Annotated in this window: 80 protein-coding genes and 6 pseudogenes (1 of these 86 running past the window's edge); 38 read left to right on the top strand and 48 right to left on the bottom strand. The window is 67.3% G+C overall.

Annotated features, from left to right (window positions below; genetic code table 11):
- Nucleotides 1-138: 138 nt before the first annotated feature.
- The 8 genes and pseudogenes from AC5Y2L_RS22100 to AC5Y2L_RS22065 form a co-directional block, all read left to right on the top strand.
- A pseudogene (locus AC5Y2L_RS22100) lies at nt 139-507 on the top strand (TLP1 C-terminal extension domain-containing protein); the annotation flags it as partial.
- Nucleotides 504-1,676 carry a zinc-dependent alcohol dehydrogenase gene (locus tag AC5Y2L_RS22095; protein ID WP_012394837.1) on the top strand — a complete coding sequence of 391 codons (1,173 nt, stop codon included), beginning with the start codon at nt 504-506 and terminating at the stop codon, nt 1,674-1,676. The pseudogene AC5Y2L_RS22100 and the gene AC5Y2L_RS22095, both read left to right, overlap by 4 nt.
- The gene (locus AC5Y2L_RS22090) at nt 1,639-2,217 is read left to right on the top strand and encodes a carboxymuconolactone decarboxylase family protein (RefSeq protein ID WP_012394838.1); all 579 of its coding nucleotides are present in this window, start codon (nt 1,639-1,641) and stop codon (nt 2,215-2,217) included. The genes AC5Y2L_RS22095 and AC5Y2L_RS22090 overlap by 38 nt, the downstream gene beginning before the upstream one ends.
- Before the next feature lie 486 nt (nt 2,218-2,703).
- Nucleotides 2,704-3,158 (top strand): annotated as a pseudogene (locus tag AC5Y2L_RS22085) (type II toxin-antitoxin system Phd/YefM family antitoxin).
- Between the two features lie 3 nt (nt 3,159-3,161).
- Nucleotides 3,162-3,596, top strand: a complete 435-nt coding sequence (locus AC5Y2L_RS22080; protein ID WP_012394840.1) for a type II toxin-antitoxin system VapC family toxin — start codon at nt 3,162-3,164, stop codon at nt 3,594-3,596.
- A gap of 241 nt (nt 3,597-3,837) precedes the next feature.
- Nucleotides 3,838-4,143 (top strand): annotated as a pseudogene (locus AC5Y2L_RS22075) (type II toxin-antitoxin system Phd/YefM family antitoxin); the annotation flags it as partial.
- 3 nt (nt 4,144-4,146) lie between these two features.
- Entirely contained in the window at nt 4,147-4,581 is a 435-nt protein-coding gene (locus AC5Y2L_RS22070; RefSeq protein WP_499931616.1) for a type II toxin-antitoxin system VapC family toxin, read from the top strand.
- A 74-nt stretch (nt 4,582-4,655) separates the two neighbouring features.
- Nucleotides 4,656-5,354, top strand: a pseudogene (locus AC5Y2L_RS22065) (phosphoribosyltransferase); the annotation flags it as partial.
- Nucleotides 5,355-5,362: 8 nt separating this feature from the next.
- Here the strand turns inward: AC5Y2L_RS22065 and AC5Y2L_RS22060 are convergent.
- The 15 genes from AC5Y2L_RS22060 to AC5Y2L_RS21990 all read right to left on the bottom strand — a co-directional run bounded on the left by AC5Y2L_RS22060 (nt 5,363) and on the right by AC5Y2L_RS21990 (nt 21,739).
- Complete coding sequence (locus AC5Y2L_RS22060; RefSeq protein WP_499931619.1) at nt 5,363-5,680, bottom strand: hypothetical protein; 318 nt, start codon at nt 5,678-5,680, stop codon at nt 5,363-5,365.
- Between the two features lie 5 nt (nt 5,681-5,685).
- On the bottom strand, nt 5,686-6,498 hold the full coding sequence (gene wag31 / locus AC5Y2L_RS22055; protein WP_499931622.1) for a DivIVA-like cell division protein Wag31: 813 nt from the start codon (nt 6,496-6,498) through the stop codon (nt 5,686-5,688).
- Between the two features lie 238 nt (nt 6,499-6,736).
- A complete protein-coding gene (locus tag AC5Y2L_RS22050; protein WP_067228903.1) occupies nt 6,737-7,021 on the bottom strand; it encodes a YggT family protein in 285 nt (94 codons plus the stop codon).
- 151 nt (nt 7,022-7,172) lie between these two features.
- Nucleotides 7,173-7,820, bottom strand: coding sequence for a cell division protein SepF (locus AC5Y2L_RS22045; RefSeq protein WP_499931625.1), 648 nt, complete (start codon nt 7,818-7,820; stop codon nt 7,173-7,175).
- Between the two features lie 67 nt (nt 7,821-7,887).
- Entirely contained in the window at nt 7,888-8,685 is a 798-nt protein-coding gene (locus AC5Y2L_RS22040) for a YggS family pyridoxal phosphate enzyme (protein WP_499931627.1), read from the bottom strand.
- A complete protein-coding gene (pgeF, locus tag AC5Y2L_RS22035; protein ID WP_499931629.1) occupies nt 8,682-9,389 on the bottom strand; it encodes a peptidoglycan editing factor PgeF in 708 nt (235 codons plus the stop codon). The genes AC5Y2L_RS22040 and pgeF overlap by 4 nt, the downstream gene beginning before the upstream one ends.
- A gap of 55 nt (nt 9,390-9,444) precedes the next feature.
- Nucleotides 9,445-10,593: a cell division protein FtsZ gene (gene ftsZ / locus AC5Y2L_RS22030; protein ID WP_499932363.1), complete on the bottom strand. Its 1,149-nt coding sequence runs from the start codon at nt 10,591-10,593 to the stop codon at nt 9,445-9,447.
- A gap of 292 nt (nt 10,594-10,885) precedes the next feature.
- Nucleotides 10,886-11,797: a cell division protein FtsQ/DivIB gene (locus AC5Y2L_RS22025; RefSeq protein ID WP_499931631.1), complete on the bottom strand. Its 912-nt coding sequence runs from the start codon at nt 11,795-11,797 to the stop codon at nt 10,886-10,888.
- The gene (murC, locus tag AC5Y2L_RS22020) at nt 11,794-13,212 is read right to left on the bottom strand and encodes a UDP-N-acetylmuramate--L-alanine ligase (RefSeq protein WP_499932365.1); all 1,419 of its coding nucleotides are present in this window, start codon (nt 13,210-13,212) and stop codon (nt 11,794-11,796) included. The genes AC5Y2L_RS22025 and murC overlap by 4 nt, the downstream gene beginning before the upstream one ends.
- A 38-nt stretch (nt 13,213-13,250) precedes the next feature.
- Nucleotides 13,251-14,423, bottom strand: coding sequence for an undecaprenyldiphospho-muramoylpentapeptide beta-N-acetylglucosaminyltransferase (gene murG / locus AC5Y2L_RS22015; RefSeq protein WP_499932367.1), 1,173 nt, complete (start codon nt 14,421-14,423; stop codon nt 13,251-13,253).
- Between the two features lie 29 nt (nt 14,424-14,452).
- Nucleotides 14,453-16,105, bottom strand: a complete 1,653-nt coding sequence (gene ftsW / locus AC5Y2L_RS22010; RefSeq protein ID WP_499931633.1) for a putative lipid II flippase FtsW — start codon at nt 16,103-16,105, stop codon at nt 14,453-14,455.
- Nucleotides 16,106-16,109: 4 nt separating this feature from the next.
- On the bottom strand, nt 16,110-17,552 hold the full coding sequence (gene murD, locus AC5Y2L_RS22005) for a UDP-N-acetylmuramoyl-L-alanine--D-glutamate ligase (RefSeq protein ID WP_499931635.1): 1,443 nt from the start codon (nt 17,550-17,552) through the stop codon (nt 16,110-16,112).
- Between the two features lies 1 nt (nt 17,553).
- Nucleotides 17,554-18,633 (bottom strand): phospho-N-acetylmuramoyl-pentapeptide-transferase, encoded by a 1,080-nt coding sequence (gene mraY, locus AC5Y2L_RS22000; protein WP_499931637.1) that lies wholly within the window; start codon nt 18,631-18,633, stop codon nt 17,554-17,556.
- Complete coding sequence (locus AC5Y2L_RS21995; protein ID WP_499931640.1) at nt 18,630-20,174, bottom strand: UDP-N-acetylmuramoyl-tripeptide--D-alanyl-D-alanine ligase; 1,545 nt, start codon at nt 20,172-20,174, stop codon at nt 18,630-18,632. Before AC5Y2L_RS21995 ends, mraY begins: the two co-directional genes overlap by 4 nt.
- On the bottom strand, nt 20,171-21,739 hold the full coding sequence (locus AC5Y2L_RS21990; RefSeq protein WP_499931644.1) for a UDP-N-acetylmuramoyl-L-alanyl-D-glutamate--2,6-diaminopimelate ligase: 1,569 nt from the start codon (nt 21,737-21,739) through the stop codon (nt 20,171-20,173). Before AC5Y2L_RS21990 ends, AC5Y2L_RS21995 begins: the two co-directional genes overlap by 4 nt.
- Nucleotides 21,740-21,853: 114 nt before the next feature.
- Between AC5Y2L_RS21990 and AC5Y2L_RS21985 the strand changes: the two genes are divergently transcribed.
- The gene (locus AC5Y2L_RS21985; protein ID WP_499931646.1) at nt 21,854-22,141 is read left to right on the top strand and encodes an antitoxin; all 288 of its coding nucleotides are present in this window, start codon (nt 21,854-21,856) and stop codon (nt 22,139-22,141) included.
- Nucleotides 22,128-22,571: a type II toxin-antitoxin system VapC family toxin gene (locus tag AC5Y2L_RS21980; protein ID WP_499931648.1), complete on the top strand. Its 444-nt coding sequence runs from the start codon at nt 22,128-22,130 to the stop codon at nt 22,569-22,571. Before AC5Y2L_RS21985 ends, AC5Y2L_RS21980 begins: the two co-directional genes overlap by 14 nt.
- Before the next feature lie 31 nt (nt 22,572-22,602).
- On the opposite strand, the gene AC5Y2L_RS21975 is transcribed toward AC5Y2L_RS21980, so the two are convergent.
- The 5 genes from AC5Y2L_RS21975 to AC5Y2L_RS21955 form a co-directional block, all read right to left on the bottom strand.
- Nucleotides 22,603-24,519, bottom strand: coding sequence for a peptidoglycan D,D-transpeptidase FtsI family protein (locus AC5Y2L_RS21975; protein WP_499932369.1), 1,917 nt, complete (start codon nt 24,517-24,519; stop codon nt 22,603-22,605).
- 92 nt (nt 24,520-24,611) lie between these two features.
- Entirely contained in the window at nt 24,612-25,721 is a 1,110-nt protein-coding gene (gene ftsL, locus AC5Y2L_RS21970; protein WP_499931651.1) for a cell division protein FtsL, read from the bottom strand.
- Nucleotides 25,718-26,884: a 16S rRNA (cytosine(1402)-N(4))-methyltransferase RsmH gene (gene rsmH / locus AC5Y2L_RS21965; protein WP_499932371.1), complete on the bottom strand. Its 1,167-nt coding sequence runs from the start codon at nt 26,882-26,884 to the stop codon at nt 25,718-25,720. The genes ftsL and rsmH overlap by 4 nt, the downstream gene beginning before the upstream one ends.
- Complete coding sequence (mraZ, locus tag AC5Y2L_RS21960; RefSeq protein ID WP_499931653.1) at nt 26,859-27,290, bottom strand: division/cell wall cluster transcriptional repressor MraZ; 432 nt, start codon at nt 27,288-27,290, stop codon at nt 26,859-26,861. Before mraZ ends, rsmH begins: the two co-directional genes overlap by 26 nt.
- A 468-nt stretch (nt 27,291-27,758) precedes the next feature.
- Entirely contained in the window at nt 27,759-28,163 is a 405-nt protein-coding gene (locus AC5Y2L_RS21955; RefSeq protein WP_499931655.1) for an SCO2097 family morphological protein, read from the bottom strand.
- A gap of 247 nt (nt 28,164-28,410) precedes the next feature.
- On the opposite strand from AC5Y2L_RS21955, the gene AC5Y2L_RS21950 reads away from it, so the two are divergent.
- Together AC5Y2L_RS21950 and lppM are read left to right on the top strand one after the other, a co-directional pair.
- Entirely contained in the window at nt 28,411-29,028 is a 618-nt protein-coding gene (locus AC5Y2L_RS21950) for a GNAT family N-acetyltransferase (RefSeq protein ID WP_499931657.1), read from the top strand.
- Nucleotides 29,029-29,181: 153 nt separating this feature from the next.
- Entirely contained in the window at nt 29,182-29,826 is a 645-nt protein-coding gene (lppM, locus tag AC5Y2L_RS21945) for a lipoprotein LppM (RefSeq protein ID WP_499932373.1), read from the top strand.
- Here the strand turns inward: lppM and AC5Y2L_RS21940 are convergent.
- Nucleotides 29,823-30,719 carry a mycobacterial-type methylenetetrahydrofolate reductase gene (locus AC5Y2L_RS21940; protein ID WP_499931660.1) on the bottom strand — a complete coding sequence of 299 codons (897 nt, stop codon included), beginning with the start codon at nt 30,717-30,719 and terminating at the stop codon, nt 29,823-29,825. The two genes, lppM and AC5Y2L_RS21940, sit on opposite strands and share 4 nt — an antisense overlap.
- A gap of 241 nt (nt 30,720-30,960) precedes the next feature.
- On the opposite strand from AC5Y2L_RS21940, the gene idsA2 reads away from it, so the two are divergent.
- The gene (idsA2, locus tag AC5Y2L_RS21935; protein WP_499944578.1) at nt 30,961-32,022 is read left to right on the top strand and encodes a bifunctional (2E,6E)-farnesyl/geranyl diphosphate synthase; all 1,062 of its coding nucleotides are present in this window, start codon (nt 30,961-30,963) and stop codon (nt 32,020-32,022) included.
- Between the two features lie 4 nt (nt 32,023-32,026).
- Nucleotides 32,027-33,589 carry an alpha-(1->6)-mannopyranosyltransferase A gene (locus AC5Y2L_RS21930; protein ID WP_499931664.1) on the top strand — a complete coding sequence of 521 codons (1,563 nt, stop codon included), beginning with the start codon at nt 32,027-32,029 and terminating at the stop codon, nt 33,587-33,589.
- On the opposite strand, the gene AC5Y2L_RS21925 is transcribed toward AC5Y2L_RS21930, so the two are convergent.
- Nucleotides 33,583-33,987: an Rv2175c family DNA-binding protein gene (locus AC5Y2L_RS21925; protein WP_499931666.1), complete on the bottom strand. Its 405-nt coding sequence runs from the start codon at nt 33,985-33,987 to the stop codon at nt 33,583-33,585. The genes AC5Y2L_RS21930 and AC5Y2L_RS21925 overlap by 7 nt on opposite strands.
- Nucleotides 33,988-34,088: 101 nt before the next feature.
- Here AC5Y2L_RS21925 and AC5Y2L_RS21920 point away from each other — a divergent pair, with 101 nt between their 5' ends.
- Nucleotides 34,089-35,333 carry a protein kinase domain-containing protein gene (locus AC5Y2L_RS21920; RefSeq protein ID WP_499931668.1) on the top strand — a complete coding sequence of 415 codons (1,245 nt, stop codon included), beginning with the start codon at nt 34,089-34,091 and terminating at the stop codon, nt 35,331-35,333.
- 88 nt (nt 35,334-35,421) lie between these two features.
- Here AC5Y2L_RS21920 and AC5Y2L_RS21915 read toward each other — a convergent pair whose 3' ends face one another.
- From AC5Y2L_RS21915 to AC5Y2L_RS21905, 3 genes are all read right to left on the bottom strand, one after another.
- Nucleotides 35,422-36,807, bottom strand: coding sequence for a class II 3-deoxy-7-phosphoheptulonate synthase (locus tag AC5Y2L_RS21915; RefSeq protein WP_499931670.1), 1,386 nt, complete (start codon nt 36,805-36,807; stop codon nt 35,422-35,424).
- A 70-nt stretch (nt 36,808-36,877) separates the two neighbouring features.
- Nucleotides 36,878-37,369, bottom strand: a complete 492-nt coding sequence (locus tag AC5Y2L_RS21910; RefSeq protein ID WP_499931672.1) for a polyadenylate-specific 3'-exoribonuclease AS — start codon at nt 37,367-37,369, stop codon at nt 36,878-36,880.
- A 9-nt stretch (nt 37,370-37,378) separates the two neighbouring features.
- Nucleotides 37,379-38,242, bottom strand: a complete 864-nt coding sequence (locus AC5Y2L_RS21905) for a hypothetical protein (protein WP_499932375.1) — start codon at nt 38,240-38,242, stop codon at nt 37,379-37,381.
- Between the two features lie 96 nt (nt 38,243-38,338).
- Between AC5Y2L_RS21905 and AC5Y2L_RS21900 the strand changes: the two genes are divergently transcribed.
- Nucleotides 38,339-39,631 carry a glycosyltransferase 87 family protein gene (locus AC5Y2L_RS21900; protein WP_499931674.1) on the top strand — a complete coding sequence of 431 codons (1,293 nt, stop codon included), beginning with the start codon at nt 38,339-38,341 and terminating at the stop codon, nt 39,629-39,631.
- A gap of 11 nt (nt 39,632-39,642) precedes the next feature.
- Here the strand turns inward: AC5Y2L_RS21900 and AC5Y2L_RS21895 are convergent, their stop codons facing one another.
- The 5 genes from AC5Y2L_RS21895 to AC5Y2L_RS21875 all read right to left on the bottom strand — a co-directional run bounded on the left by AC5Y2L_RS21895 (nt 39,643) and on the right by AC5Y2L_RS21875 (nt 43,052).
- On the bottom strand, nt 39,643-40,380 hold the full coding sequence (locus AC5Y2L_RS21895; protein ID WP_499931676.1) for a lysophospholipid acyltransferase family protein: 738 nt from the start codon (nt 40,378-40,380) through the stop codon (nt 39,643-39,645).
- Nucleotides 40,381-40,460: 80 nt separating this feature from the next.
- Nucleotides 40,461-40,865, bottom strand: a complete 405-nt coding sequence (locus tag AC5Y2L_RS21890; protein ID WP_499932377.1) for a hypothetical protein — start codon at nt 40,863-40,865, stop codon at nt 40,461-40,463.
- Nucleotides 40,862-42,124 carry an ArsA family ATPase gene (locus tag AC5Y2L_RS21885; protein ID WP_499932379.1) on the bottom strand — a complete coding sequence of 421 codons (1,263 nt, stop codon included), beginning with the start codon at nt 42,122-42,124 and terminating at the stop codon, nt 40,862-40,864. Before AC5Y2L_RS21885 ends, AC5Y2L_RS21890 begins: the two co-directional genes overlap by 4 nt.
- Nucleotides 42,121-42,555 carry an SRPBCC family protein gene (locus AC5Y2L_RS21880; protein ID WP_499931678.1) on the bottom strand — a complete coding sequence of 145 codons (435 nt, stop codon included), beginning with the start codon at nt 42,553-42,555 and terminating at the stop codon, nt 42,121-42,123. Before AC5Y2L_RS21880 ends, AC5Y2L_RS21885 begins: the two co-directional genes overlap by 4 nt.
- 107 nt (nt 42,556-42,662) lie before the next feature.
- Nucleotides 42,663-43,052, bottom strand: a complete 390-nt coding sequence (locus AC5Y2L_RS21875; protein ID WP_499931680.1) for a polyketide cyclase / dehydrase and lipid transport — start codon at nt 43,050-43,052, stop codon at nt 42,663-42,665.
- Nucleotides 43,053-43,182: 130 nt separating this feature from the next.
- Between AC5Y2L_RS21875 and AC5Y2L_RS21870 the strand changes: the two genes are divergently transcribed.
- Nucleotides 43,183-44,985, top strand: coding sequence for an AMP-dependent synthetase/ligase (locus AC5Y2L_RS21870; RefSeq protein ID WP_499931682.1), 1,803 nt, complete (start codon nt 43,183-43,185; stop codon nt 44,983-44,985).
- 13 nt (nt 44,986-44,998) lie between these two features.
- Here AC5Y2L_RS21870 and pimB read toward each other — a convergent pair whose 3' ends face one another.
- The 4 genes from pimB to AC5Y2L_RS21850 all read right to left on the bottom strand — a co-directional run bounded on the left by pimB (nt 44,999) and on the right by AC5Y2L_RS21850 (nt 48,651).
- Nucleotides 44,999-46,141 (bottom strand): GDP-mannose-dependent alpha-(1-6)-phosphatidylinositol monomannoside mannosyltransferase, encoded by a 1,143-nt coding sequence (gene pimB, locus AC5Y2L_RS21865; protein ID WP_499931684.1) that lies wholly within the window; start codon nt 46,139-46,141, stop codon nt 44,999-45,001.
- 84 nt (nt 46,142-46,225) lie between these two features.
- Entirely contained in the window at nt 46,226-46,981 is a 756-nt protein-coding gene (locus tag AC5Y2L_RS21860; RefSeq protein ID WP_499932381.1) for a hypothetical protein, read from the bottom strand.
- A gap of 70 nt (nt 46,982-47,051) precedes the next feature.
- A complete protein-coding gene (gene ripC / locus AC5Y2L_RS21855; RefSeq protein ID WP_499932383.1) occupies nt 47,052-48,170 on the bottom strand; it encodes a peptidoglycan hydrolase RipC in 1,119 nt (372 codons plus the stop codon).
- 235 nt (nt 48,171-48,405) lie between these two features.
- A complete protein-coding gene (locus tag AC5Y2L_RS21850) occupies nt 48,406-48,651 on the bottom strand; it encodes a hypothetical protein (RefSeq protein ID WP_499931686.1) in 246 nt (81 codons plus the stop codon).
- Nucleotides 48,652-48,731: 80 nt separating this feature from the next.
- Between AC5Y2L_RS21850 and AC5Y2L_RS21845 the strand changes: the two are divergent.
- Nucleotides 48,732-50,579, top strand: a pseudogene (locus AC5Y2L_RS21845) (DEDD exonuclease domain-containing protein); the annotation flags it as partial.
- On the opposite strand, the gene trpD reads toward AC5Y2L_RS21845, so the two are convergent.
- Complete coding sequence (gene trpD / locus AC5Y2L_RS21840) at nt 50,517-51,620, bottom strand: anthranilate phosphoribosyltransferase (protein WP_499931688.1); 1,104 nt, start codon at nt 51,618-51,620, stop codon at nt 50,517-50,519. The pseudogene AC5Y2L_RS21845 and the gene trpD overlap by 63 nt on opposite strands.
- Nucleotides 51,621-51,758: 138 nt before the next feature.
- Between trpD and ctaE the strand changes: the two genes are divergently transcribed.
- From ctaE to qcrB, 4 genes are read left to right on the top strand one after another with little or no spacing between them, the layout of a single operon-like run.
- Nucleotides 51,759-52,370: an aa3-type cytochrome oxidase subunit III gene (gene ctaE, locus AC5Y2L_RS21835; RefSeq protein ID WP_499931691.1), complete on the top strand. Its 612-nt coding sequence runs from the start codon at nt 51,759-51,761 to the stop codon at nt 52,368-52,370.
- Between the two features lie 51 nt (nt 52,371-52,421).
- Nucleotides 52,422-53,270 (top strand): cytochrome bc1 complex diheme cytochrome c subunit, encoded by an 849-nt coding sequence (gene qcrC, locus AC5Y2L_RS21830; RefSeq protein ID WP_499931693.1) that lies wholly within the window; start codon nt 52,422-52,424, stop codon nt 53,268-53,270.
- On the top strand, nt 53,267-54,475 hold the full coding sequence (gene qcrA, locus AC5Y2L_RS21825) for a cytochrome bc1 complex Rieske iron-sulfur subunit (protein WP_499931696.1): 1,209 nt from the start codon (nt 53,267-53,269) through the stop codon (nt 54,473-54,475). Before qcrC ends, qcrA begins: the two co-directional genes overlap by 4 nt.
- Entirely contained in the window at nt 54,472-56,130 is a 1,659-nt protein-coding gene (gene qcrB / locus AC5Y2L_RS21820) for a cytochrome bc1 complex cytochrome b subunit (protein ID WP_499931698.1), read from the top strand. The genes qcrA and qcrB overlap by 4 nt, the downstream gene beginning before the upstream one ends.
- A 152-nt stretch (nt 56,131-56,282) precedes the next feature.
- Here qcrB and AC5Y2L_RS21815 read toward each other — a convergent pair whose 3' ends face one another.
- The 4 genes and pseudogenes from AC5Y2L_RS21815 to ctaC all read right to left on the bottom strand — a co-directional run bounded on the left by AC5Y2L_RS21815 (nt 56,283) and on the right by ctaC (nt 59,528).
- Nucleotides 56,283-56,912: a DUF2561 family protein gene (locus AC5Y2L_RS21815; RefSeq protein WP_499931700.1), complete on the bottom strand. Its 630-nt coding sequence runs from the start codon at nt 56,910-56,912 to the stop codon at nt 56,283-56,285.
- Nucleotides 56,912-57,811, bottom strand: a complete 900-nt coding sequence (locus AC5Y2L_RS21810) for an MmpS family transport accessory protein (protein WP_499931703.1) — start codon at nt 57,809-57,811, stop codon at nt 56,912-56,914. The genes AC5Y2L_RS21815 and AC5Y2L_RS21810 overlap by 1 nt, the downstream gene beginning before the upstream one ends.
- A 189-nt stretch (nt 57,812-58,000) precedes the next feature.
- On the bottom strand, nt 58,001-58,423 hold the full coding sequence (locus AC5Y2L_RS21805; protein WP_499931705.1) for a cytochrome c oxidase subunit 4: 423 nt from the start codon (nt 58,421-58,423) through the stop codon (nt 58,001-58,003).
- A gap of 8 nt (nt 58,424-58,431) precedes the next feature.
- Nucleotides 58,432-59,528, bottom strand: a pseudogene (gene ctaC, locus AC5Y2L_RS21800) (aa3-type cytochrome oxidase subunit II).
- A gap of 218 nt (nt 59,529-59,746) precedes the next feature.
- On the opposite strand from ctaC, the gene asnB reads away from it, so the two are divergent.
- A complete protein-coding gene (gene asnB, locus AC5Y2L_RS21795) occupies nt 59,747-61,729 on the top strand; it encodes an asparagine synthase (glutamine-hydrolyzing) (protein ID WP_499931707.1) in 1,983 nt (660 codons plus the stop codon).
- A 75-nt stretch (nt 61,730-61,804) separates the two neighbouring features.
- Here the strand turns inward: asnB and AC5Y2L_RS21790 are convergent, their stop codons facing one another.
- A complete protein-coding gene (locus AC5Y2L_RS21790; RefSeq protein ID WP_499931709.1) occupies nt 61,805-62,779 on the bottom strand; it encodes a carbohydrate kinase family protein in 975 nt (324 codons plus the stop codon).
- 218 nt (nt 62,780-62,997) lie between these two features.
- Between AC5Y2L_RS21790 and AC5Y2L_RS21785 the strand changes: the two genes are divergently transcribed.
- Nucleotides 62,998-63,651, top strand: coding sequence for an Rv0361 family membrane protein (locus AC5Y2L_RS21785; protein ID WP_499931713.1), 654 nt, complete (start codon nt 62,998-63,000; stop codon nt 63,649-63,651).
- 16 nt (nt 63,652-63,667) lie between these two features.
- On the opposite strand, the gene AC5Y2L_RS21780 is transcribed toward AC5Y2L_RS21785, so the two are convergent.
- Nucleotides 63,668-64,024, bottom strand: coding sequence for an iron-sulfur cluster assembly accessory protein (locus AC5Y2L_RS21780; protein ID WP_499931715.1), 357 nt, complete (start codon nt 64,022-64,024; stop codon nt 63,668-63,670).
- A gap of 89 nt (nt 64,025-64,113) precedes the next feature.
- Nucleotides 64,114-65,190, bottom strand: coding sequence for a glycerate kinase family protein (locus tag AC5Y2L_RS21775; protein ID WP_499932387.1), 1,077 nt, complete (start codon nt 65,188-65,190; stop codon nt 64,114-64,116).
- Nucleotides 65,191-65,387: 197 nt separating this feature from the next.
- Between AC5Y2L_RS21775 and AC5Y2L_RS21770 the strand changes: the two genes are divergently transcribed.
- Genes AC5Y2L_RS21770 through AC5Y2L_RS21755 form a run of 4 tightly spaced genes read left to right on the top strand, consistent with a single transcriptional unit; the run spans nt 65,388 to nt 68,444 of the window.
- A complete protein-coding gene (locus AC5Y2L_RS21770) occupies nt 65,388-66,077 on the top strand; it encodes a DUF3043 domain-containing protein (RefSeq protein WP_499931718.1) in 690 nt (229 codons plus the stop codon).
- A gap of 26 nt (nt 66,078-66,103) precedes the next feature.
- Nucleotides 66,104-66,646, top strand: coding sequence for a bifunctional adenosylcobinamide kinase/adenosylcobinamide-phosphate guanylyltransferase (locus tag AC5Y2L_RS21765; protein WP_499932388.1), 543 nt, complete (start codon nt 66,104-66,106; stop codon nt 66,644-66,646).
- Nucleotides 66,643-67,710: a nicotinate-nucleotide--dimethylbenzimidazole phosphoribosyltransferase gene (cobT, locus tag AC5Y2L_RS21760; RefSeq protein WP_499932391.1), complete on the top strand. Its 1,068-nt coding sequence runs from the start codon at nt 66,643-66,645 to the stop codon at nt 67,708-67,710. The genes AC5Y2L_RS21765 and cobT overlap by 4 nt, the downstream gene beginning before the upstream one ends.
- Complete coding sequence (locus tag AC5Y2L_RS21755) at nt 67,707-68,444, top strand: adenosylcobinamide-GDP ribazoletransferase (RefSeq protein ID WP_499931720.1); 738 nt, start codon at nt 67,707-67,709, stop codon at nt 68,442-68,444. Before cobT ends, AC5Y2L_RS21755 begins: the two co-directional genes overlap by 4 nt.
- Here the strand turns inward: AC5Y2L_RS21755 and AC5Y2L_RS21750 are convergent.
- The gene (locus tag AC5Y2L_RS21750) at nt 68,441-69,547 is read right to left on the bottom strand and encodes a branched-chain amino acid aminotransferase (RefSeq protein WP_499931722.1); all 1,107 of its coding nucleotides are present in this window, start codon (nt 69,545-69,547) and stop codon (nt 68,441-68,443) included. The two genes, AC5Y2L_RS21755 and AC5Y2L_RS21750, sit on opposite strands and share 4 nt — an antisense overlap.
- A 55-nt stretch (nt 69,548-69,602) precedes the next feature.
- Nucleotides 69,603-70,697 carry a glycine cleavage system aminomethyltransferase GcvT gene (gcvT, locus tag AC5Y2L_RS21745; RefSeq protein ID WP_499931724.1) on the bottom strand — a complete coding sequence of 365 codons (1,095 nt, stop codon included), beginning with the start codon at nt 70,695-70,697 and terminating at the stop codon, nt 69,603-69,605.
- A gap of 44 nt (nt 70,698-70,741) precedes the next feature.
- Here gcvT and AC5Y2L_RS21740 point away from each other — a divergent pair, with 44 nt between their 5' ends.
- Both AC5Y2L_RS21740 and AC5Y2L_RS21735 read left to right on the top strand, forming a co-directional pair.
- Entirely contained in the window at nt 70,742-71,857 is a 1,116-nt protein-coding gene (locus AC5Y2L_RS21740; RefSeq protein ID WP_499931726.1) for an adenylate/guanylate cyclase domain-containing protein, read from the top strand.
- 20 nt (nt 71,858-71,877) lie between these two features.
- A complete protein-coding gene (locus tag AC5Y2L_RS21735) occupies nt 71,878-73,425 on the top strand; it encodes a leucyl aminopeptidase (protein ID WP_499931728.1) in 1,548 nt (515 codons plus the stop codon).
- Between the two features lie 152 nt (nt 73,426-73,577).
- Here AC5Y2L_RS21735 and AC5Y2L_RS21730 read toward each other — a convergent pair whose 3' ends face one another.
- Nucleotides 73,578-75,167 (bottom strand): phytoene desaturase family protein, encoded by a 1,590-nt coding sequence (locus AC5Y2L_RS21730; RefSeq protein WP_499931731.1) that lies wholly within the window; start codon nt 75,165-75,167, stop codon nt 73,578-73,580.
- 2 nt (nt 75,168-75,169) lie between these two features.
- Nucleotides 75,170-75,634: an SRPBCC family protein gene (locus AC5Y2L_RS21725; RefSeq protein ID WP_499931733.1), complete on the bottom strand. Its 465-nt coding sequence runs from the start codon at nt 75,632-75,634 to the stop codon at nt 75,170-75,172.
- 153 nt (nt 75,635-75,787) lie between these two features.
- Here AC5Y2L_RS21725 and AC5Y2L_RS21720 point away from each other — a divergent pair, with 153 nt between their 5' ends.
- Nucleotides 75,788-76,123 carry an aminopeptidase gene (locus AC5Y2L_RS21720; protein WP_499931735.1) on the top strand — a complete coding sequence of 112 codons (336 nt, stop codon included), beginning with the start codon at nt 75,788-75,790 and terminating at the stop codon, nt 76,121-76,123.
- A 6-nt stretch (nt 76,124-76,129) separates the two neighbouring features.
- On the opposite strand, the gene AC5Y2L_RS21715 is transcribed toward AC5Y2L_RS21720, so the two are convergent.
- The gene (locus AC5Y2L_RS21715) at nt 76,130-77,902 is read right to left on the bottom strand and encodes an SDR family oxidoreductase (protein WP_499944553.1); all 1,773 of its coding nucleotides are present in this window, start codon (nt 77,900-77,902) and stop codon (nt 76,130-76,132) included.
- Nucleotides 77,903-78,081: 179 nt separating this feature from the next.
- On the opposite strand from AC5Y2L_RS21715, the gene sucB reads away from it, so the two are divergent.
- Genes sucB through AC5Y2L_RS21690 form a run of 5 tightly spaced genes read left to right on the top strand, consistent with a single transcriptional unit; the run spans nt 78,082 to nt 83,234 of the window.
- Nucleotides 78,082-79,887, top strand: a complete 1,806-nt coding sequence (gene sucB, locus AC5Y2L_RS21710) for a 2-oxoglutarate dehydrogenase, E2 component, dihydrolipoamide succinyltransferase (RefSeq protein ID WP_499931739.1) — start codon at nt 78,082-78,084, stop codon at nt 79,885-79,887.
- A 4-nt stretch (nt 79,888-79,891) separates the two neighbouring features.
- Nucleotides 79,892-80,815, top strand: a complete 924-nt coding sequence (locus tag AC5Y2L_RS21705) for a TIGR01777 family oxidoreductase (protein WP_499931741.1) — start codon at nt 79,892-79,894, stop codon at nt 80,813-80,815.
- Nucleotides 80,816-80,832: 17 nt separating this feature from the next.
- Nucleotides 80,833-81,522 (top strand): lipoyl(octanoyl) transferase LipB, encoded by a 690-nt coding sequence (gene lipB / locus AC5Y2L_RS21700; protein ID WP_499931743.1) that lies wholly within the window; start codon nt 80,833-80,835, stop codon nt 81,520-81,522.
- Nucleotides 81,519-82,457 carry a lipoyl synthase gene (lipA, locus tag AC5Y2L_RS21695; protein WP_499931746.1) on the top strand — a complete coding sequence of 313 codons (939 nt, stop codon included), beginning with the start codon at nt 81,519-81,521 and terminating at the stop codon, nt 82,455-82,457. Before lipB ends, lipA begins: the two co-directional genes overlap by 4 nt.
- Nucleotides 82,458-82,478: 21 nt before the next feature.
- Nucleotides 82,479-83,234, top strand: a complete 756-nt coding sequence (locus tag AC5Y2L_RS21690) for a DUF4191 domain-containing protein (RefSeq protein WP_499931749.1) — start codon at nt 82,479-82,481, stop codon at nt 83,232-83,234.
- 2 nt (nt 83,235-83,236) lie between these two features.
- On the opposite strand, the gene AC5Y2L_RS21685 is transcribed toward AC5Y2L_RS21690, so the two are convergent.
- Complete coding sequence (locus AC5Y2L_RS21685; protein WP_499932393.1) at nt 83,237-83,656, bottom strand: RDD family protein; 420 nt, start codon at nt 83,654-83,656, stop codon at nt 83,237-83,239.
- A gap of 195 nt (nt 83,657-83,851) precedes the next feature.
- On the opposite strand from AC5Y2L_RS21685, the gene glnA reads away from it, so the two are divergent.
- Both glnA and AC5Y2L_RS21675 read left to right on the top strand, forming a co-directional pair.
- Nucleotides 83,852-85,288 carry a type I glutamate--ammonia ligase gene (gene glnA, locus AC5Y2L_RS21680; protein WP_499931752.1) on the top strand — a complete coding sequence of 479 codons (1,437 nt, stop codon included), beginning with the start codon at nt 83,852-83,854 and terminating at the stop codon, nt 85,286-85,288.
- A gap of 242 nt (nt 85,289-85,530) precedes the next feature.
- Nucleotides 85,531-85,817, top strand: the 5' end (the start) of a protein-coding gene (locus AC5Y2L_RS21675; protein ID WP_499944548.1) for a hypothetical protein. The gene runs 826 nt beyond the window's last position; the window shows 287 of its 1,113 coding nt (coding positions 1-287); it begins with the start codon at nt 85,531-85,533; its stop codon lies beyond the right edge, outside the window.

Below are 85,817 nucleotides of genomic sequence, written 5' to 3'. Positions count from 1 at the left end.
CAGCTTGACTGCAGATATGACACCATCGCATTCGTGTCTCACAACAGCCCGTGGCCCTGAGCGAGTGATCGATTGTCGGTAGAAGCGCGTACTCCGGTGGCGGTCGGCGTAGGCGAAGTCACCCATCGCGGGGACGACGTCGTCACCGGCCTCGGTTGGTATTCGACGAAACATTCGGTCGGTGTGTGGTCGGCCACCCCTCCACCAACCGGGTGGCGACTGATCGACACGGCAGACGAACAAACTCCGATCGATTCATCGCGGCTGGCCGTCGCAGGCGTCGACGAGGCGACCGGTCGCGCGACAGTGGACGGGTACACGGTCGAATACGACCGAGACGGGCGACCTCGATGGACACCGACCATCGCGCACCTGTCCGACGGGCGAAGAGTCGTCGCACGCAGCGACGATCCGCAGATTGCCGAGGCGATGGCGGGCGAGATGTACGTTGGCAGAACGGTTTGCCTCCGAAACACAGGGTCGTCCACGGGATTCGAGCTTCCATGATCGCCGAGGCCATGGTGTTGACCGGACCGCGGAATCTGGAGCGGCGCCAGATGACCATCCCCGACGTCGGTGACCGCGGTGCGATCCTGCGAGTTGAAGCATGTGGTCTATGCGGTACAGATCACGAACAATTCACCGGACACCTGCCTGCCGGCTTCTCATTCGTTCCAGGTCACGAAATCGTCGGCATCGTCGAACATGTCGGCAATGCGGCCAGCGAACGCTGGTGCGTCCGGGCCGGCCAGCGCGTGGCCGTCGAGGTGTTCCGGTCCTGCCGAGACTGCCCGGAGTGTCGCCGCGGCGAATACCGGCGATGTGCGGTGAACGGCATCGCCACCATGTTCGGGTTCGTCGACGTGGAGATCGGCGCCGGGTTATGGGGCGGATACGCCACCCATGTGGAGCTTCCGTGGGACGCGATGCTACTCCCGATTGCCGAAGACATGGACCCCGTTCTCGCCACGTTGTTCAACCCTCTCGGGGCCGGTATCCAATGGGGGAAAACTCTTCCCGACACCAAGGCGGGGGGTATCGTAGCGATACTGGGACCGGGCATCCGCGGGATCTGCGCGGCGGTGGCGGCGAAAGAGGCGGGAGCCGCTTTCGTCGCGATGACCGGCATCGGTCCACGCGACGATCAGCGACTGGCCATAGCCAGATCATTCGGTGTCGACCTGCCCATCGACGTATCGCAGGACGATGCAGTGACAGCGCTCCAGCGTGAGACAGGCGGACAGCTTGCCGACGTGGTCATCGATGTCACCGCCAAAGCACCCTCCGCGTTCGCCGACGCCGTCGCCCTTGCCAGGCCTGGCGGCAGGGTCGTGGTTGCTGGCACCCGCGGCGGAGGCGGCGCGCCCGGCTTTGAACCAGACACGCTGGTGTATAAGGAATTACACATCGCCGGTGCACTCGGCGTGGAGTATCCCGCCTACCGGGCAGCCCTCGAGATTCTGGCCACGCGCCGCTGGCCGTTCGACCGGATCACAAGAGAATCAACCGGATTCGCTGGTCTCGCGCCGCTGCTCAGTTCGCTTGCAGATGAAAATGCCAAATCGAGTGCGGCCCTGCACAACGTCTTCGTGCCCACGCCCTCACAGCATGCGGAGCTTCAACAGAGGAAGGTCACACGTGACGAGAACGGAACGCGTACCGATGCTCGACCTTGAGCAGGCCCGGCTGCGGGCTGCCGAGTGTGGGCTGCCCGCAGAGATGGCAGAACTGTCAGTATTTCGCGTGGCACTTCACCAGCCGAGCCTCGCAGTGGCCCTGTACGGAATGCTTGAGGCGCTGCTATTTAACGGTGTGCTCGACGCCCGGCTACGCGAATTGATCATCATGCGCATCGGCTGGGTAACGGGGTCGGTATATGAGTGGACACAGCATTGGCGAATCGCGACGCTGCTCGGTGTGGCTTCGGATGACCTTCTGGCGGTGCGTGACTGGCAGAGTTCCAATCGTCTGGGCCATGCCGAGCGTGCGGTCCTGGCGGCGACCGATGATGTGGTACGTGACGGGGTCATTGCCGAGGAAAACTGGGCCGCGTGCCACAAGGCATTCAATGGCGATCACGCGGTTTTGGTCGAACTTGTCGGAGCGATCGCCAATTGGCGGCTCTTTTCGATCCTGCTTCGATCCTTGAATATTCCGCTTGAGTCGGGTACCGACTCCTGGCCGCCCGATGGGCGAGCCCCTCGACGTGACGATTGAGTAAAAACGGTTGTTCAGCAATCGCACCCAAGTTGAAGCTCGGTTACCCCTTATGTTCCTAGTCAGTTGTGGGCTATTGAATTTCAAACGGGTAGTTGTGATTTCGGTCTCTTAGCCACGGTCTCGGGGTAATGCCACCAACTGGACATGTGGAGCCAACTGTTCTGGGACGCCTACACCAGCTTGAAGCACGCTCCGTCATACGAATACGATCCAAGGGATGTCGAGGTTCTTCGCGACTCAGGCCAACTGTTACTACTGGGAGAGTCGTTCAATCGGGTCGCTGGCAACAGAACGCCAATGAAGGCGATCGTCGGCAGTCACCGCACACAGCACCTCACGCAGAGAATTCAAGAGCCCGCTGCTGCAAGCTAGACCCGGCGTCCGACACCGAGGCGCTGCCGTCTTCATACAGCTGACCACGAACGCCAGCCGCGCCGAAGTCCCACCGGGGACGGCAAACACCTTCCGCCGCAACACCTTCGGATGCAGCTTGGACGGAAGGCCACCAGCCACCATAATATCGACCGTCTCGGCGTCGCCAGCACCGCGGACGAATCGGTGTACCGGCCCGTTGCCACCTCGCCTCCGGCTTGCGCGGGTCAATCTCTCAGGTCGTCGTTGCCACACTCAGAAGTGACATGTACAAATCACGGTTCAGCGAGTGTACAGTTCACGGTGTGGAGGTATCCGTGACCGAGTTGCGCGCGCACCTTAGCGATTGGCTCGATCGAGTTCGGGCTGGTGATGAGGTCGTCATCACCGACCGCGGGATTCCGGTCGCGCGACTCGCTGCGCTGGACAGCGCAGGCACCTTGGAGCGTCTCACGGCCGAAGGCGTGATTGCCAGGGCCACCGCGCAGCGGCCCGTCGCTGCGGGACGGTCCCGGCCCCGACCGCGGCGGCCGGTGTCTGACCAGGTCAGCGACCAGCGGCGCTGACCGGTGCCGCTCGTCTACTTCGACGCCAGCGCCTTCGTTAAACTTCTCACCACCGAGACAGGAAGCTCGCTGGCATCCGCGCTGTGGGACGGCTGCGACGCCGCATTGTCCAGCCGCCTGGCCTACCCCGAAGTCCGCGCCGCACTCGCTGCAGCAGCCCGCAATCACGACCTAACCGAATCCGAGCTCGCCGACGCCGAGCGTGACTGGGAGGACTTCTGGGCCGCCACCCGCCCAATCGAACTCACCGCCACGGTTGAACAGCACGCCGGCCGCCTCGCCCGCGCCCATGCCTTGCGCGAAGCCGACGCTGTCCATCTGGCCAGCGCGTTGGCAGTCGGCGAACCCGGCTTGATCGTCGCCGTTTGGGACCGACGCCTGCACGCCGGAGCCCAAGCCGCCGGGTGCCGACTCGCCCCCGCCCAACTCGACCCCTAATCCGACCGCTCGACGTCAGAGGTGGGTCGACCCCGGCATGGATGACGATCAGGTACCGATTCGCCAGGTCAGAACCCGTGTCGTAAGTGGCCAAGTCCCCCCTCGGACACGCGACTGAGGCGAGCGAAATGAACGCTCGCGTTCATTTCCGAGCCGATGGAGTGTGTTGAGCGGCGAAGCCGCGATCACACGTTCGCAGCTTGGTTGGCGGGTGCTTATGCAGCTGACCGCTGCGCTCCGGCGCGACATGTACAAATCACGGGTTCGGTGAGTGTACGGTTCACGTGTGGATGTATCCGTGACCGAGTTGCGCGCGCACCTCAGCGATTGGCTCGATCGAGCCAGGGCTGGTGCTGAGGTCGTCATCACCGACCGCGGGATTCCGGTCGCGCGACTCGCTGCGCTGGACAGCGCAGGCACCTTGGAGCGTCTCATGGTCGAAGGCGTGATTGGCAAGGCCACCGCGAAGCGGCCTGTCGCTGCGGGTCGGTCCGGGCCCCGACCGCGGCGGCCGGTGTCTGACCACATCAGCGACCAGCGGCGCTGACCAGTGCCGCTCGTCTACTTCGACGCCAGCGCCTTCGTCAAACTTCTGACCACCGAGACAGGGAGCTCGCTCGCGTCCGCGCTATGGGACGGCTGCGACGCCGCATTGTCCAGCCGCCTGGCCTACCCCGAGGTCCGCGCCGCACTCGCCGCAGCAGCCCGCATTCACGACCTAACCGAATCCGAGAGCGCCGAAGCCGAGCGTGAATGGGAGGACTTCTGGGCCGCTACCCGCCCAGTCGAACTCACCGTGACCGTTGAACGGCACGCCGGCCACCTCGCCAGAGCCTATGCCTTGCGCGGAGCCGACGCTGTCCATTTGGCCAGCGCGTTGGCAGTGGGCGACCCCGGGCTGATCGTCGCCGTTTGGGACCGACGCCTGCACACCGGAGCTCAAGCCGCCGGGTGTCGAGTCGCCCCCGCCCAACTCGACCCTTAGCCTGACAGGCACCGATTCGCCACTTCAGGACCCGCAACGATCGCTTTGAGACGTAGGCTTGGTGGCTAGGAGTCCCCATGAACCGACCGAGCGGCTTTCTTAGGCGGACGTCGGCGCGCACCTTTCGCGACCGCCGTGAGGCAGGCCGCGTGCTGGCCGAAGAATTGGCCCCGTACCAGGGTAGGGACGGCTTGCTGGTGCTGGGGCTGGCTCGCGGCGGCGTTCCGGTCGGCTGGGAAGTCGCCTCGGCGCTGCGGGCCCCGCTGGATGTGTTCCTGGTCCGCAAGCTCGGGGTGCCGGGCTGGTCAGAGCTCGCGATGGGCGCGTTGGCCAGCGGCGGCGGCGTGGTGATGAATGACAACGTGGTGTCCAGCTTGCATGTCAGCGACGAGCAGGTGCGCGCGGTGATCGACCGCGAGACCGCGGAGCTGCAGCGGCGCGAGCAGGCATATCGCGGCGGGCGACCGCTCGCCGACCCGCACGGTAAGACCGTGATCCTGGTCGACGACGGAATCGCCACCGGCGCGAGCATGCTGGCGGCGGTGCGGGCGCTGCGCGCCGCCAAGCCGGACGCTGCGCCGCAATCGATAATCGTCGCGGTTCCGGTCGGGCCGCAGTCAGCCTGCCGCGAGCTCGCAAGAGACGCCGATGAGGTGGTGTGCGCGACCATGCCGCCGGCGTTCGAGGCCGTCGGGCAGGTCTACCGCGACTTTCACCAAGTCACCGATGACGAAGTGCGCGAACTGCTCGCCACACCAACCGTCGGTGACTGACCGGACTCCTACTTGGCGCCATCGTCCCGGCTGATCGTCGACTGCTGGGTCGCACCGCCATCCGCTTCAGTGGTCTCCTGGTCGGCTTCCTCGGTGAGTTCCTCCGGATAGTCGACGTAGCCGTCCTCGTCGTCGCTGATCTCACCTTCGCCGTCTTCGCCCGCGGCGCGCGCGCGGCGTTCACGCACTGCGTCGATGATCAACAGCACCACTCCGACGACGCTGGCGACGATGCACACCCAGGCCACCAGCTCGTTGCTGGTGACCACGGCAAACACCAGCGCGACGAGCCCAATCAGCGCCAGTACCAGCGCAATGATCAACATCCGCGCTAGTTGTTACCCCGGCTGAACTGGTCGAAGCCGCCGCCGTCGGCGGTGGAGTCGACGGGGGCCGCCGACCCACGCTGACCGAGTTCCTCGAGCTGAGACTCCAGGTAGGTCTTGAGCCGGGTGCGGTATTCACGTTCAAACGTCCGCAGCTGCTCCAGGCGACCTTCCAGCACCGTGCGCTGCTGATTGATCGTCCCCATGATCTCGGAATGCTTGCGTTCGGCGTCGGCCTGCAGGGCGTCGGCCTTCTCCTGGGCCTGGCGCAACTGACTCTCGGAGCGGCTCTGGGCGTCGGCCAGCATCGCCTCGGCGCGTTGCCGGGCCTCGGCGACGGTGGTGTCCGCGGTGTGGCGGGCTTCGCTGAGAATCTGGTCGGCATTGGCCCGCGCATCCGCGAGCATCTTGTCCGACTCCGCCTTGGCGGTGCTGGTCAGCCGGTCGGCGGTGTCTTGCGCCAGGGCCAGCACTCGAGCGGCCTTGATGGCCTGTTCCTCGTTGGTCCCGGTCGGAGCCGCCGCCGGAGCGGCCACGGGCGCCGGGGCGGGCTCGGGCTCAGGCTCGGGCTCGCGGATCGGTATCGCCTGGGTCGGCGCCGCGGAATAAGAGGCAGCACCAGCGCCCGCCCCCCCGGCGAGCTCTTGCTCCAACTCGGCGATTCGCTGGCGAAGATCGGAATTTTCTTCGATAAGCCGCGTCAGCTCGTTCTCCACCAAGTCGAGGAAGGCGTCAACCTCGTCTTCGTTGTAACCGCGCTTGCCGATTGGCGGCTTGCTAAACGCCACATTGTGGACGTCAGCTGGTGTAAGCGGCATTGTTCGTTCCCCTCGAGTTCCTGTCAAACGCTCTGGAAAGTCTAGAACGGACTGGCAGCGATCGTGCAACTGCCGCCCATCCTGTCACACCAGACCCGCCGGTTGCTGATTGGACCAATAAATAAGGACGAATTTCAAACTCTAAATTCCGTTTTCTTAGTTTTGAAATCACGCACTCCGAACTGTCGCCGAACCGTATCCGAAACGACGCCCCCCGGCACCGCGGCCCCAGCGCAGATCATGTCCGGCCCAGCGCCACCTGCCAGCCGATGAAGACCACCAGCAAGAGCACCATGATGGACAGGTCGAAGCGGACTGCGCCAATGGTCAGTTGCGGGATCAGCCTGCGCAGCAGCTTCACCGGCGGATCGGTGATCGACATGATGATCTCCAGGATCACCACGGTGATACCGGTGGGGCGCCAATCGCGGCTGAATGAGCGGATGAACTCGATGACAATCCGGAAGATGAGCAGCACCCAGAAAAAGAACAGCGCAAAGCCCAGGATCTTGACGAACAGCACCCGATGACCCGACCTAACGATGAGATGTCAATAGTCGCCCTCGCGCGACGATTTTCAGGGTACCGACTCCACCGGCCGACACACATCTCACCCGTCGGGAAGCAGCCGCGCCGCGCCGGGGTGCCGACCGGTCCTCGGGCGGCAGGTGCGCCTATTGGTAAGCGTAGAAACCGGTTTCGGCAATGCGGCGCCGCTCCTCCGGGGAGACGTCGACGTCGGCGGGTGAGAGCAAGAACACCTTGGTCGCCACCTTGTCGAATGAGCCACGCAACGCGAAGGCCAGCCCCGCCGCGAAGTCGACCAGCCGTTTGGCGTCGGCATTGTCCATGGAAACCAGGTCCATGATCACCGGGGTTCCGTCCCGGAATCGCTCGCCGATGGTGCGCGCCTCGCTGTAGTCCTTGGGCCGCAGCGTGGTGATCTTCGACAGCGGGTGACCTTCCTCGAACATCATCGCCATCCGGCGCGGGTCCATGGCCAGCGCGCCGCGAGTGGAGCCACGCAGCCAGGACCCGAAGCGAGGCCGGCTCATGTCAGTACGGTCGAACTCGCGGGCCCGGAACGGGGGCTCTTCTGCGTAGCCGCCCCGGTAGCTGCTGGGCGGCGGGTAGTCGGCCGGCTCGCCGCGCATGTCCCGGCGAGGGTCGTCGTATTCGCGGCCCTCATAGCGGCCGTAATCGTCGTCGAACCGCGAGCGGGAATAGCCGCGGGATGGCGCGCGGTCGTCGTAATACTCGTCGTCGTAGTCGTCCATCGGCGCCATACCGAAGTAGGCCTTGACCTTGTGCAGTGTGCTCATTGCGGTGACCCCTTCTAGCCCCTGGGAGTATTGGTGTCTGTGATGAAGGTGTGACTACAGTGACTAATTACGGTGACCGTAACCGCCGCGGGCCCAATAGCGCGGTACCGACACGCACACATGTCGAACCATGTTTGACGGCGATTTCCAGATCGTCGGACATGCCGGCAGACAACCCGACGGCATTCGGATGGGCGTCCAGCACCCGGCGATGCTCCGATTGAAGCCGGTCAAAGGCCAGTTCGGGGTCCCAGTCCAGCGGCGGGATTCCCATCAACCCGATCAGGTCCAGACCGCGAGACTCCTGCACGTGCGCGCAGACCTGCTCAAGCGCCCCAGGCGCGTTGACGTCGACGCCGCCGCGGGAAACATCGCCGTTGAGGCTGGCCTGGACATAGACCCGCATCGGGTGCTCGCGGCGGCCCTCGGACATCGCCGCCAGCACCGCGCGGTCCAGCGCGGTGACCACCTGTCGGCTGTCCACCGAGTGCGCCGTGTGCGCCCAGCCGGCCAACGACCGCGCCTTGTTGCGCTGGATTCGACCCACCATGTGCCACTGGATATCTGAGGACTCCAGGCGCGGGGACGCCGCGCTCAGCCGGGCGAGTTCGGCAATCTTCGCCCGGGCTTCCTGCTCCCGCGATTCGCCGACGGCCCGGCAACCCAATCTGGACAGAATTGCAACGTCGGTTGCTGGAAAGAATTTGGTGATGGGCAGTAGTTCAATTTCGCCGACATTGCGGCCTGCCGCTTGCGCGGCCGCGGCGAGCCTGGATCGCACGCCCGCCAGCGCATGGGTCAATTCCGATTCGCGGTCGCCGTTGTCTGGACGGGACGCCGCCACCCCCACTGCCATGACGGTCATTCCATCCAGACGAGCGACGCCAGCCGCCCCGTCGGCGCACCCCGTCGATGGCTGAACAAGGTCGGGTCGGCCACCGTGCAGCGCGGATCGATATCGATCGCTTTCACCCCCAAATCGCTTAGCTGACAAGCGATTCCGGCCCTCAGATCAAGCCCGGGAGTTCCGGCGGTGGTAGTGGTGCGGCTGCCCGGCAACGCCGCCTCGACCTCGTCGGCCATCGCCGCGGGCACTTCGTAGTTGCGGCCGCTCACCGCCGGCCCCAGCAGTGCCGAAATGTCCTCGGCCCGTGCGCCCAGGCTCAGCATCGCCTCCAGCGCACGGACCACGACACCGCGCTGTGCGCCGACGCGGCCGGCATGGACGGCCGCCGCGACACCGGCACGCGCGTCGGCCATCAATACCGGCACGCAGTCGGCGGTCACCACCGCCAGCGCCAGTCGTGCCGTGTTGGTCACCAACGCGTCCGTCTTGTCGACGGGGGCATCGCGCGGTCCGTCGACCAGCTCTACTCGATCACCGTGCACCTGGTTCATCCACACCACCCGGTGCGCTGCCAAACCGATCGCAGCGGCCAGCCGGGCCCGGTTGGCCGCGACTGCCGCCGGGTCGTCGCCGACGTGGTCACCGAGATTGAAGGTGTCGAAGGGCGGTTTCGACACGCCGCCGGCCCGAGTGGTAGTCACCCGCCGGATGCGAACGCTCACGTGCCCAGTATCCGGATTCGGCGCGCATCGGGGCTTCCACCGACCGCGGTGGGCCTCAGCGGCGCATGAACGGGGGCACGTCGACGTCGTCGTCATCGCCGCCGATACTCAACGTCGCGCCATTGGTGTGCACCGGCACGCTGACCGCGTCGACCGGCTCGAACAGCGTCGACGTGAGCTTGCCCGCCTTCGCGGTCTCGATGCGGTGCGCCCCGCCTTTCTCCCCGGCGATGCCACCCACCACGGGTTTGCGCCCGGGACCGGCGTCGAAGCCGGCCGCGATCACGGTGACCCGCACCTCGTCGCCCAGCGAGTCGTCGATGACGGTACCGAAGATGATGTTGGCGTCTTGGTGGGCGGCGTCCTGCACCAGCGAGGCCGCCTCGTTGATCTCGAACAAGCCCAGGTCGCTGCCACCGGCGATGGACATCAGCACGCCCTGGGCGCCCTCCATGGACGCCTCCAGCAGCGGCGAGTTGATCGCGATCTCGGCAGCTTTGAGCGAGCGGCCTTCGCCTCGGGCCGAACCGATGCCCATCAACGCGGTGCCCGCACCGGACATGATGCCCTTGACGTCGGCGAAGTCGACGTTGATCAGCCCGGGCGTGGTGATCAGGTCGGTGATGCCCTGCACGCCGTTGAGCAGCACCTCGTCCGCGCTGCGGAAGGCGTCCATCAGCGATACCGCGGCGTCGCCCATCTGCAGCAGCCGGTCGTTGGGGATCACGATCAGGGTGTCGCAGCTTTCGCGTAGCGCGTTGATGCCGTTTTCGGCCTGGTTGCTGCGCCGCTTGCCTTCGAAGGAGAACGGCCGGGTGACGACGCCGACGGTCAGTGCGCCCAACTTGCGGGCGATGCTGGCGACGACGGGCGCGCCGCCGGTGCCGGTGCCGCCACCTTCGCCGGCGGTGACGAATACCATGTCGGCCCCGCGCAGCAATTCTTCGATCTCGTCCTTGGCGTCCTCGGCGGCCTTGCGCCCCACCTCGGGATCTGCGCCGGCGCCCAGTCCGCGGGTGGAGTCGCGCCCGACGTCGAGCTTCACGTCCGCGTCGCTCATCAGCAGTGCCTGCGCGTCGGTGTTGATCGCGATGAACTCCACGCCCTTGAGGCCCTGCTCGATCATCCGGTTGACGGCGTTGACACCGCCTCCACCGATGCCCACGACCTTGATGACGGCCAAGTAGTTATGCGGGGGGGTCATCATGTGTCTTCCTCCCATGGTGGGCCTGTCTTTCCCCGTTTCGGCCGGGGTTCTCCCGTGTTCTCTACTGCTGGCTACGGTGTGTCTGCTTGGCAAACCCTCAACCTCAACCATAGAGTTAGAGTTATGTCAAGTAGTTCCGCGTAACCAGAACCGTATTGGCACTACGTCCGCGAACCTCGCAGGCGCGCCGACGGGTGCGCCGCGAATTTTTTGGGCGCCCAGCGTGCGGCCAGCTGCACATTCGACGTCGATTGTGCGGCGAGCCGCACAATCGGACCGCGACATGCGACTACTTGACGGTCGGCAGGTCCGGGCTGGACACGTCGTAGGTCCGCCCGGGCTGGGTCAACAGTGCCGCCAGCTTCACAGCCTTTTCCTCGGCGCGATCGGTGCTCCCCCAGATCACCACCCGCCCGTCGGACAGCGTGAGCGTGATCGACGACAACGACGGCGCCGCGATCTTGCCCACTTGAGCCGCGACCTCGGGACGCAACGTGGTCAAGACCTGCAATGCGGCCTTGGTCGCCGGGTCGGTAGGCCCGGGGTTGTCGACCTCCAGATAAGGCAGCGTGGCCTGGGGTGGAGCCGTCGCAAAGTCGACGCCGTCGCGGTCGAACAAATGGGTGCCGTCGGGAAAGTCCTTCACCGCCACCGGCACTCGCTCGACAATGGTGATTCGCAGCGCAGAAGGATACTGCCGCTGCACCCGCGCACTGGCCACCCGCCTGATGGCGGCCACCCGGTCGGCGACTTGGCTGGTGTTGATCTGCAACAGCGGCGTCCCGTGGCGCACCTGCGCCGCGTCGAGCACCTCTTCACGAGTCACCGCCCCGGTGCCGCTGACGATGATCGAGCGCGCCGACATCGCCGGCGTGAAGTAGAGGATCAGGGCCAGCGCTACGCCGGCGACCACCAGCAACACTGTCCAGAGCAACATCTTCAGACCCCGGACAACGCCGCGCGCAGGGCGCTGGGCGGGGTCCGGCTCGTTGAGCAGGTTCACCCGGGCTTGGCGCTTGGCTGCGCGGCGCGCTTGCTCGATCGCGGCGGCGCGAGCCTGCGCGGCCCGGCGCTCGGCCCGCTCCCGTCGGGCCCGCCGCCGCGGCCCTTCGACTTCGGCTTTCTCGGGGGCCTCGTCGGGTGGCTCGGCGTCGTCGCCCGGTATCGGCTCGGCGGCGGTGTCGTCGATGGGCTCGCTCATTGCCAGACCCCGGACTGGCCGGGCGCGCTGCGGTTGGCCCGTAACCGCAGCGCGGTGACGATTTCGGGACCCAGCAGGGTCACGTCGCCGGCGCCCATCGTGACGATGACGTCGCCGGGAGCGGCAGCGTCGGCCACCTCTGCGGCAACGGCCGAGAAGTCCGGAAGGTAGCGCACCGGGGTGCTGATGTGCTCGGCGACGGTGGCGCCGCTGATTCCGGCGAGCGGTTGTTCACGCGCGCCGAACACATCCAGCACGAACACCTGATCGGCGGCATCCAGTGCCCGGCCGAACTCGGCGGCGAAAGCCTTTGTGCGCGAATACAAATGGGGTTGAAACACCACGATGGACCGGCCACCGCCGCTCTGCTCGAGCACGGTGCGAACGGCCGCGAGCGTCGCGCTGATCTCCGTCGGGTGGTGGGCGTAGTCGTCGAACACCCGCACCGAGCCCGCGCTGCCGACCAGTTCGAATCGGCGTCGCACGCCCTCGAAGCCGGCCAGCCCGTCGAGCACCTGGTCAGCGGTCGCACCGACCTCAGCGGCGGCCAGCAGCGCACCCAGCGCATTGAGCGCCATGTGCCGGCCGGGCACCGACAGCCGCATCACCCGCACGGGAGCCGGTTCGGGGGCCAGTTGAATGTGGGCGACCGCCTCGGTGCCCTGTTGCTCCCAGGACATCAGCTTCCCGGCCAGGTCCTCGCCGGACGAGCCGTAGCGCAGCACCCGCACGCCCAGCTGCGCCGAACGGTCGGCCAGCGCGGCCGCGCCCGGGTCGTCGGTGCACACCACCAGTGCCCCGCCGGGAGCAAGCCGCTCGACGAAGGAGTCGAACACTCCCACGTAAGCCTCGGAGCTGCCGTAGAAGTCGAGGTGGTCGGATTCGATGTTGGTCACCACCGCGACGTCGGGCGTGTATTCCAGCAGCGAGCCGTCGCTTTCGTCGGCCTCGGCGACGAAGCAGTCACCGCTGCCGTGATGAGCGTTGGTGCCGGCCTCGCCCAGCTCACCGCCTACCGCGAAGGACGGATCCCGTCCGCAATGCTGCAGCGCGACGATCAGCATCGAGGTCGTGGTGGTCTTGCCGTGTGTGCCGGTGACCATCAGCGTGGTGCGCCCGTCCATCAGCTTGGCCAGCACGGCGGGCCGCAGCACCACCGGAATGCCGCGGCGCCGGGCTTCGACGAGTTCGGGGTTGGTCTTGGGGATGGCAGCATGCGTCGTGACCACGGAGGTGGGCCCACCGGGCAGCATGTCCAGCGACGACGCGTCGTGCCCGATGCGGATCAGCGCCCCGCGGGCCCGCAACGCGTGCACACCTCGCGACTCCTTGGCGTCGGAACCCGATACCAGCCCACCGCGGTCCAACAGGATCCGGGCGATGCCCGACATGCCTGCGCCGCCGATGCCCACCATGTGCACCCGCTGCAGCTCGGGGGGCAACTGCTCGCCGTTCACCGCGGCCTCCGAGTAGCGCGAGCCGATTGCCGGCGGTGGCGGGCGATGTCCAGGGCCGCCTGCGCCACTTGGCGTGCGGCGTCTGGATGCCCGACCCGCGCGGCCGCTGCCGTCATCGCCGCCAGCCGGGGTGGGTCGGTGAGCAGCCCGGTGACTTCTCGTGCGACCAGCGCGGGCGTCAGGTCGGCGTCGGCGACCAGCATGCCGCCGCCGGCATTGACCACCGGCAGCGCGTTGAGCCGCTGTTCTCCGTTGCCGATCGGCAGCGGGACGTAGATGGCCGGCAGTCCCACGGCCGACACCTCGGCCACCGTCATCGCCCCGGATCGGCAGATCACCAGGTCTGCGGCGGCGTAGGCGAGGTCCATGCGGTCCAGGTACGGCACCGCCACGTAGGGCGGCTCACCTGGCTGCGGAGTTCGCAGTTCCAGCGTGTTCTTCGGACCGTGGGCATGCAGCACCGCCACGCCCGCGGCGGCCAGCTCGGCCGCGGCGGCCGACACCGCCCGGTTCAGCGAAACCGCGCCCTGCGAGCCCCCGAACACCAACAGCACCCGCGCGTCCTGGGCGAAGCCGAAGTGTGCCCGCGCCTCGGCCCGTAACGCCGCGCGGTCTAACGCGGTGATGGCGGCCCGGACGGGTACGCCGACCACCTCGGCGTGGGGCAGCCCGGAATCGGGGACGGCGGAAAGGATTCGATCCGCGGTGCGGGCACCGACCCGATTCGCGATCCCGGCCCGGGCGTTGGCCTCGTGGATGAGCACCGGCACCCGGCTACGACCGCGAAGCCCCCTGGCGGCCAGGTACGCCGGCAGCGCCACGTATCCACCGAAGCCGACGACCACGTCGGCGTCGACAGCGTCGAGCACCGACCGGGTCTCCCGGACCGCACGCCAGACCCGGGTGGGCAGCCGGGCCAAATCACCGGTGGGCTTGCGCGGCAACGGCACCGGGGTGATCAGTTCCAGACGGTAGCCGCGTTCGGGCACCAGCCGGGTCTCCAGGCCGCGCGCGGTGCCCAACGCGGTGATGCGGACCTGCGGGTCCAAGGCGGTCAGCGCGTCGGCGACGGCCATCGCCGGTTCCACATGGCCGGCGGTTCCGCCGCCGGCGAGCACCACCGACAGTGCTGGCGGCAAAGAGCCCGAGCCGTGGTTGGGTGTTCCCAGCCCGTCGGCCGGCTCCCTGACCGTGTCTTTCACCCGTAACGCTGACCTTCCAGTGCGCGAACGCGCCGTGTCTGACGCTGACCGGCCCCGTGACTGCCGTGGCGCTGGCCAGATCCATGATGCTCCCCCGCGCGTGGGAGGTGCCCTCGCCCCCGCCGGCCGGCGCTGTCCGCCGATCGCCGGACCGCCCGATCAGCCGCGCGGGAGGTGGCCCGTCGCGGCGCCCGCCGCGCAGCCGGTCGCGGTGGCTTGGCGGCCGCCTTGCCCGCTTTGGTGGCCGGTTGCGCGCGGGTGCCTTTGCGGTCGCGGAATGCCTCGAGGCGGCTCGGGGTATACGGCTCGGGCAGCGGCAGCCGCAGCAGCCGGTTCATCTTGTCGTCGCGCCCGGCCCGCAGCGCGGCCACCGCCTCAGGTTCGTGGCGGGCCGCGTTGGCCATGATGCCGATCATGAAAAGCGTTGTGGCCGTTGATGTTCCGCCAGCAGAAATCAGCGGTAGCTGTAGGCCGGTGACCGGCAGCACGCCGATCACGTAGCCGATGTTGATGAACGCCTGACCGAGCACCCATAGCGTCGTGGTGGCGGTCAGCAGTCGCAGGAACGGATCGGCCGATCGGCGTGCAATCCGCATGCCGGTGTAGGCGAACAACCCGAAAAGTCCCAGCAGCCCGAGCGCGCCGATCAGCCCGAGCTCCTCGCCGATGATGGCGAAGATGAAGTCGTTGTGGGCGTTGGGCAGGTAGTTCCACTTGGCCACGCCCTGACCGAGGCCGTCGCCGAAGATGCCGCCGTGGGCCAGCGCGAACTTGGCCTGGCGGGCCTGGTAGCCGGTGTCCATCGGGTCCATTTCAGGATCCAGCCAGGACCGCACGCGGTCCGAGCGGTAGCCGGCGGACATCGCCAGGATGGCTCCGGCCAGCACGACGGCGATCAGCGAGCTGCCGAACACGCGCAGCGGCAGCCCGCCGTACCACAGCAGGCCCAGCAGGATGATGCCCAGCGATACCGTCTGCCCCAGGTCGGGCTGGGCCACGATCAGCGCCAGCGCCACCACCGCCGCCGGCACCAGCGGGATCAGCATCTCGCGCAGCGACGCGCGTTCCATCCGCCGCGCGGCCAGCAGGTGCGCGCCCCAGATCGCGAACGCGATCTTGGCCAACTCGGACGGCTGCATGGACAGGCCCGCGACCACGAACCACTTCCGAGATCCGTTGGCCAGGTTGCCGATTCCCGGTACCAGCACCAGCACCAGCAAAATGACGGTGACGACGTAGCCGGTGAAGGCGACGCGCCGCAGGAATCGCACCGACATGCGCAGGGCGACGTAGCACCCGATAAGCCCGATGACGGTCCACAACACCTGCTTGCCGAAAATCACCCACGCTGACCCGTCGTCGCCGTAGGAGCGCACGCCGGACGCGGAGAGCACCATGATCAGACCGAGTGTGGTCAACAACGAGGCGACCGCGATGATCAGGTGAAACGACGTCATCGGCCGGCCCAGCCAGGCTCCGAAGCGGCCGCGCGGACCGATTTTCTCGGGTTTGTCGGGTGCCGTTGCCGCCGGTGGGCTCGGCGGGGTCTCAGTGTCGTCCGCGGGCTCGTTGCCGTCCGCGGGCTCGACCGCTGAACTGGCGTCGGATTTCTTGCCCCGGCGCAGCAACCGGGTTATCGCGATAGCCACGCGCCTACCGGGTCGCCGCGCGCACGGCGGCAGCGAACGCATCGCCGCGGTCGGCGTAACCGGTGAACTGGTCGAACGACGCTCCGGCCGGCGCCAGCAGCACCGTGTCGCCGGACTTGGCCAGGTCGCGCGCCGCGGCGACGGCCGCGGCCATCACGCGAGAGCCAATAGTTCCCCCAGAATCGTCAACTTTTGTCACAGAAACCACAGCAGTCGCATGCATCTCAACATCCTCGCCTGTAACAACGTGGACGACGGGCACATCCGGCGCGTGTCGTGATAACGCCTCGGCAACCACCGCGCGATCTCGACCGATGAGCACCACGCCGACCAGCCGACTCGCCATGCGAGCCACCTCGGCATCCACCGACGCGCCCTTCAGCAGACCACCGGCCACCCACACCACCCGGGGGTAGGCCAGCACCGAGGCCAGGGCGGCGTGCGGGTTGGTGGCCTTGGAGTCGTCGACGTAGCGGATGCCGTCGGCGACGGCCACCAGCTCCGAGCGGTGCCGTCCCACCCGGAACGACGTGATCGCCGCCCGGATCGCGTCAGGAGGTGCGCCGACGCTGCGGGCCAGTGCCGCCGCGGCCAGGGTGTCGAGCACGCCGACCGGACCTGGCACCGGTATCGACGCGGCCGGCAGCAGCGCCAGGTCGTCGGCGAAGGCGCGGTCCACCAGCTGGCCGTCGCGCACGCCGAGTTCGCCGGGAGCCGGCTCACCGAGCCGGAAGCCGACCCGTACCGGCGCCGGCGCGGTGTCCAGCAGTGCGGCGGCCCGGCTGTCGTCCAGACCGACCACTGCCACCCGCCCGGTCAGCACCCGGGCCTTGGCCGCGGTGTAGGCGGCCATGGTGTGGTGCCAGTCCAGATGGTCTTCGGCGATATTGAGCACCACGCCGGCCTCCGGCCGCAGCGACGGCGCCCAGAACAGCTGGAAGCTGGACAGCTCCACGGCCAACACGTCGGAAGGCTCGGCCAGCATGTCGAGCACCGGATCGCCGACATTGCCGCACAACACGCTGCGCATGCCGGCCGCCGTCAACATGGCGTGCAGCATCGACGTCGTCGTCGTCTTGCCGTTGGTGCCCGTCACCACCAGCCAGCGACGCGGCGGCCCGTACTGGCCGGCGACGTCAAGCCGCCACGCCAACTCCACGTCACCCCAGATGGGTACCCCCGCCTTCGCCGCAGCGGCCAACACCGGCGTCGTCGGCTGAAACCCCGGACTGGTGACCACCAGGGCATAGTCGGCGATGCATTCCGCCGCCGCCGACGGGCCAATGGTCGCGACTCCGTTTTCGGCGAAGGCACGCAGCATGGCCGGGTCGTCGTCGAACACCGTCGGCACCGCGCCGAACCGGGTCAGGGCGGCCACCACCGCCCGGCCGGTCACCCGGGCACCGGCTACCAGCACAGACGCGCCGGGGACCAGCGGGTCAAGCAATTCAGGCTCCGATCGCGGCTAGCCACTCGCCGTAGAACAGGGCCACGCCCAGGCCGCAGGTGATCGCGGTGAGCAGCCAGAAGCGGATGATCACCGTTGTTTCGGCCCAGCCGACCAACTCGAAGTGGTGATGGAAGGGCGCCATCCGGAACACCCGGCGTCCGGTGGTGCGGAATGCCAGGATCTGCAGCACCACCGAGGTGATCTCGGCGACGAACAGCGAACCCAGGACCACGGCGAGGATCTCGGTGCGGCTGGTCACCGACAAGCCGGCGATGATGCCGCCGAGCGCCAGCGAGCCGGTGTCACCCATGAAGATCTTGGCGGGCGCGGCATTCCACCACAGAAACCCGATGCAGGCGCCGGCGGTCGCGGCGGCGATGATGGCCAGGTCCAATGGGTCGCGCACGTTGTAGCAGCCCAGTCCCGGCGCGGTGACGCACGCATTGCGGTACTGCCAGAACGTGATCAGCACGTAGGCGCCGGTGACCATCGCCATGCAACCGGCGGCCAGCCCGTCCAGCCCGTCGGTGAAGTTGACCGCATTGGACCAGGCACTGACGATGACCACGCAGAACAGCACGAAAAGTCCGGGCGCCAGTGTGACGGTGGCGATTTCGCGCACGTAGGACAAGTTTGCGCTGGCCGGGTTCAGGCCACTGGCATTGCGGAAGTGCAGCACCAGCACGCCGAACAGCACCGCAGCGGTGATCTGCCCCACCGTCTTGGCGGTCTTGTTCAGCCCCAGGTTGCGTGACCTGCGGATCTTGATCAGGTCGTCGATGAAACCGACGCCGCCCAATACGGTGGCCAGACCCAGCACCAGCAGACCCGACGCGGAGATCCCTTCGCCGTTGAACGCCATCCCGGCCAGGTGGGTGCCCAGGTAGCCCGCCCAGATGCCGGCCAGGATCGCTACCCCGCCCATCGACGGCGTGCCGCGTTTGCTGTGATGCGTCGGCGGCCCGTCCTCGCGGATCTGATGTCCGAAGCCCTGCTTGGTGAACAGCCGAATCAGCGCCGGAGTCAGCAGGATCGATACGGTCAGCGCGACGGCGACGGCGATGAGAATCTGTCTCACCGGCGTGGCCCGTCGTCTGCGGCCAGGGCGTCGGCCAGCGCGCCCAGCCCGGCCGCGTTGGACGCCTTGACCAGCACCACATCCCCGGGCCGCAGCTCGGCACGCAACAGGGCCAGCGCGGCGTCCGCGTCGGGCACGCTGACGGCCCCCCGGTCGGCCTCGGCGCCCCACGAGCCCCACGCCCCTTCGAGGACCGCCGCGTGGTGCATGGCGCTCATCGGTCTCCCGGTTCCCACGACAACGAGTCGAGACACATCTAATCGCACCGCCAGCCGTCCGATGCGATCGTGCTCGGATACCGCATCCGCGCCGAGCTCGGCCATCTCCCCGAGCACCGCCCAGCTCCGGCGTTTTTCGGCGGAACCGGCCTTGGAACCGGCCTCGGTCTGGCCGTGCGCGATCCAGGCCAGCGCCTGCAGCCCGGCGCGCATCGAGTCGGGGTTGGCGTTGTACGCGTCGTCGATCACGGTGACCCCGTCGGTGCGGGTGGTCACCTGCATCCGGTGCCGCGACACGGGTCCGGCGGCGGCCAGCGCGTCCGCTACCTGCTGGGGAGTGGCGCCGCATTCCAGCGCGACGGCGGCCGCGCACAGCGCGTTGCCGACCTGATGATCGCCGTACACGCCGAGGCTGAAGGGGACTTGGGTGTCGCCAGCGTGCATGGTGAACTGCGGCCTGGCCAGTTCGTCCAGCGACACCGGCCCCGCCCAGACATCGGCGCCGGCGTCGCGGCTGACCCGGACCACCCGGGCCCTCGTCACCTCGGCCATCGCCGCGACGGCGGGGTCGTCCACGTTGAGGATGACCACCCCGGACGCTGGAACCGCCTGCGGCAGTTCGGCTTTGGTTCGGGCAATGGCCTCGCGGGAACCGAACTCACCCAGATGCGCGGTGCCGACGTTGAGCACCACGCCGATGGACGGCCGAGCGATGTCGGCCAGCGCGGCGATATTGCCGGGGTGGCGGGCCGACATCTCCAGCACCAGATAGTCGGTGTCCCGGGTCGCGCGCAGCACCGTCCACGGGTGGCCCAGCTCGTTGTTGAAGGACCCGGGCGGGGCCACCACCTGACCCAGCGGTTCGAGCACCGCGGCCACCAGGTCTTTGGTCGAGGTTTTCCCCGACGAGCCGGTGATTCCAACGATGGTCAGCCCGCCCGTCGCCAGTTCGGCCGCTACCGCCTTGGCCAGCTTGGCCAGCGCGGCCAGCACCGCCGCGCCCGATCCGTCGGCGTCGTGCTCCAGTACCCCGGCCAGCCCGTCCTCGGCGTTACGTGGTTGCGGCGCAACGACAATGGCCGGGACCCCGACCGGCCGCGCGGCGAGCACCGCGACCGCGCCGGCGGCGACGGCTTGCGCGGCATAGTCGTGCCCGTCGGAGTGCGCCCCGGGCAGTGCCAGGAAAAGCCCGCCCGGCCCGACGGTCCGCGAGTCGAATTCGACGGTTCCGGTCACGCGGGTTGCCGCGGCGGCGTCCGGTGCGATGTCGGTCAGTGTGCCGCCGACGATCTCGGCGATCTGCGAAACGGTCAGGTCGATCACAAGTGGGCCTCTCGGTGCCCGAGATCCCGCAAAGCGCCGGCCAGCTCCACCCGATCGTCGAACGGGCGGACCTCCACGGCGCCGCGCTGCCCGGTTTCGTGGCCTTTGCCGGCGACCACCACCACGTCGCCGGTTTCCGCCCACCCGACCGCGTACCTGATCGCCTCCCGCCGGTCGGCGATCTCGACCACCCGCGCGTTGGCTGCGCCTTTGGCCGCCCCGGCCAGGATCTCCCGACGGATTGCCGCCGGGTCCTCGCCGCGGGGGTTGTCGTCGGTGACCACGACCAGATCGGCGAGCTCGGCGGCGACTTCCCCCATCGGAGCCCGCTTGCCGGGGTCACGTTCGCCGCCGGCGCCGAACACCACCGCCAGCCGGCGTGCCGGTTGCCTGAGTGTGGTTAGTACGGCACGCAAGGCGCCTGGCTTGTGCGCGTAGTCGACCAGCGCGAGGAAATCCTGGCCGCAGTCGATCTGTTCCAATCGGCCGGGCACCCGCGTGTCCCGCAGCCCCGGCGCTGCCTGCGCCGGCGACACCCCGACCGCATCCAGAATGGCAAGCGCGACAAGGCAATTCGCCACGTTGTAGTGGCCCGGCAGCCGGATGCCGATCCGATGCTGGACGCCGACGGGGTCCACGGCGGTGAACTCCTGCCCCCCGGCGCCCATCGCCGCCACACCCTCGGCGCGCCAGTCCGCGGGTTGGCCGGTGGTGCTGACGGTGATCGCGGCGCCGGCACGGGCAGCGATCGCGCGCCCGGCGTCGTCGTCGATGCACACCACGGCGGTGCCGGCGTGCAGCGACGATGCCGGGTCGAACAGCAACGCCTTGGCCTCGAAGTAGTCGGCCATGGTGGGGTGAAAGTCCAGGTGGTCGCGCGACAGGTTGGTGAATGCGCCGACGGCGAAGCGGGTGCCGTCGACCCGGCCCAGCGCCAGCGCGTGGCTGGACACCTCCATCACCACGGTGTCCACCCCGCGATCGGCCATCTTGGCGAGCATCGCCTGCAACGCCGGCGCCTCCGGAGTGGTCAGTGCACTGGGGATGTCCGCGCCGTCGATGCGGATACCGATCGTGCCGATCAGCCCGGGCACCCGCCCGGCGGCCCGCAGCCCGGACTCGACCAGGTAGGTCGTCGTGGTCTTGCCGGACGTTCCGGTGATCCCGACCACGGTGACCCGGTCGGACGGCCGTCTGTAGACGGTGGCAGCGAGTTCGCCCAGCACGCTGCGCGGCGCGGGATGCACCAGGACCGGCACCGTCTCGACCTGGCCGGCGGCCAGTTCGCCCACCCCGGCGGCATCGGTGAGAACGGCGACAGCGCCGCGCTCGATTGCCTGGCCGGCGAATCGCGCACCGTGCGTGGTGGCGCCGGACAGTGCCGCGAACAGGTCACCGGGCCGCACGTCCTGAGCACGCAACGTCACACCGGTGATCGGAACGGCCGGAACGACGGCACCCCGCTCGGCCAGTACCGCGCCGACCTGAGCCGCCAGTGCGGACAGCAGCACGCCGGCGCTGGCACTGCGGCCCGGGGCGGTGGGCACCGTCGTCACCTCCGTCATCGCACTATCCACCGCCGTAGCATCCGCTAACGGCCATGACACCTTATCGAGAGTTTGACCCGGACCGACTGGATGAGGCATACCAGAAAGCTGGTAAACCAGTAAGCTGGTTAAATGAAAACCACCCTGGAACTGCCCGATGATCTGATGCGCGCCATCAAGGTCCGGGCGGCACAACAGGATCGCAAAATCAAGGATGTCGTGGCCGAGTTGCTCAGGCGCGGCCTTTCTCACGCGCAGAGCGAGTCGACGATCTCGCCGGCTAGGCGTGTGACGCTGCCACTCGTGCAATGTGAACACCCCGCTCGCCCCGATCAGGAGATGACGCCGGCGCGTGTCGCGGCCGCCCTGCTCGACCAGGAAGCCGACTGGGCGTCCGAGCGCGACGATGCTGCTCTGTGACACGAATGTCTGGTTGGCGCTGGCGCTTTCGAGACACGTCCATCACGCTGCCGCGCGTGCGTGGCTGGACACCATCGGCGAGGCCGAGTCCATACACTTCTGTCGCGTAACTCAGCAGTCGTTCCTGCGGCTGTTGACCAACCGCGCGGTTCTGGGAGCCTACGGCAACGCTCCGCTGAGCAACGCCGAAGCCTGGTCGGCATACACCGCACTGTTGGCAGACGAGCGCATCACGATGACCGATCGGGAACCCAACGGCCTGGAATCGCAGTGGAAGTCGTTCGCTGTCCGTCCGTCAGCCTCACCCAAGGTCTGGATGGATGCGTATCTCGCCGCATTCGCCTTCACTGGTGGATTTGCGCTGGTGACGACCGATAGCGCTTTCCGGCAGTACAAGGGCATCGATCTCCGACTGGTAACTCGGTCATGAGGCCTCATTCGAGGCCAAGCAGCCCGCAGCCCTAGGTGGCCTGCAGCGTCAGCGGAGGCCCGGGATCCGGTGACAGGGGGACATTTCCGCGTTGCATCAGCCAGCCGGCGATGTTGTGGAACAGCGGGGCGGCCGAGTGGCCCGGCGTTCCGTCCGCGTTGCGCTGAGGGTTGTCCATCATGATGCCGATGACGTACCGCGGATTGTCGGCGGTGGCCATTCCGGCGAAAGTGATCCAGTAGACGTCGTCGAAGTAGCAGCCGCAACCGGGGTTGATCTGCTGTGCGGTGCCCGTCTTGCCGGCCATCTGGTAGCCCGGCACCGCGGCGGCCGGCCCGGTGCCCTGCTGGTAGCCCATCGGGTCATGCTGGACGACGGCACGCAGCATCTGCCGTACGGTCTGCGCCGTCTGCGCCGACACCACTCGGACACCGCCCGGGCGCGGTTCTTCGGTCCGGGTGCCATCGGGCGCGATGGTGGCCTTGATGATCCGCGGCGGTATCCGCACCCCGTCGTTGGCGACGGCCTGATACATACCGGTCATCTGCAGCAAGGTCATCGAAAGACCTTGGCCGATGGGCAGATTCGAGAAGGTGCTGCCCGACCACTGGTCGATCGGGGGAACCAGCCCGGCACTCTCACCGGGCAGCCCTACTCCGGTGCGCTGACCCAGGCCGAACTTGCGGACCATGTCGTAGTAGCGTTCCGGCCCGATGCGCTGGGCCAGCATCAGCGTGCCGACGTTCGACGACTTCCCGAATATGCCGGTAGTGGTGTAGGGCATCACCCCGTGCTCCCAGGCGTCGTGCACAGTGACGCCACCCATCTGGATCGAGCCGGGCACCTGCAGCACCTCGTCGGGATTGGACAGCCCGTACTCGATGATCGCGGACGCGGTGATGACCTTGTTGACCGAGCCCGGCTCGAACGGTGAGGTCACCGGCAAGTTGCCCAGCTGCCGGTCGCCCTGACGGCCGATGTCTTGCGACGGGTCGAAGGTGTTGTCGTTGGCCATCGCCAGCACTTCGCCGGTCTTCGCGTCGAGCACCACGGCAGATACCGTGTGCGCCCCGGACAGGTTCTTGGCCTGCTGCACCTGTTGCTGCACGTAGAACTGGATGTCGTCGTCCAGGGTCAGCTGCACAGTCGAGCCGTTGACCGCGCGGTGCTGGTTTCGGTAGCTGCCCGGGATGACCACACCGTCGGAGCCCCGGTCATAGGTGACCGAACCGTCGGTCCCGGCCAGCACCGAGTCCAGGGATTCTTCCAGCCCGAGCAGTCCGTGGCCGTCCCAGTCGATGCCGCCGACGATGTTGGCCGCCAACGAGCCGCCCGGGTACTGACGCAGATCCTGCCGTTCGGAACCCACCTCGGGGAATTTGTCGGAAATGGCGCTGGCGATCGCGGGGTCGACGGCGCGGGCCAGGTAGACGAAGTTCTCGTCGCTTTGCAGCTTCTTCAGGGTGGTCGGGGCGTCCGGCTTGTTGCTGAGCCGGCTCGCGATCTCCTTGGCGATGTCGGCCAGCCGCTGTGCCGGGTCCGGCGCGGTCGGGTTCTTCTGTCTGGCCTCCTCCAACTGCTGACGGATTCGCTTGGGCTGAAACGTCAGCGCGCGGGATTCGATGGTGAATGCGATCTGGTCTTTGTTGCGGTCGATGATGCTGCCGCGAACGGCCTTCTTCACGTCGGTGACCTTGAGTTGGCCGGCCGCCTGAGCGCGCAGGCCCGCGGCGTTGGAGACCTGCAGCAAGAACAGCTGGGTGGCCGCTACCAGCATCAACGCCAATATCACGACGTTGCCGGCGCGATGCCGAAAGACGAACGAGGCGCCGCGCGTCCCGACCTCCACCACCTGGCGGGTGCGCCGCTCGCGCGCCGAGCGACCGATTGCCTCTGCGCCGGATTCCTTTGGCGCCTTGGCTTTTCCCGCTTTCTCCGGCTTGCGCAGCCGCTTCGGGTTCCCGGCGTTCCCCGCCGCGTGGTTTCTGTGTCGACGGCCCGCGGGCTGCGCTGGGCCGGTTCGCCTCGAGTCGCCGCGCCTCACCGTGGTGCCGCCGGCGCTGGGGTGGCAACCGGACCGAACTGTTCGCCGCTGGGCGGCTGCGGCACCGGCGGTGGGACTTGCGCTGGAGACGTCAAGCCCGGCAGGCCTGGAACGGGCACCTCGGCGGGACCCGGTGCGGGGGCCGGCAGCACGGCTGGCGCCGGCAGCGCCCCGGGAACGGCCGCGCCCGGCAAGCCGGGCAGCTGCCCCGGTGCAGTACCGGGCAGGCCTGGGCCGGCCGGCGTCGACAGGTGGTGGCCACCCAGCGTAGAGGCGCCGTCGGGGGCACGCAGCAGCGCCTCGGGCCCCGATCTCGGCGGTCCCTGGGGGTCGGGGGGCGGTAACACCAGAACTGGGACCTCTGCCGGAGCCGCAGGCGGTGGAGACGGCGGAGGCCCTTCTTCGGGGAGTTTGGTGTTCAGCGGCGGCGGCGGTACACCATCGGCCGGTTTGGGTGTGCCCACCACCACCCAGCTGCCGTCCGGAGCCTGTACCAGGTGGGCGGTATCCCTGGTCGGGATCATGCCCTGCTTGCGGGCCGCCTCGGCCAGTGCCGGCGCGGACTCCGCCTCGCGCACGTCGCGTTCCAGCGCCTCTTTCTGCTGCTGCAGCATCCGGGTCTTCTCGCGGGCATGGCTCAGCTTGTAAGACCGCTCGGCGGAGTCGGTGGACAGCCATAAGGTCAGGGCCAGCCCCACCGCCAGCGACCCGATCACCAGCACCACGAACGGAACCTTGCTCGCCAGCGTGCGCGGCCGCACATCCACAGCGGATAGCCGGGCGGCCAACCGCTCGCTCAGTCTGGGCCGAATGACCTTGGGCGCCTTGGCTTTCCGCGCCTTCGCTCGCGCCTTGGCCTGGCCGGTGCTCTTGGCCCGGGCCGACCGCTCGACGGGCCGGGGTACCGGGCCGCTCTGAGGTGCAGATCTCGGCGACCGGGCTTCGCGGGTAGGTGCGGAGGCATGGCTGGCCTGCGGCCGGGTACGACGGCTCGCGGCCGAGTCCGCGGTCCGCCGCCGGTCGCCGGGCACAGCGCCGTCGCGGACGCGCGGGCGATCGCTGCTGCCGCGCTTGCCCGGCACTCGGGCCTCACGTTTGGCCTTCATGAATCGCCCTTCCGGATTCGTTGCAGGGACCGCAGGCGCACCGGGGCACTGCGAGGGTTGCGTTCGATCTCAGCGGCGTCCGCCCGTTCGGCACCGCGGGTCAACGACCGGAATCGCGGTTGATGGCCGGGAAGTTCGACCGGCAGACCCGCCGGCGTGCGGGATGCGACCGCATCGGCAAACGCGTGCTTGACGATCCGGTCTTCCAGCGATTGGTAGGCCAGCACCACGATGCGGCCGCCGACGGCCAGCGCGTCCAACGCGACGGGAAGGGCGCCACGCAACGTGTCCAGCTCGTCGTTGACTGCGATGCGTAACGCCTGGAAGGTGCGCTTGGCCGGGTGTCCGCCAGTGCGCCGGGCGGGAGCCGGGATCGCCTGGTATAGCAGGGCGACCAGCTCAGCGGTCGAGCGCAACGGTGCTCTTGAACGCTGCCGGACGATATGCGCGGCGATGCGGCGGGCGAACCGTTCCTCGCCGTACCGGTGCAGGATGTCGGCCAGCGCGGCCTGGTCGTAAGTGTTGAGGATGTCGGCCGCCGTCAGCGGCGACTCCGGGTCCATCCGCATGTCCAGCGGCGCGTCGTGGGCATAGGCGAAGCCCCGCTCCGTCTGGTCGAGCTGCATGGACGAAACGCCGAGATCGAACAGAATCCCGTCGATCGATTCGGTAGCGGGATAACCGATTTCGGTGAGCGCGGCGGCCAGTCCGTCATAGCGGGTGCGCACCAGCGTGACGCGGTCGCCAAATCGCTGTAGCCGGGCGCGGGCGATGTCCAGAGCACTGGGGTCGCGGTCCAGCCCGATCAAACGCAGTCCCGACAATTCGGTCAACAACCGCTCGGCGTGACCGCCGGCGCCTACGGTGGCGTCGACGACGACCGCGTCCGCTCCGCCCGGACCATGGCGGGTCAGCGCCGGGGTGAGCAGTTCGATGCAACGATCGGCCAGGACGGGCACGTGACCGAAATCTGCGTCAGCCACCGCAACACCTCCCCTGGTCTGAAAGGTTGCTGCCGGTCTAGCCCGGAGGGTCGCGACCCATGCCGCCTGGTCCCTGTCCGAACGGGTGAACCTGGCGTTGGGGAAGTACGCCAGGGTCGGTTCGGGCAGAGGCCACGATGCATGGGCATGAGCCTCAGATGATGTCGCCGAGTGCTTCATCGCTGGCCGCGGAGAAGTTCTCTTCATGAGTCTGCTGATAGTCGTGCCAGGCTTGGGCGTCCCAGATTTCGAGGTAGTCGACGGCTCCGATCACCACGCATTCCTTGGAGAGGTTGGCGTAGCGGCGGTGGTCGGCGGACAGCGTGATCCGGCCCTGCCCGTCGGGATGCTGCTCGTCGGTACCGGCTGCCAGATTGCGCAGGAATGCCCTCGCCTCGGGATTGCTTCGCGAAGTCTTGCTGGCGCGGCGTGCCAATTGCTCGAACTCGGCCCGCGGGTAGACGGCCAGGCTGTGATCTTGGCTCTTGGTGACCATCAATCCCCCTGCCAGCGCATCGCGAAACTTGGCGGGCAGCGTGAGCCGCCCCTTGTCGTCGAGTTTGGGCGTGTAGGTGCCGAGAAACACCAGCTCACCTCCCGTCCGGAGCCGCTTTCCGGATCACCCAAACACTGCAGCCACCATACCCCACAATCCCCCACTTTTCCCCATTCGCGGGGTGTCGCAGTGGGCGTTTTTCGCGTAATTCACCACCGACCACCGCCGACGGGGTTTCGTTGAGCGGTGCCCGGCGGTGAGCGGCGCCGAGAAAGCGCATTTCAACGGCCCAAAAGAGCGAAAGCGGCACAGGTGGGGCGAAGTGGGGGATGGTCCGGCACGACTCGGATACAAGTGGGGCTCAATCTGGTCTACGGGGTTGCCACCCGCGGGAGGTGAGCCTGCGGCTAGCGCGCGGGCGACGCGACGAGATTGTTGTGAATCCTGGGCTTTGCGGGTGTAGGCAGGGCCGAAAGCCGAGAGCTCACACGCCGACGCGGACCGGCACCAGGCATACAAAGGGGGAAGCCAATTGGCTTCCCCGTTGGATCTGAGCGACTAGTCGTCGAAGCGGCGGCGGAACCGGTCTTCCATACGACTGGTGAACGAACCTCCGCCGCCCTTGTTGCGACGCGGGCGCGACGCCCCAGGCAAGGATCCGGAGCGATCGGCCCGGCCGGGCAACCGCGGGGCGGTGACGGCAAACACCACGCCGCCGAACATCACGATGAAGCCGAAGACACTGAGAATCGGGAAGTTTTTGATCATCGTGGCCGGAAATGCGACGCCGGAAACCAGCATCGCCAGCCCGACGACGAATAGCGCCGAACCTTGGAGGCGTCGGCGTGCGCTAGGCGCGCGGAAGCCGCCGCCACGAACGCTCGATGCAAATTTGGGGTCCTCGGCATAGAGAGCGCTCTCGATCTGATCGAGCATTCGTTGCTCATGATCGGAGAGTGGCATTCGTCCCTCCTTGCCGACAGGCCGACACGTATATCGCTAGTACGCGGATGCCCGTTACGTGGGCAACTAACTCAGATGATACGAGGTCAATCTGTGCCGTACCACTGGTTCGCGAGCGATTCTATCTGGTTGCACCACAGCGCAGACGAGCAGCGAGGGATCCCCTCGACGAACGACGGCGGCCGTCGACCTTGATACTTATATCCAGGCATCCGACCGCATCACCGCATGAGGAGGACAGCGCGAGTTGGCGATATTCCTCATCGATCTGTCGCCGAACGATATGGAGCGCCGCCTCAATGACGCTCTGGGAGTGTATGTCGACGCGATGCGCTACCCGCGGGGCACTGAAAACCAGCGCGCGGCAATGTGGCTGGAGCACATGCGCCGACCCGGCTGGAAGGCGGTGGCCGCCGTAGAAACGGCAGAAACCGCGGCCACAGGGACATCCGGGCGTCCGGGTCCGTCGGCCGCCGAACTCGGCGATGCGCCGTTGCTCGGGGTGGCATACGGCTATCCGGGTGCCCCGGGTCAGTGGTGGCAGCAGCAGGTCGTCCTGGGCTTGGAGCGCGGCGGCCTGTCGCCCCAGGAAATCGCGCGGTTGATGACCAGTTACTTCGAGTTGACCGAATTGCACATTCATCCGCGCGCACAGGGTCACGGCCTCGGCGAGGCACTCGCCCGACGGCTGCTGGCCAATCGCGGCGAGCGCAACGTCCTGCTATCGACGCCGGAGACCAACGGTGAGGCCAACCGAGCCTGGCGACTTTACCGCCGATTGGGTTTCACGGACATCATCCGTCGATACCACTTCGCCGGCGACCCGCGTGCCTTCGCGATCCTGGGCCGCGCCCTGCCGCTCTGACGCGTTCACGCGCGGAAGCGGCACACCGGATGGTTCGGCGACACCGCTCGACCTGTCTGGCACGATGACCTGGTGCGCGCCCCGTCCTTCCCGCGCCTTACCCGGCGATCCCCGGAATTCAGGCCACGCCGACGCCGCCTGTGGGCCCTCGCCATGCTGCTGCTGGTAGTCCCGCTGGCCACCGGTTGCCTGCGGGTCCGGGCCTCGATCACGATCTCCCCCGACGACTTGGTGTCCGGAGAGATCATCGCCGCCGCCAAACCGAAATCCCCGAAGGATCCCGGCCCTCAGCTCGACAGCAATTTGCCGTTCAGCCAGAAGGTCGCGGTCTCGAACTACAACAGCGACGGCTACGTGGGGTCACAGGCGGTGTTCTCCGATTTGACCTTCGGCGAAGTGCCCCAGCTGGCCCACATGAACCGCGACGCCGCCGGGGTGAATCTCTCGCTGCGCCGAAACGGCAACCTGGTGCTGCTGGAAGGCCGGGCCGATCTGACGTCGGTGACCGATCCCGAGGCGGAAGTGGAGCTGACCGTGGCGTTCCCGGGCGCGGTGACCTCCACCAACGGCGATCGCATCGAGCCCCAGGTCGTGCAGTGGAAACTCAAGCCGGGCGTGGTGACCACCATGAGCGCCCAGGCCCGCTACACCGATCCCAACACGCGGTCCTTCACCGGGGCGGGTGTATGGCTCGGCGTCGGATCGTTCGCGGCGGCCGGCGTGGTGGCCCTGTTGGCATGGGCCAGCCGGGACCGCTCCGAGCGATTCACCACACCGCGAGACCAGCCGCCGAGCTAGCTTCGCTGCGCGGGCGACCAGTAGTCGAGCATCTCGGCGAAGGTCTGGAAAGCCGGCGCAGAAACGCCGTAGGTGGCTTCCAGATGGATGCTGAGCGGAAAACCCAACTCGGCGACGCCGTCGATGACGCGCTTGTACAAATCGACCATCAACCGGCGCTTCTGGGCCGGCTCGCTGGTGGCCAGCCTTTTGACGAAGTCCTGCTCGCGCGCCACAGCCTCGTTTCCCGGATCCTGAATCAGCCAGTTGATCAGGCCGATCCGGTCCTCGACCTTGGGCACGAAGCCGAACGACAGCAAGATCTCGGGCCGATGATCGGTGTTCTTGGCGAACTCCGTCAGAAATCCCACAATCGCGTCCGAATACAGCAGCTGGGTCATGCCGTAGGTCGCGCCCTGGTTGCATTTGAAGTTGAGCCGGCCTTGTTCGCCCTCCCGGGTCGGAATGACGATCACGCCGCGGTTGGCCACCAGGTCGCGATAGATGGACAAGGCGTCGGTCGGCGCGACGCCGGAGCCCTCACCGTCGTTCATCGTCCGCGGAACGCCGACGAAGACCACGCCTTCCATCCCGGCCGCAGACAGCTCGGTGAGCCGCTTGCGCAGCGATTCCTCATCCATGAACGCGGTGACCTGAGTGCACAGGCCGTTGAGCCCTGGCAGCTGCGGGCGGATGATCGACCAGAAGTCCAGCACGTCCAGCTTGGGCCGCATCGGAACCGGCCGATCGTCCTCCTCCGCGATCATCCCGGGGATCATCACGTGTCGGATTAGGCCGTCGAGGCCGGACTCTGCCGAGAATTGCACCACTTTGCGCGCATCTTCGGTGGCCCGCTCCAGACCACCGTCAACGTTTGGTGGCACCAGCTCGAGCGCGATCGTATTTAAGGCCACGCGGCTCCTCTTCAGCTTTAGCGGGGACGCCGGGGCGCCCCAAAATCCGTCAGACAGCCCAAATCCATCTAGACAGCCCAAATCCATCGAACAGCATAGGGGCGCGTTGGCCAGACGAACCGGCCGTGTGCGCCCTTGCGGCGAATACACTTGTCGGGCCAGAGGTAGGACTAGCAGATACGAGCGAGGAAGGGGCGCCGCGCTGACCCCAAAAGCTGCACAAGCAGCGGCAACCGTCGAGTTGGCCGGCGCCATAACCGACCAACTTCGGCAGTATCTGCGCGAGCGTCGCAACCAAACCGCGTACTTGGGTGCTGACTACGCGGCGCTGGTCGCGGGACTCGAGGATTTCGCCCTGAGTGGCGGCAAGCGGTTGCGACCGATCTTCGCCTATTGGGGTTGGCGTGCCGTGGCGGCCCACGACCCGGATCCCGCTGTGCTGCTGTTGTTTTCAGCGCTGGAGTTGCTGCACGCCTCGGCGTTGGTGCACGACGACGTGATCGACGCATCCGCTACTCGCCGCGGCAGGCCGACGACGCACATGCGTTTCGCAGCCCTGCACCGGGAGCGCACGTGGCGTGGCTCACCGGAACAGTTCGGAACGTCCGCGGCCATCCTGGTCGGCGACTTGGCGCACGCCTGGGCCGACGACATCATCTTGCGAGCATCGTTGTCACCGGATGCGCGCGAGCGGGTTCAGCGCGTGTGGGCTGATATCCGCGCCGAGGTGCTGGGCGGGCAGTATCTGGACATCGTCGCCGAGGCCTCGATACCGGCCTCGGCCGACGAGGCGATCGCATCCGCGATGACCGTCGCGAACTTCAAGACCGCCTGCTACACGGTCACGCGACCGCTGCAGCTGGGCGTGGCAGCCGCCGCCGACAGACCCGATGTCCTGGCCGCCTTCGGTCAATTTGGCGCCGACCTAGGGGTCGCGTTCCAGCTACGCGACGACCTGCTCGGCGTATTCGGCGACCCCGAGGTGACGGGCAAACCCTCCGGTGACGACCTGAGGTCCGGCAAACGCACGGTGTTGGTGGCCGAGGCGCTGAAATTGGCAGACAATTCAGATCCATTGGCGGCCAAGCTGTTACGAGCCTCGATCGGCACCCAATTGACCGATGTGCAGGTGTGCGAATTGCGCGAGGTCATCGAGGCGGTGGGGGCGGTGGCCGCGGCGGAACGCCGCATTTCCATGCTGACCCAACGCGCGCAGTCGACACTGGCAACCGCACCCATCCACGAGGCCGCCAAGACGGGGCTGTCCGAACTGGCCAACATGGCCACAAACCGGTCCGCCTGAACCGATGGCCACCGACACCGATACCGCGGCGACCCCTCCGTCGGCGTCGAAAAACGCACTGGGACAATATTTTTCACGACTGCATCGGTTTGCGGGCACCCTTGAGGCCGGACCGGCGAAATTGGGTTTCCTGGGCTCGGTGCTGATCACGGTAGGCGGGCTGGGAGCGGGTAGCACGCGCCAGCACGACCCATTGCTGGAATCGATTCACATGTCTTGGCTGCGCTTTGGCCACGGGCTGGTGATGTCGTCGATCTTGTTGTGGGCCGGCGTGGGCCTGATGCTGATCGCCTGGCTGCGCCTAGGCCGCCTCGTCCTGGCCGGCAAAGCCAGCGAGTTCGTGATGCGGGCCAGCACCGTCTTCTGGTTGGCGCCGCTGCTGCTTTCCGTCCCGGTCTTCAGCCGGGACACCTATTCGTATCTGGCCCAGGGCGCGCTGCTGCGAGACGGCCTTGATCCGTATGCCGTGGGTCCGGTGGGCAACCCGAACTCCCTGCTTGACGATGTAAGTCCGATCTGGACCATCACCACCGCGCCCTACGGCCCCGCGTTCATCCTGATTGCCAAGCTGGTCACGATCATCGTCGGCAACAACGTGGTGGCCGGAACGATGCTGTTGCGGCTATGCATGCTGCCAGGGCTGGCGCTGCTGATCTGGGCGACTCCCCGGCTGGCCCACCACCTGGGCGCCGACGGGCCGACAGCCCTGTGGATCTGCGTGCTCAACCCGCTGGTGCTGATCCATTTGATGGGCGGAGTGCACAACGAGATGCTGATGGTCGGGCTGATGACGGCCGGCATCGCGCTGACCTTCGCCGGCCGCAATGTCGCGGGCATCGTGCTGCTCACGGTCGCGATCGCGGTCAAGGCGACTGCAGGAATCGCCCTGCCGTTTCTGGTCTGGGTATGGGCCCGCCACCTGCGCCAACGCCGCGGATACCAAGCGGTGCGGGCGTTTTTTGCGGCGGCCGCGCTTTCGGTGTTGATCTTCGTCGTGGTGTTTGCGCTGTTGTCCGGGCTAGCCGGTGTGGGCCTGGGGTGGCTGACCGCGCTGGCGGGCTCGGTGAAGATCATCAACTGGCTGACCGTCCCGACCGCGGTGGCGAACCTGATCCATGCGCTGTTCAGCGGATTCTTCGCGGTCGACTTCTACACGACACTGCGACTGACCCGTCTGGTCGGCATCGCCATCATCGCGATATCGCTGCCGGTGTTGTGGTGGTGGTTCCGACGCGACGACCGGACCGCGCTCAGCGGCATCGCGTGGTCGATGCTGATCGTGGTGCTGTTCGTTCCCGCCGCGCTGCCGTGGTACTACTCCTGGCCGCTGGCGATAGCTGCCCCGCTGGCCCAGTCGCAACGGGCCATGGCCGCAATCGCCGGGGTTTCATCGTGGGTGATGGTGATCTTCAAACCCGACGGATCACATGGCATGTATTCCTGGCTGCACTTCTCGCTGGCCACCGGATGCGCGCTGGCTGCCTGGTACGCCGTGCATCGGGCCACTGATCAGCGGGCCCTCGAAGTCCCCGCAGCCGCGGCAACCACGCGTGACTCCCCTCAATAAGCCATAGCCTGGGCGCGCCGCACGACTTCCCGGGCCTGATGAGCATGCAGCGCGTCGACCGGACGGGCGTTGCACAGGGCGTCCCGGCTGCCGTCGCGAGTGACCGTCAACGACGGATCGGGAGTGAACAGCCAGCGCACGATCTCGGTGTCGCGATAACCGCCGTCGTGCAGGATGGTCAACAGCCCCGGCAGGCTCTTGACCACGTGACCGGAGTTGGTGAAGAACACCTGGGGAACTACCACTCCGCCGCCGCGCCGCACCGCGACCAGCTGGCCTTCCCGTAGCTGCTGTTGCACCTTGCTGACCGGCACGCCGAGCAGCTGAGCCACTCTGGGCAGATCGTACGTTGGCTCGTCGGGGTCTAATACGTCGTCGCCGGCCGGAATGCTGCCCACTTCGCCAGTGTAAGACCTGGTACGGAGCCAGGATGGGGCTTTTCGACGCACTTTCCCGGCTCTGGGTCTGATGGTGGTGACGCCACACCTACGATGGCCCCGTGGCTGGACCAGGCACAGCGGATCCGTTGGAAGGCACCTACCTGGACGGTCGCTACCTGGTGCAGACCAAGATCGCCAGCGGCGGCACGTCTACCGTGTACCGCGGCCTCGACAGGCGGCTCGACCGCCCGGTGGCGCTGAAAGTGATGGATTCCCGCTACGCGGGCGACGAGCAGTTCCTCACCCGTTTCCAACTCGAGGCCCGCACGGTTGCCCGGCTGAAGCATCCCGGGGTGGTCGCGGTCTACGACCAGGGGCTGGACGGCCGGCACCCCTTTCTGGTGATGGAGCTCGTCGAGGGCGGAACGCTACGCGAGCTGCTGAACGAACGCGGCCCGATGCCGCCGCATGCGGTGACCGCGGTGCTTCGCCCGGTGCTGGGCGGGCTGGCGGCCGCACATCGCGCCGGGCTGGTACACCGCGACATCAAACCGGAGAACGTGCTGATCTCCGACGACAGCGAGATCAAGCTGGCCGATTTCGGGCTGGTGCGCGCCGTCGCAGCCGCGGGCATTACGTCCGCCAGCGTCATCCTGGGCACCGCGGCCTACCTGTCGCCCGAGCAGGTTCGCGACGGCAGCGCCGGTCTGCGCAGTGACGTCTACGCCGTCGGGATCCTCACCTATGAGTTGCTGACCGGGACCACCCCGTTCACCGGTGACACGCCGCTGTCGATCGCCTACCAGCGACTGGACAACGATGTGCCCCAGCCGAGCGCCGTAATCGATGGCGTGCCAGCTGAATTCGACGAGCTGGTTGCATGCGCGACCGCCCGCGACCCCGCCGAGCGCTACGCCGACGCACTCGAGATGGCCGCCGTCATCGACGAAATCGCCGAGGATTTGGCGCTGCCGGACTTTCGGGTTCCCGCGCCGCGCAACTCCGCTCAGCATCGGTCGGCGGCGTTGCACCACACCCGAAGTTCCGCGCGCCGGGATAGCCCGCCGCCATCGCCCGCGCCGCCTGGCAAGCCGCCTGCGCCAGCGCCGCCTGGCAAGCCGCCGCTGCACGCCACCCGCCAGTTCACCCGCGCGGAGTGGTCCGACCCCGAGCCGACGCCCGCCGACCCCGAATCCGACTCGTTTGCAGGCCAATTCGGCGGTATCGCGCTGAGCGAATTGGCGTTGGTGCGACAGCATGCCCGTCGCATGGTGCTGATCTGGGTAGCGATCGTGGTGGCGATCACCGGACTGGTTGCGACGGCTGCCTGGACGATCGGGAGCAACCTGAGCGGCCTGTTGTGACGGCGAGCAGACGCAAAATCCCCGCGACACGCCGTGTCGGGGGGGATTTTGCGTCTGGTGGCCGGGCCGGGCCCGGCGAACACCGCTGTTAGTCGCGCAGCATCTCCGCAACCAGGAACGCCAACTCGAGCGACTGCTGGGTGTTCAGCCGCGGATCACACGCGGTCTCGTAGCGGCCGACCAGGTCGGTGTCCGAAATGTCTTGCGCGCCACCAAGACACTCGGTCACGTTTTCGCCGGTGATCTCGACGTGGATGCCGCCGGGATGGGTACCCAGCGCGCGGTGCACCTCGAAGAATCCTTGCACTTCGTCGACGATGCGGTCGAAATGCCGGGTCTTGTATCCGTTGGACGACTCGTGGGTGTTGCCGTGCATCGGGTCGCACTGCCAGATGACCTGATGGCCGGTGGCCTGGACCTTCTCGATGATCGGCGGCAGCACGTCGCGCACCTTGTTGTTGCCCAGCCTGCTCACCAGGGTCAGCCGGCCCGGCTTGTTGTGCGGGTCGAGCCGCTCGACGTACTCCACAGCGAGCTCGGGGGTCATGGTCGGGCCGATCTTGACACCGATCGGGTTGGCGATCACCTCGGCGAATGCGATGTGCGCCCCGTCGAGCTGGCGGGTGCGTTCGCCGATCCACACGGTATGCGCCGACAGGTCGTACAGTTTCGGCTCGTCGGATTCATCCGACAGCCGCAACATCGCTCGCTCGTAGTCGAGCACCAAAGCCTCATGGCTGGCATAGATTTCGGCGGTTTGCAGATTGCGGTCGGCCACCCCGCAGGCACTCATGAAGCGCAGCCCGCGGTCGATCTCGGTGGCCAGTGCCTCATACCGCGCGCCGGCCGGCGAAGTCCGCACGAATTCCCGGTTCCAGTCGTGTACCAGGTGCAGCCCCGAAAAGCCCGACGACGTCAGTGCCCGCACCAAGTTCATCGCGGCGCTGGCATTGGCGTACGCGCGCACCAGCCGCGACGGATCATGCTGGCGCGCGGTGGCGTCCGGGGCGAAGCCGTTGATCATGTCGCCGCGGTAAGACTTGAGCCCCAGCGCGTCGAGGTCCGCCGACCGTGGCTTGGCGTACTGACCCGCAATCCGCGCAACCTTGACCACCGGCAGGCTCGCGCCGTAGGTCAGCACCACCGCCATCTGCAACAGGGTGCGGATATTGCCCCGGATGTGCGGTTCGGTGTTGTCGGTGAACGTCTCCGCGCAGTCGCCGCCCTGCAGCAGGAATGCCTCACCCCGGGCGACCTGGGCCAGCTGGTCCTGCAGCCGGATGATCTCGGACGGCACGGTCACCGGCGGCACACTTTCCAGCACGGTACGCATCGCCGCGGCCTGATCAGGGTCCCATGACGGTTGTTGCGCGGCCGGTTTGGCCAGCGCTGCGTCCAGCCGAGCACGCAGGTCGGCCGGCAGCGGCGGCAGTGGCGGCAGCTGGTCGATCGGTATGTCGACTGTCCAGTTCATCGGTCCATGGTAACTGGGTCCCGAACCGGACCGTGACGGCTGATCAGCGCGAATGTCGGCGATCGCCCAGCTAATCCGCTGGGTCGCCCGCGGTGATGATCCGGAATCGGCGCAGCTGATCCCGCGCGTCCACCAGCGCGTCGTGGACGTCGCGCGGCCGCGGCGGCATCCGGGGGCGTCCCCGGTCCTCCCACAGCTGCCGCAAATCGCGGGTGAAGCGGGGTATTGCCCGCGGCAATTCGGGCATCGCCCCCCACAACTGGCACAGCACGACGTGGTCGTACGCGCCGACCCAGGCCCACAACTCGATCGGTTCACCGCCGTCCACCCGGAGGAATTCCTCGAGCTCCTGGCGAATCTGTTTGCGTGAACGCCATAACGGTGAGGCCGGCGGCGGCAGCTTGGGCAGGACATGGGCGCGCACCCAACTGCCGGCACGCTGAGGATCGAATTCAGTGGATACGGCGTAGTACTCCCGGCCATCCTCGGCGACCACCCCGATCGAGATCAGGTCGATGGTGCGGCCGTCCTCGATGAATTCGGTGTCGTAGAAGTACCGCACGGGCGCACCCTAGTCCGGTGAGCCGACGCCAACCGGCTCCGGGGGCGGCGCCGGGTGCACGTCCTGGTCCAGCTGGGCGTCCACCGTGCGCTCGTCGGGCAAGCGGGGGGTTCCGGCGACCAGGCACTGGACCCACAGCTTGGCCCGTACTACCGGGCGACGCCATTTTCGCTCCCGCTCCAGGGCGCGCCGCATCTTCTCCGGCTGACGCGAGTACCGCCATCTTGCCCACGGCGCATGGGGACGTGAGAGCCGGACCGCGCCGATGACTAGCAGGACCACCAGGAACATGCCCAACAGGCCGGTCCATACCTTCCCCTTGAAGAGCACCACCATGGCCAGCGGCAGCGTCAGCACCAGTCCGCCCAGCAGCACCAGGTGCAGCCAAACCGAATGAATGTCATTCCAGATCGGCAGCAAGAACATCAGCGGATGCAGGCCCAGGATCAACAGCCCCGCGACCGCGACCGCGGCGAACACGGCGTCCACCGACGTTCGTCCGTCTTCTTCCCAATACACGTCGGACAGGTGCAGGATCAGCGCGTACTCGTCGAGCACCAATGCGGCGCCGATTCCGAAAAGGACGGCCGCCGCGGTCAATTCGGGCTCTTGTCCGTTGACGGACAACGACACCATGGTCAGCCCGGAAATCATCACCAAAACGACGCCGAACGCCACGTGGTGGATGTGTATCGACGCGATGTGGATGTTGCGCGGCTGCCACCACCGCGCCGGCGCACCGGTGTCGGTTCGCCGGCGGATGAAGCGCACACAGGTTCGCGTGACGAAAAAGGTCAGGATGAACGCGACCAGGCAGCACAGCAGCGGTAACCGGCCCCGGTCGACGATGTCATGCTGCAACCAACGGAACAACACCCCCAAAAAGCTACGCCCAGATGGCGACACGGGGCGGGAGCCGCGCTGCTCCGGCAATCACCCGACAGGTCAACCATTAGGCTTGACCGCGACATGAGTAACTCGCAGGCGCCCGAGGTGGGCTCTCCTGACAGCAGCCATGGGCGAGTCTGGTGGTTTTGCCTGCTCTGGGTGCTGGCCGCCGCGGCCCTCGGTTATGTGGCCTGGACGCTGTTCGGGCACACGCCCTACCGCATCGACATCGATATCTATCAGATGGGCGGTCAGGCCTGGCTGGACGGACATCCGCTGTACACGGGCGATGTGCTGTTCAACACACCCATCGGACTGAAGCTGCCGTTCACCTACCCGCCGCTGGCGGCCATCGCCTTTTGTCCGTTCGCGTGGTTGCACATGCCCGCGGCCAGCGTCGCAATCACGGTTTTGACATTGCTGCTGCTGATCGTCTCGACGACGATCGTGCTCACTGCCCTGGACGTGTGGGCCGGCTCGAAGGTGCTGCCCGGGCCGGTGTGGGCGCGTCGGCTGTGGCTGGCGGCGATGCTCGTGGCGCCCGCGACACTCTGGCTAGAGCCGATCAGCTCCAACTTCGCGTTCGGCCAAATCAACGTGGTGCTGATGACCCTGGTGATCGCCGACTGCCTGCCCCGGCGCACGCCGTGGCCGCGCGGGCTACTGCTGGGCTTGGGAATAGCGCTGAAACTCACTCCAGCAGTGTTCCTGCTGTATTTCCTGCTGCGCCGCGACGGCCGCGCCACGCTGACCGCCTTGGCGTCCTTCGTGGCTGCGACGCTGGTCGGTTTCGCCCTGGCCTGGCATGACTCTTGGGAGTACTGGACTCACACCGCGCGCAACACCGCACGGATCGGTGATGCGGCGCTGAACACCGACCAGAACATCGCGGGGGCACTCGCCCGGCTCGGGCTGGGAGAGCACGAGCGCTTCCTGCTGTGGGCGGGCGCGTGCCTGCTGGTGCTCGCCCTCACGGTCTGGGCGATGCAACGGGTACTGCGGGCCGGCGAGCCGGCTCTGGCGCTGATCTGCGTCGCGCTGTTCGGGCTGGTGGTGTCACCGGTGTCGTGGTCGCATCACTGGGTCTGGGTGCTGCCGGCCGTCGTGGTGACGACGGTACTGGCCTGGCGACGTCGCAATGCGGTGCTGGCCGTGCTGAGCGTGGTCGGGGTTGCGCTGATGAGGTGGACGCCAATCGACCTGCTGCCCAAACACCATGAGGCGACCGCGAACTGGTGGCGTCAGCTGCTGGGCATGTCCTACGTGTGGTGGGCGTTGGCGGTCATCATCGCCGCCGGGATCACGGTCAGCGCGCGAAGGTCACCGCAGGATGCCGCCGCGCCCGAGCTGACACCTGTCCCGGCGGCCGGTTGATCCGCCCGCGATCAGCCCGCGGCCGTCTCCGGAATCCGCACCGCCTCGCTGTTGGACCCCTGCCCGGACCCGTTGTGGTTGCCGTCCTTGACGGTTGCGGCGTAGATGTCGACGTACTCCTGACCGGACAAACCCATCAGTTCGTAGATCACTTCGTCGGTGACGGCCCGCTCGATGAAACGGTTGCCGGCCAGTCCCTCGAAGCGGGAGAAGTCCATCGGCTTGCCGAACCGGACGGTGACCCGCCCGAACCGCCACATCTTGCTGCCGGGCGGGTTGACGACGTTGGTGCCGATCATCGCCACCGGAATCACCGGAACTCCGGTTTGCAGCGCCAGCCGCGCCAACCCCGTCTTGCCCTTGTACAGCCGGCCGTCGGGCGAACGGGTGCCCTCGGGGTACATGCCCAGCAACTTGCCCTGCTCGAGCAATCGCTCGGCGGTGTGCAGAGCCGCCTGCGCGGCATCGGCGTCGCTGCGATCGATCGGCACCTGGCCGGCGACGGTGTAGAACCAGCGGGTGAACCAGCCCTTCAGTCCGGTGCCGGTGAAGTATTCGGCTTTCGCCAGGAACGTGATGCGGCGCCGAACCACCAGGGGCAGAAAGAAACTGTCCGCGACGGCCAGATGGTTACTGGCCAGTATCGCCGGCCCGGAATTCGGAACATGTTCCAGGCCTTCGACTTTCGGCCGACCAAGCAGCGAGAGCAGCGGGCCCATGAAGATGTACTTGAATAGCCAGTACCACATGGCCCTCCCTCTCACCCACACTCGATGGTGTCCAACTGTACCCATGTACGACGGCTCCGACCACCTCGGCGCCGGGCCGCTCACTCCTCGACGGTGACCGGGATGGGCTGGTAACGCGTCTTTACGGCGGGCTCTTCGGGACCGCTTCCGTTGGCGCTGACGCCCCCGGACGGGTCGTCCGGCGGAGGGTTCGGCATCCGGTCCATGTCGTCGACGATGGACCGGATCGCGTCCAGCAGGGCGACGCTGTGATCGGCGATGACCGTCACCAACGGATGCTGTTCGCCGCTGACCAAGGCGGCCAGCGCGCACACCGGGCACCAGACCTGTTGGCACTTGCCCGGCGCTCTATTACCTCCGTCGCCCGCCGAGCCCGCGGCTGACGCCAGGGCGGCCGCCGAACGCAGCGCCGGGTCCAGCCCGTTCAGCAGTGCTTGGGCAAGCTTGCGCAACTCGGGACCGATGTCGGGATGTGCCCCATTCACTTCGGCCACACCTCCGGATCTGGTTGGAAACGAATAGTGAGCTCACTGCCCCGCAGATGCGCGTCCAGCACCGTACACCGCCGCAATACGGACGCCAAACGAACCCTGCGTCGCAGCCCGCCGGAACTGATGATCAGGTCGTCGTCGACCCGGCCCAGTGTCAGCGCGCCCGGATCGAGTTGGGGCAACGCGACCCGCATTCGATACACGGACGCAAGCCCCGACCCGGACTCCAAGTCCACAATAGGACGCAACGGGCCCGGCGGGGCGGCTCCGCCACGCCGACGGGCACTGTCGAGCAGTTCACCCAACGCCTTGGGGCCGATCGGCTCACCGGCCAGGTGTGGCGTCAGCACCAGCGCCACGTCTCCGATGGTGGTGTCGAGTTCGGCCAGCACCGAACGTTGTTCGCAGATGCGCTCGGCGTACCAGTAGAACGCCGGATGGTCGGGCAGGTTGCGGTACTCGTAGGACTCGTCGCGCACCAGCACCTGATTCACGATCAGCTCTTCGACGCGAACACCCATCAGCGCCAACGAGCCCAGCGTGCGAGTCGCTTCCGCCGCGACCACCCGCTCGGGGGTTAGCACCAGGTGCGCGCTCACCAGGTCGCCGTCGGTCAGCAGGGCGCCGAGCCGCTCCACGCTGGCGGCGGTGCGCTCCAGCAGTTCCACGATCGCGGCCGAGCGGGGATCGTCGGCGCCGACGGACAGCCTGCGATGCCGCGGCCAGGCGCGCTCGACGTATAGCGCAAAGGTGGCCGGCAGCGTCAGCATCCGCAGTGCGTCCGCGGTCGAGGCGCAGTCGACCACGACGCGGTCCCAACGCCCAGCCGTCGCAAGTTCGCCTACCGCGTGCAGGCCGAGCACTTCCTGGATGCCCGGCAATGCCGAAAGCTCTTGCGGGGCAATGCTGCTCAACTCGGACTCGGGAAATCGCCGGTCCAGGGTGTCCACGATGTCGCGCCAGCGCATCTCGAGCAGGGCCAGGGTGTCCAGCGCCAGCGCGTCCAGAAACCCGCCCGCGTCGGGGTCGTCGACAAGCACCCGGACCGGTTCGCCCGAGCCACTGGGCGGCACCGGGACACCCAGCACGTCGCCCAGGGAATGAGCCTGGTCGGTGGAGACCAGCAGCACCCGGCGTCCTGCGCTGGCGTCACGAACGGCGGTGGCCGAGGCCAGCGTGGATTTGCCTACCCCGCCCTTGCCGACGAAGAGACTGATCCGGGCGGCCGCTGGGAGTGCGGTTGAATCACTCAGCCCTCGACTCGTTTCTTCAGATCCTTCAAAGCGCTGTCGATCAACCTGCGCTCGGCCTTGCGCTTGAGCATCCCGATCATCGGGAGAGCGAGGTCCACGGTGAGCGCGTAGGTGACCTCGGTGCCAGAGTCCTTGGGCGCCAAGTGATATGAGCCCTCGAGCGATTTCAGCAGCGAGCTGGAGACCAGGGTCCAGCTCAGCGATTTGCGGTCCTCCGGCCAGATGTAGGACATGACCAGCGTGTCCTTGATGACGCCGGCGTCCATCACGAAGCGCACCACTTTCGGGTATCCGTCTTCGCCGCGTTGTTGCACTTCGGCTTCTTTGTACTCCGAGATCCACTCCGGATAGGTGTCGATGTCGGCGATCACTTCCAACACGGTGCTCGGATCGGCATTGATGAAAATCTTCTGCGTCGTCTTCTCCGCCACCTGGCTGCTTACCTTCCTCCTGCACGCAGGTCGACTCCCGGCACTCGGCGGGAGCGGCTCGGCTTCAGAGCCGAAACGTTACTCTCGTACGCGCAACGTCGACCCGGTTAAACTACCGGAGAAGTACCCACTGGACGTGAGCGTTCCAGCGTTGTCTTCACCTCGAATGCCATTTTTTTCCCAGCCACTCGGCGCCGATGGTTCATCTTGGCCAGATCCATCTTGGCCAGCTGCCAGGCCGTCACGCCGGACGGCTCTGCATGCAGGAAGTAGTGCAGCACCACCCCGTCCAGCGACGGCTCCAGCCAGACCTCCATGGTGCCGGTCAATGCCCCGGTCACCGACCAGCGGATCCCTTTTTCGGCGCGATCCTCGACCACCTGCAGCCGCAGGTCCGGCCACCACCGACGCCAGCTCGAGCGATCCGCGATGGCTGCGCCGACCCGCGCGCCGTCGGCCGCGACGAAGGTTTCGTCCGCGATCTGGATGCTGTTCATCGTTTCAGCTTCGCACACCAAATCGCCGCTGCGGCCGCTGCGCCTCGGTGGTGCTTGGGTAGTCGGATTAGGCTGGCCACAGCAAGCCGGCAACCTGCAACATCACCCGAGGTCAAGCGAGGTCATCCCAGTGCCTGAGTTAAGTGCCCCAGCCCGCTTTTCGGTCGACGAGCACGACAACGTCGCCGCCATGGTCTTCGAGCACGAGCGCGACGATCCGGACTTCGTCATCTATGAGCGCCTGATCGACGGCGAGTGGACCGACGTCACCTGCGCCGAGGCGGCCCGCCAAATTCGTTCCGCCGCATTGGGTTTGCTCGCGCTCGGCGTGCAGGCCGGCGACCGGGTGTCCATCTTTTCGGCGACCCGCTACGAGTGGGCGATCCTCGACCTGGCGATCCTGGCCGTTGGCGGCGTCACCGTTCCGATCTATGAGACGTCATCGGCCGAGCAGGTGCGCTGGGTGCTGCAGAACTCCGCAGCCGTTCTGGCATTCGCGGAAACTGACGCGCACGCCGCGATGATCGCCGAGCTCACCGGCGAGCTGCCGGAGCTACGCCGGGTGCTGCACATCGACGGCTCCGGACCAAAAGCACTGGACCAGCTCGCCGAGGAGGGCGCGTCGGTCGACGAGGCCGAGCTGACTGCGCGGCTGCAGGGGCTGCGCTCCGAGGATGCGGCGACCCTGATTTATACCTCGGGGACCACCGGGCGGCCGAAAGGCTGCCAACTCACGCACGCCAACTTGCTCTACGAGATCCGCGGCACGCAGGAGTGCCTGCCGACGCTGCTGCGCCAGGGTGAGCGGCTGCTGGTGTTCTTGCCGCTGGCGCACGTATTGGCCCGGGCACTGACCTTGTCCGCCTTCGCCAGCAAGGTGACCGTCGGGTTCACCAGCGACATCAAGAATCTGCTGCCGCTGTTCGCGGTGTTCAAGCCGACGGTCGTGGTGTCGGTGCCGCGGGTGTTCGAGAAGGTGTACAACACCGCCGAGCAGAAGGCCGCCAACGAGGGCAAGGGTCCGATCTTCAAGCAGGCAGCGCAGACCGCGGTCGACTGGAGCCGCGCCCACGACAGTGGCAGACCGGGGTTGGTGTTGCGCGCCAAGCATGCGCTGTTCGACCGACTCGTCTACCACAAGCTGCGCGCGGCGCTCGGCGGCGACTGCCACGCCGCGGTCTCCGGCGGCGCGCCGCTGGGTGCGCGGCTGGGCCACTTCTTCCGCGGGGTGGGCGTGACCATCTATGAGGGCTACGGATTGACCGAGACCAGTGCGGCGATCACGGTCAACCAGATCGGCGCGCTGAAGATCGGGACCGTCGGGAAGCTGGTTCCGGGCAACAGCCTGCGCATCGCCGACGACAAAGAGCTGTTGGTGCGTGGCGGTGTGGTCTTCACCGGCTACTGGCAGAACGAGCAGGCCACCGCGGAGGCGTTCACCGACGGCTGGTTCCGCACGGGTGATCTGGGCGCGGTCGACGAGGACGGCTTCTTGACCATCACCGGACGCAAGAAAGAGCTGATCGTCACCGCCGGGGGCAAGAATGTGGCTCCCGCCGTGCTGGAGGACCAGCTGCGCAGCCATCCGCTGATCAGCCAGGCGATGGTGGTCGGCGACAACAAACCGTTCATCGGCGCGCTGATCACCATCGATCCGGAGGCGTTCGAGGGCTGGAAGCAGCGCAACAGCAAGTCCGGCAGCGCTTCGGTGGGCGATCTGGCCACCGACCCCGACCTGGTGGCCGAGGTCGATGCGGCGGTCAAGCAGGCCAACCAGCAGGTGTCGCACGCGGAGTCGATCCGCAAGTTCCGGATTCTGCCCGTCGACTTCACCGAGGACACCGGGGAGCTGACGCCGACCATGAAGGTCAAGCGCAACGTGGTGGCGGAGAAGTTCGCCTCCGACATCGAGGCGATTTACACCAAGGACTGACGCCGGGCTACCGTTAGCCGCGCAGCAGGTCGGCCAGCCGCGCGGCCAGCGTGTCCCAGCGCCACTGGGCCGTCACCCATTCCCGGCCGGCGGCGCCCATTGCGGCGGCCCGGTCGCGGTCGGTGAGCAACTTCGCGACCGCATCAGCGACTTTTTCCACCGAGCGGCCGTCGACCACCAGCCCAGTTTTGTTGTGCTGCACGGCTTCTGGGGCTCCGCCGGACTCGCCGGCGATCACCGGCACACCGGTGGCCGAGGCCTCCAGGAAGACGATGCCCAACCCCTCGACATCCATGCCCGCACCGCGGGTGCGGCAAGGCATCGCAAACACGTCGGCCAGCGCGTGATGGGCGGGCAGCTCCGGCGTGGGCACCCCGCCGGTGAACGTGACGTGGTCGGCCACTCCCCGTTCGCGCGCCAGCTTGCGCAGCGGGTCCAGATACGGGCCGCCGCCGACGATCACCAGCGCGGCCCCGTCGACACGCCGACGGATCGACGGTAGGGCCTTGATCAATACGTCCTGGCCTTTGCGCGGCACCAACCGCGACAGGCACACCACCGTGGGCCGGTCACCGAGTCCGTAGCGAGCGCGAAGTTCGGCGCGGGCGGCGGGGTCCGGGCGAAACCGGTCGGTGTCCACTCCCGGCGGCAAGTACTCCAGTGACGCCGCGGGCCCGAACGCCGGCGCGAACCGGGACCGCGTGTACCGGCTGACGAATGTCACGACGTCGGTCTGCTCGCCGATGCGGCGTAGCACTGACCGGGCGACAGGCAGCATCGACCACCCCACTTCGTGGCCGTGGGTGCTGGCCAGCACCCGGCTCGCGCCCGCGCCGCGGGCGCGTTCGCTCAGCAGCGCCAACGGGGCGGCCGCGCCGAACCAGACGGTGTCGATTGCGTCATCGGCGATCAGCCGGCGCATCCGACCGTCGACCGTCGGGCCGGGGAGCATGAGCGTGCCGGGGTGACGTACTACTCGATAGCCGGTTTGGCGCGCCGAATCGTCGAATACGTCGGCGCCCTTCCATTGCGGTGCATACACCGTCACGTCGTGGGAGCGGGCCGTGACCAACCGAGTGACGAACTCCCCGAGGTAGGACTGGATGCCGCCGCGCCGGGGCGGAAAGTCGTTGGTTACCAGCAGGACCCGGCTCACTCGGGTGAGGCTAGCTTCCCGGGCGCGAGGAGACGCAAAAGCCCCTCATTTCGGCCCGAAAAGGGTGATTTTGCGTCTCGTGGTTTAGCGCGCCAGCCACTGGCGCCAGGCCGCCACCAGCTCCCCCGGGTCGGCGCCGAGCACGTCGTGAACGGCGGTGAACAGGTCGGCGTGTCCCACGCCGCAGGCGGCCAGGTAGAGCGTCCGCAACTTCGCCGTGCCGTAGGTGTCGGCGACGAACCGCGCGAACCACCACGCGCGGTCATAAGCCAGCGAGCGTTGCGGCCCGGGCGCGTCCAGGTCGGCGTCCGATGGCAATACCGGCGCCGTGGTCGACGCGTCGACGGGCGTATGCGGACGGGCGACGAAATCGGCTACCCCCTCGGTCAGCCAGCGCGGCGCGTCCAGGGCGGTGTCCACCCGGGCGGCATAGTGAAAAAGCTCGTGCGTCAACACTATTCGCAGGGCGTTGTCGCTCATGTCGACCGCGCCCGGGGCGAACACCATCCGCTGGTTGACCGCCACCCGGTGAGCGAAGTCGACCCGGTCCACCAGCGTGACCGCGGCGATGTCGGCCCACTGCGAGGCCGGCCCGCCTCCGGCGGCGGCGCGAAACTGTTCCGCCGAGCCGGCGGCCACTACCGAAACCTCGCGGGACCAGTCGGCTCCCCAGAAGGCCGTCACCTTGTCGACGGCGGCGCTGACATTGGACCCGATCCGGGCCAGCAGTCGTCCGGCGTCGGGCCCGCCCAGATCGATCAGCCGGACGGTCCTGTCACCGACGACCACCGGGGAGTGTCCGGCAGGTGTCCTAGGCCCGGGATGGACCGCCAGCACCACGGCAGCGAGCAACTCGCACACCAATATCCAGGCCAGCAGCGACGACCACCGGCGCCTTACGACGGCCTGTTTAGTAGCGGCGCGCGTCGTAGATCGGGCCCGAGGAGTTCATCGGCACCACCCGCACCGGCACTCCGTAGGTTGAGGAGTGGATCATCATCCCGTCGCCCACATAAATGCCGGCATGTGACGCGTCGGAATAGAAGGTCAGCACGTCACCGGGTTGCAGATCCGACAGCGCCACCGGCTGACCGCCGTGGGCCAGCGCCTGGCTGGAGTGCGGCAGAGAAATGCCGGCCTGCTGGAAGGCCCACATCACCAGCCCTGAGCAGTCGAATCCGCCCGGCGAGGCGCCGCCCCACACGTACGACGACCCGACCTGGCTCAACGCCGCCTGCACGACGGTCGCGCGGTCGCCGGTGGGAACCGGCCCGGGAGCGCCTTCCGGCGGCGGAGCCTCCCCTGGGGGTAGCCCCTCGGCGGGTGGCGCGCCGGGCGGACCGGCAGCGGGTGGCGCGCCGGGCGGCGCGGCATCTGGGGCCGGCGCCGGGGCTCTGGGCGCCGCCGCGGGAACAGGCCCAGGATCGGCAAGCGCGTTGCGCTGGTCGGGGGTCAGCGCGAGGTACTGCGACTTGACCACGGCGATCTGCACCTGCAACTGGCTCTGCTTGGACTGCAGGCTGGCCCGTACGGCGGCGGCCTGTTCGGCCGCGCTCTTGGCGTCGGCGGCGGACTTGGCGGATGCCTGTTCGGCCTTGGCCGCCTGCTCGCCGGCGGCTCGGTAATTCGCCATCTGCTTGGACATTTCGGCCGACAGCACCCGCTGCACCGACAAACTGTCGATGAGCTGCTGCGGAGCCTTCGCCGTCAGGATGGCGTGCATGCCGTCGGTGCGACCACCCATGTAGTTGGCGACGGCGATTTTGTTGACCGCGCTCTGGAAGCTGGCCAGCCGGTCCTTGGCGGCTTGTGCGGCGGCCTGGTCCTCCGCGTGCTTCTTTTCCGCCGCCCGTTGCGCGGCCAGCTTCTTGACGAGATCCAGCTGGGCGGTATGCATGGCTTCGGTGGTCTGCTCGGCCTGTCGAGAGAGCTCGTTGAGCTTTGCCACCGCATCGCTGGCGGGATCAGCGAACGCGTTCGTGGCAACGACACCGGAGAAGACTGTGAAGGCCGCAAGCGTACCGACCATGGAACGCGCGATGGCACGCGCAATCGGATGCTTACAGTTGAGCTTCAAAGTGTTGCTTCCTTGAACTGCCGTCGACGCATCGTAGCGAGCCGGTTTTAGGTCTCAAACAGGTTACGAAACGATATACGCGTTTGTCCAAAGCGGAGCATTAAGAAAATAGAAAGATTTCTGTCATTTCTTTGTGAGCGATCTCCCGCCAACCGGCGCTATCCAGGAATTAAGCGGCACAGCGCAATTAGGCCACACCCGGCCCGCGGTCGCGTCGAATCGGCACCAGCCGAAGCCGCGGGGCCAAACCGGCATCGGCGAGTACTTCCAAAGCGGCGCGCTCGTCAGACAATAAAGTTTCCGGTACCCCGAGTATCACACTGACGACGCAATCGCGGCATCCCGCGCCCCGCGCCGCACAGTCGTCACAGTCGATGACCACCGGCTCGCCCGCCGCGCCGGCGTTGCTGTCGGGTCCAGTGCTATGCCTCATCAGGGTCCTCTCGCTCGCCTCCGCCTGAGTTCCTTCGCACGCTAACCGCGACCACCGACATCTTTCCGGCCGAGCTGTCGGTGGTTGCGCTTAACGTCTCGGGTGTGCGAGCGACCGGCGGCACCCAGCTGAGCTTCGCCGACCTGTGCCCAGCGGTCGCGGCCGATGAAATGCCCTTGCGCGAAACCACTTTCGTCGTGGTGGATCTGGAGACCACCGGCGGACGCACGACGGACAGTGGCGAAACGCCCGCCGACGCCATCACCGAGATTGGTGCGGTCAAGGTCCGCGGCGGCGCCGTGCTCGGCGAGTTCGCCACCCTGGTAGACCCGCAGCGCAGCATCCCGCCCCAGATCGTCCAGCTCACCGGCATCACGTCGGCGATGGTGTGCGACGCCCCGACCATCGATGGCGTGCTGCCGATGTTTCTGGAGTTCGCGCGCGACTCGGTGCTGGTCGCCCACAACGCCGGGTTCGATGTCGGGTTCCTGCGGGCCGCCGCCCAGCGCTGCGGTATCGCCTGGCCTCGGCCGCAGGTGCTGTGCACCGTCCGGTTGGCCCGCCGGGTGCTCAGCCGCGAGGAAGCGCCCAGCGTGCGATTGGCCGCCCTGGCGCGGTTGTTCGCTGTCGCCGCCCAGCCCACCCACCGCGCCCTCGACGACGCCCGCGCCACCGTCGACGTGCTGCACGCACTCATCGAACGAGTGGGCAACCAGGGCGTGCACACCTACGCCGACCTGCGCTCCTACTTGCCCGACGTGACGCCAGGCCAGCGCCGCAAACGGATCCTGGCCGAGGGGTTACCGCACCGCCCCGGTATTTACCTGTTTCGCGGCCCGGCGGCAGAGGTGCTCTACGTGGGCACCGCCGTCGACTTGCGGCGGCGCGTGAGCCAGTACTTCAACGGCGCCGACCGGCGCGGCCGGATCAAGGAGATGGTGCAGCTGGCCGACCGCATCGACCACATCGAGTGCGCGCACGCGCTGGAGGCCGGGGTCCGCGAATTACGGATGCTGGCGGCGCACGCCCCGCCGTACAACCGCCGGTCCAGATTCCCGCAGCGATGGTGGTGGGTGGTGCTCAGCGACGAGGCGTTTCCGCGCCTGTCGGTGGTCCGCTCCCCCCGACACGACCGCGCTGTCGGACCATTTCGGTCCCGCAGCGACGCCGCTGCGACGGCGGCCCTGCTGGCGCGCTTCACCGGGGTACGGACGTGCACCACCCGGCTCGGACGTTCGGCGCTGCATGGGCCGGCCTGTCCGGAGGTCGAGGTGTCGCCCTGTCCCGCCGCACGCGGGGTGAGCGCCACCCAATACGCGACGGCGGTCGCGCGGGCCGCGGCGCTGATCGACGGCCAGGACAACACCGCCCTGGCCGCTGCGGTCCACGAGGTCACTCGGCTGGCCGGGCTGCATCGCTACGAGAGCGCGGCGCGACTGCGCGACTACACCGCCACCGCCATCGAAACCATTTGGCGCGGGCAGCGTCTGCGCGCGTTGGCCGCGCTGCCCGAGCTGATTGCCGCCGCACCCGACGGGCAGGGCGGCTACCACCTCTGCGTGATCCGCCACGGCCAGCTAGCCGCCGCCGGCGCGGTCCGTCGCGGGGTCGCACCCATGCCAGCGGTGGAGGCGATTCGAGCCGGTGCCCAGACGGTCATTCCGGCGCCGGCCCCGCTCGGGGGCGCGCTGGTGGAGGAGACCGCACTGATCGCCCGCTGGCTGGCGGGCCCGGGGGTGCGCATCGTCCGCGTCGTCAGCCTGGACGACACCGGATGGGCTTCCCCGGTGCGGGCGGCGGGGGCATGGGCCGAATGGGCGGCGACGGCGCGCTCGGCGCGGCTGGCGGCCGAGCAGGATCGCGGCTCAGACCTGCTGACTGAACCGCACCCATCGCGTGAGCAGTTGTTCGGCCGCGCCGGTGTCGATCGCGGCCCTGGCCCGCTGCAGCCCGTCCTCCCACGCCGGCAGCCACTCGGCGCGGCTGGATAACCCGGCATGCGCCACGATCGCCCCGGCGGCGTTGAGCACCACGGCGTCCCGGACCGGGCCCTTGGCTCCGCCGAGTACCGCGCGCGCTTCCGCGGCGTTGGACTGCGCGTCGCCGCCGAGCAGCTCGTCGAGTTCCGCGCGCGCGAACCCGAAACCCGCGGGATCGAAGGTCAGCTTGTCCACCGTGCCCGCCTGCACGCGCCAGATGGTGCTGGTGGTTGTGGTGGTCAGCTCGTCGAGCCCGTCGTCGCCGTGCACAACCAGCACGCTGGATCGGCGAGCGGCGAAGACCCCGGCCATCACCTCGGCGAGATCGCCGAACGCGCAACCGATCAGGCCGGCCCGTGGCCGCGCTGGATTGGTCAGCGGCCCAAGGAGATTGAACACCGTCGGCACCCCGATCTCGCGGCGCACCGTGGCTGCGTGACGGTAGGACGGGTGGAATAGCGGCGCAAAGCAGAATCCGATCCCGAGTTCGTCGAGGCTGCGCGCGACCTGCTCGGGTCCAAGGTCGATACGGACCCCGAGTGCCTCCAGCGTGTCGGCGCCGCCGGACAGCGAGGATGCCGCCCGGTTGCCGTGCTTGACCACCGGCACGCCTGCGGCGGCGGCCACGATCGCCGCCATGGTGGACAGGTTCACCGTATTGACGCCGTCGCCGCCAGTGCCTACGACGTCGACGGTGTCGTCCCGGATCGCATTGGACGGCATCTGACGCGCATGGCGCAGCATCACATCGGCCAATTCACTGACCTCGGCCGCGGTGGGACGCTTCATCTTCATCGCGACGGCGAACGCGGCGATATGCGTGGGCCGCGCATTACCCGTCATGATCTGGTCCATGGCCCAGGCCGCGTGGCCCCGGGCCAGGTTTTCTCCAGCCGTCAGTCGGCTCAGGATCTGCGGCCATGACGGCGCCGGCCCAGCCGGAACCGCGGGTGACCCGCCTGGCGAAGACGCCTCAGAAGACACAATCACGCGCCGATGGTCCCACGCGGACCCACGGCTTCCCAATCACCGACGAGCGCGGGCTGGCAGGTGGGCGGGTGCGACGCGTCACATTGAATTGCCGCCCCGGGTAGTGCTCAACAACTACAAAGCGTCATACTTGCGGATGTGACCAGCGCTGTGGGGACCTCGGGTACTGCGATCACGTCGCGCATTCATTCGCTGAATCGACCCAACATGGTCAGTGTTGGCACCATAGTCTGGCTTTCCAGCGAGCTGATGTTCTTTGCTGGCCTGTTCGCGATGTACTTCACCGCCCGGGCCCAGGCCGGTGGCAGTTGGCCGCCGCCGCCGACCGAGCTGAATCTCTACCAGGCCGTCCCGGTAACCCTGGTGCTGATCGCGTCGTCGTTCACCTGCCAGATGGGTGTGTTCGCCGCCGAGCGCGGTGACGTATTCGGGCTGCGCCGCTGGTACGTGATCACCTTCCTGATGGGCCTGTTCTTCGTCCTCGGTCAGGCCTACGAGTACTACCACCTGATGACGCACGGCACCACGATCCCCAGCAGCGCCTACGGCAGCGTCTTCTACCTGGCCACCGGATTCCACGGCTTGCACGTCACCGGCGGGTTGATCGCGTTCATCTTCCTGCTCGCCCGCACCGCGATGACAAAGTTCACCCCCGCGCAGGCGACGGCGAGCATCGTCGTCTCCTACTACTGGCATTTCGTCGACATCGTCTGGATCGCGCTGTTCACCGTGATCTATTTCATCCGCTGAGCCGGCGGCCAAGGCTCGGCAGCCCGAACAGGAATGGACAGGAGTTCTCGGTTGAAGAAACTGCGGTTCGCCCGATCCGGAGATAAGAAGCGCGACAACCGCTCCCGGCGGCGGCTGCAGCGGCGATTGTCCGGCGGCCTGCTGCTGCTGATAGCCCTGACCATCGCCGGCGGGTTGGCGGCGGTGCTGACCCCGACTCCGCAGGTGGCCGTCGCCGACGAGGACTCCTCGGCGCGGCTGCGTACCGGCAAGCAGCTCTTCGAAACCTCCTGCGTCTCCTGCCACGGCGCCAACCTGCAGGGCGTGCCGGACCACGGTCCCAGCCTGATCGGCGTCGGCGAGGCCGCCGTCTACTTCCAGGTGTCCACCGGCCGGATGCCCGCCATGCGCGGTGAGGCCCAGGCGCAGCGCAAAGACCCGATCTTCGACGAGGCGCAGACCGACGCGCTAGGCGCCTACGTGCAGGCCAACGGCGGCGGCCCCAGGGTGGTGCGCGAACCCGACGGCAAAACCATCGCGATGCGATCGCTGCGCGGTGAGGACCTCGGCCGCGGCGGTGACCTGTTCCGGCTGAACTGCGCGTCCTGCCACAACTTCACCGGAAAGGGTGGGGCGCTGTCGTCCGGTAAGTACGCGCCCGACCTGGGACCGGCCAACGAACAGCAGATCCTGACCGCGATGCTGACCGGGCCACAGAACATGCCCAAGTTCTCTGACGCGCAGCTTTCCCTGGAAGCCAAGAAGGACATCATCGGGTACGTCCGGACGGTCGTCGAAGAACGTCAGCCGGGTGGCTACGGCCTCGGCGGGTTCGGACCGGCGCCGGAGGGTATGGCGATGTGGATCATCGGCATGGTCGCCGCCATCGGGTTGACGTTGTGGATTGGGGCGCGATCGTGAGCGACGTTGACGAAGTGAAGGGTTCGGACACCGATAAGAGCGGCGGCTCGGCCCGGGAACCCGACGAGGCCGCGCTGGCCGCGATGTCCAACGAGGAACTGCTGGCACTGGGCGGCAAGCTCGACGGCGTCGAGACCGTTTACAAGGAGCCGCGGTGGCCGATCGAGGGCACCCGGGCCGAGAAGCGCGCCGAGCGCGGCGTGGCCCTATGGCTTTTGCTGGGCGGCGCCTCCGGACTGGCGCTGCTGCTGGTCTTCCTGTTCTGGCCGTGGGAGTACAAGCCGAAGGAAGAGCACGGCAGCATCCTGTACACGCTGGCCACGCCGCTATACGGGCTGACCTTCGGCCTGTCCATTCTGGCGATCGGCATCGGCGCTGTGCTGTACCAGAAACGGTTTATCCCGGAAGAGATTTCGATCCAAGAACGGCACGACGGCGCATCGCGGGAAATCGACCGCAAGACCGTCGTCGCGAACCTGACCAATGCCCTGGAGGGCTCGACGATCAAACGCCGGAAGCTGGTCGGGCTGTCGCTGGGCATGGGCCTGGGCGCGTTCGGTCTGGGTACCCTCGTCGCGTTTGCCGGCGGCATGATCAAGAACCCGTGGAAGCCGGTCGTCGACACCGCCGAGGGCAAGAAAGCCGTGTTGTGGACGTCCGGCTGGACGCCGCGCTACAAGGGCGAAACCATCTATCTCGCTCGGGCGACCGGCTCGCACGATTCGGCACCGTTCGTTCGGATGCGCCCCGAAGACATCGACGCCGGCGGAATGGAGACGGTGTTTCCGTGGCGACTGTCCGACGGTGACGGCACTACCGCCGAATCCCACGAAAAGCTCATCGGGATCAAGCTGGGTATCCGTAACCCGGTGATGCTCATCCGGATTCGGCCCAGCGACCTGCCGCGCGTGGTCAAGCGCAAGGGCCAGGAGAGTTTCAACTTCGGCGAGTTCTTCGCCTTCACCAAGGTGTGCTCGCACCTGGGCTGCCCGTCGTCGCTGTACGAGCAGCAGTCCTACCGCATCCTGTGCCCGTGCCACCAGTCGCAGTTCGACGCACTGCACTTCGCCAAGCCGATATTCGGCCCCGCGGCCCGTGCCTTGGCGCAACTGCCCATCACCATCGACGCCGAGGGGTATCTGGTCGCCAACGGTGACTTCGCCGAACCCGTCGGACCGGCATTTTGGGAGCGCACAACAACATGAGTCCAACATTGAGTCCCCCGAAGATCGGTGATGTCCTGGCCCGCCAAGGCGAGGACATCGACACGCGCTACCACCCCTCGGCGGCCGTCCGCAGACAGCTGAACAAGGTCTTCCCCACGCACTGGTCGTTCCTGCTGGGCGAGATCGCGCTGTACAGCTTCATCGTGCTGCTGATCACCGGCGTGTATTTGACGCTGTTCTTCGACCCGTCCATGGTCGATGTCACGTACAACGGCGTTTACCAACCGCTGCGTGGGGTGGAGATGTCGCGCGCCTACGAGTCGGCGCTCAACATCTCCTTCGAGGTCCGCGGCGGACTGTTCGTGCGTCAGATCCACCACTGGGCGGCACTGATGTTCTCCGCGGCGATCATGGTGCACCTGGCCCGCATCTTCTTCACCGGCGCGTTCCGCCGGCCCCGCGAAATGAACTGGGTGATCGGCTCACTGCTGTTGATCCTGTCCATGTTCGAGGGCTACTTCGGCTACTCGCTGCCCGACGACCTGCTCTCCGGGATCGGGCTGCGCGCCGCCCTGTCCTCGATCACGCTCGGTATGCCGGTGATCGGCACCTGGTTGCACTGGCTCCTTTTCGGCGGCGATTTCCCCGGCAACATCTTGATTCCGCGACTGTACGCGCTACATATTCTGCTGCTGCCGGGGATCATTCTGGCCTTGATCGGGATACACCTGGCGTTGGTGTGGTTCCAGAAGCACACGCAGTTCCCCGGCCCGGGACGCACCGAGCACAACGTCGTCGGCGTGCGGGTGATGCCGGTGTTCGCCGTCAAATCCGGCGCCTTCTTCGCCACCATCGTCGGCGTGCTGGGCCTGATGGGCGGCCTGCTGCAGATCAACCCGATCTGGAACCTGGGCCCCTACAAGCCATCTCAGGTCTCGGCCGGTTCCCAGCCCGACTTCTACATGATGTGGACCGAGGGTTTGGCCCGCATCTGGCCGCCCTGGGAGTTCTATTTCTGGCACCACACCATCCCCGCCCCGGTTTGGGTGGCATTGATCATGGGGCTGGTGTTCGTGTTGCTGATCGTTTATCCGTTCTTGGAGAAGCGGTTCACCGGTGACTATGCGCACCACAATCTGCTGCAGCGCCCGCGTGATGTGCCGGTGCGCACGGCGGTGGGCGCCATGGCGATCAGCTTCTACATGGTGCTCACGCTGGCGGCGATGAACGACATCATCGCGTTGAAGTTCCATATCTCGCTGAACGCGACGACCTGGATCGGGCGCATCGGCATGGTGATCTTGCCGCCGTTCGTCTACTTCATCACCTACCGGTGGTGCATCGGCTTGCAGCGCAGCGACCGCGCGGTGCTCGAGCACGGCGTGGAGACCGGCATCATCAAGCGGCTGCCGCACGGCGCCTACATCGAGTTGCACCAGCCGCTGGGCCCGGTCGACGAGCGCGGCCATCCGCTACCGCTGGAATACCAAGGCGCACCGGTACCCAAGCGCATGAACAAGCTGGGATCGGGCGGAACGCCGGGTAGCGGCAGCTTCATGTTCGCCGACCCCGCGGCCGAGGATGCGGCCCTTCGGGAGGCGGCGCACGCCGCCGAGCACCGCGCACTCACCGCTCTGCGCGAGCACCAGGAGGGTCTCAACGGCTCGCCCAACGGGGAACGCGGGCAGCACTAGGGCGGCGGCACTTGCCTGCCCAGTCAGCGTGAGCTGACGGCTTTCGGGGTGAAGCTAGGGCGCTGAGCGTGCTCCTAGGGAGCCGATCTGGCGATTATCGCGCCCTGGCTACACACTCGAATCCCACGATTCACAGCCAAAGCCCAACCGAGCTAGTGAACGGCGATTACCCGACGCAGCTGGCGGACGTGTACCCACTCGAGCGCCGGCATCGCCGCGGTGATCAGACCCGCGAACGTGTAGCCGACCCAGGCGGCGCCGTCATGCCCCACAGCCATCAAGTAGGTGGCCACCCCGACCGCAATCAGCGCTACTCCCATCGCGCCCGTGATAGCGACCGCGCCACGCATCCAAATGCGGTCCACCGCAGCGCCTGACCACTCGTCGGCGTGGCCGTATTCTTCGAGCCGCTGCGGACGCGCCCGTGCCGCTGAGTATCCGGAGCTGGCTGACGGCCGGGGCGCTCGGCCTGCCAGCGGGCTTGGCGAACCGGTGCCTGGCTCGTCATGAGCCATGCGGCGCGCGCGCATCAGCATCGGGACCGCCGCGGCGATGATCAGCGCGGAGACCACGATGATGACGTACAGAATCCACGGCGTGTGCGGGCTCCTGGCCACTTTGTGAAAGCCCCGGCCCAGGTCCGACAGCGCGACGGTAGCGGCGACGCTCACGCCCACCAACAGCAGCCAGACCGCTGCGCACGCCCCGATCAGTATGCGATCGACGACATCCGGCGGAACGGTGTCCGACCCTCGCCGGTACGCCGAGTATCTTCCGACCATCAGCAGCTCGTCTGCCACGCGTCGTTGGCGTTCGCCGACAACACCGCTCCATCGCTCGTGGTGATGGAGCAATTGAGCTTGCTCAGCCGGAACAGGCTGGACGCTTCGAGCGAGCCGACTTCGGATTGCGAGATCGGCGTCACCGTCATCGACCAGGGGATGTACACATTGTGCTGGGTCCGCCGCCGTCCGGACGCGTCCACATAGGTCACCGTGATGATGTCGCCCGGCGCCTTGGTACCGGTCACCGAATAAGTGACTTGGCGGGGGCCGGCCGGCGTGGTCGTCGTTGGGACGGGCGGCACCACCGCCGCCGGTGTGCTGCTCGCCGGCGGCGCCGCGCCGGTGGCCGGGGGCGGGGCCGAGGACGGCGCCGGGGTCACCGTCACTGTCTGCGTCTCCGTTGAGGTCGAAATTTCGACTGAAGGTGGCGTCGACGACGGCAACGGCGGTTTGGTCGTGGTCATCTCGTCCTGCGAGGGCAGCACGGACGTGGTGCTACCGGGGGTGGCGACGTGGCTGGTGTCGGTGCGCGTCACCAATAGCGTCACCGAAACCACCAGAGCGATCGCGGCCAGGATGGCGGCGACGCCGATCACCCATGGCCAGCGCGGCGCACCGCGTTCGTCGATCAGGTCGGAGTCGTCATAGTCGTCGTAGTCGTAGAGCCGCAGATCCGCCGGCACGTAAGGACCGCTGACAAATTGCTCCGACTCGGGCGCCGAATAGGCTCGCGAGTAGATGTCGGTCTGGCCGGTGTCGTCGCTTTCCGCAGCGTCGCCGACGTCGTCGAAGGGCTGCAGCTCGGCTTCGGGTTGGCCGCCGTCCAGGTTGTCTAGGTGTTCGCCCGCGGAATCGGGATCCTCAAGATCCCGCCCGGGAGGATTCGGCCCGCTCATGTTCGTCTGCTTCGTCTGCCCTGTCCAACTGCGTCGCCGGCGCGCGCGGCTCCGCAGCTGCGGTGCGCACGCGCTCGGAAGATTCTCATGGTTCTTCGGCAAACCCTACCGAAACGGTCAGGGCAATTAAGTCGGGGCGAACGGGCCACTGATCAACTGATGTCCTGATTGTGACCTTCGGGACGCCGATCAGTGTTTCTCCGGCCCGACGTAGTACTCGAACACCAGTCCAGCGGCCGTTGCAAGGATGAACACCACACCGGCGACGATGAGCCAAGGCAGCCACAGCGCAATGCCGGTCGCCGCCACCGAACCGGACAACGCAATCAGAATCGGCCACCAGCTGTGCGGGCTGAAGAACCCCAATTCCCCTGCGCCGTCGCTGATCTCAGCACCTTCGTAGTCCTCCGGCCGGGTGTCCAACCGGCGCGCCACGAACCGGAAGAAGGTGGCCACTATCAGCGCCATGCCGCCGGTGAGGGCCAGTGCGGTGGTGCCCGCCCACTCCACGCCGCCGGGTCGTTGGAACAGCGCGGTCAGTACCCCGTAGAGCACCGCGGAGAGGACGAAGAACGCGGCGATGAACTCGAACAGCCTCGCTTCGATATGCATGGGGTGTCCTAACCTACTGGCTGCGGGTCAGTTCGCCGCGGCGGGTGTCGAACGGGTGAGTGGTCTGCGCGAGCGGTTCTTCGCCGATCGCCTTCAGAGCCTCGGCATTGGTCATGTTCTTGTTGGCGATCCGCTGCTGCAGGTAGGTCTTGAACTTGTCCGGCGTCACCACGCGGACCTCGAAGTTCATCATCGAGTGGTAGGTGCCGCAAAACTCGGCGCAGTGCCCGACGAATGGTCCGGTCTTGGTGATTCGCTCGACCTGGAAGCGGTTCATCGAGTTGTTCGCCTCGGGGTTGGGCATCACGTCGCGCTTGAAGAGGAATTCCGGCACCCAGAAGGTATGGATGACGTCTGCCGAATTCAGCTGGAATTCGATACGCGTGTCGGAGGGCAGCACCAGCACCGGAATCTCGGTGCTCGTTCCCAACGTCTCGACCTGGTCGAAGTGCAGGTAGGTCCGGTCTTCGGTGTTGCGCCCGCGCACCGGGCCAACCCGCTCCTCGCCATGCTCGTCCTTGCCTTCCGGCTTGGAAAGCATGGCGTCTCTCTTCGCGTTGTCGGCGCCGTTGTACTCCTGACCGTCCTTGAAACGGACCCGCTGGTAGCCGAACTTCCAGTTCCACTGGAACGAGGTGACGTCGATGACGACTTCGGGGTCGTTGGCCAAGTGCAGCATCTTCTCCTGCACCACCACGGTGAAATAGAACAAGACCGAGATGATCAAAAAAGGTGCCACGGTGAGCACCAGCTCCAACGGCATGTTGTAGCCGAACTGCCGGGGGAACTCGGTGTCACCGGCCCGCTTGCGGTGGAAAACTGCTGTCCAGAAGATCAGGCCCCACACGATGACGCCGACAACCAGGGAGGCGATTACCGCACCGATCCACAGCTGCCGGTTCACGTGCGCCTCGGGGGTGATCCCTTCCGGCCAGCCCATCGCCAGTACGTGCTCCCAGCTGCACCCGCTGAGGAGGACCGCCAGCGCCGTCAGGGTTGCGACCAGCGCCAGCCGACGGACCCGCACTCCTTGCGCGCGGGCGGAAAGGCGCTGAAACCTACCCTGCGACAAGCATTGCGAACGGCCTAGCTCGCGACGTGTCACGTTGGCGCCTCCTGTATCACAAGCTGGGTCGACGGGAGCTGCACCGGATGCGGCGGGAACCCTCGGCTAACTCGGATGCGAATACTACGCAGCGTAGACCACGCCGCCCAGCAGGGCGACGATGTGTGCCATAACGAGGTGGCCCGGGTGTAACGCCAGGACTCTCCGGTGGCCCGCAAACGGCGATCAGCTCCCCTGATGCGGCATACTGGGGCGCCGTGTGTGGACTGCTGGCCTTCGTGGCGGCTCCGGCCTGCCCTGATGGTCCCGCTGGCGCGACGCACGAGCTTGCCCAAGCCGCGGCGGCCCGCGCCGACACCGCCATCGCCAGCGCGTCACATCTGATGCGGCACCGCGGGCCCGACGAGCCGGGCACCTGGGCCGACCCCGACGCCGACGGCTCGGTGGTGTTCGGCTTCAACCGGTTGTCCATCATCGACATCGCGCACTCGCACCAGCCGCTGCGGTGGGGGCCACCGGAAACGCCCGACCGCTACGTCCTGGTGTTCAACGGCGAGATCTACAACTACCTCGAGCTCCGTGCGGAGTTGCGCACCGGCCACGGCGCTTTGTTCAGCACCGACGGTGACGGCGAGGCCATCGTCGCGGGCTACCACTACTGGGGCACCGATGTCCTGCGGCGGCTGCGCGGCATGTTCGCGTTCGCGCTCTGGGACACTGTCAGCCGCGAATTGTTCTGTGCCCGCGACCCGTTCGGCATCAAGCCGCTGTTCATGGCGACCGGCACCGGGGGCACCGCGGTGGCCAGCGAAAAGAAATGCCTGCTGGACTTGGCCGAATTGGTCGGATTCGACACCGGAATCGATCTGCGGGCGGTGCAGCATTACACCGTCCTGCAGTACGTGCCGGAGCCGGAGACCCTGCACCGCGGGGTGCGCCGGCTGGAGTCGGGGTGTTACGCGCGCATCCGGCCCGGGGTGGCCCCCGAGATCACCCGCTACTTCGTGCCGCGGTTCGCCGCGGTGCCGTTCACCCGCGACACCGAGCAGGCCCGCTACGACGAGATCACGGCCGTGCTCGAAGACTCGGTGGCCAAGCACATGCGTGCCGACGTCACCGTCGGCGCCTTCTTGTCCGGCGGGATCGACTCCACGGCCATCGCAGCGTTGGCCATCCGGCACAATCCGCGGCTGATCACCTTCACCACCGGTTTCGAGCGTGAGGGCTTCTCCGAGCTCGACGTCGCGGTGGCCTCGGCCGAGGCGATCGGTGCCCGCCACGTCGCCAAGGTGGTGAAGCCCGACGAGTTCGTCGCCGCCCTGCCCGAAATTGTGTGGTATCTCGACGAACCCGTCGCCGACCCGGCGCTGGTGCCGCTGTTCTTCGTGGCCCGCGAGGCCCGCAAGCACGTCAAGGTGGTGCTCTCCGGGGAGGGCGCCGACGAGTTGTTCGGCGGCTACACGATCTACCGAGAGCCGTTGTCGTTGAAACCCTTCGATTATCTGCCGGCGCCGTTGCGACGCTCGATGGGCAAGGTGTCCCGGCCGCTACCCGAGGGCATGCGCGGCAAGAGCCTGCTACACCGCGGTTCGCTGACGCTCGAGGAGCGCTACTACGGCAATGCCCGCAGCTTCTCGGATCAACAGCTGCGTGACGTGCTGCCCGAATTCCGCGCGGACTGGACCCACACCGATGTGACCGCTGCGGTGTACGCGGAGTCGACGGGTTGGGATCCGGTGGCCCGCATGCAGCACATTGATCTGTTCACCTGGCTGCGGGGCGACATCCTGGTCAAGGCCGACAAGATGACGATGGCCAACTCTCTGGAGCTGCGGGTGCCATTTTTGGATCCCGAGGTGTTCGCGGTGGCGTCGCGATTACCGGTAGCCGCCAAGATCACCCGCACCACCACCAAGTACGCGTTGCGCCGTGCCCTGGAGCCCGTCGTGCCGGCACATGTGTTGAACCGGCCCAAGCTGGGGTTCCCGGTGCCGATCCGGCATTGGCTGCGCACCGGCGAACTGCTGGAGTGGGCCTACGAAATGGTCGACGCGTCGCAAGCGAACCATCTGGTCGACATCGCCGCGGTGCGCCGGATGCTCGACGAACACCGATGCGGGACCGCCGACCACAGCCGCCGGTTATGGACGTTGCTGATTTTCCTGCTCTGGCACGCGATCTTCGTCGAGGGCAGCGTGGTGCCGCAGATCAGCGAGCCCGAGTACCCCGTCGAGTTGTAGTGGCACGGGCGCGAGCAGACGCAAAATCCCCTATTTCGCCTGCGAAATAGGGGATTTTGCGTCTGCTCACCGTGGCTAAGCCAACACCGCGGCGATCTCGGCGGCGGCATCGTCGCCGAACGCCGACGCCAGCCGGGACTTCGCGAGCTCACGGTCCCAGCTCCACTCCTGGGTGCCGGTCGATTCCAGCACTAAAACGGCCACCAGTGAGCCCAGCTGCGCCGATCGTTCCAGGCTCAGCCCGGCACTTCGTCCCGTCAAAAACCCGGCGCGGAACGCATCACCCACACCCGTAGGGTCGGTTTGACTGGTCTCGGGCACCACGCCGACGTGGATGCTGGTGCCGTCGCGGTCGACGATGTCCACGCCCTTGGCGCCCAACGTGGTGACCCGCAGGTCGATCTGCGCCATCACGTCGGCCTCCGACCAGCCGGTCTTGGACAGCAGCAAGTCCCACTCGTAGTCATTGGTGAACAAGTAGGTGGCGCCGTCGATCAGCTTTCTGATCTCCTCGCCGGACAACCGCGCCAGCTGCTGGGACGGGTCAGCGGCGAATGGCAACCCCAGCTTGCGGCATTCTTCGGTGTGCACGACCATCGCCGCGGGGTCGTTGGCCCCGATGATGACCAGCTCGGGCGTGCCGATGGAGGCCACCACGTCGGCCAGCGAGATGTCGCGGGCCTCCGACATGGCGCCGGGATAGAACGACGCGATCTGGGCCATATCCAGGTCGGTGGTGCAGACGAACCGCGCCGTGTGCGCGGTCTTGGAGACCAGCACGTTGTCGCAATTGACGTGGTGGGCTTCCAGCCAGTTGCGGTAGTCGGCGAAGTCCTCGCCGGCGGCACCGACCAGAGCGACGTCCCCACCGAGCACGCCGATGGCGAACGCGATGTTGCCGCCCACCCCGCCCCGATGAATCACCAGGTCGTCGACCAGAAAGCTGAGGGAGACCTTCTGCAGGTGATCCGCCAGCAGCTGCTCGGAGAAGCGGCCGGGAAACCGCATCAGATGGTCGGTCGCAATCGAGCCCGTCACCGCGATCGTCACAAAAAATCCGCCCTTCGTCCGCTACGGCCGTCTAGCCTACCTACGGCTTCGCGCGGTGCGGTTCGCCCGGTTGCGCCTCAGGCTGGCCGAAGGGCTGCCGGAAGCCGTGCGCTAGCCTGCCAGGAGAGCTCGCATTGTTCCGAAGCTCCGATTGCGGGAACTCCACCCACCTGGGCGCCGAGCGCTCATGCCCAATCCACCACTGTAGGAGAATCACGATGGCCGGCCCGCACTCGCCGAACCCCATCGGCACTGACGGACCCCACCATGCCGAGCCCGCCGCCGCGACAGAGCAGGTCGAGTACGTCGCGAGCGAACCGGCATTCGCGGCCCACCCCCCGGAGGGCGAACCGTCGGTCCCCTACCCTGAGCCGCAGGCATATCCGAAGCGGCGGCCCAAGCGACTGATCATCGGATTGTTGCTGGTCGCGGCGCTGGTCGCGGTCCTGACGGCGGCGATCGTGTACGGCGTCCGCACCAACGGCGCCAACACCGGCTCCACGTTGTCCGAGGGCGCGGTCAAAACCGCGATCCAGGGCTATCTGGACGCGCTCGAGCACCGCGACATCGAGACCATCTCCCGCAATGCGCTGTGCGGCATGTACGACGGGGTGCGCGACCGTCGGCCCGACCAGGCACTCGCCAGGGCCAGCAGCGACGCGTTCCGCAAGCAGTACTCCCAGGTCGAGGTGACCTCGGTCGACAAGATCGTCTACCTATCGCAGTACCAGGCCCAGGCGTTGTTCACCATGCGGACTACCCCGGCAAGAGGCGGACAGCGCACCGAGCTGCAAGCCCTGGCGCAACTGCTTTTCCAGCGCGGCCAGATCTCCGTGTGCTCTTACATACCGCGCGGCGCGGGCACCTACTGACCGCCTTACCGGACGGTCAGTTGAACGAGTCCCCGCACGCGCACGAACCGGTGGCGTTGGGGTTGTCGATGGTGAAACCCTGCTTCTCGATGGTGTCCACGAAGTCGATAGAGGCACCGTCCACGTAGGGTGCGCTCATCCGGTCGACCGTCAAGGTCACACCACCGAACTCCGCGGTCAGATCGCCGTCCAGGGTCCGGTCGTCGAAGAAGAGGTTGTAGCGCAGTCCCGCACAGCCGCCCGGCTGAACCGCGATACGCAGCGCCAGGTCATCGCGACCCTCCTGATCCAGCAGGGACTTCGCCTTGGCGGCGGCGGCCTCGGTCAGAATCACGCCGTGGGTCTTGGCGGTCGGCTCGTTCTGCACCGTCATTGCTTCTCCTACGTGCTCTTGGGTGGGTCCGAGTTTGGGTGGGTCAGCCCGGCGGCTCGTGGTTTGCGCACTGGCGACAGCCCACCTCATCAACGGTACCTTGCTGGACCGCTATTCCCGAGTCGCGCCGCCACCTCCGACGCCAAACCCATCAGTTGGTTGGCCGCGTCGGCCTGCGCCAACCGCACCGAACCGGCGTATTCGGCGATCGACAGAGCCGACATGATCCCCGCCGCGCGCAGTGCGGACTTGTCCAAACTCACCTGCCCGGCCAGCACGATCACCGGAATCCCCAGCGGAGCGGCGGCGTCGGCCAGCGAACCGACCACCTTGCCGTGCAGGGACTGTTCGTCGAACTTGCCCTCACCGGTGACGATCATGTCGGCATCGGCCAAATCGTCGACCAAATGGGTGTGCGCCGCGATGATCGCCGCGCCGGACTCGCATCGACCGCCGAGCGCCAACAGCCCGGCTCCGATGCCACCGGCGGCGCCGGCGCCGTGCTCGGCGCTCACGTCGCGTCCGGCGGCGTCTTCCAGTTCCAGCGCCCACCCCTCCAGCCGGACCTCGAGGGCTGCCACGGCCGCGGTGTCGGCGCCCTTCTGCGGCGCGAAGACCCGGGCCGCCCCCCACGGTCCCAGCAGCGGGTGCTGGACGTCGGACGCGGCGATCAGCTCGACGGCGCTCAGCTTCGCGCGGCCGGCCTCCAGGCCGCCGAGCTCGGCGATCATCCCCTTGCCGCCGTCGGTGCATGCGCTGCCGCCCAACCCGACCACGATCCGGGTCGCCCCTACGCGCAGCGCCTCGTCGATGAGCTGCCCGAGCCCCCGGCTGTGGGCGGCCAGCGCGGTTCTCGGCGTCGGCGGCCCGTCAAGCAACGACAGGCCGCAGGCCTGCGCACATTCCAGGTAGGCGGTCGACGACGCCCGGTCGAACACCCACTTGGCCTCCACCGGCCCGTCCAGCGGCCCCGTCACCCGTAGTCGACGCGGCCTGCCGAACCGGCTGGCCAGCACCTCGACGAAACCCGGGCCGCCGTCGGACTGCGGGGCGACGATGAACCGGTCATTGGGCCGGGACCTGGTCCAGCCCGTCGCGATGGCCCCGGCGGCCTGCACCGCCGACAGGCTGTTGCCGTAGCAGTCCGGAGCCACCAGAACGCACATCGCAGGCAGCTGGATACGGCCTGGCGCAAGGTCAGCACCGGCGGGATCCGACGCCATCGCGTCGTCGCTCACGGACGGCCGTTCATTCTGGCCTAAGACTAGGACCAACTGGCGCGACGCACTTGCGCTTACGGGCTGTCTTCGATCGGCTGAGCGGTTATTTGGGCGCTGGGCAGCCGCGAAGTAACCTGTCGACTGTGAAGCTGCTCGGCCGCAAGAAGGGCCAAGACCAAGGCCGAGAAGATGGCCAAGAAGACGGCCAAGAGGCGGCCTCCGCGTCCGTCGAGGCCGCTCCAGCGCGTTCACGTACCACCGGCCCCAAAGGCCGGCCGACGCCCAAACGCGACGCAGCCCGGCGCGGCGCCCGGAAGGGCCCGGTCGCGCCGGCGCCCATGACCGCCGCGGAGGCGCGGGCCCGACGCAAAGCGTTGGCCGGCCCTAAGCTCAGCCGCGAGGAACGCCGGGCCGAACGCGCCGCCAGCCGCGCCCGGATGACCGAGCGCCGGGAACGCATGATGGCCGGCGAAGAGGCCTACCTGCTGCCACGCGATCAGGGACCGATTCGCCGCTACGTACGCGACATCGTGGATTCCCGACGCAACGTGCTCGGGCTGTTCATGCCGTCGGGTTTGGCGCTGTTGTTCGTCATGTTCGCGCTGCCGCCGCTGCAGCCCTACATCTCGCCGGCGATGTTGGTTCTGATGGCCGTGATGGGCATCGACGCCCTCATCCTGGGCCGCAAGGTGGCCAGGAAGGTCGACGAGAAGTTTCCGGCCAACACCGAAAGCCATTGGAAGTTGGGTCTTTACGCCGCAGGCCGGGCGTCCCAGCTGCGCCGGACGCGCGCACCCAAGCCGCAGGTCAAGCGCGGTGCCGATGTTGGTTGAAAGCGCAGCGAAAGCCCTCTGATCCGGTGCGCACGCTGGTGCTCGGCGGGATCCGGTCGGGCAAATCCCGGTGGGCGGAGAAAACCATCGCCGAGTCGCTGGCGCCTGACGAGCCGGTGCGTTATCTGGCCTCGGGCTTGGAGGTCGACGCCGAGTGGGAGCAGCGGGTCGCCAAGCACCGCGCCCGTCGGCCCGCGCATTGGTCGACGATCGAAACCGACGACGTGGCAACACAATTGCGTCGATCGCCGGACACCCCGACACTGGTCGACGATCTCGGCGCCTGGCTGACCTGCGTGCTGGACCGCCACCACGCCTGGGACGACGGTTCGGCGGCGGCTGCGGTGCAGCAGATGATCGACGACATGATCGCCGCGGTCAGCACGTTCGGTTCGACGTTGATGGTGGTCAGCCCGGAGGTCGGGCTCACCGTCGTCCCGGCCACCACGTCGGGGCGCCGGTTCGCCGACGAACTGGGCAGCCTCAACCAGCGAATGGCGGCCCTGTGCGACCGGGTGGTGTTGGTGGTGGCCGGGCAGGCGGTGCCGATCAAGGGTTCCGGGACCTGATGGAATTCGCGCCGGTAGAGCCGCCGGATCGGGACGCCGCGGAGGCAGCCCGAGCCCGTCAGGACACGTTGACCAAGCCGAAGGGCGCACTGGGCCGCCTGGAGGAACTGGCGATCTGGGTCGCGTCGTGTCAAGGCCAGTGCCCGCCGCGGGATTTCCAGCGCGCCCGGGTGGTCGTGTTCGCCGGTGACCACGGCGTCGCCCGGTCCGGGGTGTCGGCTTATCCGCCCGAGGTGACCGCCCAGATGGTCGCCAACATCGACAGTGGCGGCGCGGCGATCAACGCGCTGGCCGGTGTGGCCGCCGCGACGGTCCGCGTCGTCGACGTGGCCGTGGACGCTGATGCGATGTCCGAGCAGATCAGTGCCCGCAAGGTGCGGCGCGGCAGCGGCAATATCGCCGTCGAGGACGCGCTGACCGAAAAAGAGACTTACCGCGCGATCGAGGTAGGCCAGTTGATCGCAGACGAGGAGGTCGACGGCGGGGCCGATCTGCTGATCGCCGGCGACATGGGCATCGGCAACACCACCCCCGCGGCGGTTCTGGTGGCGGCGCTTACCGACTCCGAACCGGTGGCCGTGGTGGGGTTCGGGACCGGAATCGACGATGCCGGTTGGGCGCGCAAGACGGCGGCGGTGCGCGATGCGCTGTTCCGGGCCCGACGGGTGTTGCCCGACCCGGTCGGGTTGCTGCGCTGCTGCGGCGGGGCGGATTTGGCCGCGATGGCCGGCTTCTGCGCACAAGCCGCGGTCCGGCGAACCCCGCTGCTGCTGGACGGGATGGCGGTGACTGCCGCCGCGCTGATCGGCGAGCGACTGGCACCGGGTGCCCGGATGTGGTGGCAAGCCGGTCACCGGTCCACTGAGCCGGGTCACAGCCTCGCCCTGGCGTCGCTGACGCTGGACCCGATCCTGGACCTGGGGATGCGGCTGGGCGAGGGCAGCGGCGCCGCGGTGGCGCTGCCGGTGCTGCGCGGCGCGGTGGCCGCGCTGTCGTCGATGGCGACGTTTCGAGAAGCCGGGGTGGCCGGCGTCGCCGGCGCCACGGATCCTGCCCCGTCGTGATGCGTTCGCTGGCAGCGGCTTTCGCGTTCGCAACGGTGCTGCCGGTGCCGCGCGCCGGCGGGCTCGCGCTGAGCCGCGGCGGGATGACCGCGCTGCCGGTGGCCGGGGCCGCGCTGGGCGCCTTGGCGGCTGGAGTGTCGTGGGCCGGTGGGCATGGCTTCGGCCCGTCCAGCCCACTGTCCGGGCTGCTGGCGGTGACGGCGCTGCTGCTCGCCACCCGGGGTCTGCACATCGACGGCGTCGCCGACACGGCCGACGGGCTGGGCTGCTATGGGCCGCCGCAACGGGCATTGGCCGTGATGCGCGACGGGTCCACCGGGCCGTTCGGGGTGGCCGCGGTGGTGCTGGTGATCATGCTGCAGGGGCTGGCGTTCGCCAGGCTGGGGTTGCTCGGCATCGCCATTTCGGTGTTTGCCGGCCGGGTCGCCGCCGTGCTGGCGTGTCGACGGTCCGTGCCGGCGGCCGACGGCAGCGCCCTGGGCCGCCGCGTCGCCGGCACCCAATCCGCGCCGGTGGTGGTCGCCTGGCTCGCGGTGCTGCTGGCCGTTGCGGTGTTCGTTGGTCCAAAAGCCTGGCAGGGACCGGTTGCGGTGCTGGTGGCGGTGTGCTGCGGGGCCGGGTTGGTCGCGCACTGCGTGCGCCGATTCGGCGGTATCACCGGCGACGTGCTGGGCGCCGCGATCGAACTGACCACGACGGTGAGCGCGGTGGCGTTGGCGGCTGTCGCCGGCTAACCCAGCCGCGTCATCCAGCCGTGCGTATCGGCGAAGGTGCCGCGCTGGATGCCGGTCAGCGTGTCGCGCAGCGCCATCGTCACCTCGCCGGATTGGCCGTCGGCGATGGTGAACTCGGTATCGCCGTACTTGACCTGCCCGATGGGCGTGATGACCGCGGCGGTACCGCACGCGAACACCTCGGTGATCTCCCCGGCGGCGGTTTTCTTCTGCCACTCGTCGATGTCGATCTTTCGTTCCTCGACGGCGAAACCGGCGTCAGTGGCCAACTGCAGCAACGAATCTCGCGTGATGCCGGGCAACAGCGAGCCGGACAGCTCGGGCGTGACCAGCCGTGCCGACCCGCCACTGCCGAACACGAAGAAGATGTTCATGCCACCCATCTCTTCGACGAATCGGCGCTCGACCGCGTCCAGCCACACCACTTGGTCGCATCCGTTCGCGGCGGCCTCGGCCTGAGCTACCAGCGACGCGGCATAGTTGCCGCCGAACTTGGCCGCGCCGGTGCCGCCCGGGCTGGCCCGCACATACTCCGTCGACACCCAGACGGTGACCGGGTTGATGCCACCCTTGAAGTAGGCCCCGGCCGGCGAGCCGATCAGCAGATACCGGTACTCCTTGGCGGGCCGCACCCCCAGACCCGGCTCGGTGGCGAAGATGAACGGCCGCAGATACAAGGCTTCCTCGCCGCCGGCCGGCGGCACCCAAGCGTTGTCCACGGCGATGAGCTGGCACAGCGATTCGATGAACACTCCGTCGGGCAGTTCGGGAATTGCCAGCCGCCGGGCCGACGAGCGCAACCTGGCGGCATTGGCGTCCGGACGAAACGACACGACCGACCCGTCGGCCCAGCGGTAGGCCTTGAGGCCCTCGAACACTTCCTGCGCGTAATGCAGGACGATCGCCGACGGATCCAGCTCGATCGGGCCGTAGCCGATGACCCGAGCGTTGTGCCAGCCTTTGCCGTCCAGGTAGTCGATCGACACCATGTGGTCGGTGTGATATTTGCCGAAGCCAGGGTCAGCCAGGATCGACTCGCGTTCGGCGTCGGTGGCCGGACTGGTCGCGGGCGAAACCGTGAACTCGAGGGAGCCGCGGATCATGGCGCCGATTGTATCTCCGGCTGCCAACGGATTTTGCCGCGCAAAAGCCGGTCGGCTACCGGGTCTTGGCGGCGACGAAGGGCGGCCGCACCACTTCGCACTCCACGGGACGGCCGCGGACGTCGACGATGATTTGCTGGCCGTCCTGCACGCCGGCGTCGGTGTCGATCAGGGCCAACCCGATTCCGATCTGCAAGGTGGGCGAGAAGGTCCCGGAGGTGGTGACCCCCACCGGCGCGTCGCCCGCGAGCACCGTCAGCCCCGGGCGGAGCACACCGCGACCGACCATGCGCAGCCCCCGCAGCAGCCGCCGCGGCCCGGCCTTCTTCTCGGCCAGCAGCGCGTCGCGACCGAAGAAGGCGTCCTTGTCCCACCCGACGGCCCAGCCGCAGCGGGCTTGCAGCGGCGAGATGTCCAGCGAAAGCTCGTGGCCGTGCAGCGGGTAACCCATCTCGGTGCGCAGGGTGTCGCGGGCGCCCAGGCCGGCGGGCTCGCCGCCCGCCTCGGACACCGCCGCAACCAGCGCGTCGAACACCACCTCCGCCGACTCCCATGGCGGCAGCAGTTCGTAACCGTGCTCGCCGGTGTAGCCGGTCCGGCAGACGCGCACCGGCACCCGGGCGTAGGTGGCATCGGCGTAGCCCATGTAGTCCATGTCGGTCGGCAGATCCAGCGCGGCAAGCACGTCCGCCGAGCGCGGACCCTGCACCGCCAGGACCGCATATGACCGGTGCTCGTTGGTGATGGTCAACTCCCCCGGCGCGGCGGCCTGCAGCGCTTCGACGACGGCGGCGGTGTTGGCCGCGTTCGGCACCAGAAAGATCTCGTCGTCGCCCACGTAGTAGGCGATCAGGTCGTCGATCACGCCGCCAGATTCGGTGCAGCACAGCGTGTATTGCGCTTTGCCCGGGCCGATGCGGCTGAGGTCGTTGGTGAGCGCGGAGTTGACGAACTGCGCCGCACCCGGTCCGCGGACCACCGCCTTGCCCAGGTGGCTGACGTCGAACAGGCCGACGGCATTGCGGGTGGCGTTGTGCTCGCTGACCGTCCCGGCATACGACACCGGCATCAGCCAGCCGCTGAACTCGGCGAAACTGGCGCCCAGCTCCCGATGCCGGTCTTCCAGCGGTCCGTGCTGCAGGTCGCTCACGACGATTCACCCTAGCCAGAGGTATTGCTGGCAGACTTGGGCAGGTGTCCGAACGTTTGGACTTCGACGCGCTCGAGGCGGCCGGAATCGCCAACCCACGCGAGCGCGCCGACCTGATCAAGTACCTCGATGACCTCGGGTTCACCGTCGAAGAAATGGCCGAGGCCGAGCAGCGCGGCCGATTGTTCGGACTGGCCGGCGATGTCCTGTCGTGGTCGGGGCGGCCGATCTACACATTTCAGGCCGCGGCCGAACAACTCGGGGTGACGCCCGAGGAGGTAGCGCACGCGTGGGCTCTGCTGGGGTTGACGGCCGCCGGTCCTGACGTTCCGGTACTGAGCCAGGCCGATGTCGACGCCCTGATGACGTGGGTGGCCGTCAAATCGGTGGTCGGCCAGGACGGTGCCTTCGGCATGCTGCGGGTGCTCGGTGCCGCGATGTCGCGGTTCGCCGAGGCTGAGTCGACGGTGATCCGGGCCGGCACGCCGGACATCCAGATGATCCACACCCACGACGAGCTCGCCACGGCGCAGGCCTATCGCGCGGTCGCGGAGTTCGTCCCGCGGATCGGGGCATTGATCGACGTTGTCCACCGCCATCACCTGATCAGCGCGCGGACCCACTTCGAAGGCGTGCTCCGCGACACGTCGGCGAGCGTGGTGTGCGGCGTCGGATTTGCGGACCTGTCTGGCTTCACTGCGCTCACTCAGGCGCTTGCCCCCGCGGAATTGTCGTACCTACTCAACGAATTCGCCGGCACGGTCTCAGAGGTGGTGCATGCCGACGGTGGACGAGTGGTCAAGTTCATCGGCGACGAGGTGATGTGGGTATGCGGGTCAGCGCAGCGCCTGGCGCAGGCGGCGGTTGATCTGGTCGACCATCCGCGCGGGCGCGAGGAGGGCTTGCAGGTGCGTGCCGGACTCGCCTACGGCACGTCGCTGGCCATCAACGGCGACTATTTCGGCAGCCCGGTCAACCTGGCTGCGCGTCTCGTGGCGGCAGCAGCGCCGTGTCAGATCCTCGCGTCGTCGGAGCTGCACGAGCAATTGCCGGACTGGCCCGCCACCATGCATGGCCCCTTGACGCTCAAGGGGTTTGCCGCTCCGGTGACCGCGTTTGAACTGCACAGCCGAGACGGTGCCGACGTCGGCCCCGGCTGAGGTGGTTAGGGTGATTGGCCGTGACCACCGAATGGGCCTACCAATCACCCACTGTCACCGTCGCCACCGCGCTGCCCAAGCGCAGTGCGGGGTCTTCGGTATTGCTGTTGCCGGTCGTCTCGACCGGCGAAGACGACCGGCCGGGGGCGGTGGTCGCGTCGGCCGAGCCGTTCCTGACCGCCGACGTGGTGGCCGAAATCGAGGCCGGCCTGCGGGCGCTGGACGCCACCGGCGCCTGTGAACAAGTGCACCGCCTGGTTGCGCCGTCGCTGCCGGTGGGCAGCGTGTTGACCGTCGGCTTGGGCAAGCCTCGCCACGAATGGCCGTCGGACACCGTCCGGCGCGCCGCCGGTGTCGCCGCACGGTCACTGGGCAACGCCGAAACCGTGATCACCACGCTCGGCGACTTGCCCGGCGAAGACATCTGCTCGGCCGTCGTCGAGGGCCTGATCCTGGGCGCCTACCGGTTCAGCGCGTTCCGCAGCGCCAAGACGGCTCCGAAAGACAGTGGCCTGCACCGCATCACCGTGCTGTCCACAGCCAAGTACGCCAAGAAGCAGAGCGAGCACGGCGCGGCCGTCGCGACCGCCGTGGCCACCGCCCGCGACTTGGTCAACACTCCGCCCAGTCATCTTTTTCCAGCCGAATTCGCCAAGCGCGCAAAGGCTTTGGGCGAAGCCGTCGGCCTCGAGGTGGAGGTGCTCGACGACAAGGCGCTGCGCAAGGCCGGCTACGGCGGCGTGATCGGCGTCGGGCAGGGCTCGTCGCGGCCGCCGCGTCTGGTACGGCTGATCCACCGCGGCTCGCGGCTGGCCAAAAACCCCAAACAGGCCAAAAAGGTGGCGCTGGTCGGTAAAGGCATCACCTTTGATACCGGCGGAATCTCGATCAAGCCGGCTGCCAACATGCACCACATGACCTCGGACATGGGCGGGGCCGCCGCGGTCATCGCGGCCGTGGCGCTGGCCGCGCAACTGGAGCTGCCAATCGACGTGATCGCGACCGTCCCGATGGCCGAGAACATGCCGTCGGACACCGCGCAGCGCCCGGGTGACGTGCTGACGCAGTATGGCGGGACCACGGTCGAGGTGCTCAACACCGACGCGGAAGGCCGGCTGATCCTGGCCGACGCGATCGTTCGGGCCTGCGAAGACGACCCCGACTACCTGATCGAGACGTCTACGCTGACCGGCGCCCAGACCGTCGCCCTGGGCGCCCGGATTCCGGGCGTGATGGGCAGCGACGAGTTCCGCGACCGCGTCGCCGCAATCTCGCAGAAGGTCGGCGAGAACGGCTGGCCAATGCCGCTGCCCGACGAACTCAAAGACGATTTGAAGTCCACAGTCGCCGACCTGGCCAACGTCAGCGGGCAGCGATTCGCCGGGATGCTGGTGGCCGGGGTGTACTTGCGCGAATTCGTTGCCGACGGAGTGCAGTGGGCCCATGTCGATGTCGCCGGCCCGGCATACAACACCGGCAGCGCCTGGGGCCACACCCCCAAGGGGGCTACCGGCGTACCGACCCGCACGCTGTTCGCGGTGCTGGAGGACATCGTGCAGAACGGCTGAGGCCGTAGTGAACCTACGGCTTTCGTTGTGAGCCTATGGCTTTCGTTGTGAACCTACGGCTTTCGTTGTGCGCCTATGGCGGGAATCCAAGCGAAATTCCTCCCAGGCTTCACGCTGAAAACCATGAATTCACAACCAAAGCCGTGAAAGCACTACCTGGTCAGCAGTGAGATCGCCGCTCTGCTCAGCTTGCGCCGCGGCCAGCCGGTGACGCCGTCGCCGGCCAGTGCGGCCTTGGCCGCGTTACGTCCGCATGCGCCGTGCACGGATCCCCCTGGGGTAGCCGAGGCGCTACCCAAATACAGTCTCTCGACCGGGGTTTCGGCTCTTCCCATCCCCGGAGCGGGACGGAAGATCAGCATCTGCTGCAGCGAAGCAGTCCCGCCGTTCAGCGCGCCCAGGTGCAGATTCGCGTCGCTGGCTTCCAGGTCCGACGGGCGTTGCACGAACCGATCGATCACTCGCGAACCGAAGCCCGGCGCGTGCTCTTCGATCACCTGATCGACGGATTTGGCCAGCTGCTCGGCCGAGGCGTCGTCGGCCACATTTCGCGGCAAATGCGTATACGCCCAAACACTTTCCGTGCCGGCAGGTGACCGGGTCGGGTCCGCCGTGGTGGTCTGGCCCAGCAGCATGAACGGATGCTCGGGTATCACCCGGGTGTTCAGATCCGCCATCCAGCGCACCAACCCGGGCCCGTCGGCGCCCAGATGAAGAGTGCCCGGTGCCTGCAGGCCGGCCGACCGCCAGGGAATCGGACCAGCCAGCGCATAGTTGACCTTGACCACCGGCGGATCCCACACATAGTGCTCGAGCTCGTGACGCAGGCCATTCGGAACCGCATCTGCGGGCAGCATGTCGCAGAACAACCGCGGTGCCGTCACGTCGGCCACCACCGCACGGCGTGCCCGGACCGTACGGCCCTCGGCTGTGGTCACCCCGACCGCCTTGCCGTCGCGCACCTGGATCCGAGAGACGTTCTGGCTGCACTCAATTCGCGCCCCCGCCGAGCATGCCCGCTGCACCAGCGCGGACGTCAACTGACCGGAACCACCGACCGGCACCGGCCAGCCGTAGTCCTGGCCGAGCATCGTCATCAAGAAACCGAACGCACCGCTGCCCGGCGCATCCAGCGGGGCGTCGGCGTGCATCGCATTGCCCAGCAACAAAATTCGTGGCGCCTCCCCGTCGAACAGTCGGTCCACCATGGTGTTGGCCGGCTGAATCAGCATATGGGCCAGCCGAACCGCCTCGGACGTACCGAGTTTGAGCAGCAACCGCAGCATCGGGACCATGGGCGGAAACGGCGCCAACATCGCATCCAGCAGCGGAGCTTTGACCTTGTTCCACAACTCGACGACGCGCCACCAGTTGTCGCCGTCGGCGCGTTCGCGGCGCGCGAATTCCGAAGCGGTGCGGGCCGGATCACGGTAGAGGATTGGCGGGTCATCGTCGTTCGCATGGCGGGGATGGCCTACGACCGCGGGTGCATGCGACCAGCGCAGCCCGTGATCCTCCAACCGCAACGCCGCCATGGCCGGTGAGGCCACCGTCATCGGGTAGAACGAGCTGAACAGATCGGTGATGTAGCCCGGTGTCAGCTCGGCGCTGCGTACCGCGCCGCCCGGTTCGGGCTGGGCTTCGAGCACCAGCACATCCCATCCGGCGTCGGCGAGCATCGATGCGGCAACCAGCCCGTGATGTCCGGCACCGATAACGACAGCGTCGACCACATCCGTCATCGCTATTTGACCTGGCTGGGCTCGAGACGCTCGGCCAGTGCGGTCAGGCGCAGCAAGCATTCGCGGTTGCGCGGATGGATGGCAAGCAAAGTCAGGCGATCGGGCACCACGTTGACCAGACCCGCCATCGGCACCTCGATCATCTCGAGCCGGCATCCTTTGGGAGTCTCGCTGAGCCGCATGGTTATTCGGGCCGCACCGAGGGGTCCCAGGCCGGCGCGCAGCACGAGTTCCTGCCCGGGGGTACAGCTTTCGACCGTGGTCTGATCGTCGATCACCAACGGCCATACCCCGATCGAATGCCGGATCGCGGAGCCCGGCTCGGGCCAATGCGAATCGACCGCTCGAGTCCGGCTATTGCCCACGACCCATTGGCTGTAGGTCCATCCGTCGGCGAGCACGTCCCAGATCTGCTGGCAGGACGCCCGCACGTCCCGGGTTGCGGCCAATTCTCGGGTCGCTGTCATAAACGGTCCTTTCCCAAACGTCCTAAGCGGAACATCTCCGCGGATACCCTCAGCGGCCGGAACTAATACGGAACAGGGCAATTTGCTCGGCGTTTAACCCCGCTGTCCAGCGGCTAATTCTGTTATCAGCTGTTATTCGACGGGAGGCCAACGATGACTGCGCGACGGGTGATCATTGCGGTGGGAGTTGCGTTGTTGCTCGCTGGCGTGATCGGACTTCTGGTGCCGGTGTCGGTGTCCGACGGAAACGGCTCTGTGGGATGTGGAAACGGCCTCGCCTCGGATCTCTCCGCGGCCAAGAGTGCCAACGAAAGGAACGGGGCGAACATCGCGATTTTCAACCAAGGTTTCCCGCACATCGACTTTGTGACGCAATGCGAGTCGTCGCTGTCGACCCGGCGCAGCTGGTCCATTCCGCTGACGCTGGTCGGGGTGGTCGCGATCAGTGGTGCCCTGCTGGTGCGACGCTCCGAAGCGGCCGGCGTCTGAGGCTGCTCAGATCACCCGCATACGCGCGGTACTGCGCAGTGCCTGCGGCAGAAACTTCGAAAGCCCGTACAGCGCATAGGCTTCCGGGGCGACGGGACGAATCGCCTTCTTATTCTTGACCGACGACAGGATCGCATCGGCCACCTTGTCCGGCCCGTAACGGCGCAGCCCGAACATCTTGTTCAGTTGCCCGCGGCGGTCGTCGACGTGCTCGTCCCGGCCCACCGGCGCGTTGAAGTGGGTGTTGCTGATGATGTTGGTGTTGATGACGCCTGGGCAGATCGTGGTAAGGCCCACCCCGGCGGCGTCCAGCTCGGCGCGCAGGCAGTCGGAGAACATGAAGCTGGCCGCCTTGGCGGTGCAGTAGGCGTTCAGCGACTGCAGCGGCGCGTACGCCGCCATCGACGACACGTTGACGATGTAGCCACCGGTGCCGCGCTCGACCAGACGCCGGGCAAATGACCGGCAGGCGTTGACCATACCACCGAGATTGACCTCGAGCACGCGGTCGAACTGCTCGGGCGGGGTGTCCAGGAACCGTCCCGCATGCCCGATGCCGGCGTTGTTGACGACGATGTCGGGTAGGCCGTGCTCGGCGGTTACCCGCTCGGCGAAGGCCTCGACCGCGTCGGCGTCCGACACGTCGAGCACATACGGGTAGGCCACACCGCCGCGCGCGGCGATCTCGGTTGCGGTTTCCTTGACGGCGGCCTCGTCGATGTCGCTGACCACCACTTCGGCGCCTTCGCGCGCGAAGGCAAAGGCCGTCTCGCGGCCGATTCCGCTGCCGGCGCCCGTGATCGACACCAGGGTGTCGCCGAAGTATGCGCGCGGACGCCCGATTTGCGCGCGCAGCATCGCCCGGCTCGGCGGCTTGCCCTCGACCAGGTCGGCGAAGTCGTGCACGGCGGTCGCCATCACCTGTGGGTGCGACATCGGCGAGAAGTGCCCTGCCTTGATGTCGCGACGCCACAACCGCGGGACCCAGCGTGCGGTCTCGTCGTACCCGTAGGGCCGCACGTACTTGTCTTGGGTGTTGACGATCAGCTGCACGGGCGCGTCGACGACCGGCACCGGCCGCTTCCTGGAGAATGAGCGAAAGTAGTTGGCGGGGTAGACCTTTACGGAACGGGCGGCATCGCTGGGCAATGACGCGGAGTGGTGGATCTTATCCTCGGGGATGTTGTCGACGATATTGCGCCGCACCGCCGCGACGGATAACACCATTCGCAGGAACAGCGGCGCCAGCACAGGCATCGACAAAAACAGCATGTAACTGAAGCGCAGCGCCTGGCTGATCGACCGCAGAAACCGTCGCGGGCGCCAGGGCCGGCGCAGGCCGCCGAAGACGTAGGCGACTACCTGATCCTGACTTGGGCCGGACACCGAGGTGAACGACGCGACGCGGTCGCTGGCGCCGGGCCGGCTCAAGTATTCCCAGATTCCGACCGAGCCCCAGTCGTGCGCCAGCACATGGACCTGCTGGCCGGGGCTGAGCTCGCCGGTGACGGCGGCGAAGTCGTCGGCGAAGCGCTCCATGGTGTACGCCGAAACGCGTTTGGGCGTCGAAGACAGCCCGACGCCGCGGTTGTCGTAGCGGATGATCCGGAACCGATCGGCCAGCAGCGGAACCACCCCGTCCCACAGGACATGCGAGTCCGGGAAGCCGTGCACCAGCACGACGGTCGGGCCGTCGGGATTGCCTTCCTCGTAGACCGCGATGCGCACGCCGTCCGCGCTGTCGACGAACTGCTGGGGTGCTTGTGGTGATACCGGCATCGGACCTCGCTACCTGGGGGTTGAGCTGTGGCCACACCGTAGCAAGCCGGCCGGCACGGCTCCCCCGACGACTGCGCCCCTCAATGTGTGCCCACAAAGGGGCGATGACAGGATAGTTTCGTTCTGGTAAGCCAGACGACGACCTGGGCCGACCCACGAGTGATCGAGGAGTCAAACGAATGGCGTTCTCCGTCCAGATGCCGGCACTTGGTGAGAGCGTCACCGAGGGAACGGTCACCCGCTGGCTCAAGCAAGAAGGCGACACCGTCGAACTCGACGAGCCTCTGGTGGAGGTGTCGACGGACAAGGTGGACACCGAAATCCCGTCGCCCGCCGCCGGAGTGCTGACCAAGATCATCGCCCAGGAGGACGACACCGTCGAGGTCGGTGGGGACCTGGCGATCATCGGCGATGGAACCGAAGGCGGCGCGCCGGAAGCCGACACCTCCGGAGAAGCGGCGGCTCAACCGGAACCCGAGCCGAAGCCGGAACCCCAGTCGAAGCCTGAACCTCAGTCGAAGCCGGAACCCGAACCGCAGGCACCCGCCCCGTCGCAGCCCGAGCCCGAGCCGGCGGCGCCGGCCCAGCAGCCCTCTGGCAAGGAGAGCACCACGCCGGTGTTGATGCCCGAGCTCGGCGAGTCGGTCACCGAGGGCACCGTGACGCGCTGGCTCAAGAATGTCGGCGACTCGGTTCAGGTCGACGAGCCTCTGGTGGAAGTGTCCACCGACAAGGTGGACACCGAGATTCCGTCACCGGTGGCCGGCGTCCTGGTCAGCATTACCGCCGAGGAGGACGTGACCGTCCCGGTCGGCGGCGAGTTGGCGCGCATCGGCGTCCCCTCCGAGGGCGCCGCCGCACCCGCCCCGGCACCCGAGCCCAAGCCGGAACCCAAGCCCGAGCCCAAGCCGGAACCCAAGCCCGAGCCCAAACCGGAACCCAAGCCCGAAGCCGCCAAGCCAGCCCCGGCACCGGAGCCGAAACCGGAGCCCCAGCCTCAGCCCGAGCCCGAACCGGCAGCCGCGACGGCCGAGGGTGACGGTGGGCCCTACGTGACGCCGCTGGTGCGAAAACTGGCCGCCGAGAACAACATTGACCTCGCCGAGGTGACCGGCACCGGCGTCGGCGGCCGGATCCGCAAGCAGGACGTACTGGCCGCCGCGGAGAAAAAACAACAGGCCAGGCAGGCACCTGCCGCCCAGGCCCCCGCCGCGCCAGCGCCCGCTGCCCCCGCACCCGCTGCGGCGCCGGCCCTTGCCCACCTGCGCGGCACCACGCAGAAGGCCAGCCGGATCCGTCAGATCACGGCCACCAAGACCCGCGAATCGTTGCAGGTGACCGCGCAGCTCACGCAGACGCACGAGGTCGACATGACCAAGATCGTGGCGCTGCGGGCCAAAGCCAAGGCGGCCTTCGCCGAACGCGAGGGCGTGAACCTGACCTATCTGCCGTTCATCGCCCGCGCGGTGATCGACGCGCTGAAGATTCATCCCAACATCAACGCGAGCTACAACGAGGAAACCAAGGAGATCACCTACTACGACGCCGAGCACCTGGGCTTCGCGGTCGACACCGAACAGGGGCTGCTGTCCCCCGTCATCCACAATGCCGGCGACTTGTCGCTGGCAGGCCTGGCACGTGCGATCGTCGATATCGCCGCACGGGCACGGTCGGGCAACCTCAAACCCGACGAATTGTCCGGCGGCACTTTCACTATCACCAACATCGGCAGCCAGGGCGCGCTGTTCGACACCCCGATCCTGGTGCCGCCCCAGGCCGCCATGCTGGGCACCGGCGCCATCGTCAAGCGCCCGCGGGTGGTCGTCGACGCGTTGGGCAACGAGTCGGTGGGGATCCGGTCGATCTGTTACCTGCCGTTGACCTACGACCACCGGCTGATCGACGGCGCCGATGCGGGACGTTTCCTCACCACCATCAAGAACCGGCTCGAAGAGGGAGCGTTCGAGGCAGATTTAGGGCTGTGACGCGGTGGCTCGAGCTGACCACAAGGCCGTCGTCGCGATCGCGGGTTCGTCTGGCCTGATCGGTTCGGCCCTGGCCGCGGCGCTGCGCGCCAACGACCATCCGGTGCTGCGTATCGTACGGCGAACACCGACGAATTCCGAAGAGCTGCACTGGAATCCGGAGAGCGGCGAATTCGACATCGACGCGCTGGCCGAGGTCGACGCCGTCGTCAACCTGTGCGGGGTCAACATCGGCCGGCGCCGCTGGTCGGGCGCCTTCAAGCAGAGCCTGCGCGACAGCCGCATCGCGCCCACCGAGGTGTTGTCCGCCGCAGTCGCAGACGCCGGCGTCGAGACGTTGATCAACGCCAGCGCGGTGGGCTACTACGGGAACACCAAGGATCGTGTCGTCGACGAAAACGACAGGGCCGGAACGGGTTTCCTGGCGCAGCTATGTGCCGACTGGGAAGCGGCAACCTTGCCCGCACAGTACGCCGGTTGCCGGGTGGTACTGGCCCGCACCGGGGTGGTGCTGTCCCCGGCCGGCGGCGCCCTGCGCAGGATGCGACCGCTGTTCTCGGCCGGCCTGGGGGCCCGGCTGGGCAGCGGTCGGCAGTACATGTCTTGGATCACCCTGGAAGACGAGGTGCGTGCGCTGCTGTTCGCCATCTCACACGCCTCGCTGTCCGGCCCGGTCAACATGACCGGGCCGGCGCCGGTCACCAACGCCGAGTTCACCACCGCCTTCGGCCGCGCGGTCAACCGCCCGACCCCGTTGATGCTGCCTGGCTTCGCGCTGCGGGCGGCACTCGGCGAATTCGCCGACGAGGGGTTGCTCATCGGTCAACGCGCCATCCCGTCGGCGCTGGAGGCCGCCGGTTTCCGGTTTCACCACAACACCATCGGTGAAGCGCTCGCCTACGCCACCGCCCGGCGCGACGCGGATTGACGAGTAATCTCACGGGCATGAGTTCCATCCGGTCGGCATCGACCGCGATCGACGTGCGCTGGCTGGGCACGATCGACTACCGCGCCGCGTGGCAATTGCAGCGGGACTTGGCCGACGCGCGCGTCGCCGGCGGCTCCGACACCTTGCTGCTGCTGGAACACCCGCCGGTCTACACGGCCGGACGGCGCACCGAGCCGCACGAACGACCTGTGGACGGAACCCCGGTCATAGACACCGACCGCGGCGGCAAGATCACCTGGCATGGTCCCGGACAGCTGGTCGGCTATCCGATCATCGGGCTGGCAGAGCCGCTGGATGTGGTCAATTACGTTCGGCGCCTTGAGGAATCGCTGATCAAGGTGTGTACCGGCCTGGGCCTGCACGCAGGCCGGGTCGACGGGCGCTCCGGGGTCTGGATCCCCGGCCGGCCCCCGCGCAAGGTCGCGGCGATCGGGGTGCGGGTATCGCGCGCCACCACGCTGCACGGGTTCGCGCTCAACTGCGACTGCGACTTGGCCGCGTTCACCGCGATCGTGCCGTGCGGCATCAGCGACGCCGGCGTGACGTCGTTGTCGGCCGAGCTCACGCGCAGGGTGACCGTCGAGGACGTCCGGACGGCGGTTGCCGACGCCGTTTGCGACGCCCTGGACGGACGCCTCGCTCTGACCTGGCAGCCGACCCCGGCCCGCGTAGCATCAGTACCGTGACTGTCGCTCCGGAGGGCCGCAGGCTGTTGCGCCTCGAAGTGCGCAACGCGCAGACGCCGATCGAGCGCAAGCCACCGTGGATCAAGACCCGAGCACGGATGGGACGCGAGTACACCGAGCTGAAAAGCCTGGTCCGCCGCGAGGGCCTGCACACCGTCTGCGAAGAGGCCGGCTGCCCCAACATCTTCGAATGCTGGGAGGACCGGGAAGCCACCTTCCTGATCGGCGGCGACCAGTGCACCCGTCGCTGCGACTTCTGCCAGATCGACACCGGCAAGCCCGCTGCGCTGGATCGCGACGAGCCCCGGCGGGTCGCCGAGAGTGTGCAGACGATGGGTTTGCGCTACGCCACCGTCACCGGTGTCGCACGCGACGACTTGCCCGACGGCGGCGCCTGGCTTTACGCGCAGACCGTCCGCGCCATCAAAGAGCTCAACCCCGCCACCGGCGTCGAACTGTTGATCCCCGACTTCAACGGCGAGCCCGTCCGGCTGAACGAGGTCTTCGAGTCACGCCCAGAAGTGTTGGCGCACAACGTCGAAACGGTACCCCGCATCTTCAGGCGGATTAGGCCCGCCTTCAGCTACCAGCGCAGCCTGGATGTGCTGACCGCGGCGCGTGACTTCGGTCTGGTGACCAAGAGCAACCTGATCCTCGGCCTGGGCGAGACCCCGGACGAGGTGCGCACCGCCCTGGTCGACCTGCGGCAGGCGGGCTGCGACATCGTCACCATCACTCAATATCTGCGGCCCTCTGCGCGCCACCATCCGGTCGAGCGCTGGGTACCACCCGACGAGTTCGCCGAGTACGCGCAATACGCCGAAGGGCTCGGCTACGACGGAGTGCTGGCCGGGCCACTGGTGCGGTCTTCGTACCGCGCGGGCCGGCTCTACGCGCAGGCCGCGGCCCGCCACCGCGCCTCGGCCCCGCGCTGAGCGCAACTATCCTTGGGGACTATGGCTAAACCCCGAACCGCCGCGGAGAACAAGGCTGCCCGAGCCGAGGCCAAGGCGGCCGCCAAGGCCGCCGGTCGTCAGCGACGGGCCCAGATGTGGCAGCTGTTCACCACCCAACGCAAAGAGGACAAGCGTCTGCTGCCGTACATGATCGGCGCCTTTGTGTTGGTCGCCGGCGTATCTTCGGCTTTTGGCGTGCTGTCCGGCGGCGGGATCAGCATGATCATGATGATCGTGCTCGGCGTGGTGCTGGGCGTGCTGGTGGCGTTCGTCATATTCACCCGTCGCGCCCAGCGCAGCATTTATCGGCAGGCCGAGGGCCAAACCGGAGCGGCGGGCTGGGTGCTGGACAACATGCGCGGCAAGTGGCGGGTCACGCCGGCCGTGGCCGGCACCGGCCACTTGGACGTGGTGCACCGGGTACTCGGCCGGCCCGGCGTCATCCTGGTCGGCGAGGGATCGCCAACCCGGGTGAAACCGCTGCTGGCTCAGGAGAAGAAGCGCACCGCGCGCCTGGTCGGCGACGTGCCGATCTACGACATCATCGTCGGCAACGGCGACGGCGAGGTCCCGCTGGCGAAGCTGGAGCGCCACCTGACTCGTCTTCCGACCAACATCAACACCAAGCAAATCGACTCGCTGGAGTCGCGATTGTCTGCGCTGGGATCGCGCGCCGGCGCCGGCGCATTGCCGAAGGGGCCGCTGCCCAATGCCGGCAAGATGCGCGGGGTGCAGCGGACGGTCCGCCGGAAATAGGGCTAGCGCCGTACTACCGCGGTTCCGGTCAGCCGGTCCTGCAGCCCGCGCCCGTCGCTGTCGGTGAACAGCGGCGGGACCACCAAAAAGATCAAGAGTCCGCGGGCCAACAGCGCGACGATTCCCACGTGCCGGCCGTCCACCGCCGCCACCTGCAGGCCCATTACCAGCTGGCCCGGGGTGAATCCGAACAGGCGCACCGACACTGCGCCCAGCACCAGCCAGACGAGCAAAATCATCGTCGACAACATCGTCTTGGAATACGCGCCGAACCCCATTGCCAGCAGTGCCAGGCCGTAGGCGATTAGCCAGTCGATGATCAGCGCCACCAGTCGGCGCCCCATCGAAGCGAGTGAACCGGTGCCCGTCTGCGGCAGGCCGAGCGCCTCGCCGGGGTATCCCGGCTGCGGTCCCGCGGTCATTGGTGTGGTCCCGGATCCCAGGTCAACGGACACCAGTTACGATCTTGCGGGCCATGGCCTCACAATAGGGCGAGAGTTACTCGGAGTCCGATGCGGGCGGCATGGTCACGTAACGTCCGCGCAACACGGGGTTGATAAACGAGCAACAACAACTCCATAGCGTCGGCCGCGAATTACCAAGTAAAGGAGCCTTCAGTGACGGAAATGACGCCCGACGACGTCTTCAAACTCGCGAAAGACGAAGACGTTGAGTTTGTCGACGTCCGGTTCTGCGACCTGCCCGGAATCATGCAGCACTTCACGATCCCGGCGACCGTGCTCGACGAGAGCTTGTTCGAAGAGGGCGTGGCCTTTGACGGCTCGTCCATTCGCGGCTTCCAGGCCATCCACGAATCCGACATGGTGCTGCTTCCGGACCCGGACACCGCGCAGATCGACCCATTCCGCGAGGCGAAGACGCTGAACCTCAACTTCTTTGTCCACGACCCGTTCACCCTCGAGCCGTACTCGCGCGACCCGCGCAACATTGCCCGCAAGGCCGAGGCCTACCTGGCCAGCACCGGGATCGCTGACACCGCGTACTTCGGCGCCGAGGCCGAGTTCTACATCTTCGACTCGGTCAGCTTCGACTCGACCGCCAACGGGTCGTTCTACGAGGTGGACGCGATCTCGGGGTGGTGGAACACCGGCAACGCGACCGAGAGCGACGGCAGCGCCAACCGCGGCTACAAGGTGCGCCACAAGGGCGGATACTTCCCGGTTGCCCCCAACGACCACTACGTCGACCTGCGCGACAAGATGCTGACCAACCTGATCAAGGCCGGCTTCATCCTGGAGAAGGGCCACCACGAGGTCGGCACCGGCGGCCAGGCCGAGATCAACTATCAGTTCAACTCGCTGCTGCACGCCGCGGACGATTTGCAGCTGTACAAGTACATCGTCAAGAACACCGCGTGGCAGCACGGCAAGACCGTCACGTTCATGCCCAAGCCGCTGTTCGGCGACAACGGCTCCGGCATGCACACGCATCAGTCGCTGTGGAAAGACGGCAGCCCGCTGATGTACGACGAGACGGGGTATGCCGGCCTGTCGGACACCGCGCGCCATTACATCGGCGGGTTGCTGCACCACGCGCCGTCGCTGCTGGCGTTCACCAACCCGACGGTGAACTCCTACAAGCGCTTGGTTCCGGGTTACGAGGCACCGATCAACCTGGTGTACAGCCAGCGCAACCGGTCGGCATGCGTGCGAATCCCGATCACCGGTAACAACCCGAAGGCCAAGCGGCTGGAGTTCCGCTGCCCCGACTCGTCCGGCAACCCGTACCTGGCGTTCTCGGCGATGTTGATGGCCGGCCTGGACGGCATCAAGAACAAGATCGAGCCGCAGGCGCCGGTCGACAAGGACCTCTACGAGTTGCCGCCGGAGGAGGCCGCGAACATTCCGCAGGCGCCCACCCAGCTGTCTGCGGTGATCGACCGCTTGGAGGCCGACCACGAATACCTCACGGAGGGAGGGGTTTTCACGCCCGACCTGATCGAGACGTGGATCAGCTTCAAGCGTGAGAACGAGATTGATCCGGTGAACATCCGGCCGCATCCGTACGAATTCGCGCTCTACTTCGACGTGTAAGTCGGCTGACGCGCGGGCCTTCCGCTTCGCGATCACATCCGATTGCGAAGCGGGAGGCCAACTGCCGCAGCACGTGCGGCACGTCGGAGTCCGCGGACAGCGGTCGTAGCCAAAGGTGCTGGAACACAAGGAGTTTGCGCGGTACACCCTGAAGTGGGGCACCGATTTATTGAGTGCCCGGCCAGGACGACGAAGCAACGGCTCGGAGACCTGCAATAGCAGCGGCTCCGGCGTGTGACAATTTGCTGATGATGGACAGCGATGATGCTGAGAATCCTGATCTCGAACGTCAGCTTGGCAGCTCCGATGTAGCTCGACCACCGGCGGGCTCGGACCGCTCGCAGACCGACGCAGCATCGAGTTCTCTTCTGGATCAACGCCGATTCGTGGCAACACGTATCCCGACCACCAGGCAGCACGTGTCTGCATTCGGATTAGTAATATTGCTGCTTTTTTGCGCGACCCTGGTCGTGCCCCGAGCGGGCGTTCCTTTTTCCACGTCCATCAGCCCCGTGTTGTTCGTGGTGAG

The sequence above is a fragment of the Mycobacterium sp. NGS66 genome (assembly GCF_059812225.1).
This window is presented reverse-complemented; position numbering and strand designations above follow the sequence as displayed.

Bases quoted from the DNA above. Each gene is read 5' to 3' on its own strand.
- AC5Y2L_RS21850 (WP_499931686.1), bottom strand. From the start codon at position 48,651: ATGAGGCATAGCACTGGACCCGACAGCAACGCCGGCGCGGCGGGCGAG.
- AC5Y2L_RS21810 (WP_499931703.1), bottom strand. From the start codon at position 57,811: ATGAGCGGGCCGAATCCTCCCGGGCGGGATCTTGAGGATCCCGATTCC.
- AC5Y2L_RS21990 (WP_499931644.1), bottom strand. From the start codon at position 21,739: ATGACGGAGGTGACGACGGTGCCCACCGCCCCGGGCCGCAGTGCCAGC.
- AC5Y2L_RS21915 (WP_499931670.1), bottom strand. From the start codon at position 36,807: ATGAACTGGACAGTCGACATACCGATCGACCAGCTGCCGCCACTGCCG.
- AC5Y2L_RS21985 (WP_499931646.1), top strand. From the start codon at position 21,854: ATGAAAACCACCCTGGAACTGCCCGATGATCTGATGCGCGCCATCAAG.
- lppM (WP_499932373.1), top strand. From the start codon at position 29,182: ATGCTGCTGCTGGTAGTCCCGCTGGCCACCGGTTGCCTGCGGGTCCGG.
- AC5Y2L_RS21730 (WP_499931731.1), bottom strand. From the start codon at position 75,167: ATGACGGATGTGGTCGACGCTGTCGTTATCGGTGCCGGACATCACGGG.
- AC5Y2L_RS21750 (WP_499931722.1), bottom strand. From the start codon at position 69,547: ATGATCCGCGGCTCCCTCGAGTTCACGGTTTCGCCCGCGACCAGTCCG.
- ftsL (WP_499931651.1), bottom strand. From the start codon at position 25,721: ATGAAGGCCAAACGTGAGGCCCGAGTGCCGGGCAAGCGCGGCAGCAGC.
- AC5Y2L_RS22095 (WP_012394837.1), top strand. From the start codon at position 504: ATGATCGCCGAGGCCATGGTGTTGACCGGACCGCGGAATCTGGAGCGG.
- AC5Y2L_RS21725 (WP_499931733.1), bottom strand. From the start codon at position 75,634: ATGACAGCGACCCGAGAATTGGCCGCAACCCGGGACGTGCGGGCGTCC.
- AC5Y2L_RS21715 (WP_499944553.1), bottom strand. From the start codon at position 77,902: ATGCCGGTATCACCACAAGCACCCCAGCAGTTCGTCGACAGCGCGGAC.
- wag31 (WP_499931622.1), bottom strand. From the start codon at position 6,498: ATGCCGCTTACACCAGCTGACGTCCACAATGTGGCGTTTAGCAAGCCG.
- AC5Y2L_RS21775 (WP_499932387.1), bottom strand. From the start codon at position 65,190: ATGTGCGTTCTGGTGGCTCCGGACTGCTACGGCAACAGCCTGTCGGCG.
- AC5Y2L_RS21785 (WP_499931713.1), top strand. From the start codon at position 62,998: ATGGCCGGCCCGCACTCGCCGAACCCCATCGGCACTGACGGACCCCAC.
- AC5Y2L_RS21895 (WP_499931676.1), bottom strand. From the start codon at position 40,380: ATGTGGTACTGGCTATTCAAGTACATCTTCATGGGCCCGCTGCTCTCG.
- murC (WP_499932365.1), bottom strand. From the start codon at position 13,212: ATGGTGGGCATCGGCGGCGCAGGCATGTCGGGCATCGCCCGGATCCTG.
- ripC (WP_499932383.1), bottom strand. From the start codon at position 48,170: ATGGTCGGTACGCTTGCGGCCTTCACAGTCTTCTCCGGTGTCGTTGCC.
- AC5Y2L_RS21930 (WP_499931664.1), top strand. From the start codon at position 32,027: ATGGCCACCGACACCGATACCGCGGCGACCCCTCCGTCGGCGTCGAAA.
- AC5Y2L_RS21720 (WP_499931735.1), top strand. From the start codon at position 75,788: ATGACTGCGCGACGGGTGATCATTGCGGTGGGAGTTGCGTTGTTGCTC.
- AC5Y2L_RS21685 (WP_499932393.1), bottom strand. From the start codon at position 83,656: ATGACCGCGGGACCGCAGCCGGGATACCCCGGCGAGGCGCTCGGCCTG.
- AC5Y2L_RS21900 (WP_499931674.1), top strand. From the start codon at position 38,339: ATGAGTAACTCGCAGGCGCCCGAGGTGGGCTCTCCTGACAGCAGCCAT.
- sucB (WP_499931739.1), top strand. From the start codon at position 78,082: ATGGCGTTCTCCGTCCAGATGCCGGCACTTGGTGAGAGCGTCACCGAG.
- AC5Y2L_RS21980 (WP_499931648.1), top strand. From the start codon at position 22,128: ATGCTGCTCTGTGACACGAATGTCTGGTTGGCGCTGGCGCTTTCGAGA.
- AC5Y2L_RS21955 (WP_499931655.1), bottom strand. From the start codon at position 28,163: ATGCCACTCTCCGATCATGAGCAACGAATGCTCGATCAGATCGAGAGC.
- qcrB (WP_499931698.1), top strand. From the start codon at position 54,472: ATGAGTCCAACATTGAGTCCCCCGAAGATCGGTGATGTCCTGGCCCGC.
- AC5Y2L_RS21875 (WP_499931680.1), bottom strand. From the start codon at position 43,052: ATGAACAGCATCCAGATCGCGGACGAAACCTTCGTCGCGGCCGACGGC.
- AC5Y2L_RS22025 (WP_499931631.1), bottom strand. From the start codon at position 11,797: ATGAGCGAGCCCATCGACGACACCGCCGCCGAGCCGATACCGGGCGAC.
- AC5Y2L_RS21815 (WP_499931700.1), bottom strand. From the start codon at position 56,912: ATGGTCGGAAGATACTCGGCGTACCGGCGAGGGTCGGACACCGTTCCG.
- AC5Y2L_RS22060 (WP_499931619.1), bottom strand. From the start codon at position 5,680: ATGTTGATCATTGCGCTGGTACTGGCGCTGATTGGGCTCGTCGCGCTG.
- AC5Y2L_RS21805 (WP_499931705.1), bottom strand. From the start codon at position 58,423: ATGCATATCGAAGCGAGGCTGTTCGAGTTCATCGCCGCGTTCTTCGTC.
- AC5Y2L_RS21780 (WP_499931715.1), bottom strand. From the start codon at position 64,024: ATGACGGTGCAGAACGAGCCGACCGCCAAGACCCACGGCGTGATTCTG.
- ftsZ (WP_499932363.1), bottom strand. From the start codon at position 10,593: ATGACCCCCCCGCATAACTACTTGGCCGTCATCAAGGTCGTGGGCATC.
- rsmH (WP_499932371.1), bottom strand. From the start codon at position 26,884: ATGAAGCACTCGGCGACATCATCTGAGGCTCATGCCCATGCATCGTGG.
- AC5Y2L_RS22045 (WP_499931625.1), bottom strand. From the start codon at position 7,820: ATGAGCACACTGCACAAGGTCAAGGCCTACTTCGGTATGGCGCCGATG.
- AC5Y2L_RS21690 (WP_499931749.1), top strand. From the start codon at position 82,479: ATGGCTAAACCCCGAACCGCCGCGGAGAACAAGGCTGCCCGAGCCGAG.
- lipB (WP_499931743.1), top strand. From the start codon at position 80,833: ATGAGTTCCATCCGGTCGGCATCGACCGCGATCGACGTGCGCTGGCTG.
- AC5Y2L_RS22040 (WP_499931627.1), bottom strand. From the start codon at position 8,685: ATGACCGTCATGGCAGTGGGGGTGGCGGCGTCCCGTCCAGACAACGGC.